Source organism: Methylotenera sp. G11, assembly GCF_000799735.1.
Lineage (GTDB): Bacteria > Pseudomonadota > Gammaproteobacteria > Burkholderiales > Methylophilaceae > Methylotenera.
Map to the genome: position 1 here is coordinate 1,268,775 of NZ_JUHH01000001.1, position 115,343 is coordinate 1,384,117.

The following is a 115,343-nucleotide window of genomic DNA, read 5'->3' on the forward strand; positions in this document are numbered from 1 at the left end:
GGTACGGATGAGGAAGATATCAGCCTATGGGCCGATGCTGCGGATTTGCTGAAAGTTGATGCATTTCGTCAATTAATCGAGAAAAGTACACTCACAAGAAGTTTTGATATCAAGCTAAAACGTTCCGGTTTGGAAATATCACTCATCAAAGGCCTGATATTAATGGTACTCGGTGCAGTATCAGGGGCTTTAGTCGCCTATTACTATTTCGATAATATATCTGCGGCAGTTGCAGGTGTATTGATAATCCCAGGCGTAATGTGGTTTTTGCTTAGTCATTTAGCGCAGCGCCGCTTAAAAAAGCATGATCAGCAGCTGCCGGCCTTAATCACAGGCTTAATTACGACCATGGGCGCTGGCGGCACACCAATGCAGGCGTTGCAAGTTGCTTCAAAAAATGCCCCCAAACCGATTTCAGAGTCAGTAGAAATGTTGGTCAACGGCATGCAAATCGGCAGGTCACCCAACGCTGCATGGAAAGATTGGTCTGAATTCTGGGATACGCCATCATGCAAATTAATTTCAACTGGAGTGCGTCTTAAATGGGAATCAGGCGGCCAGATGACTGCAATACTGGTGCATATTCTTGAAACACTGGAGTTTCATAAACGCATGGAACTAAGGGTGAGTACGCTCACCGCACAAGCAAAACTGTCTGCATGGGTATTATCCACCCTGCCCGTTGCATTAGCGCTACTTACCAATGCATACCGCCCAGATCTTTTTGATTCCATGCTAACGGACCGTTTGGGAATCAAATTACTGATTGCTGCCGGCGTGATGACGCTAGTGGGTTTTATCTGGTTACGTAAAATCGCACGTCTTAAGAATTAGGGCAACGCTATGATATTTATTATTATTCTGTTGCTAATTGGTTTGGTTGCTATTGGACTCATGTTTTTACGGCAATACAAAGTGCACCAGCAACTTATTACAAGACTGCAATTTGGGTTCGATCAGCAACCAGAAGCAATTGATATTGTTGACCTTTCCGCTGGTGATTATGGCCTGCAGGGAAGCGAACGCATTTATTATCATTTACGTGAGTTTCTGAATACCCCACAGGGGAAAATATTGATGTTTAGCCTAGGCGCTATCGTTGCAAGTGCAGCGCTTGCGATCATGGAAAAACCATTCCGCAGCATATTGCTTGGGGCCGGTGGCGGAGGTATTTTATTACTGACATCAGGTTTGTTTTTTCTTTATGTAAATAAAAAAGAAAAATTAAATAAAATACAAACAGAACTCCCAAATGCACTGGAGCTTCTAGCTGCAATCATGGAAGGAGGTATGGCATTTGAATCCGCACTAGTGCATATGCTGCGCGAGGCAGACCCTAAGCATCCGCTGTATTTCGATTTACTCATTGTGAGTGAGGCTATAAAAAAAGGACGTCGCCGCAATGAAGCACTGGCTTTATGGGCTAACCGATGTGAACTGGTTTATATCTCAGATGTTGTATCCAGCATGATTCAAGCCGAACAAACGGGTGCTTCATTAGGCTCGGTACTCAAACACCATGCCCAAGCAGTGCTTCGCGAAAATGAAGCCGTGATCCAGAGACGTGCGGAGCGTCTACCGGTCCGTATGCTCATGCCAATGGCGGGCTGTATTTTACCGGCAGTAATTATCGTCGCTGCAGGTCCTAGTATTGTTCGTATTATGCACATAATTGACGACATCATTTCCAAATGAACACACATAAAAACAACACCATTACTCTTGAACGTACAGGGCAAGTGTTAGTTACCAAAATACGCTGTGCAAACAATTACTTTCTCAGGTTACGTGGGCTAATAGGCACTCCCGCACTGACAAAATCAGAAGGAATGTTAATCTCCCCTTGTAAGCAAGTGCATACACATTTCATGCGATATCCGATTGATGTAGTGTTTTTAGATAAACATTACACAGTCATTAGCAAGGTGATTGCAATGCAACCATGGCGCGTTTCCAGTTATGTAACTAATGCACTCCATGTCTTGGAGTTGCCTGCGAATACTGCAGCCATGCTAGAGCCGGCAGATAAACTTATATTTCAGTAAAGTTTGTTCATTTGTGAAGGAAGCAAAATTGCAGCAGCTAAGAAAATCTCAGCAATCTGATGGATATGAACATGTAATGACTGCTGACCGAATTCCAGCAAGACCCAAACCAGCTAGTTTTCGACCAATTTATATAGAGCCGCAAAAATCTCAACAAAATAAAAATGCTGATGTAGCCGGTGCCGATGAAGCAGGGATTGCATGGTGGCAGACCAAGTATTTTAAACTTCTAATGATATTAATTTCGATGCTGGGCTTCGTTGTTTCGTCAGCCTGTTTATTTGCAACATTATTGATTGATCCGAAACTCACCACTAACTTTGACGGCGAAGTGGGAATATTTTTCCAAAATATGTATGCTCATTATGGCACCGCCGGCGTCCTTACCTTTTGGGGAATCAGCCTTTTATATTTCTTTGCAATGGCCTACCGCAATGCGGTTAAATTCTGAATTCGTGATAAAAATTGACTATGTTATTAACAACGAGTTTCAAGTTGTTAGCTCAAACAGGATTAAATATGACCGAAGGCACTTGCCAGACTTCAAGCTCTAATCCTGGACACATGGGTATGCATTTGAATTGAAAGCCCACTCCGGTGCTATAGCCTGCCAGATTTGGCCTGCCTTCAGATGGGCTATTTTAACTAAGCAAGGATTTATAAATGAGACTGGCTTCATTCTCATAATGGCACCAAAAGCAAACGAAATATCAGTACTCACCGTATAAATTCAAATCCGGCGACTCTAAGCTGCGCTGTTGCTGATTGCCTTTTAATAGCAAGCTGTCGTCATTGGGGCTAAAGCGCTGACTATTTTCGGAGTCACTCCGGTAAGTTTCCGAAAATGGCCTTTGCTGTTTACGTTGAAGTCCGTTAATGACAACAATGCTATCCGGATCCTTACTAGGCTTAGGCAGGCGTGTTGTCACTTTAACCTCTTTGACAGGAGTAAGACGCGAGTCATCGCTAAATGGCCTGAATACAACTCGCATAGGACTGCCAATGGTAGCCGCCAGCACCGAAACATGTGCATCTTCCGGTGTCATCTGCAGCACCACAAACGGCTCCTCATTAGAACGCTTATTTTGAGGCATGTTACGAGGCACATACATCACCTCGGCATTTTCCGCAATCAATGTAGCAGTCACGGCACTTGATGCCCCTACCGTGACAGCACCTGATGTAGCAGCTTTCAGAGCTGCCCTTGCATTGGCTTTTGCTTGACCATCACCTGGACTCTCACCGCCCCATGCATCTGACGCCTGTTTTTCAAGTGCTCTGATATTTGCGCCACTGGCCGCAGATGATGCTTGCCCGGCAGAAGACTCGATTGACAACAAATCAATTCTATCCCCTACACGCATGGTGTTTAAAGACCCAGGAAAAAGGTTTGCGCTAATATGCACGATACGCATACCCGGTTTAGCAATCCCTGAAAAACCAGAGTGTGCACCGGCTTCGGTAATATCTGACTCCTTAAAATGCTCACTCGCTAATATTGTTCTTCTGGCGAATCTCCCGATAAATTCTTTAGGCGAAATTAATGCGTCTGCAGGCACCTCACTCGGTTTCAGATATGAAATTCTAAACATTAGGCTGCTTATTCTAGAACCCATTTGAATATCCTGTTTGGCTACAGGAATTGCAATCGTACCAGGCGGCCTTTGTCGCTCTTGTTCGACCTGTTTGGGTTTTGGTGAAAGTATAAAAAATGCAGCAATCGCTACTAATATCAGGAGAGTCATGATGATAATCATACGCTGACGTCTTTGCTGGCGGATGCGGGTATTGTTCTGTTGTGCCATGTTAGTTACGCTAAAATTATGTTAATAAACTATTTGTTAATTTAAATTCAATGACTAAAGAATTGTCATGAGTTAACGCTGTCGGGGGTGTTTTTACTAATTGCATGACGAAACTGTAGTTCTTACCTGATCACCGATTTTATCGGGAGGTGTAATATCCACCTGATAACAACCTCTGAAATCTCTAAAACGTTTCACTGTAGGATTCTTACTTGAGCCAATTGGGCCTATTTCAGAGCCCGCTGTGCCAACCAATTGGTTGCTACCTGCCACACCTACATTGTTGGGGTTGTAAAAATATGGGAGCAGGCTCAGGTAATCATCCGGTAACTCCTGTAAGCCAAAGGTCAGAAAGGATTCAAAAATAGAGCGGTAACGCGTTTGAACTTGCAAAGGAACTGAGCCAGTCCCTGCTGTCACCAGGTTATTACATTCACCATTCGCATCAAAACCAGAATCCCTGTAATCTGCACCATTACAAACCAACTGAAAAGCTGGCCTGAATTGCTCGTTACCGGCAGAGCTTGGTACATATTTCAGATTTTCTCCGCTATCGTTACTGTCTCCAAAAAAGTAAAAGCCGGTCGCGCCTTTTAAATCACCTTCTGTTGGGCAATACTCGGTGCCTGCAGCTGTACCCGAACCACACATCTTCCCAGGTGGTTTCAACCATAACTTATAGCCGTTTGCCAGGCAGCCATCCAAACGTTGAATAGTGATTACACCAGCGGCATTGTCCACACAAACCTTGGTGTATTGGGAATATAAAGCTTGATTAAGCTTAGGCAGGCCTTCATACGTATCGGTACCGCTAACTAATTCCCCAATCTTTTTACCGGCAGATCCGTCACAATTGCTAACATCAATAGGCAACGGATTAAATAAATAAATGCTCGTCTCATCCGGCAATCCATTATCGTACTCAGCGCCATCGCAATTTGGATGATTAAAATTACCAGGATTGCTGTGATCTCCAAGATTTTTCCTTTCTACGATGCCTGACTTGTTCACTAGCAATCTAGGCTCATGAGCACTCATACTCATATTTTTTGGCACCAGCCACTTTATAACGCCTGTAATTTGGCAATCCTCAATTTTTGTGGGAACAGGAGCATCTGTGCAAATTGGATAAAAATCCTCCGAAATTTCCAGATCTCTAAATTCAGTATCCGGATAAATATCATCGATCGCTGCCTTGATATGTGCTCGATTAGCTGCAAGGCTTAAATCGCAGGCATTGATTTTTATAGGAAGATTGGCACTAGCAGAATCAAACGTTCCAGCAACATATTCAGCAGTGCAGTCAATGACATTAGGTACATTGATGTCATCGAACATATAACTATCAAAAACAGCCTGCCTATTTTCATCAACTCTTGCATTTAATTCAGTGACTGTTTCGCTACCAATTGGCTCAATCTGGTTCAATTTTGTATATGAGTATCCAATTGCATTAGCCCATTCATTTGCTGCAGCCTTGGCTCCATCACCGGTTTTACTGGCGTGATAAGCGGTAATTCCTAGCTCCGCGCCACCCATCACCACCATGACCAATAAAATCAGCAGAATCGCATATTCCACCATAGCCTGCCCACGCTGCCTTAATGAAGGCAGCGCTGCAGTTTTGGAAGTGCATAGTGACGAAGTAATTTGCTTCAGCATAATTTAGCTGCTAATTAACAAGCACACATTGTTGAACGCAAGGCAGAAAAACAGGCTAAGCCGCCTCTGCTTTCTGGCGGCGTTGCTCGACAACATGCATCGCATCAAACGCTTTTTGCCAAGTATCGGCATGTTCACAATCGGCGTACTCATCAAAATACGGGCCGCCTAATGTATAGTGAATTAATGCTGCATCAGGATTTGGTTGGTTATAACCAACTAAGTGGTTCCATTCAATGGGTATCTCACCTATCTCATCATCACTACTTAGCCATTTAAACTGGTGCAATTCCAGACCAGTTGCAGTATTTACAAATTCCGGCGTCAGCGCTTTGCAGCGTGCGTTATTAAATAAAATCACGCTAGACCAGTTTTTCTTTTGATACTTAGTTTGTATTGCCCCTAGAAACTTGGTTTCTTCAATCGGATTATGATCATGCTTCACGCACATCACCGCATAACGGTCATCACGCATAGCCCATAGCTTGGCAATGTCTTCTGTCATGACCATGTCGCAATCCATGAAAACACTCCACCCTTCATAGTTCGAAAGATAAGGCGTCAAAAATCGTGAGAATGAAAACTGGGTAGACTGCAATGGATTAATATCGCGCGTATATAAATCCCCTAACTGACTAAGCATGATGGGCGCAATGCTTACGGGTTGCGTGGCATGACTGTGAATACTATGAGATAGCACATGAAAAGCTACAGTTTCTCTCGTATCAAAACCAATAAAAACAGGAATCATACAAACCTCAAATAGTTTATAAATAACTAATTGAGGACAGCAATAAATATGCCGCAATCGCTATTGGAATAACTTATTGATTATATATATTATTTTTTAATCAAATACGATGGGGAAGTGGTTGTTATTATACAAATGGTTTATTTAAACCATTTATATGATATTTGTATCGATGCTATTTAATATAAGCAACTCTTAAATTAAGAAAAGGTTTTTCGATCGCATTCCATGTAATGTCAGATATGGCAATAGTTATTGGTAACACCATAAATACCGATATTAATAAAACGTCCACTCTCGGCTCTCCAGTGAGTTTTGGTAACAACGCTGGATATTTGCACAGAAGCTGAATAATAGGAAAATGAAGCAAATAAATAGAAAAACTCCGCACACCTATCCATTGAAGAAAAAGCCCGCACAATGACTTATTTTTCAATTGCGCACCTACAAAACCAACTATAAATATAGCCCATATAGCGCCCTCTGCAGCAGGCCAAAGTGCCTTCCATGCGCCTGTAGACGGCCATCCGCCTAAAGAATGATAATAAACAAGGGCTAATAGAGATATTGGTATGCCAGCTAAAAAAAGTCTTCGGCATAAGTCTTTTGAAGGCAGATGATTCTTAAGCCAAAATGCTGCAAGCATGCCTAATAAGAATTGATCAATACGTCCAGCCAAATGCCAATACGTTAAATCGCGCGCATCCCCCCCGAGAGTGACTGCCAGCACGCGTAATAAATTGACAGCAAGTAACCACATGGCAATAGTTTTAAATGGCTTATCTGCTGCCAGCTTAAAAAGAAGAGGGAATAACAGATAAAATTGGAATTCCACGCCAATCGCCCAGGCCATCGCTGTTAATGGCCCTGTTTCTAATGATTGAAAATCAGCCAAAGGCAAAACCATAGACAGGAATGATGGTAGGTTAAAAGCTTTGGGTGTTGCTGCCAGAGCCACAAATATTAAAGTTAAATAAAGTGGATAAATTCTCAAAAAACGATTAGTGATAAAACCGGCGTAATTAATAGTTTTGCCGATAGAGCCATAAGTAAAAATAAATCCTGAAAGCACCATGAATAAAGCTACTGCAGTATGGCCTTCAATCAGAGGGATTAGTAAAGGATTGTTGCTGAACTCCCACATCGATACACCACTAAACGGTTTATTGTTTTTAACATAACTGCCAATCAGTTGATATGCGTGAAAAAACAAAATCCAAATAGCAGCAATACCACGAATCTGGTCAATAGCGGGAATATAACTAATATTTTTACTCTGCATAACTAATATCGGTTTAAATCGGAGCACATGATATGAGAATCTGCTGAGAGAAATATCTATCCATTTGCGACCTTGTCACTTTAATAGAGGCGTTACCTAAAGTGATGGCAGCCTTATCAGATTGGTTAAATTGAGCATCGACGCGCGCTCTCAATTCCTGCAATGACGAGTCTGGCCTGAATGATTGTGTTACAACTCTATAACCATTCACTTCCAATAATTGAGTAAGCGTTTCAACAGAGAAAAAACGAATATGGGTGACATCAAACAAGCCGGCATTGGCGTAGTTAAAGCTACCCGACACTACACCATTGATATATTGAAGGTTCTGAACATTAGGTACTGAAATGACAACTCTGCCTTGAGCCGCAACCAGCCTTTTCAGCTTTTGCATGAATTTCCATGGGTTATATAAATGCTCAACAACATCTGACAGAATAATCAAATCAAATAATGCGCCCTGATATGTATCTACAAATTCTTCTGCTGTTTGATGTATAAACTGGAAGTTCTGATAGTTTTCACATGAATCATCTGCAACAATATCTACGCCGTATAAATCACTTTTATCTATAGCGTATCCTAATGACTTGGGAAGTTCGATCAAATTCGAGCCGTCCGCACAGCCGATTTCACAAATCCGTCTTGGCTGGCAATCTATTAATTTAAACAAGTCATATCTAGGTTTAACTTTGTATTGAGCCTGTGCAATAGAAAATTTCTGCCCATAGGCAAAATCTATCTTAAAATTTAATGCCTGGATCTTTTTATGCGATGACCATTCGGAATGGACGATTCGGCTGAAAGGTTTTTGAGGGTCGATCTGAGTAATTTCCAGCCCCAAAGATTCCACTTTTTTAGAAACAGCGATTTCTGACGCAATGCATTCTTCATAATTTGCACCGATAGGGAAGCCATTGATAGTATCCAACGTGCTCCTTTTTAATGCCCAGATTAAACTGCGTAAGTGCTTTGCATCTTTTCCTGGATAAATAGCGTTGCGCTGCATGAAAGATAAATAAACTTCTGCACGCGCTTTGATTTCAGCACTCACTGGATTGCTGGATGGATCATTACCTTGCAAATCGCTCCAGCTGCGGGTCCAGTGCTGGTTGATACTTTCGCCGACTAGTCCAACCTGTGCATTCTCCAAGGCTTTAAGATAGTCATGCACCCAGCCATCCTGGATAATCCGGCACTCGTCCTGCAAGAAAATAAAACTATCTACGTCTTTAAACTGGCGCCAACCATAATCCCATGCACCGATATTCATTCCTTGATTTTGTCTGTATAGAATATTGGTTTTATATTTTCCAGAAGAAACTTCTATCAAACGCTGCTCTTGTTGATTAACGACTATGGTGATTTCAATGAGATGTCCGGGCTCATGAGCGTCAATTGATGCGATTAATGCCAGAAGATCATCAATGTCACGTCCGTCATAATAAGAAATGATTACCATGCACTTCTGCTGACTTAATGACCCAGTTGGGTCACTCAAAACAACATTACTCCACAACCGCCCTATCATTTCTTTAGAGTAATGCTGAGCGATATGTTGCTGTCCCAGTCTTATCCTCGACACGACCTCTTCTGGGTTTGCTACTGCCCAACGCACCCCCTCAATTAAATCATCACCCACCCATGCGCTATTGGCAAACGATGCGTATGAAGGCAGGTTTCCTGCCACTACAAAACGGCCACTCCATAATGTTTCCAATAATCGGTTTGAGCTTTTGGCTTTCTTGATATCATTATCAAGTGTAGGAATGACGACCAAGTCGCAGTTCGCTAAAGCCTGTGCAGTGGCCGCTACACTCCAAGGGGTATATTCAACCTGCAACCCCTCAGGTATGAATTTCTGTATGTCGCTTATATCGTTCGTCAATGCAGTGACAATGTTTAACGCGAGTGGCTGTTGTTGAGCATATTCAGCTAGCTGAGGTAACCACTTGATAAGCGTATCAATATTGACCACATGACCAAACCAAAGCAGTTTAAGTGCTTTATTGGGACTGAATTTAATTGTCCCTTTAGAAAAATCTACAGGGTCGGCGATGATTGCATCGACATTTTTCCCGGTTGCCAGAATAGCTTCTGCCATTGCAGGGGTTGATGCCGTAACCTTATCCGCGATTGCAAGCAGCGCATGCTGTAATGGACCGCGTTGGGGATGCGTCAAGAAATTGTCGCAAAAATCGGCAATCACTGTCGCTCCGCGATTTTTAGCATCCTGCGCCAGTTTGACTGAGAAATCCGTAAATACTTTTGATATGATGACAGTATCACCTTTTTGCGGAACGTTACTTCCCCATCCCCCCATCGCTTGGGCATAAGCTTCATTTACGAACTCACTGTTCCAGCCCGATTTTTCAAGTTCCAATGCTGGAGCCAGAACCCGATATCTAGCACTGGCCAAAGTTGACGTTTTATTGGTACCTTCGCTTTTAATCGCGCCAGCAGTTAGCCAGATCAGACGTTTACTTGATATATTGAAATGCGATTGATATGTGGCAACATGGTCACCATCCGCTTTATTGCCGTATGCTGCAACTAAGTCTGACTGTAGTTCATTCAGGGCACCTGACCAGTCTTCAGATATATTCTGCCTGTAAACTTTGCTTTCTATGAACCACAAAGATTGATTACCTTGATACCCCCAGCGCCAATCACCTCCCGGAGTTTGTACTAGCACTTTAGATCCTAATCCCAAGCCTGCACGCAGGTGCATATTTGTGTTGGATACGCCAATGTTCTCATCCAGTAACGACAAAAGTGCAAGCAAGTCTTCCAAATCATCAGTTAATGCTGCGGCATCGTGAACAGGTGAGTTGAGCCTTTTCTCAAAGCGCGGAAGTTCGTCCAAAACAATATTCCGCTGCAAAGAAATCCATGTTGCATTGACAACTGAAAGCGTTACTGCAAATGCATTTTCATCTACGGCCTTCGTAAGTTTTCCGAGACTCCTTGCAATATCTTCGCTGGCTACTCCGGCACGCCAATTAATGCCAATGTATGGGCCGTTGCCGATTGATTTGAGCCATTCTCTCCACTTTTCGACAAGTTCTGGTTTTGGTGTCAGCGGCAGGGCTGGTGCAACAGGAGGTACGCCTAGGGACTCAACGGCTACAGGAAGCTCGTTAACGATAAAGGATAAGTCGTATTGTGTGCTATCAGGTGCAGGTTCGGCATCTGAAAAAACTTGATTAAAATAACCTGTTCTTTCAAGAATGGGCACTAATTTCTTTCCAGACCAATAATCGACTTTAATGCCTGCTTCAGTTAGCCAAGGCAGATAACGTAAAAAGGTGAGTTCATCACCCAAACCCATGTCGCGCTTGATTAGCACGTGTAAGCCACTGTGTTTTTTTGTTAATCTCGGACAACACCAGTCGTTGATTAATTCATCGCGTTTAGCTACATTTCTCGCGGTATAGTCTCTGAAACCCCGCACAGTATCACCAAGCTTTAACCTTGCCATGCCACAATATTCCTGAGCATCAAGTCTGTTGGGATTTATCCTGATGCATGCTTCATAATCGGCAATTGCATCTTCTAACCGATTAAGCTGTAAAAAAGCCGCCGCTCTACTATAGTAGATACTGGATGTATTTTTAACAGCGCTATTGCTGATTGCATCCGATGCAAATTCAATCGCCTTATCATGACGTTTTCCAGCTGATAATGCGCGAACATAATCGCCAATGATACGGCCATCTATCTGAGATATTTCGGCTGCGCGCTGCAGTATGCTGATAGCTAAATCATGCTTTGAATCACGCAATGCAGCCCATCCCAGCAGATGCAGGGCTTCAGCATTTTCTTGTATCGGGCTGGTTGCTGCCAACATTTTTATCACTGATTGAGCGGCTTGAATTGCAGCAGGGATATCCCCCGCATTGACAGCACCCCAGCCTTTTTGCAGCAAATGATCAACTTCATCCTGAACGATCTGCGGTTTTGAGATATATGATTGCGCGCCATTGCTCTTCAATGACCCAAACTTTTCATGTAGCACTTTGCCAATATCGGCAAAAGCACTGCCCCAGTCCTGACTCGCACCTTGGCGGTAAATTTTACTATTCGGATACCATGGGCTGGCACTGCCATCCGCAAGCCAGCGCCAGTCCTGATATGGTCGATTAACCAAGATCTGTGCGCTTAAATTGAGTGATTCACGCAGATGTACATTGGTGTTGGGCACTGTGACGTACTCATCAACTATACTTAATAAAGCGAGCATGTCTTGCAGATTGTCGTTGTAGTATGAAAAATCAATAAAATCCCGGCCAAGCGCTGTAGCAAATTCTAACTGTTCCTGATCATCCGGAACGCGCTGTATGCTAATGACAGTGGCATTGATATTAGATAGTAACTTTCCTAACTCCTTAGGAGAGGCCGCCTTGTCATACATACGCAGGCCTGCCCGCTGCTTAGCGCCACGAGCCCCGGCACGCCAGGTAACTGCAATATATGGTGCAGGACCAATTTGAGAGATTTTTTCCCTGACTCTTCTGACTCTTGATTGATCAGCCATTAAAGCCAAAGGTGGCGGAGTCTCTATCGAACCGGTTTGAATGGCAGCCAGTGGCAGATCGCCCATGTTTAACCAAAAAGCATTTAATGGCGGGGTTATTGCCTCTTTAACTGATGCAAAAATTCCTGTACCCCTTAGCAGAACTTTTGTTTTCTTATCTGTTTGTAAATGAATCCGCCAGCCCGCATCGGCCAGAGGCTTTGCAAATCTGGCGTAAAAGAGTGTGTCGCCGGGCCCCTGTTCGTTTTTAAGCCATAGTTCGCCAGGTTTTGTGAAATGTAATGCAGGACAACGGCTGCCAGCAGCTAAATTCTGTGAACGCCCCGTGTATATTTCAAAGCCATTGGCATAGTCGCCTTGAATAAGGTGGCAGAAACTAAGCGAACCTTCCCAGGCCATTAAATGCGGCTTGAGAGCGATTGCCTCTTTTGCATAAGCAGCAGCAGTTCCATACTGATCCAGTGCCACATAAACTGCCGCCAGAAGTCCGCATAGCTCGGCACTACTGCCAAACTCCCTCAGTGCCTGCTGTAGGTGGGTTAGCGCTAACTCTGCTTCACCAGCAACGAGATAAGCTTCTGCTATATCTCTGCATCTTCTTTCGGTTACTTCTATTGCCAAGGCTTTTTCCAGCAATGGAAGCGCAATATCAGAACGACCATCCCGGCTCGCAAGCAGGCCTAAAATATGAAATGTTTCGGGCAGGTCTGGACCAATTGCCGCAGCCATTTTCGCATGTGATATTGCGCCAGCCATGTCACTCTTATACAAAGCATCCCATGCTTTAGCGATATAGTCTTGAAATAGCCCCAAGGAACTGGCAGTGACGGTACTCATGACTACGCCGCCAGCAATCTTGTAATATATAAATGCAACTGCTCAATTGCAATGAGTGCGCAGCCTATAGACAGAGCCACACCATAAGGCATTGCAATGGCGCCTTCTGAACGCAGATCCCAGCCCATATCCTTGAAACCGGATAAATAAGCTGATCTCGCCATAAATTTCATGTTGTGCCACATGTGGTTTAGTCCACCATACTTATAGGCAAGGCCCAGCGCCCATACACCGCCCACCATAGCGCCGACTAATATAGACAGCATCGTGCCCTTAAAACCTAAAAACAGGCCGAACACCATCACCAATTTAACATCACCCGCCCCCACCTGTTTGAGTTTATAGGGTGCAAATAACAACATACCGCCAATGAGTGAACCCATTAATGAAAAGAAAAAGCCTTTGGCTACCTTGGCTGGAGGCAGATAAAAACACATGGCTATAAAAACAGATATCGCAAACAGACTGGCGATAATTAAATATTTATTTGGAATTTTTCTGTATTTGTAATCGTGCACACTGACAAACACACACAAAACCAGCGCTCCACACAGTAACGCTATGACAAACAACTCAAATGCCATCATCCAACTTTCAAGATTAACACTTCAATGCTTCGAAACAGAAATGCCGTCACTTGCACAATACAAATGACGGCATAAGTCAATAAAGTCGATTATTAACTATTAGTCGTCACCAAGGATGTTGGCTTCACCACCCAAAGTGGTGTTCATGTTACCGCTAGCCAGGAACTCTGCTGTATCGAAAATTGCGCCGTTAGAAGAGTTATCAAGCTGCACTAAACCATCTGAGTCCAAACGAACGATCTGATCCGTACCTTGCTCGCCTGTTTCGCCGCCTGGCAAGTGGTTAGCCATCCAGCTGTAAAGGTCAGCAGTTTTGTCACCCAGTTGCACTACAGCGATGTATGAAACCGCTGCAACAGCACCCAGAGTAACGCCGTACTCAACCATTGACTGACCTTCTTCGTCCTGCAAGAAATTTTTAATAGACATGTAGATATCCCTTAATAAAATATTAATAAATAAATTTCATCGTCAATAAATCTTATTAACGACTGCACCGTGCTGATGTTGCTTTCAATTTTTTGCAATTGATTCCAATGCCCCATAAACACGTACCATCGCATGGTTAACCTTTTCAAGTTCTTGCCACGCTTTGTGTGCCATACAATATGCAACGGATATGCCAACTGCCTGATTAATTATTTAACAAATTGATTAATAACAACTTTATGTGATTTATACTGCATTATTCAGCGGATAAATTTCGGTTACATTTGGTTACTAAAACCAATACATGGGTTATTAATAACCGTTTTATCTCAACAATTTTCAAGGATTTGATGCAGAGTTTTCAACACATGAATTACCCAGCTTGTGACACATGACGATGAATGTGTCTGGCATGAAATTCGCACGTGCTTTAACGCCTGCGAGAGCAGTTCCAGAGCAAGTGTTGCGCATTCAAATAGGTGATGAAGCGGAAGATATCAGCATCCCTCCCGATGGAAAAACGTTGGCGGCATGCCTGGAACAAGAGAATACGGTTTCTTGTGCTGATTTAACTACGTTTAAATCGATGCATACGGTAGAAACCCAAGGCAAAAACCCTGAACATTGCATATTTTCACCAGATGGTAAAAAAACTTTATGCAGCTAATGGCAGAAGCAATCACGTATCTGTCATAGACACTGTGCCTAACAGACATATTGGTGATATTAGTGCAGGCCAGCTACCTTGGGGCGTGACAATTAATTAAAATTGGTGTCGCTGGCTGGTACGCTCTTGATAAGATTGAATACCCCATATTCTAGTCTATTTGAATATTGTGTTTTTCCATACGGTAGCGCATAGCCATCCTTGAGATGCCAAGCTCACGTGCCGCCTTGGACACATTATTTTTAGCATTGCTTAACGCCCGCAGCATTAAAGCTTTCTCGGTCTCGCCCAACAGTGAAGATGAGCTCAATTGAGCGCCTGGCAATGCCAGATCACCTTCTGTAACGCGCCCCAGCTCACCACAAAGCAACACGGCGCGACTAATCAGATGTTTTAACTCGCGTACATTTCCAGGCCATGAATATTTGCGGACTTTATCAAGTGCTTCTGGCGTAAAAACAGGTTTTGGCAAGCCATAACGTCTCGATGTCTGCGAGGCAAAATGCTCGGCCAGCAAGACCAGATCACCAAGGCGTTCCCGCAGTGGTGGCATAACAAGACTCATCACATTAAGTCTATAGTACAAATCTTGCCTGAAACCACCTTGCAATGACATCTCATGCAAATCACGATTAGTCGCTGCAATAAAACGGGCTAGCACAGGCCGTTCTTTAGTCGAGCCTATACGACGCACCATACGGCGCTCAAGAACATTCAGCAATTTAGCCTGCAAAGCCAATGGCAACTCGCCGATTTCGTCCAGAAATAAAGTGCCATCTTCAGCCGCCTCAATCAAGCCAGGGCGGTTGTCGGTTGCTCCAGTAAATGCACCTTTTTCATGGCCAAATAGCTCGCTCTCAATCAATTCTGCCGGCAATGATGCACAATCCACATGTAAAAATGGCTTGTCATTACCATGGCAAGATAAATGGATTAGCCTGGCTGCCACATCCTTACCCGTACCGGTTTCACCGTTAATCAATACTGTAGGAGGAATGCTGTCATTAGCTACAATTTGTGAAATGCGAGTAATTTGCGCTTTAATACTTTGAATGGCGTGACTTTCTCCCAGCATCTCAGCACCTTCAATCGCATGCACATTACGCTGGCGGGAATAATCAAGACTATTGTTCTGCAGTGCGGTCGCCTCAGCTTTCTTTACTGATAAGAACAGCTCTTCGAGATCGATTGGCTTTTTAAGATAGTCAATCGCACCAAGCTTCATGGCGTTTACCGCATCACTGATTTCACCATGAGCGGTCATCACTGTAACCGTAGCGCTTTTACCAACAAAGAATGGAATAAGATCTATACCATTTCCATCTGGCAATCGCATATCCAATAAAACTATATCGGGAGAAAACTGCTTAACGATGTTGCGGGCATCCTCTACATTCTCAACATGAGCACATTCATAATTGGCTTTTTGCAAGCGACGCATTACTGCTCGCGCAAACAGAACCTCATCTTCAACAATAAGAATCTTAAATTGCTGCTTGATAGAGGTTGATTTTTCATCTGAAACAAAATTGGCTAATCGCAAAAGATACTCCTTGATTTCGGCGACTTAAAATATTTTTTAATTCAAGTTCCAAAATAAAACGATATCCTTGCCATCTGCAACTTAGGGTCAACCTTACATGTCAAGGTTAATTTTTAGATTAATGCCTAAAGAAATAACTTACTTAAAGTTAAGTCTTTAATGGTTTAATGAGTTTTAATTTGAAACACAAAATCATGTAAGCAAAAAAAATACCCAAATTCACTTTTAATATTAAACTCAATAAAATCAATGCATTAAGTTTATTTTTATTTATCAATCTTATGATAAAAGCCATAATATGGCTGTGCTCAACCACAGGTTGGCTGTTATGTATGGATACTGATCCTGTCAGAAGGACTTGATGAACTTACATCCGGCTGGCCTTTAAGAATGATTCAGATCTTAGATCTGACTGCCTTGCGAAGTATGCCGCGGCTTTTTTTAACAGGTCACGCTTCGGTGACGCGTTTCAGTTCCTTGCGTAAACGGTTCAACTCCGCTTGTTCAGCTGTTCTGGTTCGGTAGGCCGCGGAATCCAAGCCATATGCTCAAGGCATTGTTTTATGGACTCTCATACCAGTTGCGGCTGCTATTTACGATACGCACCACCAGCAGCATGACAGGGACCTCGATCAGCACCCCGACTACAGTGGCCAGCGCTGCCCCAGAATGAAAGCCAAACAGGCTGATGGCAGCTGCCACGGCCAGCTCGAAGAAGTTACTGGCGCCTATCAGCGCTGATGGGCAGGCAATGTTATGTTTCTCACCTGCTTTCTTATTCAGCCAGTATGCCAGCGCGGAGTTAAAAAACACCTGAATCAGGATCGGCACCGCCAGCAGGGCAATTACCAGGGGTTGTTTCAGAATGGCCTCCCCCTGAAAAGCAAAGAGTAAAACGAGCGTTAACAACAGTGCTGCAATTGACCAGGGGCCTATCTTTTGCATAGCCGCATCAAAGGCCTGCTGGCCTTTGTTTAACAGGGCTTTGCGCCAAAGCTGTGCAATCAGCACCGGAATCAGGATATACAGTAAAACAGAAGTCAATAAGGTTGCCCAGGGCACGATGATGGCAGAAATGCCGAGCAGCAGCGCCACGATCGGCGCGAATGCAAAAATCATAATCATGTCGTTCAACGCCACCTGCGATAAAGTAAACAGCGGATCGCCATTGGTGAGACGGCTCCACACGAACACCATTGCAGTGCATGGTGCAGCCGCCAGCAGGATAAGGCCGGCAATATAACTGTCAATCTGGTCTGGCGGCAGCATGGGCGCAAATAGATTGCGAATAAACAGCCAGCCAAGAAAAGCCATTGAGAACGGCTTTACCAGCCAGTTCACGAACAAGGTAACCCCGATGCCTTTAACATGCTGCCTGACCTCGTGCAGCGCACCAAAATCCACCTTCACCAGCATCGGGATAATCATGATCCAGATTAATAAGCCGACAGGCAGATTGACTTGTGCATATTCCAGTTTGCCAATAGCCATGAATACACTTGGCAACAGTTGACCCAGCACAATGCCGGTCACAATGCAGATGCCCACCCATAATGTCAGGTAGCGTTCAAAAATACTCATGGAAGCCTTGTTAGTGTCAGATGTCATGATTTTTATTTGTGATTAAGATTTGTTTTGGGGCTCACCCGGCAGCCAGGTCCAACAAGCGCTGAACACCGATGGGCTCATCCTGCATCATGGGTACGACTGCATATCGTTTTGAATGCACTTTGGAAACCGAGTTAATCTCGACTAATTCATTCAGCGCGCGTTGATGCAGCAACGCTGAACCGGTACCGGTTGCTGCGACACTGTTATTGATTATCCAGGCCCATGGTTCAATGCCCGCACGACGCAGGTCTGACTGCAGGTTGGCGGCCTCCAGCACTGGCGTTTTTTCTGCCAGGGTCACAATGAGTATCTTGGTTCGCTTCGGATCCTGCAGCTGCATCATCGGCGTAGTGAAGTGCATATGCGCCTTCTCCATCTGCCGTACCACCTCACGATGGTAGGCGCCGGTAGCATCCAGCAATAGCAGGGTATGCCCGGTCGGCGCGGTATCCATGACCACGAACTTTCTGCCAGCTTCACGAATGATGCGCGAAAATGCCTGAAACACTGCGATTTCCTCTGTGCAAGGTGAACGCAGGTCTTCTTCCAGTAGCGCACGGCCTTCTGTATCCAGCTGTGCGCCTTTGGTTTCGAGAACGTGATTGCGATAACGCTCGGTTTCTTCATGCGGGTCAATGCGACTGACAGTCAGATTGTCCATCGAGCCATTGAGAGTATCGGATATATGCGCTGCCGGGTCTGAGGTGGTCAGGTGAACCGGCAGTCCACGACGTGCCAGCTCAACAGCAACCGCCGTTGCCACAGTGGTTTTACCCACACCACCTTTACCCATGGTCATCACCAAGCCATGGCCATCTGCCGCGATACTATCCACCAGGCTGGATAAGCTGTGCTTAGTCACGTCAACCCTTGCACCGCTATCCCCGCCGGGTTGATAAGGTGCCTCCGTTAACAGCATGCGCAAGGCATCCAGGCCAACCAGATCAAAGGCTTTGAGTGAAACCTGATCCTGCGGTAGAGATTTCAATACGGCAGGGATTCCATCCAGTGCCGCCTGTTCTCGCTGGCAAATCGCAGCGGCCAGCGCATCATGCGCTGCCTCCACTTTTGGCAGGATGCCGTTAATCACAAGATATTGCTGCTGCAGGCCAATACCAGCAAGCTCCTCATGGGTACGAGCCACTTCACACAGGGTAGATTGCTGAGCGCGTGCAACCAGAATCAATCGGGTACGCTCATTATCGGCAAGTGCCTCCACGGCTGCTTTGTATTGTTCGCGCTGTTTTTCCAGACCGGCTAACGGGCCCAGACACGAGGCATCCCCCTTGCCTTGTTCCAGAAAACCGCTCCATGCACCGGGAAGCTGCAATAAGCGGATAGTGTGACCAGTCGGCGCAGTATCAAAGATAATATGGTCGTAGCTCTGGGTAATCGGGGAATCAATCAACAGTGTTGTAAACTCATCAAAGGCTGCGATTTCAGTCGTGCAGGCGCCAGACAGCTGTTCTTCAATGCCGCTGACCACTTCATCAGGAAGCAGGCCACGCACCGGATTCACAATACGGTCGCGATAGCCCTGCGCAGCTGCCTGCGGATCTATTTCAAGCGCATCCAGATTCTTTACAGCCGGAACAGGGGTGATGTGATTGCCGATAGTGACGCCAAACACCTGACCGACATTGGATGCCGGATCGGTGCTGACCAGTAGCACGCTTTTGCCAGCCTCCGCCAGATAAATGGCGGTTGCACAGGAGATTGAGGTTTTACCTACGCCACCTTTACCTGTAAAGAACAGAAACCGCGGTGGCTGCTCAAGAAACTGCATTGATTCGCTCCTTGCTATCCAATGATTGTGGCTGACGTTAGCAGCATTTACCGCCACTGCAGCAACTGGTGACTGGCTGAATCTCTATGGCAGCGGTCAGTCCAGACCAGCGTGCCAGCTCGGTGCGGTTAGGATAACGTCCAGCCAAAGCAAATTCACCATCTACCAAAGTCAGCGGCAATGCTTCCTGGCCAGAGCGCTCAAGGAAATCTCGCACTACTTTATTGCTGGCAAATTCCATGGGTTGCTGTGCCAGATTGAAACGCTCGATTTGTGCGCCAGTTTTCTTCGCCCAGTCTGCGTCCGCAGAGAAGTTAACCAACTGCTGATCCACCTCTGTCCCGCATACGCCTGTACTGCAGCACAACGCTGGGTCATATATTTGTATAGTCTTGGTCATCATTTTCTCCTTCAAGCGATAGCGTCCGCGATGTGATCCATTTCTGCTTTTAAAGCAGTCTTGTCGTGTTTAAGCTGCTCCAGCGGCAGCCCAAAGAACGCCTCGATGCGTCTGCGCAGAATGCTGTAGGCTTTCACAAAAGCCGCATTTATTTCTTCATCCGTTCCCGTGACATGCGCAGGATCCTCAACGCCCCAATGTGTTCTGATTACCGAACCAAGGTAGGCTGGACATGTTTCTCCGGCCGCACTGCCGCATACGGTAATCACAATATCGGGGGTGGTTGGCAGGTTCTCCCAGGATTTACTGCGGTAGCCTTCTGTTGCAATGCCTTCCTTTGCCAGCAATGCCAGTGAACGCGGATGCACATAACCTGCGGGTTTGCTGCCTGCGCTCATCGCATGCCAGCCGGCAGGTGCCAGATGGTTGAATGTGGCCTCCCCTAAAATGGATCGGCAGGAATTGCCTGTACACAAAAACAATACATTCATGCTATTCGGCCTTTTTAGAGGATTTTATTACGGGGATCAAGCCAGGTGAGCATTGGGATTGATTCAGTATATCTGCACATTGATCCGGATTGCCTGAGCAGCATTCTTCCGTAAGGTATGCAATTGTTTCAAGCATTAAAGAAAAGTTTGCCCGGTAGCGCTGGAACCTGCCTTCCTGCTGCACGGTGACCATGCCCGCGTGCGTCATTGCCTTGAGATGGAAGGAGAGGTTGGTATTGGGGATACCCAGGCCAGAGGCAATCTCTCCGGCCACCATGCCATCCAAGCCTTTTTTTACCAACAGCCTGAATACGTCCAGGCGCACTTCCGATGAAAGTGATTCGAAAATAGCAGTAGCAGTTTTTTTGTCCATATATTTATATTACAACAATTATTGAAATATTGCATTATTATCTTTAAAAAGTTGACGCAATGGATGTGTACATATAAACGGGCGATCACTGAGCGCATCGCAATAGTAATGGATTCAGCCAAAGCAATGCTGCAGCTTTATGTCTGCGCAGGGGATGCCGCAGACATGCAGGCTTGAATTCAAGGGGGCAAAGCTGTCAGCCATTTATTCGAGTACAATGACTTCAGTCTTATACTTCAACATCATTGCTTCCAGGCACCTTAAGGCATCTATGCAAAAATGGCTTTTTCTCATTGTGGCGATTGTAAGCGAGGTAATAGCTACGTCGGCATTAAAGTCTTCGGAGGGATTTACCCGTTTATGGCCATCTATCATCGTGATTACAGGTTATGCATCCGCATTTTATTTCCTGTCATTAACGCTGAATGTAATACCTATCGGGATTGCATATGCAATCTGGTCAGGTGTTGGCGTTGCACTTGTGGCTCTTATCTCATGGCTGTATTTTCAGCAACCGCTCGATTTTGCAGCAGTGCTGGGCTTATTGCTTATCCTGGCAGGTGTCATTGTTATTAACGTGTTCTCGAAATCGGTGTCTCATTAAGATTCGCCACCATAAGTGCAAGCCCTTAGGTGCTCGCACTCATTTACGCGCATTCAACAATCTCCTAAAATAATGCCCCCTAATATTGAGTTGCAGAACCTTGCTCTCAGAGATTTCACAGAGTTATCGTTCTTCGCTCTCAAGGAGAACCATGATGAAAAGCTCAATCCCCGCTGTTTTTTTCTTATCTGTTTTAATTCCAGGCACTGCGTTAGCCGGCAGCCCCCACTTCATCGGACCTATTGCCGTCAAATTCTCTACAGACCCGGCAAAAGTAGGCAGCATCAATGTATGCTGGAAAGAGGCCGGCGTAGGCAACAACCAGCAAATCAATTATATCGCCAGGGCACAAAATGCCGTTGCCACTTACGTTTGTGTAAACAATGGCGGAAACTGCCCTTCCGCTGACAATAAAATCAACTTCACCGGACCGGTATCAAAGACCGGCTCTTTTTCATCCGGCAAAAATGGCGCCATTAGCAGTTGCCTTACTATTGAAGCGCCATCTGGAGCTGGCCTCGAATGCCCGGGACAAACTGTTACACTGTCAGAAGTGAGCTATTCCAATATCAGCGTAAAGGACACCACCAACAATGTTGAGAAGATGAGTATCTATGTTGACGGCAACACGCTATCGAAAACATATTTCAGCTGTGGCGAATAAGGTTTTATATCAGATACGGATATCAGCAGATACATATCAACAATCTTGATTCAATGCCCGTTTTCATCTCTTAATGCTCACCATCAAATGAAAAGGCTGGCCCCATATGCGGTCCAGCCTTTTTTAAATAATGAATACGGAAAGTAATAAACCCTGGCACGCGGCAATAGCCTCCCTACCTCGGTTAAGCTTAACCCCGTTTAGGATACTTTTACCATTTCCAACATCCTTGATGCTGTCGCATTCACCATGGCGCTGTAATCACTTGTCAGCTCAGCCTGCTCATCATCCAGCCACGCTATAAAGAAATGGCAACACCTGCGGCATTTTCTACAAACCCCGCTGGTGATGCCGATTCTTGTCATCAGGCTGTCACAGTCACGCCTAAAATCAGGTTTCAAAAAATAATTAAAATAAAGTTTACCAATCAATCTAATCTGGAGTTTTATATGCATAATCAATCACTTTCAAAACTTTTTCTGGCAGCCGCACTTGGCTTGAGCGCTCAGGCCGCACTTGCTGATGGCGCAATCGTGGCAGAAAAAGGCGGCTGTCTGATGTGCCACACCGTTGAAAAACGGAATGTGGGTCCGGCATTCAGGGACATATCTGCCGCTTACAAAGGTCAGGATGTAGAAGATAAACTGATCAACAAAATCAAAAAAGGCGGACGCGGCAGCTGGGGCATCCTGCCTATGCCTCCTAACGAAGGCAAATTAACGGACGATGAATTCAGGGAAGTAGTGCGCTGGATCAGAACCCTGTAATCCAAGCGGTCGTCACTGCATTTCTTACAGCGGGGCTTGCCCCGCTTTTTACTTTACCGGATTAAGAAGCATCAAACCAGGCTGCAAGCCTGCCAGGTCTCTTTAGCTTTAATTCGTGATGGTGTGTTTTGGTGGATTAAAACTGTATCAGGATTACTTTTTCACAATCGGAATACCGCGAAATGTTGCGCCACGGCGCAGATCCAGCTTCATGGATAGCGCCCCGCTACCACACTTGTCCAGACACGCGCCGCAGCGGGTACAGTCGCTGTCAGTCACCGTAACAGCTTTTTTGGCAACCAAAGGCGCAAGTACATGAGGCTCAGGACATACCTTGATACAGTCGGAACAGCCTGCGCATGCATCAGCTTTGACGGCCATGACACGCAGCCTGCCATAATGCCCTAGCCATCTGTAAAAAGCCCCCACGGGGCAAAGATGCCCGCACCAGCCACGTCGCGTCACGAGGAAATCAAACAGGAACAATGCTGCAAGGAATGTGAGTCCGGCGGCGGAGGTCCACATGATCTCACGTTGCAGCAGCGTGATCGGGTTGATGTTCTCCCAGGCCAGCGTGCCGCTGATCGCAGACAGTACCAGCGCCATGACCAGCAGTACAGTCCTCAGCTCTCGCGACATGGTCAGATTGCCCTTTATTTTTAATTTCTGCCGCAGCCAATACGCAGCATCGGTCAGCATATTGATGGGGCAAACCCAGCCGCAATAGATGCGACCGCCGAAAAATGCATAAAAGCCTGCCACGATTGCAGCACCGATCAGTACTGTCTTTGCGAACGGCGCGCCGGCCAGCAGGGATTGCAACATCACGAACGGGTCGGTCAGCGGCACATTCCAGAACCAGACGCTGGAAGAGAGGTTTCCCGCAGCAATGCGCCCGATTTCCGGCAGATCAACGATGAACGCCAGTACAATCAGAATCTGCACGCTGCGCCGCATCAGCAGCCAGCGCCGTCTTTTCAGTGCAGAAACCGTGCGGAGAAAGCGATTCGCCGCTACCATACCATGCGTCCTACGGCGTTCGTACCTGACAGCCCCAAACCGAGCTCTCGCGGCAATACACGTATCGTCGCCTCGGACAGCACGCAATGTTTTTCACAGGTACCGCATCCGGTACATTTATCTGGATTCACCGTCGGAATCTGCAGCAAACCGCGCTCATTCTGTATCGGTTTCAGTGCAATCGCCTCACCGCGGATCGGGCACACACGGACGCATACACTACAGGTCAACCCCTTGTAGTTAAGGCAGTTTTCATGATCCACCAGTACCGCCACGCCCATATCCGCCTTACGTATATCTGTCAGCAGCGGATCTAGCGCACCGGTGGGGCAGGCTTTCACGCAGGGGATATCCTTGCACATGCGACAAGGGTTCTGACGTGCCACAAAGAATGGCGTGCCCAATGGCGCCGGATCTGCCCAGCTGGCTAGTTTCAGAATGTCGTAAGGACAGTCCTTGACACACAAACCACAGCGGATGCAGGTCGAATCAAACGCTTTTTCCGGCAAGGCGCCGGGTGGCCTGAGTATTTTTGCGGCACGCGCCGGCCGTGAAAAAATCGCCGCCTGCGCCACCACTGAGCCAAGTACAGCGACCCCCATATGACGGAATACACGTTTGAAGGCTTTTCTGCGTGCCGGCTCCTCTGAACCGGGTTTTACAGCGGCTGACTCTTTTGCGTTTGTATGCTTATGCATGACTTACTCCATACTTGAACTTGATATCACCGTTGCCCGCAAAAACCGCCAGTCATCAGTCCTGTATCAGCATTTTTGCGCGTATCACCGGATGTATCCAGCAACGGAATACATATTCGCCCTCGGCATCATCCGGCACAGTCCAGCTCACAAGATCACCAGGAATTTGAATTTCAAGATTAACAACAGTACCGTCGGGATAAGTGACATAAAGTGCATGAGTAATATCTGAACGATTTTCTATCTCGATGCGGTCTTTACGTTTTGGCACGAATGACCATGGCTCAAGCTCGTGGTGAGACAGCGTCATCTTGTGTAACTGTGCGCCTGGAGCTAGCGGTATGGTCACGCCTTGCGCAGCCCTGGAAGGATAAATTCTCTGCGATGCCTCATGTGCAGCCGGATCATGCCCGGCTGCACTGTAAGCAGGCGAAGACACCACAAGCAGCAACATGGCAGCTACATGTGCGAGCGCACAGCCTGATAGACTTGGAATCGGCTTCATCGCAACATCCTTCATTTTTTCTATATCCATATTCACTCCGGCATCCGCGGATAATCCACTTTCAATGCACCGCCATCCAGCGTCTTGATAAACTCCACCAGGGTCTGCCTTTCTTCGTCCGTAAGTTCAAACGGTTTCATTTCCAGCGAACGGCTTTTGCGCGCAATGCCGCCTTTCTCGTAGTGCCTGACGACTTCGTCAAGGCTAAGCATGGCACCATCGTGCATATATGGGCCATTAATCGGCAAATCACGCAGCGATGGTGTCTTGAATGCATACTGCATGAGTGTTACCTGTGGCGGCACTTTCGCACCTCTGCCAATGTCTTCGGTACGCAATCCGATATCATGGAAGCTGTCGTCGGTGAAACGCCAGGATTTATGGCAGGCTACACACTTCGCTTTATTTTCAAACAGCGCGAAGCCACGCTTGGCAGATGCGCTGATAGCGCCTTCGTCGCCTGCTATCCAGCGGTCAAAGGGCGAAATATTGGAAACCAATGTGCGCTGAAAGCTAGCCAGCGCTTGCGTAATACGCTTCTGATCAATATCGGCATTGCCAAATGCCTCTGCGAACAGAGTGCGATACCCTTGAATATTTTGCAGACGCGCAATCACGCCTGGCATATCAAAATTCATTTCATGCGGCGTCGTGATTGGCAGGACAGCCTGCGCCTCCAGCGAGCCAGCTCGTCCGTCCCACATCAGCGCTGTCAGCCATGCACTATTCAGGACAGTGGGCGTACGGCGTGCATTTGGCACATTCTCAGAGCCTAGGGGAATTATCCTACCATCGCTCCAGCGATGATCTGGCGAGTGACAGGTGGCGCAGGACATTTTGCCATCGCGCGATAATCGCGCATCAAAAAACAGGGTTTTCCCTAATGTCACCTTCTCAGCAGTCAATGGATTGTAAGACGGCGACAGGATGCCGTCCGGACGGAGATACGCATCTTTCGATGCAGTATCGCCCGCCCGGACGACACCTGCCGCTGTCAGCATTGACAGCGTAAGAATCAGGCCCATGAAGCGAAGTGCGGGCCTAGCTCTCATTTCCATCTTAGCTAGCCTTACCAACAACTGGTGAAATGGTGCAGTGGTATGTCATATCATCATTCTCAGCACCGAAACACCAAACGATGTCGTTGTTGAACTCTGGACGATACACTGGCAATTCACCGTGTGTATTGAAGCAGCCGCAACGAGTGGCAGTCTGTTTACCACAGCAGTCACGATAAGCAATCAGATAGGTCTGACCATCGCCTGGGTTGTAGCAGCTGGCGACCCATGAGCTTGGTGACAGCGTTGAACCTGGTGGGCATGATGTCAAACTACCGCCATTACAGTCACAAATCTGACCGTCGATAGAGCAATGACGCCAGTAGTCGCAAGATTGCGGGTCTTTGTCCTGCGGTTTCCAGCCACCATCTTTTGTCATACTGTTAACACTAGCAGCCTGAGCTTCACCACCAAGAGCCAGACGAGCACGACGGTCTACTGGCAGCAAAGGCAACAGTGCTGAACCAGCTAAAAACATACCTACTTTACCGATAAAGCTACGGCGACCAGTGTAATTGGCGGTAGTACGTGCCAGTTTTTCAATGGTTGAGTCAAATCGTTTGTTTTCTTTCATTTTGTTTTCCTTATCCTAAAATTTCTAACTTTTGGACTAAATTAATGAACACCTTTGTTTTGGTCTGCTTCTATCAACGTGGTCGTGCTGTGCTTCATGAAGTCCTGTAAAGTTGAGTGACCTTCACGAACTGTTTCAAACAAGCTTTCAACATGCTCACGCGTATTGCACAGGCCTTTGCCAAGAATCACACCATCTGCATCGAGCAACACGCCATAAGGAACTTTAGAAATCTGATAACGCATACCGATTTCAGCTGAAACAACATAGCGCTCATTTTGCAGCGGATGGTTACGCAGGAACTCAAGATGTTCAGCGCGTGTACCATCACTGATCAGCACTACATCAGTACCTTCTGCAGCAGCTACTGAACGAATAATCGGCAGCAACTTAGCGCAGATAGGGCAGCTTGGACCAGTAAACATCAACAGGCTTGGACGATTTGGAGCAAGCGCACGACCTACAGTAATCGGCGCACCGTCAAACGTCGTCAGACTAAACACCGGTGAGCGTTCCCCGATTTCAGGACCGTTGTCGAGCAACATCGCGCCCAGTGGAGCTGATCGCTCATGTAACAGACCGATTTGTCGAATAACGCCAAGCATCAATGCTGCCAGGCTTAAGAATGCGCACCACAGCAACACATTCGATGCAATAATAAATCCAGTATTCATTTCTATTCTCCTATATTTAAACTAACTTTTTTTGGCACGTGAGTCGTGTAATCCTACGACTAGATCTGCCGCAAGATAAATCATCGCGAACATCGCAGCAGCCGCTGCACCCATCAGTACAGATTCAATTGTCAATGCAGACATATTGATCGATACATTAGCGGTGTAAAGACTCACTGCGGCGAGTGCAAGGGCACGCATTACGTGAAACATGCCGATACGACTCACACTTGTTGGACGACGTACGCAACCACAGTCAATGTGGGTGCGGCCACGTCCGACATTAATCGCGAGCGCCATTGCAAACATCATGAAAAGGCCTGCCGCTACCCACGCAGCCACCTCGCGCGCTGGCGGCACCAGCAATGCTATGGCGCTGCCAAGCTCCAACCAGGGTAGAAGCTTCGCGAACGGCGCGACCATAAAGGAAGGAAGCAGCCGGTAGTTGGCAACCACACCCTGAAACTCATCTGCATTGCGGATTTTTGGAATAGCAGCCGCAACCAGAACAAGTGCCAGGAAAAGTGAGGCAAACACCGGGACAATCGGGTCATTAATAAGCCAGTTCATGTTTTACTCACTTATCCATCGTAATGATTATTTGAGGCGCTTTACCAATCTCATCCATTGATGCCAATTGCTTGCCACTAACAGCATCAAATGTATACACTGATTTGTCCTCAATTGAAGCTGTGATCAATGTTGGATTTTTGTCTTGGGTCACAGCGATAGAATCAATGTTATGCTTCAAATCGATACGACGCAGACGTTTGCCAGTTGTAGCATCAGCAACCACTACAAAGCGGCTAGCCGTTTTATGTGTCCATTTGGCACGCTTATCCGAGAGCAGATAGATTTCGTTACGTTCCTTGTGCATAGCAACTGGTTGCCAGCCACCTGGAGCCCACTTTTCCTTCTTCTCTTTATCGCTGAATATCTCGATTGGTTTCAGGAATTCAGCCCCTGATTCAGACAATTTAGCCTGGAAGATTTTACCTTCGTAGGTTGGCCAAACTAAACGGCCAGCCGAGTTTGAGTAGTACGGATTGTTGTGCAGATACTCGTTCTCAGCGTGGAATACTTTGGTATTCTTCTGCTTGGTATTGCCTTGATCATCATAACTTACCTGCAACATTGAACCATCACGACAGTGCATGAAGAAATTTTGTTTGGCAGTTGGGAAAATGTGATAGCAATCAGGGATTTCCATCGTTTTCACATACTTTTTCTGTTGCAAATCAACCAAACCAACGCCTGATGATGGCGAGAATTGCTGAACCAGCATGTGTTTGTCATCAGTACTGAAAGCAGCAAAACGCTCAATCAAACCAGTCAGAAAACGGATTTCAGGAATATCAACATCCACAGCTGGCTCAAGGGTTTGAGCATCATGCAACCTCACGTAGTCATCTCGCTTACCATGCGCAATACGATCGTAAGTTGTGTTAGCAATACCTACATATTTGCCTGTAGAACTTGCCATCACATGCGGCAGCTTGCCACCATCGATAATGCCGTGCAGTTGCAACTTGTTGTCATTGGCACCCATCACAAAAGTTTGAGAAGTTACGTTGAAGTGACCAGGATCAACGACGTAAAAACGCTTAATGTCACTTGGCGGCGCTTTTGCAACTGACAAATTGTCAATTTTTACGCTACCAACTGTGGCAAGTTGTTTCGGCACTGTTTTTTGAGCTTCAGCAAACGCAGGTTGCGCTGCTACCAACAAAGCGGCGATTGCCAGCTTGCCTGCAAGGCGAGTTTTCAACTCGCGCGGCCCGTTTGTTGTTTGATTATTTAAAGTAATCATATTTTCTCCAGACATTATTAATAATTTTATAAATGCACTTCAGAATCGAAACCACCCGCCATTACAGAACCAACAGCGTCAAAGCTGCAGCACCGATAGAAAGCAGGAGGAATCCATCCACTTCAACAGCGCGCTCTTGCCAACGGGCTAACCAGGCTTGTGCAGACTGATTGCTAACTGGCAGGAAATTAATCGCGACTGGTAAGCAGCGACCGATGTTGAAGATGGCAAATATGGTGATGGCAGTGGTTACGTCGCCGCTGAACAGGGCTGCGCCGGTAACGATGTAAAGCATCGGCGTCTGCACATAAGTAAGATAGTTCATCCCCAATGCAAAACCGTACAATAGACCAATCACCCAGGAACGGAAGCGGTAACGTGCATCATGAGGAACCTGTGCACGACGCTGCGGATATGGCATCTTCAAGAAGCCGAACTGATGCAGGCCATAGCCGATGCCTACTACCGACAGACCCGCTACCATATAATTGAAAGGCAGTTCATCAAACAAGAGCCAGCCCACCACACCCAGCGCACTCCCCAGAACCAGCGCACCCAAGGCATAGCCCAGCACATGCGTCAGGAAGGTAGGCGTCCAGCGGACAACCGATCCAAATGAATAGCGTCCGGCCGGCCTCAGCAGACTCAGGCTGGAATAGCCGCACGGCGACCAGGTTGAAAGAAAACCGCCGACAAGCGCAAGCACTACAAACATTGCTGTTAACGCATCAGCTGTTGCCACCCTTGAATCAAGCGCAACGCCGCCCGCAACGCCTACAGCAACAGCCAGCGTCATTACCGCAAAGCGTACCGCTCCTGACCGCGGCTCAGCAAAACTGATTGCATCAGGCACGCATGCGACGGCCGCACTGCCTTGGGATGACTGGTGATACGCTCCAGACCTTACACCCATTTTCATGATATCCTCCTATGGCCATACAGCCACTTGTTGATTGAAATAAATAAAGAGCTGCCAATATAGTTACAATTTTGTTACTTCCGTAGCAAAAATCGGCATACCCCCGAACACGGCACCACCGGTGTTGCCGATTTTTGCTACCGCCCTTCCCACCACCCGGAAAATTAGGGCGCCTCCAGCTTTCACAGGCTGAAAATAAAAAAAGCCGCACCCTTTCGGGTGCGGCTCAACCTTAGGCGTATTACCGTTGGAGATGCCTAAATCAATTACACTTAAAAAACTGAGGAAGTTCTGCGCTCACTCACTGCCTGTCACTTAAATCGAAAGTGATCCCGATTACCATGCCAAACAAGAATGTGCGTAAAAGTGAGAGGGCGAACTATAGCAAGCAAGATATGGCGGCCGTAGCAATAATCGGCATGCATTCACGCACGGCACCCGCTTTTGCCGATTACTGCTAACCACCTCAAACCAACAGCTCCGGAAACTCTACATAACGTCATATATCTAAAGTATATATAGGCATTTATCCGAAAATAACATTATTAATCATATGGTTATTCTCTGGCGGCTGTTGCCGATTTTTGCTATTCCCATCAAAAAATTTGGACTATAGTTAGCACGAATAAACTAGCATCTTGTGCGTACAAAAACATCATCACGAGAACAATTCATTACGCAGTGATGTTGATAATTACAAATATGAGGAATAGCTAGACTTTCCTATAAGAACATAAATAATAATGCCGGATATCAACTCCACGGAAAGTCAGGCGGAAAGAGAAATATCTTGAATTTTCAAATAGAATTTTTAGATGCCGGCCCATTAGGAAGCCCTAAGGTACATTTGTCCCGGCGCACCACCACTGATGTTTTGGAACAGGCAGATGCACTCCCATTCTGGTCGCAGGATTACACTCAGTTAAGCAAGGGCACATTTTCCGGCGCCCTGAATAGCGCAACTTTTCAGGGTGTGCAGATTTTTCACGAAAAAATGAATCGTGCCGTAGATCAGATTGCGTTTGCGCCGACCGATGCCTATGTCATCGGGTTACCGACAACCATCGATGGCGACGCCACATGGGGATTGATGCCTGTCAAAGCGAACTCCGTGATAACGCTGGACAAAAATACCGAACTCGTTTTCCGCACCTCCAACCAGTCCGAAATCACAGCAGCCGTTATTTCAGCGCAGCGCCTGGAGGATTATGCATCACAAGTCGAGTGGGTAGATCTGCGTAAAATCATGTCCAATGTAAGACCCGTGGAAACCTTATCCAGCGATATTACGATGCGGCTCCAGACTTCGCTGACAGACGGCATGCACTACATTTCAAAATTCTGCGACAGTGCTGATGCGCAGCAGATCTGGCGCAACCTGGAAAGTGATCTGATGGCAACCTGCGTGCAGGCGCTTCTGCAGGCCAACAATAGCCCAAGCCAAAACTATGATCATCGTATTCACCGCTATATTGTAAACCGCGTACGTGACCTGACTTTATCAAACTCAGGCTACCCGCTGTCCATTGAAGAACTCTGTGTCAGCCTGCGCATCAGCAGGCGCACCCTGAACCATGCATTTATACGCGTACTCGGCATCACCCCGGTGGCTTACATGCGCAATGTGCGACTGCATCGCATACGTGCAGAACTGCAATCGGCGCCACATCAGGTAAGATACATTGCCAGTGTGGCTGCCAAATGGGGATTCTGGCACATGAGCCTGTTCTCCCGCTATTATCGGGAATTGTTTGGGGAAACCCCGATCGAGACTCTATCACGCTCACGCGTCGGGGAGCGACACTGATCAGGGCACTCACTGCGTTCAGTGAGAAATCAAGCAACTGCAGCGATAATTTTCATCTACACATCAATGTCTTTGCCAGCAGCATAAACTGGCAAAGTCCTTAAAAAAACAAGAGGTAAAATAATGGGTTCATTTAGCATCTGGCACTGGCTGATCGTACTGGTCATCGTAGCACTGGTTTTTGGCACTAAAAAACTGCGCAATATTGGCGGTGACGTCGGCGGGGCGGTAAAGAGTTTCAAGGAAGCGGTCAACGAAGGGAACGCCGCCCCTGCCATTGAACAAAGCGCTTATAGTCATGCGAATGGGCATACGATAGAAAACGACATTGGACACAAGGCCGGGCGATAGGCTCAGCTTTAAGGATAAAACCAAACCGTGTTTGATATCGCATTCTCAGAGCTGGTCGTGATCGGCATTGTAGCCCTGCTTGTCATCGGGCCGGACAAGCTACCCAAGATAGCGCGTACCGCAGGCCACCTGTTTGGCAGGGCGCAACGCTACGTCAACGACGTGAAATCCGACATCAACCGCGAATTGCGTTTTGAAGAGTTGCAGAGCCTGCAGGATGAAATACGCCAGAATACGCAGCAACCCGCATCGCCCCAATACAAGGCAGGCCAGATCATCCGGCATGATATGGAACAAACTGCGCCCAAATACCAGGTAGGCCAGATTATCAGGCATGATCTGGAGCAGAACGATCATGCAGCCGAAGAACATCAGCGCCCAACCATGATGGCGGATTACATTGACCCAGCGCCGCTCAAACAGGGCGCAGCCAATTGAACATCGCCGATAACTTTGCCTCGCATCTGATCGAGCTGCGGAATCGCCTGTTATATATAGTTGGCGGCTTGCTGCTGATTGTGATTGCACTGTTCCCGTTTGCAAACGATATCTACCATCTGCTTGCCACGCCACTGCTGGAAAGCCTGCCGGCTGGCGGGCAGATGGTTGCCACTGATGTGACCACCCCTTTCTTTGTGCCAATGAAAGCCGTACTGCTGGCAGCATTCATTATTTCCCTACCCCACACCTTGTACCAGATATGGGCTTTTATCGCTCCCGGGCTATATACGCATGAGCGGCGCATCATCTGGCCACTTATTTTCGCAAGCACCCTACTGTTTTTATGCGGCATGGCCTTTGCCTATTTTCTTGTGTTCCCGGTCATATTCGGTTTCATCACCAGTACCGCGCCGGAAGGCGTGGCGGTAATGACCGACATTGGCAATTACCTTGACTTTGCCATGTCGCTGTTCGTCGCATTTGGCCTTGCATTTGAGGTGCCTATCGCAGTGATCCTGCTGGTGGCAACAGGAGTGGTAAACGTCGCAGGCTTACGCGAAGCCCGCGCCTACGTCATCGTCGGCGCTTTTGTGCTGGGAGCGATTTTCACGCCGCCGGATATTATCTCCCAGTTCATGCTGGCTATACCGCTGTGGCTATTATATGAAGCAGGGATTCTGGCAGCGAGCCTGATCCACAGACATCAAGGCGCAAGCGCTTCCGTAGTCAACAGCCACTTACACACGGCTGATAAATAGCGCCATCCTTTGCCCGCATCCTGAATCAGGTGGACCAGGCTACAAACAAAAAAGGCTGACTTCGTCGCAAGCCAGCCTCTTTTTACCTCTCAAATCCGTTATTTTTTACTATGGCCTTTGGATTTATGTTTGCCTTCATTTGAATGCGTCTTCTCTTGCCTGACGGCTTTATCATCGGCGTTGCTGCCGCTGGCTGCAGCCTGTTCATTGCCTACGGTCATATCGTGTTCACCTCTTTCATGCCCCTGGTCAGCATGAGGCTTTTCTTCCCGGACCGTCTTATTGTCCGCGATGCTACCGCTGGCTGCAGCTTTTTCATTGCCTACAGTAACGTCATGTACACTTTTGGGTGAGGGCTCACTCTTTTCATGCTTGCCGGCAGCAAATGTCAGTGTAGCGGAACATGCAAGAACAGCTGCCAATACCACTAAAGATTTTTTCATTTACATCTCCTTGTAAACAGTTATGAAAGTATGTAAAAAATCAACGCCAGACAAGCAAAAACAGTTGACCGCTTTACATAATGCAGTTCCGGCCTTCTTTCTTCGCCCGGTATAGGCGCATATCAACCTCTGCAACAAACTTGATCAATTCGTCATTGCGCGTCGGAATAATCGTGCCCACCCCAAAACTTGCGGTCATCAGCTGGCTGACCTGGGATTTTTCATGGAAGATCTGTTCCTTGAATATCAGGTTCCGGCATCGCTCAGCGACATTCTTGGCCGCTGTAGCATCCGTTTCCGGCAAGACCAGTACAAACTCTTCCCCGCCAAACCGTGCGAAAAAGTCCCGGGATCGGGTAGCGGCAGAGCTCAAAGCCTGCGCCACCCGCTTCAGGCAATCATCCCCCTGAATATGGCCATAGTGGTCGTTATATTGCTTGAAATAATCAATGTCCAGCATGATTAATGAAAGCGGCTGGTGATTGCGCATGGCATTAGCCCATTCCGCTTCCATAATGGTATCGAACATACGGCGGTTGGGAACACCGGTTAAGCCATCCTTGAATGAAAGATCTTCCAGCTCTTTCTGCAGCACGATCAATTTCTCTTCTGTAGTTTTTCGCTCGCTGATATCAAACATGAACCCGATCAGCGCTTCAACCTCGCCCTGCTCGTTACGAACGACATGCACTACATCACGAATCCACACATAATCGCCATCTTTGCCAAGCGCACGATAATCTGCTTCATGGTCAGTGCCAGCCTTGGACTGTGCAACGCAAAAATCCACAACCCATGCCCGGTCTTCAGGGTGCATCCTGGAAGCCCAATCCTCAACAGATACCCAGCTTGAACGCGGCCAGCCGAGCAGGCTCTCAATCTGCGGCCCGATATAGGAAAACTTCAGTGTAGCCCAGTCTATTTTCCACGGAATCGCATTCGTTGATTCCAGCAGCGTTTTATAAACGGCACTGTCTGTTTCTATATCATTATCCATGATGGTCATTTCCCGGTCTTAAATTTTTCTGCGGTGTCTAGTTTAATACTTTGCGCCTGTATCTTCATGTAATTCTTTATATTTATCAAATAGCTAAAGACACCACCCTGAATGATAAACGAATACAAGCATGGCAGAATATACCATTTCGTATTTAAAAATCAGGTACAGGAGGCTCCGGCGATTGTCCGAGCCACCGCTCCGTCATCAATCCGTCACAGTTCTGTCATAAATTAAACTTAAAATCTGCGGCTTTGATTTCCGCGGAGCAAGTGCATAGCCGCGTGAAATCCAAAAAATTAATTTAAAAACCTATCACCCGGAACATCATGTCAAAAAAACAAATAAAACACGTTCTTATCGCAGCGTTGATTGCTTTCAGCACTTCAACAGCACATGCAGCAGAGAAAATCATCAACATAGACGGATCCAGTACGGTCTATCCGATTACCAAAGAAGTCGCGGATGAATTCCAGAAAATCAGGAAAACAAAAGTCAACATCAACATTTCCGGCACCGGCGGCGGCTTTGCAAAATTCTGCCGCGGCGAGACGCAGATACAGAATGCATCACGGCCTATCCTTAAAAAAGAAATGGAGCAATGCAAAGAGGCTGGTGTCCAGTATATCGAGCTACCAATTGCTTATGACGCATTGACGGTGGTTGTGAATAAAAACAATGACTTTGTTAAAAGCCTGACCGTGGAAGAACTCAGGAAAATATGGCGCCCCGCTGCACAGGGAAAAATAAAGACCTGGCGCCAGGTAAACCCTGCCTGGCCTAACGTAGCGCTGGCTTTATATGGCCCGGGCACTGACTCCGGTACGTTTGATTACTTCACGGAAGCCATTGTCGGCAAGGCAAAACAGAGCCGCAACGACTATACGGCCAGCGAGGATGATAATGTGCTGGTACAAGGGGTTGCCGGAGAGCAAGGTGCCCTTGGCTACTTCGGTTATGCCTATTATGAGGAAAATCAGCAGAAACTGGCTGCGGTGCCAATTATTGCAAAAAAAGATGCGCCTGCCGTGCTGCCTTCCGTACAGTCAGTGAAAGACGGTTCTTACCAGCCACTGTCGCGCCCGCTGTTTATTTATGTCAACGCGACTGCAGCAGCTTTCAAGCCTGAAGTAAGGGACTTTGTTGATTTTTACCTTTACCTCAAAAGCTCGCCCAAGCTAGCCAAGCAGATCAAATATATCTCCTTGCCTCAGAACGAATATCTTGCCGTAAACAATCACTGGAAAGCGCTTAAACCGGGTACCGGCTTTGATGGCGTGCCTGAAGTAGGCGTGAAGGTTGAAGACCTGTTATCAAGAATCAAGTAACGCCCTTTGCCATACCCCCATGCATCGGCATTGAACAACACGCCTGGCAAGGCTGCATGCCGCCTTGCCAGGGCAATAAAAACATGACCATGCTAGCCTTGATGATCAGCCATTTCGCATATGGTCTGGCTAGGCTTGAAAATAACCTCCGGGCTTGATGAAGGCCGGGGACTCATGTTTGCGGCGAGATTGCCGCCTGCCGCGCCCGGCTTAATATTCAGCCTGAACGTACCAAAACCTCGCAGCTCTATGCGGCCGCCGCCAATCAATCGTGCTGACATCGCTTCAATAATAATCTCGGCTGATAGCAGCACATCCTTTTCGGTCAGATCAGGAAACCTTGCTGCGAGCTTTGCAATCAACTGATGCATAAACGTGGTTTCCTGTGCTGCATGCTGTGGTTTATGGTCGTGCATAATTCTTCCTCCCACCTGAAATAACCAGCTGTATAAACCTATGGGTTATTTTGACGCATCCATATTTAACATGGGAAATTATTCCATAAATAATAAAAATAATCATCTTATAAAATGACGCCATGGATGATAAATATGCAGCCACCTGCTGCTGCCAATTGTGACGATGGGTTCAGCGTGCTATCCTGCGGCCAATCGATTATTCAAGAAGCACCCATGTCATCAAGCACCCCTCACTCTGTCGCAATCATCGGTGGCGGCCCCGCCGGCCTGATGGCGGCAGAAGTACTATGCCGGGGCGGGGTGAAAGTAGATGTTTTTGACGCGATGCCAAGCGCAGGCCGTAAATTCCTGATGGCTGGCAAGGGTGGCATGAACATTACGCATTCAGAACCACTGCCCGCTTTTGCCGCGCGGTATGGCAACCGCCAGAAAGATATCGCACCCTTGCTGGAAACCTTCGGCCCGCAGGCACTGCGCGAATGGATACATGCACTCGGGATCGAAACCTTTATCGGCACATCCGGGCGGGTATTTCCGCGTGAAATGAAAGCGGCGCCTTTGCTGCGATCATGGCTGCACCGGTTGCGCGAAGCCGGTTGCAGCTTTCACATGCGCCACCGCTGGTTTGGCTGGAATGAAGAAAATGCGCTGCGCTTTACCGTTGCCGGTCAAGAGAAAACCATTCAGGCTGATGCAGTGATACTGGCGTTAGGCGGCGGCAGCTGGGCCAGGCTAGGGTCCGATGGTTTGTGGGTTCCGCTGCTTGAGCAGCGTGGCATTCCGGTTGCAGCACTGAAACCTGCAAACTGCGGCTTCGATACCTCCTGGAGCGAACACTTCAGCACCCGCTTTGCCGGTCAGCCTGTAAAAACCGTGACACTGTCCTATATAGATATGGCAGGCATGACACACCGTAAACAGGGTGAACTCATGATCACCGCGAACGGTATTGAAGGCGGTTTGATCTATGCCTTGTCGTCCGGACTGCGTGACAGCATAAGCGCATCCGGAACAGTTCAGGTTTACCTCGATTTGCTGCCGGATACAAGCATCGATCAGGTGATGAATGAAATCGCGCACCCGCGCGGTTCAAGATCAATGTCCAGCCATCTGCAAAGCCGTCTTGGCATCAAGGGCGTTAAAGCGGGGCTGCTGCGGGAGCTGGTAACGGCCCAGGATTATGCTGATCCCAGGCTGCTGGGCGCCGCCGTAAAGTCTTTACCGCTGACGCTTTCGGCAACGCGCCCGCTGGATGAGGCCATCAGCAGTGCAGGCGGCGTGATGTTTGAAAGCATGGATGAGCGCCTGATGATCCGCGGCTTGCCCGGCGTATTCTGCGCCGGAGAGATGCTGGACTGGGAGGCGCCCACCGGCGGCTACCTGCTGACCGCATGCTTTGCAAGCGGCAAAGCTGCCGGGCAAGGCGCACTGGACTGGCTACAGGGCAAAGCCTCCCGAACCACAGAATAACAGGCTACGAAGCAACTCAGCCGCATCTGAGCGGGCAGCCTCACCAGGATTCAGGCATCAATGCACACTGTTGATTTCATAGAACCTGACCTGGTTACTGCCGGAATCCTTGGCGCGATACATCGCATTATCGGCGCGCTTCAGGATTTCTTTCTGGCTGATTTCATTGCCGATAAATAAAACGACACCGATACTTGCAGTGCAATGATGCACCACTGTCGTTTCCTCACCCGATTCGGCCATCACTTTCAATACGTAGGGCTCAGCCAGCAGCTGGCGTATCTTGTCTGCTGCGGACTCGGCTTCTTTCTGGGATAGCCCCCTATCCGTATCAAGCTGCTCCAGCTCAACCACAAACTCGTCACCGCCGATGCGTGCCACAGTGTCTGCCGCACGCACAGAGCTTTTCAGACGGGCTGCCACCTCGATCAACAGCAAGTCACCAACCACGTGCCCATAGCTGTCGTTAAGCTGCTTGAAGTTATCCATATCCAGGAACATCAATGCTCCATAACAGCTGGTACGCTTGCTTTTCACCATGGCCTGCCGCAGCCGGTCTTCAAACAGATAGCGGTTAGGCAGCTGGGTCAAGCCGTCATACAGCGCCTGGTAACGGATCTGTTCTTCCATGAGTTTACGCTCGGTGATATCAGTGTGCGTGCCGCACATGCGAATGGCTTTATGATTGGCATCACGCTCGACTACCTGCGCCTGGTCGAGTACCCACTTATACTGCCCATCCTTGGTTTGCATGCGATATTCAATACTGTGCAATGACGCTACCCCCTCCAGGCAATCCTGAATGGATTTGTAAGCCATTGCCTGGTCATCCGGGTGGATAAAGTCAATCCATTGCTTCACCGTCAGCTCGATATCTTTCAGGCTATAGTCCAGCATCTTTGCCCAGCGTTCATTCCTGACCACTTTATTGCTTGCAATATCCCAATCCCAAAAACCAAGCTGGCTCGCATCCAGCACCAGCGCAAGCTGTCGCTCCCTGTCATGCAGCTGTACCTCAGCTGCATTTTTATCAAGCGCGACACTGATCAGATCGGCGCACTGCTCGATCAGCGTAATATCCGCCGCGCTGGGTTGGTTAATTTCACGATGATAGATTGCCAGCGTGCCCAGCACATGATGCATCGAAGACCTGATCGGCTGCGACCAGCAAGCAGCCAAACCGGCACTGGCAGCGAGCTGTTTGTACAATTGCCAGTAAGGGTGCGTGGCGATATCATCCACGATCACGCGTTCACCGACCACAGCCGCAGTCCCGCAAGAGCCCTTGCCCACGCCGACTTCTATCCCTTTGATGGCATCATTATAAAATGTCGGCAGACTAGGGGCGATCACATCGACCAGCCGCTTGCCTGCATCATCCAGCAGCAGGATACTGCATATCATTTCAGGGTGAATCGCCTCAATACCGGTCACGATGGCCAGCATCACCTGCTCAATCGGCTCGCCACGCGCCAGCATCACCAGTATGCGGTTACGGAACTGCATGAGGGCTTCCTGTAGTTTCAATGCCGAAATATCCGTGTGTATGCCCACCGCACGAAGCGGGTTTCCGGCACTGTCACGGTCGACCACCAGGCCCCGGGTAAGAATCCATTTATAGCTTCCGTCCTTGCAAAGCAGGCGATGCTCAGTGGAATAGCTAGGGGTTTTCTGTGCGAAATGTCGGTTCACTGCGGCTAAAGTTGCAGCCTTATCCTCAGGGTGTATACGCTTATTCCATTCATCCTGGCCATCGCCGACCTCGTCTTCAGTGTAGCCCAGCAGCTCTTTCCACCTTTTTGAATAAACCACCTTTTCATTCACCACATCCCAATCCCAGACACCGCCGCCCGAACCTTCTACGGCTAACTTCCAGAGAGCATCGCTTTCTTTAAGCTCAGTCAAAGCCTGTTGTGTACGCTCAACAGCATCCGAATGCTGAAATTGCAACCGTGTGCTTACAATCAGCATCAGCGTTAACGGAAGCCACATACTGAGCAGCAGCGCATAAATATATGGCACGGCCTCAACCAGCTGCAAAGTGCTATAGTCAGCAGGGGCAGCCTGTAACGGCGGGTTCAGTGCGCGGTAAATGAACAGGATGGCGCCGGCTGCAAATATCAGCGCCGCAATACGCCTCGTTATTCTCAGTTTATGCTCACCTTTAGCCCAGAACAGGACGCTACAGGCCGCAAAGAATAAAGCATGTAGTGATGAAATTGCTGTGATACGCTGTGAAATGTCCGGCACCAGCACACAGATCAGAAATGCAAGGCCGACCGCGTACCATTGCCACTGGTGCCCGGCATCTTCGCGCAGCAGCATGCGCGCGCCCGCGTACATAAATCCGAGGCCAAGCATGATTACCGTATTAGCGATGACCTCGGAAAAAAAAACGGATGTATACCCATGCATCCCAAGCAGGAACAAACCGGACGCGACCAGCAGCGCAGACAGCCCCCAATACTTCATGCTGCGCTCATGCGGCACGAGGTGCCACAGCATCATCGCTATAAAGACAAAACCGACAAAGCTCACCGTTGCGATGAGTCGCAGGGTATTTAACTCAATCATGAGATGCTCTTCTTGTTGATTTTTATCAACAAATTATAAGCATTAATTCATCGCTGTGTTAAAAAATTAAAAAGCCGCACACAGGCGGCATTTTTATACACGAAGATCATTAAACGGATTGCGCAGCAAGCACCGGCAGCAGCATATAGTGCAGGCCTGCACCCTCGAACTTAATCCTGATTTCAGCTATGACCGCCTGCAGAACCGGCAATGGCGCATGCAGCATGAACTGCACCCTGCCTTGCCGCCCGCTCACCTGCTCAACCAGGCTGAGCCTTTCCGTGCCCCGCACAGTGCCATGGCCGCTCACCGGCATGCTGGTGAATCCGGTTATGGCCTGCTGCTGTAATAAAAAGTCTACCAGCACCTCTTCCAGCCTGGGCGGCGCGATCAATATTAGAAGTGCTTCCACTGCATGTTCCTGCATCCCTTTTACTCCTATTTGAAAAACCGACGGTAAAAAATCGGCAGCAGTACTAAAGTCAGCACCGTTGAACTCACCAGCCCACCGATCACAACCACAGCTAGCGGCCGCTGTATCTCAGAACCCGGGCCAGTAGCAAACAGCAGCGGAATCAGGCCGAATGCCGTGATACTCGCCGTCATCAATACAGGCCTTAACCTGCGCTTCGCACCCTCGACTACAATATCAAACACCGCCATCCCCTGCGCTTCGAGCTGATTGAAGTAACTGACCATCACCACGCCATTCAGGACCGCAATGCCTAGCAGCGCAATAAAGCCAACCGAAGCCGGCACCGACAGGTACTCACCCGACAGCCACAAGGCAAATACGCCGCCTATCATGGCAAAAGGAATATTGGACAGAATCAATAACGCCTGTTTCACAGAACCGAAGGTAGCGAACAACAGCAGGAACACCAGGGCGACCGCTGCCGGCACCACGATCGCCAGGCGCGCGGCGGCACGTTGCTGGTTCTCGAACTGGCCACCCCATTTGATAGAGTAGCCTTCGTCCAGCTTCACTTCCGTGGCTACGCGCTGCTTTGCTTCTTCCACAAAACTCACCAGGTCACGGTCACGCACATTGGCGGTGACGATGACATTGCGTGCGCCGCGTTCCCGGTCTACTTTCACCGGCCCCTCTTCCCGCATGACTTTTGCAACCGCGCCCAACGGAATATTGGCCCCGCTCGGCAATGTCAGCATCAAGTTATCAAAGTCCGCCGGCGAATCACGCAATGCCTGGCTGCCCCTGATCAGCACCGGCGTACGCCTTTGCCCTTCCTGCACCACGCCTAGCTGCTTGCCTTCCAGCTGTGCAAGCAGTATCGACTGAATTTCGGTAACATCCAACCCCAGGCGCCCTGCTGCCGCGCGGTCTATTTTGACTTGCAGGTACTGCACGCCGCTGTTTTCCGGCGTATAGACATCCTGGCTGCCGGGAATGGACTCCAGAATTTTGATGATCTGCTGCGCTTTCTGGTCCAGGGTTTTGAGGTCATGTCCGAAAATCTTGATCGCCAGGTCACCGCGCACGCCGAGGATCATTTCATTCACGCGCATATCAATCGGCTGGGTAAAACTATAAGCCAGCCCCGGCAGCTGATGCATGACCTTGCGCAGCTCATCGATCAATGCCGCCTTGCTTTCCACGCGCCATTCATTCGCAGGCTTCAGGATCAGGAAATTATCGGTCTGGTTCAAACCCATCGGATCCAGGCCAAGCTCATCAGAACCTACGCGAGAATAAATGCCCTGCACTTCCGGCACCTGCGCCAGGATGGTTCGCTGCACGTTCAAGTCAGTGCTGATGGTTTGCTGCAAGTTGATGGAAGGCAACTTCTCGACACCGATAATAATGTCGCCTTCATCCATGACCGGCATGAATATTTTGCCGATCTGCATATACACCACGCCGGTAAAGGCCAGCATCACAAACGCACCGATCACAATCACCCTGGCATGCGCCAGGCACCATTGCAGCGCTGGCTCATAAACCGCCAGCGCCTTCCTCACCAGCCAGGGCTCCGCATGGCTGACTTCCTTCAGCAGAAATGAAGACAACACCGGAATCACGGTGAGCGACAGCAGCAGCGAGCCCGCCAGCGCAAACATGATCGTCAGCGCAACCGGCGTAAACAGCTTGCCCTCAAGTCCCTGCAATGTCAGCAGCGGCAGGAACACCGTAATGATAATGATCACGCCTGCCGTGACCGGCACGCTGACTTCACGTACCGCACGGTAAATCACATGCATTCTCGGCAAGATGCCCGCCTGCTTTTTATCGGCAAGGTGCGACACGATATTTTCCACCACGACCACCGCGGCATCCACCAGCATGCCGATCGCTATCGACAGGCCACCCAGGCTCATCAGGTTGGCAGACATGCCAAAATAATGCATGAGCAGAAAAGTAAACAAGGCGGAAAGCGGCAGGATAAATGCGATCGTGAGTGCCGCCCTGAAGTTGCCGAGAAACAGCACCAGCAACACCAGCACCAGCACCACCGCTTCCTGCAAGGCCTTGGTTACTGTGTTTACCGCACGCTCAACCAGGCTGCCGCGATCATAAAACACTTTGATTTTGACGTCTTTCGGCAGGCTGGGGGCCATCTCGGCAAGCTTTTCCTTGACGCCTTTTACCACCTGCTGTGCGTTGGCGCCACGCAGCCCCAGCACCAGGCCTTCTACCGCTTCACCCTGGCCGTTTCCGGTCACCGCGCCGTAACGGGTCAGGGAACCGATGCGCACATCCGCCACATCCGCCACTCTGACCGACATGCCCTGATCTGTACGCAGAACCGTGTTCTGCACATCTTCTATTGTTTTGAAGCCGCCTTCAGACCTTACCAGCAACGCCCCCTCGCCATCGCTCAACCGGCCGGCACCGCCATTACGGTTATTATTCACCAGCGCCTCTTGCAGCACTTGAATGGAGACGCCACGCGCATACATGCGGGCATTATCCGGCACGATTTCAAAACTGCGTACCAGGCCGCCAAGGGCATTCACATCCGCCACCCCCGCTACCGTACGCAACTGCGGTCGAATCACCCAGTCCAGCAGGCTGCGCCGTTCCTGCAGGCTTAAGGTATCGCTTTCTATGGTGAACATGAACATTTCGCCCAGCGGTGTGGTCATGGGTGCCATGCCACCGGTCACATCGGCCGGCAGATTACCCCATACGGCATTCAGGCGTTCGGCCACCTGCTGGCGTGCCCAGTAGATATCGGTACCATCGATGAAATCCACCGTGATGTCAGTAAGTGCATACTTAGCTACCGACCTCAGGCCGGACTGCTTGGGAATCCCCAGCATCTCGACCTCGATCGGTGCCGTGATGCGCGCCTCAACTTCTTCCGGCGTCATGCCGGGCGCCTTGACGATGATCTTTACCTGCGTCGAGGATACGTCAGGAAAGGCATCAATCGGCAGCGACTGGTAGGCAATCGCACCTGCGATTGCGATCCCTGCGGTCATGATCAGCACCAGCAGCCGCTGCGTGAGTGCAAATTGGATCAGCCTGGCTAACATTGGCTGCCTCCTATACTTGGATACACTACGGTTTCAGGTTTCAGGCAGCGCGTCATCACTCACCTCCCAAACCAAGCCATGCGCCTTTAATCGCAGAGACTCCCGTAACCGCGATTTTTTCGTCACCTTTGAACTTTGCATCCACCATCGCATCGCTGCCTTGTTCAGAGATCACTTTAACTTTAACGGGACTAAAACCGTTTCTGGTCTGCACGAACACCATAGTTTCAGCGCCCTGTCTTGAAAGTGCAGATTTCGGGATACTGAAATACTGGACTTCACCACCAAGGCCGATCACCGCCTCCACAAACTGGCCGGGAGATAGTTTGTCGGCACCTTTGCTGATCTCGGCACGCAGATGCAAAGTCTGGTCAGCCTTGTTGACGCTGCGGATTACCGCAATCAGCTTGCCGCTTGCCTGCAGTTTCGGCACATTGACCGGCATGCCGACCTTTACAAATGGCAAGCCTTCAAGCGGTGCGTGTATCTCAAGCCAGAGCCGTGTCAGATTGCCTATCCGGTACAAAGGCATCGCCATATCCACGCGCTGGCCTGTTGTCGCCATCTGCTCCAGCACCTGGCCATCGATAGGTGCCGTTAATGTAATGCTGCTGCTCATGCCGGATTCAGGGCGCAGCTTGCCTATCGCCGCATCACTCATGCCCGCCAGCCGCAACGCCTGCCTGCGCTGCGCCAGAGCCGCACTGGCCTCATCATGCGTGCTTTCTGTTTCCAGGTAGCGACGCTGCGGAATAATGCCATCTTTCAATAACTCGGCATCACGTGCCAGGTTTTTTGATGCCAGCCTGTGCTGCGTCAGGGCCTGCAGGTAATCACGCTGCAGGTTCAGCAGATCCGGACTATTCAAATGCGCAAGCGGTTGCCCCTTCTTAACGGTCTGGCCTGCTGCAACATACATCTGGTCTATCAGTCCGGACTGCGGCGCACTCACGACACGCTCCTGCCCGACCGGCACCACGATCTCCGCCGGGAAATTGCGGCTGTTAAAAAAATCATTCTTGCCGATGGGGGCCACGCTCACCCCCAGGTTCTGCTGCTGGACGGATGTCATCACGACATCTGCGGCCTGCGCATTCCCGATCAGGAAACCGGCGCTGACCAAATATAAAAAAACCTTATTCATGGAAGAACTCCTACTGTCTGGTTGTAACGTGCAATATCCCACTGCACCTGTATCTGGCGTGTCGTGAAGGCACGTTCCGCTTCAAAGCTCTGCGCCTGTACCCGCAGCAGACTCACCAGGTCGGTTTCGCCGAGCTGGAAAGCCTTCTGCGCCAAAGCCAAACTCTCTGCAGCAATCTCATGCTGCTTGGCAGCAATAACCAGTTCGGCTTGACTTACGCTTAAATTATGCTCGGCCTCATGCATCGCGGCTTCGAGTTCAAACCGCATCGCCTCACGCTCGGTCAATGCATTACCGACAACGACTTCCGCAGCTGCCCTTACCGGGGCGGCGCTTGCTTCACCGCCAAAAGGAACGCGCACATGCACGCCGACACTGTCATTATTTGTAGTATCAAACGCGCCCTTACTGCTACGCACATTCAGCAGGACACGCATGTTTTCATGGCTTTCCACCTGCGCCAGGTCACGTTCGGTTTCTGCCAGCCCGACTTTAGACTGCGCTTCCAGCCAGATAGGTGATTGACTGTAATCTTCCAGAACTGACTGCTTCTCAGCATAATCTGCCGGCAATTCACGCAAGCCTGTCAGTACATAATAACGGTGGCGCGCATGCATCAATTCAGCCTCGGCGCGTACTTTCTCTTTTTCCACACGCAAGGTTTCCTGCTCGGCCAGCATGGCATCGGTTTTGGCTAACTCGCCCGCACGGTAGCGCTTATCAACATCGGATTGCAGTTTTTTCGCCACCTGCAGTTTATTGAATGCCAGCGACAGGTTATTTTCATTCACGGCAATATTCCACACCGCTTCACGCAACTGCCCTGCAACCTGCAGCTTGAGGCTCTGGCGGCTTGCGCCGGCAGAAGCCTGGATTGCCTCGGCCACTTTCATGCGGTTGTCGCGCTGCTTCGGCAGCCATACCGGCAGTTCCAGCTCGGCCTGCCAGTCACGTTCGCCACGACCGCTGCCTATCGCATCATTCTGGTGGATAAGGTTAACGGCTGGCGCAGAAGGCAGCAGGGCATTGGCTACGCGATTTCTTGCTGCAACCATGACATCGCGCGACTGCAGCGATGCCTGCATGGGCGTGCGCGCATAGGCTTTTTCCAGCACCTCGGATAACTGCAGGCCTGGATTCACCACAAGCTCGTCAAAATGATCAACATGGTGACTTGCCTGCGCTGCCGGCGGCAAAGTCTCCATTTGTTCCTGCGCTGCAGTAACCGTCATGCCGGCAAAGCAGGCAATACCGGCAAGCGGCAAGCAAAAACGACTGAAAATAGTCATAAAACTCTCCTGAAATCAAAAGAACATCCGCGCAAACCGCGAACGTTGATTAAGCGATAGTTTTAGAACAAAGGAGGGGCGCGCGGCCTGGAAAGCGACCGCAAATATAATAACGGAAGGGGATGCCTGGCTGGTTTGATACCAGCCAGGCTAATCGTGATGGCAGCCAGGCTGATCACAAACAGCAGCGTGAATAACGGCAAAGGCAGCGGATCGATATTTTTTTCGACGGCTTCATTCACACCGATGGTATGTACGGGAGGACTGCTGATTGTGTTGAATGCATGCTCGGCACCCGGAACTTGCGCCAGGCCCTGGGCATGCACATGCAGGCCCTGCCCCTGGGCTGGGGAATCAGCCTCTAGATGCGCATGGATAAAAGGCAACACGGTCTGCAATAATGCAAACCAGATCACCACAATCCATAAAAGTCTTTTGCGCAGAGCCATCAACATAAGGAAACTTTATCAGCTATCTTCAGCAATTACAAATCACATTATTACAGGCATGCAACTAGCACATAGCTGCCTGAGGCCGCTATGTGCAGTAATTTATTTGGTACGTCTTTTTGGGATGTAAGTTGCCCCGTTGGATTCAATATGGCGGAAGGTAATGCGTCCGTTATTCACATCATAAGGAGATAATTCCAGCGTGACTTTATCACCTGCAAGAATACGGATATGGTTCTTTTTCATTTTACCGCCGGTGTACGCAATGAGCGTGTGCCCGTTATCCAGCGTCACGCGATAGCGTGAATCCGGCAATATCTCCATTACCACGCCACTCATTTCAATCAGCTCTTCTTTAGCCATATATTGCTCCAAAATAATATTAAGACCCGCATTGATGCAGCAAACTTAAAAATTTGTAGCAACCCTAAAACCGTGGGAATAGTGAGAATAAAATAACCATACTGACTGCGCCTGCACCACCAAACGCAGGCGCGACTATAGCCTTGCCGACCTAATTAAGCAAGCAATACCAATGAATTAAGTCAGGCAAATACCCATCACCCCCCAGCCCCTGTCAAATATAATTCAAATAGTGCTTGACACGGCTGGCATTAGCACGTAAAAAGCTATTTAGGCGTTTGAATTTTTTTATTTTTGGCCTTTATTTAAGGCCTTTATTATTTAAAAACCCAAACTTTCTCAGGGTGCCTCCCTTTTAAAAAAGTATGGAATAAGATATGGCAACAGGTTTAGTAAAATGGTTTAATGACTCTAAAGGTTTTGGTTTCATTACTCCTGACGCAGGTGGCGACGATTTATTCGCACATTTCTCAGCTATCGTTGATAGCGGTTACAAAAGCTTGAAAGAAAACGAGCGCGTTTCTTTCGACGTAACAGACGGACCGAAAGGTAAACAAGCTTCTAACATTCAGAAGCTTTAATACTAAAGAATCCATAAAAAATGACCCTATCATGGGTCATTTTTTTGGGCGCTAGCCATAGGTCGACATGGGTTTTCAGCTATTGCAATTTTAACTGCTGCATCGCTTAGCCAGCATTTCTCATTTGCCTTGCCTTGCCTGCCGCAACGCATCGCCATTCGCGGCCGCCGAAACACCATTAAAACGCGCCTGACATCTGCACCCAAAGCCTGGGGGCATGCTCAGAAGACGCCGGATCAGACAAAGGCGCCCCGCCCTGCACAGGCCACGCCAGATAGCTGTTAAGCTGCAAACCGAACAACGCCGCATTAACCCCCGCCCCGGCCCCGGACAGGGTGCGTGTATTATCAGTCGTCAGAAAATCATTCCGGTTAATCCGGATATTTCCATAGTCATAGAACAACACCCCTCTAAACTTGGGTGTAAAGTAATGTACCAGTTCCAGGTTAAGCAGGTTACCTTCATCTCCGCTCGCCTCCCCCTGCGGGTAAGCCCGCACGCCATACGCGCCACCCAGGCTGAATTTTTCAGAGGAGTTCAGGTTGCTGCCGGCCCATTGACCGGAAAGCGTCATGGAAAACGTATCCTGGTCAGTCACACGCTGCAGGCGGTTCAGCATATACGTGGCTTTCACAAAGTCACCATTGCTACGCGCGCTGCCTTCATCGATCAGGCGTGAAGCTGCATCCATATTCAAATGACCGGCGTACATCACTGCATCAAACGAATTTCGCCCGCCGCCGTATACCGTATCCTGCCGCTCGCCATTCAAACCCGCGCTCACCAGTTGCACCCGTTTATCGGTATCCGTGAATACTGCGTCCATGCGGTCATTCAACTTTTTATTTTCATAAGTCAGCACGCCGAACAATGCACTGGTCTGGCTCAACATCAATGGATAAGTTGCAAACAGGCTGGCGGTTTCACTGCGGCCACCAGCATCAAGCGATTCAAACTCCCTGCCTAACAGATAACGGTTGCGCGAATAGCTTGCGCCTATCCGCAATCCATCACCGCCTACCGGCACCTGGTAAGCTACGCGCCCGTACAGCAGGTCACCGCTGCTGCCGACGCCCCACATCGTAAGCTGATCACCCAATTTCAACGGACTGTTAACATTCAAGGTCACGCCGAGCTGGTATTCGCCCGTGTAACGGTTACCATGATTACTGAGCTGTATGCGCCCGCTATAAGGCGCTGACGGCGTGGTTTCGACCAGCAGGTCAGAGGTGCCTGCTTTATTGCCGCCCTGCAAGCTGGCATTCACATTATCAACGCCCACAGTGCCCCGCAGCAGTAGTAGCTGGCGATCAATCGCGGGTTTCTGCAAGGCATCCCCGGTGTTCAAGTGCTTCAGGTGACCCAGTATCCTTCCATCAGAAACCCTGGAGCTATTCTTGAGCTTTACCTGATCAAGCGCCCCTTCCTGCACGGCAATATTCAGGATCCCGTTGTTGATATCCTGCTCCGGAATATAGGCATTGGCTAGAAAGTACCCACGTTTGCGATAATAAGCAGTAATGCGTGCCGCACCGGCTTCAAGCTGGCTTAAGGTGTGCGTCCCGACGGCCAGGTCGGCCACGAGCGCCTGCAGCACACGGGCAGGAAACTTCTCGGCACCGGTGACATGCACCCTGGTGACTGCAATCGCAGTATCGTCCGCCATCAGAGCAGTGGATGGCACTTCAGTCTCTGTAGCCAATGGCTCCGGGGAGCTTAACTCTTTTGGCGCAGCCTGAAGCCGCTGCCCCTGCTGCAATTCACGCGTCACCTGTCCGGCATCGGGCTGCGGCGAAGCAGCCTGCACGCCGGCACTGAAACCGGCACTGGCGATTCCTGCCACGAGCAGCAGCCATCTGGTGCTGATTTTTTCTTCTGTACTCAATTAAAATCCCTTATGCAGACATGCCTGAATTTAATTGTTTTTCATGTGTGATTTTCATCGGCACACCTCATGGCTTTTGTGCTTTATCTTTAACTGTGCTTCCTTCTTCATTCGGTTTGCACTTACGTTTTTTACTATCATTGCCATCCGCAGATTCATCCGCTGTAAAATCCAGCCCGCAGGTATCCTCCTCGGCATCGATGAATCGCTCAAAAACAGCCCCGGAAGAACTCGTGATCAGCACGCCTTCCCCGCAGCTGGCTGCCAAAGGTTTTTCTGAGGGCTTATCACCAGACACTTCGTTCGGCGGTTTTTGTGCATCCGGGATATTGGGCTGCACCACCACCAGCAGTTCCGCCTGCGAAGCGGCATTGTTCACAAAGGTATAACCCAGGCTGCTCAGCAGGCCATTCACGTAATTGATATCGTAAGAACCCGGATCAGATCCTCCGCCGGAAAACACGGCATTGCCGGATATTCCGGATGTCTGCGCGTTATCGCCATCGATAAAGCCATTGTATGTAAGGGCGTATGGGCCTGGATGATCGCCATAACTGACCGTTTGCTGACCGGGCGTCACTGAAAGTACGGGAGCTATGCTATAAAACAGCCAGTTACCGCTTGCAGCATAAGCTGGCGTGCTGCCTGCCACATAAGCCTGGTTGTAATGCTTGCCGGTTGGCAGCATGCCGCCCAAAGTGTTGAGTGCCGGATCAGTGGAATATACCGCCCAGCGGCTAGCTATCAACGGGGCACTGCTCCCTGAGTTGTTGATAAAATTACCGCCGATAGCCGCCAGGGTAACGCTCCCCAGCCCTGCATCCAGCGTGACGCCATTAGCAATAGTGATGGCTGCGATACCTGGGTCACGTTCCCCTGGAATCGCAGCAGTGTCACCGGCAACTGCGCTGAGATTTCCATTATCGGTCGTGATGCCCGCATCGAAATGAATATTGCGCCCGGCCTGCAACATCAGGCTGCCGCCATCGCCACTGGCATTATTTACCGCAACCGCACTGGAAACAGTAATGTCATTGCTGGCCTGAAGAACGACATTGGTACCGGCACTCAGCATGGATGCCAACTCAGCATGTGAAACAGTCACGGCCTGGCCGGAATAATCGGCAAAACCAATGGTGCTCGCGAGCGAACCCGTCATCTGGCTGAACAGGTAAACCGCGCCCCGGTCAAGCGCAGCATTGGCGGAACCGTCATCCAATATCGCTCCGGCAACAAGGCGGTCACCCAAACCATTGAGCGCAACCGAGGTGCCAAAATAATCCCCAGTGTCCAAGCCTGCGAGATTAAAATCACCAGTACCGGCATAGCCTTTACCTATTGTTGACTGCAGGCTGCCGCCAGCGAAGTTGGCATCCATAAAGCCAAACTGATAAACCGCACCGCTGCCTGGCGCCAGGTTACCGGCACCATCATCATTAAAAGCGCCTACAGCAAGCCGGTCGCCGGCTGCATTAAGCGCAACCGCTCGCCCGAACCCATCACTGCTTTCCAGGTTAGCCACATCCATGTTATTGCTGCCGCTATAACCTTTACCCGCAATTGCCAGCAGGCTGCCCCCTGTAAAACTGCCATCGACAAACCCAAGCAGGTACACGGCACCGCTATCCGTCGCAAGGTTGGCTGCGCCGTCATCGCCAAAAGCACCTACGGCAAGGCGGTCACCTGCGCTGTTGAACGCAGCGGCAATCCCGAAGCGATCCTGATCACCAAGATTAACGACATCAAGGTTATTACTGCCGGTATAGCCCTTGCCGACCATCCCCAGCAAATTGCCACCGGTAAAATGATTATCGGCAAAACCATACAAGTACACCGCACCGCTGTCGGCAGCGATATTGCCGGCACCATCGTCGCCGTAAGCGCCTACAGCCAGGCGGTTACCCAAGCCATTGAGCGCAACCGCGCTGCCGAAACCATCCAGCGTTTCCAGGCCAGAGACGTCCCGATTATTACCGCCGGCATAACCCTTGCCTATAACCGCCTGCAAGCTGCCAGCGGTGAACCTGTTATCGGCAAAAGCGAAAAGATAGGCAGCGCCCGTATCAAGCGCAAGGTTACCGGCGCCATCATCGCCCAAAGCCCCCACGGCAAGACGATCACCCACGGCATTCAGGGAAACGGAAGATCCAAAGAAGTCATTGCTATCCAGGCTGGCGATATCCACATTATTGCCGCCTGTATAACCTCTGCCGATAGTGCCCCGCAATGTACCGCCGCTGAAGTTGCCATCGGTAAAACTGAATAGCTGCACGGCACCGCTGCCCACGGCGACGTTACCGGCGCCGTCATCACCAGGCAACCCGACAGCAAGCAGGGTGCCTGCGGCATTCAGGGCTACGGATGTTCCAAAATAGTCATACACAGCCCCGGCTGTATCTACATTGTTGCCCCCTGCGTAACCTGCCCCGATCAAAGCATTGTAAGTCCAGCTGCTGATGCTCATGTAGTCACCGATGATGATGTTTTTGGGGTCTAGCAAAAGCGTATCGGCACCTGTCACACCGGCTAAACCAGCCCGGCGCAGTGTCTCGGCTGAAGAAATCTCCACAGCGCCGCCACGCACTGCTCCGCTGGCATTGACACGGCCCAGCTGTGTTGTTTCTTTATCCGACCAGAAAATGGCTGTACCACCCACACCATGTGCAGACGACACATTCACCCGTGTGCTATCGTTCACAAACAGCTTCTGCGCGTTATCGATCTCCGGCACACCCTGCCAGCGCGTAACAAACTGATCATAAGCCTGTGCTGCCGGCTGATATTTTCCGCCCTGAAAAGCACCGCCTATGCGAACCAGCCCCCCTTGCAGAACTCCGGAAGCATCAATCTCTGCCGAAAGCAGGCGCACGCTGTAACCGCTCATATCCACGTGCCCGCCGATACCCGCAGTGCCAAGTGCATGATAAGTGCCGGAGCTGAGAATGCCATCCGCGGCATTGACACTGATGCTGCCGCCATTGACACCACTCACGTCAGTATAGCTGGTGGAGGATTCGATGATCTCGCCACCAGCCTGATAACTGACATGACCGCCATTGCCCGTTACACCGGTGGCAAGCACATGGTCGGACAGCGACAGGTCACCGCCGGCAACCACATTCACCTGGCCGCCATTGCGCCAGCCGCTGGCATTCACCTGGCCGCCAAGCGCAACAAAGCGGCCACTCACTTCCACTTCACCGCCGCTTCCGCCCTGGATTGCGCTAACACCAGTTGCACTGGCATTCGCCGCACTGGCATCCAGCGTACCGGTATTGCTCACAACCGCATCACCGCTTAGGCGAATCACGCCTGCATTGTTTTTTACGGTGCGCGCCCGCACGATACCAGTATTGTTAACCGCCGCCGTGGTGATGGCATCGGCAGCCCTGGCACCCATAAACACCTGGCCGCCATCGGCCTGGATAAGCTGCCTGTTTTCGGCAAGGGCATTGATTGCCCCCTGGTCGATGGTATAGCCAAACAATGAACCATCATCGAGATTCAGCGTAACCTTATCACCGGCGGCCAGCAGCACAGTGCCAAGGCTGGCACTGATAACCCCCTCGTTACGCACTTCCGGCGCCAGCAGTGCAATGTAGCCACTTTGCGCTGCCGTCAACCTGCCCTGGTTAACCACAGAACCGGCACCACCGGGGTTGCTGAAAACATAGCGACCCGCCATAAAGTCAGCCACATCAAGGCCTAGTGTAGTCGCCACCAGGCCACCAACATTCACCTGCGCATGGCTGCCGAACAAAACACCATTAGGGTTACTGATAAAAAGCTGGCCTTTGGCATGGATGTTGCCCAATATACTGCTAGGATCCTGACCCAACACACGGATCAATGCAATATCAGTGTCGAAGTTTTGCTTAAGCACAAAGGTTTCGCCGGCTTGCACGCCAAATGCCGCGGCATTGATAGCAAGCCTGGCAGAATCCTGCACAACCAGATTACTGTTCACGATGGCGCCCTGCCCGCCGACGATCACGCCGCCTTCCAGGCCGGCAAAAACATGCACCGGCGACAATAATGCCGCAATAAAAACGAACGGAGCCTTTTTTAACCAGAACCGGCAGCAGCCTTTTTGATGACTAAAATACTGATTACGTTGTTTTAACAAAAAAACCCCCAGCCTATTGGGCACCATCACAATTTCTTGCCAAGCTGTATTTTTGTTATCAATCAAACGCATCTCACACGCATCCATCACCTGAAAAAACTACGACTCACTGCCGGGGCGCCACCAAAACACAGGCATCCATAAACAAAGGCATCATGAATTGTGTGCGCCTAAAAAACCCTTACGCAAACTGCAAGCCGCTAAACCTTTTTCACTGCCGCAGCCTCAACTTGCTGCAAATACTCTTTCAGTTCTCCAAGTGCAGCCAACGGCAACGCCACCCTGTGCGATAAACGGCGGAACTCGCCTTTACCATCTGGCGTAGGCGCAACTGACTGGTAAAAATCAATCTTCAAAACCCCTGACCGGATCGCAAAGCTCATCACGCCATCTGCATATATTTCGCTATCAGGCCGCGCTGGCTCTCTCAACGTTTCACGAACCGCTGCATTTTCAAGAGTTTTAGCAACACTGTTATCCTGCTTTTTATCTTCTGCCATCATTCCTCTTTCTATTTTCAAATTAATTTAAAAAAACCTGTAAAGATGGGCTACCGTTAATAAAATGTTTTAAAAAACCTAGATTGCCAGGCCTTTCTGCAGAACAACCTTTTCCATCAGCTACAGAATGCTTGTATTCACATTGCTGAGAATATCGGTATCAACCAGCAACTGCGCTGCAACCCCGGTAGCGTTATACACGGCATAAGTCTGGCCGCCATTGGTCACCGTACCTACAGAGGCACCCCAGCCGCTTGAAATCACAGCATCATTCGCATCACCATCGATCACCAACTGGTGGCGTTGTTCCGGGTTAATCGGGTTTCCGTTACCATCAACGCCGCCTGCCGCCAAAGCAGCACCTACCCAGCCGTTTGCGTTGTTAAACAGGTTCATGCCGCTCATATCCAGCACGTCTTTCACATTCAGCCTAAGCGTATTATCACCTGAACCAGTAATATCAATTCTTTCAATCGAATCTATACGTGAGCCGCCATCGGGGGTGCTTGCCGCCTGATTTTTAATGGCGGTAAAATCAAGCGTAATGCCGCTACCTCCAAGCAAACTGATGGTATCAATGCCGGTGCCGCCATCAATGCGTGCCAGCTGATCAATATTGTCACTACCAATGTCGCCAAGGTTTTCCCTTAGTGCTTTTATGTTGCTAGCATTAATAACGAAAGTATCATCACCTCTACCGCCATACATGACGTCTGCCCCGCCATTACCGGTAATGGTGTCGTTGCCGTCACCAGCCACAAAAATTTCAGAAGCAGTGGTACCAGCTAAACTATTTGCACCGGAAGTACCTAGATAATCAACCGCTGCCGCACCCGTTAAATGCGTTCCGCCAAAAATCACATAGCTGCGGCCAGCGTCAATGTTTGCACCAACATCGGCACGGTCTGACCCTACAATCAAATCATCAAAGCCATCGCCGTTCACATCGCCGGCAGCCGAAACGCTTTGACCGGTATGATCGCCTGCAGATTGTCCATTGATAGCAAAGCCGCCGTTGCCCAGCACTATTTGAGATAATTCAACCGCTGTACCAGAGGCTTTGCCATAAACAACATAGTTACGCCCGGAATCCACACCAAATGATGTATCTCTAACCGGGGCACCAACAATCAGATCCGCCAATCCGTCGCCGTTAATGTCACCTGCAGCAGAAACACTATGGCCAGACCAACTATTAGCGTCAGCTCCAGTCTCAGCATTAATGGCAAAACCACCTATACCATTAGCAACATTAGCTAAATCAACATCCGCGAAACCTGATTTACCGAATACCACATAACTACGCCCCGTATTGGTACCTGCATCGTCATCGAACTGCACTCCAACAATAAGGTCAGCGTAGCCATCACCGTTCACGTCACCGGCACCGGAAACTGCATAACTGATTGAACCATCAATACCAATACCATCGTTTACAGTCGCCAAGCTGTTTTTAATAATAAAACCAGCATTATTAGCAGTTAACTCACTCACGTTTAAGTGACCGGTAAAACTACCTCCTAACACGACATAAGCGACACCGGCATCTACCGCATTAAAGTCGCTTCCGGGGATGCTAATCACCACATCAGCCTTACCGTCACCGTTCACATCGCCGGCGCCGGACACGCTGTAACCCGTCATATCGCTTGAAACCAAGTTGCTAATGCCAAAACCACCTGTTCCACTAAATGCTGCGCTTACATCCACATCATTCGCATTTGCTTTACCGTAAACCACAACACCCACACCGGCATCTACCGCGTTATAGTTGCTTCCGGGCAGGCCAACGATAAGGTCAGCCAAGCCGTCACCATTCACATCACCAGCAGCAGAAACCGAACGACCATTAAGATCACCTGTAGCGGCATTGTAAATTCTGAAACCTTTCGCACCCAATGCATCAAGATTAACGTTATCAGTGGTGTCGCCAACACCCACTTTACCAAACACCACAAAAGACTCACCCGAGCCGCTGTATCCTTCCGCGCCTACAAGCAAGTCCGCTAGACCATCACCATTCATATCCCCTGCTGCCGACACGCTATAACCATTTTTAGCACTAGCTTGAGAAGTGGTAATTGCAAAACCTCCTACACCCAAGGCAACGTCACTAAGCTCCACAGCTGCCGTATTGTCGCCCTTACCATACACAACATAGGTTTTACCAAGTGCAGTACCAGTAAGGCCAGGCGCCCCTACAATCACATCATCACGGCCATCGCCGTTCACATCACCGGCGTTAGCTACGCTCCATCCACTCAAATCATCTGCAACTGCGCCGTTAATTACAAAACCGCCATTGCCGGCTGCGGTATTAACCAAATTCACATTAAGCTGTTGAATCCTTACGTCATTATCCACAAGAATCTGTGAGTTACCGATACGGCTGTTGTAGACGTTGTATGTATTACCGCCATGGGTGACAGTGCCGGCAACACTATTCCACTCGTCATTGAGCTGAAGAGTATCGGCACTGGTGCCATCCACCACCACCTGGTTGCGGAAATTGGCTGCCAGCGTCGGAAAGGTATAGGTGCCATTGGCCCAGCCATTAACCCCGTTGGTAAATTCGTTGTAACCACCCAGGCCTTGCAAGCCACTATTACCACTATTGTCGGATTCATTTTGATGGACATTACCGCCAATAATCATATCGGCAGTCAAGGTAAGTGTCTGTGCAGTGGTAGCATCCAAGTCTAAGCTATGCCCTGCACCTGTAATCACCGGCGTGCCGCCGCTAGCATTGCTATCCGTTGGGTCGTTATTCAACCCACCTATACGAATCACAGCACTATTGGTAACACCAAGATTGTTGTTATAAGTGAAGTAAACGTCTTTAATATCACCCTCTGCCAGCGCATCAGCGGTAGCGTTAGGAGTGAATACAACATTGCTACCAACCACATCAACCCTACCATACTCAAAGCCACTGGCATCTCTAACAATGCCATAAATGCCATTCTCCAAGGTAAGACTTGTAGCAAGCGCTCCATCGTTACCTAGCAAACTATTCGAAGTACCACCGCTTCCTATTGCTATAGTCAGTGCCGTATCCTCATCCGTGCCTAAGTTCAGCGTCACTTGGTTTGCCAAATCAAACCGATCAGTCAATATATTGTAACGATAGAATACTGAGTTTTGATTCTGGTTACTTCCATTACTATTGTTTGCCACCACTAAATATTGCTCACCGTTGAGGGTATAGCTCTCCCAATCAATAGCCCCAATTGTTGGAATATTTTGTAGCACGTCAAATCCACCGGCGCCTGCATTCTTAGCGGCATTCCATTTATAAATAGTTGAGTTAATGGAATAGTCTGACACTCCATCAAATAGATTTGCCACCGCTAGATATTGAGCACCATTGATCGTGAAACTCTCAAAGTCGATGGCACTGGAGGTTTGTATTAAATCTACTGGCGTAGTAATGAATAACCCTGTATTGGCATCCCATTCGTAAATGGCTGAATCCTGGATAAAGTTAGTAGCAAGCCGCGTGTTAGTCACTGCCAGATATTGCTTAGCCCCAACAGTGAAACTTTCAAAATCGTAAGCACCTTTAGTGGCTATATCTTGCAAAAATTGAAAGCTGGAGCCGTTCCATTCATATATTTTAGAGTTAAGCATAAAATTGCTATCACTCGTACCAGCACCATTATAATGACTGGTCTGTGCCAGATATTGCTTACCGTTGATGGTAAAACTTTCCCAATCTTGTACACCTACTGTTGCAATAACCTGATCCACTACAAACGCTGAACCATTCCATTTATAAATTGCAGAATTTGTATTTGGATTAATCACTCCATCAGTATAGTTTGCCACTGCCAAATACTGCTCGCCATTAATGGTAAAACTTTCCAAATCATTGGCATATTGAGTGGTTGAAATGGTTTGCACAGCAGCACCAAACTGCGCAGTACTATTATTCCATTTATAAAAATTCAAGCTACTGTTACCAGCAGTGGCTAAATACTGCTCGCCACTTATGGTAAAGCTTTCAATCTCCCTGACACCGGCTCCTGTTGTGCCAGCTAAGCTTTCATAGTCAACAAAGATTGCACCATTCCAATGATAGATTTTTGAAGCTGCGCCTGGGGCATTAGCTGCCTCAGCTAAATATTGCTCACCATTCACAGTGAAAGACTCCCAACCCGCGGCACCACTGGTTGCCATCTCCAAGCTGGTGCTGTTATAGGTTGTTGCATCGAGCACAGGGCTGCTGATTGTGATATCCAGCGCAGAACTAGCCGCACTGGCATTGCCCGCTGCATCAGTGGCAATTGCCTTGACACGATGGCTGCCAGGCGCCGCCAAGCTGATGTCGATACCTGTAGAAAAAGCTGCTGCCGTGCCGGTTGCAAGCAATTCACCGCCATCAATAACGCCATCATTGTCTGCATCATCAAACAGTTGCACGGTGCTGCCTGCTTCTGCCGTACCGCTAATCGTTAACCCTGAAGTGTGGCTGGTGATATTGTCATTATTGATCTCAGTGTCATCGGCCGCCGCCAAATCAAGCGCGCTTGGTGCTGCCGGGGACGATGTATCCACCAGATAACCTGCGTTATCTGCTACCGCACTGTGGCTGAGAATTGCACTCTCACCACCGGCGTTTTTAATGCTGCCGCCGTTTAAGCTCAAGCTATTGATATTAATGGCAATACCATTAGCATCGTTCTGCCCTGACTGTATGGTGTAAGCAAAAACCAATGCAGTGCTGCCGGTGCCGGAGCTGTAATTGGCCTGCACTGTGGTGCCGCCTATGTTAATCGCAAGTTGCGGGGTGCCAGTAACGTTAACCAACTGGCTCATGTTCACAGTGATATAGACAGTATCGCCTGCGTTAAGCGTATTATTCTGAGCGCCAGTGGCACTGGTGATAGAGACTGCGCTTACTGTAGGCTCTGTGCCGGAAAAAACCTGAAGCGCCAAATAATTATGGGTTACTCCCATTTCTGAAGCCACATACGCACCAGAAAAATTAACCCCTACATGACCGCCAACTGCAGGGGTCGATGACCAGAATGAATCACCCCAGCCTTGAGGTATGCCTGCTGACCCATTGATGCCGCTGTTAAAAGCATCCCAAATGGCTGTTAAATCATTATAAACGGCTGGATTTGCAACTGCGGTTTCACCAGTCACCCCACCGTCACCGAGAGCAGGAACTGTCGGGAATAAAGCATTTCCAGACCCGTCAACACCAATACCATAAGTAAGCAACGCCAGCTTATAACCGTTATAACTGCCTGATGCTGCAAAGCGATAGGTCTCTGTCGTACCATACATACCATCAGCATTAAGAACAGTCGTGTTTTGCACCCCATTTACATCATAATTAAAAAGACTGTCTATCGTGTCATGGGCAGCTTGGTCAATGACTGTTGTTGTGCCATCTCCGTTCGTGTCCCAATAGAAATACCAATTACCTTCCACCTGTATGCCATGAGTCAGCAAACCTGTGCCTATATCAATTGCATCGACACGGGCATTTGCATTATCTGCAACTGCGGAATGTGATATTGCAGCAGCTGAAGCATTTGCGACAGAAGCTATAGTGCCGCTATTCAGGGATAAACTTCCAGCATCAATACTGATACCGTTATGATCAAAATCTTCTCCAGTTGCTACACCGTTGGTAACAGAGTCGGCTTTTAATTCATATGCAAATTGCAAGGTATTAGTGCCACTGCCCACACCATTATAAGTAGCGTAGCGTGTAATGCCCCCAATATTTAAAGCAAGCTGTGGGCTACCGGTTACATTAACAGCGTCATCAAAAGTTACGCTATAAATGACGCTATCCCCATGTCCGGCAACCACATCGTAATCTAACGCAAACTTATTGCCATAAGTGGTTGTAGTTGCACTTGTAAGCGAAATACCTGTGATCTCAGCTATGTTGTTGACATTGACGGTGATGACCGCAGTGTCGCTTAAGCTGCTGTCAGTCGCACTCACGGTCAGGGCGTGACTGGTCGCGGTTTCGTAGTCCAGGGTTTTGCCCACTGCTATGGTGATGGCGCCGGTGGCGCTGTTAATCTCAAAGATGCCGTCGGCATTGCCCGCCGTGATGCTGTAGGTGATGGCGGCGCCATCCCGGTCTAAGTCAGTGCTAGTAAAGCTGTCGCTCACATTGTAAACAGCGCTGCCGGCCGCGATGTTTTCATCGAGGGCGACACTGGCGTCTGCGATGTTAGGCGCGTTGTCATTGAGGTTGTTGACGCTGACCACCACCGCATCACTGGCGCTGTTGCCGTCGGCGTCAGTGACGGTCAGGGTGTAGTTGTAGACGTTGTCGGCGCCGGTGTCAGCCGGGGCTTCGTAGTCACGGGCGATCATGCTCACCACGCCGGTGGCAGGGTCAACCGTGAACAGTGCGGCGTCGGCGCCGCTTAAGCTGTACGTCACCGCGCCGATCGGGGTGCCGGTGAGTACCGGGGCGGCGCTGGTGTAGGCGCTGTTCTCGGCCACGGAGGCGTCGGCCTGGCTCAGGCTGAGTGCGGACACTTCGATGACGTCGGTGACGCTGACCACCACCGCATCACTGGCGCTGTTGCCGTCAGCATCGGTGACGGTCAGGGTGTAGTTGTAGACGTTGTCGGCGCCGGTGTCAGCCGGGGCTTCGTAGTCACGGGCGATCATGCTCACCACGCCGGTGGCAGGGTCAACCGTGAACAGTGCGGCGTCGGCGCCGCTTAAGCTGTACGTCACCGCGCCGATCGGGGTGCCGGTGAGTACCGGGGCGGCGCTGGTGTAGGCGCTGTTCTCGGCCACGGAGGCGTCGGCCTGGCTCAGGCTCAGGGTGGCGGTTTCGATGACGTCGGTGACGCTGACCACCACCGCATCACTGGCGCTGTTGCCGTCAGCATCGGTGACGGTCAGGGTGTAGTTGTAGACGTTGTCAGCGCCGGTGTCAGCCGGGGCTTCGTAGTCACGGGCGATCATGCTCACGACGCCGGTGTTGGCGTCAACCGTGAACAGTGCGGCGTCGGCGCCGCTTAAGCTGTACGTCACCGCGCCAATCGGGGTGCCGGTAAGTACCGGGGCGGCGCTGGTGTAGGCGCTGTTCTCGGCCACGGAGGCGTCGGCCTGGCTCAGGCTGAGTGCGGACACTTCGATGACGTCGGTGACGGTGACCACGACCGCATCGCTGGCGCTGTTGCCGTCAGCATCGGTGACGGTCAGGGTGTAGTTGTAGACGTTGTCAGCGCCGGTGTCAGCCGGGGCTTCGTAGTCACGGGCGATCATGCTCACGACGCCGGTGTTGGCGTCAACCGTGAACAGTGCGGCGTCGGCGCCGCTTAAGCTGTAGGTGACGCTGCCAATCGGGGTGCCGGTGAGGACCGGGGCGGCGCTGGTGTAGGCGCTGTTCTCGGCCACGGAGGCGTCGGCCTGGCTCAGGCTGAGTGCGGACACTTCGATGACGTCGGTGACGCTGACCACCACCGCATCGCTGGCGCTGTTGCCGTCAGCATCGGTGACGGTCAGGGTGTAGTTGTAGACGTTGTCAGCGCCGGTGTCAGCCGGGGCTTCGTAGTCACGGGCGATCATGCTCACGACGCCGGTGGCAGGGTCAACCGTGAACAGTGCGGCGTCGGCGCCGCTTAAGCTGTACGTCACCGCGCCGATCGGGGTGCCGGTGAGTACCGGGGCGGCGCTGGTGTAGGCGCTGTTCTCGGCCACGGAGGCGTCGGCCTGGCTCAGGCTGAGTGCGGACACTTCGATGACGTCGGTGACGCTGACCACCACCGCATCACTGGCGCTGTTGCCGTCAGCATCGGTGACGGTCAGGGTGTAGTTGTAGACGTTGTCGGCGCCGGTGTCAGCCGGGGCTTCGTAGTCACGGGCGATCATGCTCACCACGCCGGTGGCAGGGTCAACCGTGAACAGTGCGGCGTCGGCGCCGCTTAAGCTGTACGTCACCGCGCCGATCGGGGTGCCGGTGAGTACCGGGGCGGCGCTGGTGTAGGCGCTGTTCTCGGCCACGGAGGCGTCGGCCTGGCTCAGGCTCAGGGTGGCGGTTTCGATGACGTCGGTGACGCTGACCACCACCGCATCACTGGCGCTGTTGCCGTCAGCATCGGTGACGGTCAGGGTGTAGTTGTAGACGTTGTCGGCGCCGGTGTCAGCCGGGGCTTCGTAGTCACGGGCGATCATGCTCACGACGCCGGTGTTGGCGTCAACCGTGAACAGTGCGGCGTCGGCGCCGCTTAAGCTGTACGTCACCGCGCCGATCGGGGTGCCGGTGAGTACCGGGGCGGCGCTGGTGTAGGCGCTGTTCTCGGCCACGGAGGCGTCGGCCTGGCTCAGGCTGAGTGCGGACACTTCGATGACGTCGGTGACGCTGACCACCACCGCATCACTGGCGCTGTTGCCGTCAGCATCGGTGACGGTCAGGGTGTAGTTGTAGACGTTGTCGGCGCCGGTGTCAGCCGGGGCTTCGTAGTCACGGGCGATCATGCTCACCACGCCGGTGGCAGGGTCAACCGTGAACAGTGCGGCGTCGGCGCCGCTTAAGCTGTACGTCACCGCGCCGATCGGGGTGCCGGTGAGGACCGGGGCGGCGCTGGTGTAGGCGCTGTTCTCGGCCACGGAGGCGTCGGCCTGGCTCAGGCTGAGTGCGGACACTTCGATGACGTCGGTGACGCTGACCACCACCGCATCGCTGGCGCTGTTGCCGTCAGCATCGGTGACGGTCAGGGTGTAGTTGTAGACGTTGTCAGCGCCGGTGTCAGCCGGGGCTTCGTAGTCACGGGCGATCATGCTCACGACGCCGGTGTTGGCGTCAACCGTGAACAGTGCGGCGTCGGCGCCGCTTAAGCTGTAGGTGACGCTGCCAATCGGGGTGCCGGTGAGGACCGGGGCGGCGCTGGTGTAGGCGCTGTTCTCGGCCACGGAGGCGTCGGCCTGGCTCAGGCTGAGTGCGGACACTTCGATGACGTCGGTGACGCTGACCACCACCGCATCACTGGCGCTGTTGCCGTCGGCGTCAGTGACGGTCAGGGTGTAGTTGTAGACGTTGTCGGCGCCGGTGTCAGCCGGGGCTTCGTAGTCACGGGCGATCATGCTCACCACGCCGGTGGCAGGGTCAACCGTGAACAGTGCGGCGTCGGCGCCGCTTAAGCTGTACGTCACCGCGCCGATCGGGGTGCCGGTGAGTACCGGGGCGGCGCTGGTGTAGGCGCTGTTCTCGGCCACGGAGGCGTCGGCCTGGCTCAGGCTCAGGGTGGCGGTTTCGATGACGTCGGTGACGCTGACCACCACCGCATCACTGGCGCTGTTGCCGTCAGCATCGGTGACGGTCAGGGTGTAGTTGTAGACGTTGTCAGCGCCGGTGTCAGCCGGGGCTTCGTAGTCACGGGCGATCATGCTCACCACGCCGGTGGCAGGGTCTACCGTGAACAGTGCGGCGTCGGCGCCGCTTAAGCTGTACGTCACCGCGCCGATCGGGGTGCCGGTGAGTACCGGGGCGGCGCTGGTGTAGGCGCTGTTCTCGGCCACGGAGGCGTCGGCCTGGCTCAGGCTGAGTGCGGACACTTCGATGACGTCGGTGACGGTGACCACGACCGCATCGCTGGCGCTGTTGCCGTCAGCATCGGTGACGGTCAGGGTGTAGTTGTAGACGTTGTCGGCGCCGGTGTCCGCCGGGGCTTCGTAGTCACGGGCGATCATGCTCACGACGCCGGTGTTGGCGTCAACCGTGAACAGTGCGGCGTCGGCGCCGCTTAAGCTGTACGTCACCGCGCCGATCAGGGTGCCGGTGAGTACCGGGGCGGCGCTGGTGTAGGCGCTGTTCTCGGCCACGGAGGCGTCGGCCTGGCTCAGGCTGAGTGCGGACACTTCGATGACGTCGGTGACGCTGACCACCACCGCATCACTGGCGCTGTTGCCGTCAGCATCGGTGACGGTCAGGGTGTAGTTGTAGACGTTGTCAGCGCCGGTGTCAGCCGGGGCTTCGTAGTCACGGGCGATCATGCTCACCACGCCGGTGGCAGGGTCTACCGTGAACAGCGCGGCGTCGGCGCCGCTTAAGCTGTACGTCACCGCGCCGATCGGGGTGCCGGTGAGTACCGGGGCGGCGCTGGTGTAGGCGCTGTTCTCGGCCACGGAGGCGTCGGCCTGGCTCAGGCTGAGTGCGGACACTTCGATGACGTCGGTGACGCTGACCACCACCGCATCACTGGCGCTGTTGCCGTCAGCATCGGTGACGGTCAGGGTGTAGTTGTAGACGTTGTCGGCGCCGGTGTCAGCCGGGGCTTCGTAGTCACGGGCGATCATGCTCACCACGCCGGTGGCAGGGTCAACCGTGAACAGTGCGGCGTCGGCGCCGCTTAAGCTGTACGTCACCGCGCCGATCGGGGTGCCGGTGAGTACCGGGGCGGCGCTGGTGTAGGCGCTGTTCTCGGCCACGGAGGCGTCGGCCTGGCTCAGGCTCAGGGTGGCGGTTTCGATGACGTCGGTGACGCTGACCACCACCGCATCACTGGCGCTGTTGCCGTCAGCATCGGTGACGGTCAGGGTGTAGTTGTAGACGTTGTCGGCGCCGGTGTCAGCCGGGGCTTCGTAGTCACGGGCGATCATGCTCACGACGCCGGTGTTGGCGTCAACCGTGAACAGTGCGGCGTCGGCGCCGCTTAAGCTGTACGTCACCGCGCCGATCGGGGTGCCGGTGAGTACCGGGGCGGCGCTGGTGTAGGCGCTGTTCTCGGCCACGGAGGCGTCGGCCTGGCTCAGGCTGAGTGCGGACACTTCGATGACGTCGGTGACGCTGACCACCACCGCATCACTGGCGCTGTTGCCGTCAGCATCGGTGACGGTCAGGGTGTAGTTGTAGACGTTGTCGGCGCCGGTGTCAGCCGGGGCTTCGTAGTCACGGGCGATCATGCTCACCACGCCGGTGGCAGGGTCAACCGTGAACAGTGCGGCGTCGGCGCCGCTTAAGCTGTACGTCACCGCGCCGATCGGGGTGCCGGTGAGGACCGGGGCGGCGCTGGTGTAGGCGCTGTTCTCGGCCACGGAGGCGTCGGCCTGGCTCAGGCTGAGTGCGGACACTTCGATGACGTCGGTGACGCTGACCACCACCGCATCGCTGGCGCTGTTGCCGTCAGCATCGGTGACGGTCAGGGTGTAGTTGTAGACGTTGTCAGCGCCGGTGTCAGCCGGGGCTTCGTAGTCACGGGCGATCATGCTCACGACGCCGGTGTTGGCGTCAACCGTGAACAGTGCGGCGTCGGCGCCGCTTAAGCTGTAGGTGACGCTGCCAATCGGGGTGCCGGTGAGGACCGGGGCGGCGCTGGTATAGGCGGCATTCTCGGCCACGGAGGCGTCGGCCTGGCTCAGGCTGAGTGCGGACACTTCGATGACGTCGGTGACGCTGACCACCACCGCATCACTGGCGCTGTTGCCGTCGGCGTCAGTGACGGTCAGGGTGTAGTTGTAGACGTTGTCGGCGCCGGTGTCAGCCGGGGCTTCGTAGTCACGGGCGATCATGCTCACCACGCCGGTGGCAGGGTCAACCGTGAACAGTGCGGCGTCGGCGCCGCTTAAGCTGTACGTCACCGCGCCGATCGGGGTGCCGGTGAGTACCGGGGCGGCGCTGGTGTAGGCGCTGTTCTCGGCCACGGAGGCGTCGGCCTGGCTCAGGCTGAGTGCGGACACTTCGATGACGTCGGTGACGCTGACCACCACCGCATCACTGGCGCTGTTGCCGTCAGCATCGGTGACGGTCAGGGTGTAGTTGTAGACGTTGTCAGCGCCGGTGTCAGCCGGGGCTTCGTAGTCACGGGCGATCATGCTCACCACGCCGGTGGCAGGGTCTACCGTGAACAGCGCGGCGTCGGCGCCGCTTAAGCTGTACGTCACCGCGCCGATCGGGGTGCCGGTGAGTACCGGGGCGGCGCTGGTGTAGGCGCTGTTCTCGGCCACGGAGGCGTCGGCCTGGCTCAGGCTCAGGGTGGCGGTTTCGATGACGTCGGTGACGCTTAATGTGATTGCGCTGACAACCGACCATTGCGCGCCATCACTAGCTTGTATGCCATAATTAAAAATATTGGGAGAGATTTCATAGTCATTCTGGGCTACGCCTGCTAAAACACCAGCCGAAGTAATACTTATCTGACCACTATTGTTAATTGAAAAAAATCCATCTGCGCTGGTTTGTGTACCTGTTGCGCTAAAACGAAATGCGGTCACACCAATATTATCAGTAGCAGTAACCGTAGCAACTAGCGCCCCATCAATTTGATTTTCATCATAATTAAAAGTTTGCGCCAGAATGACCAACGGCTTAGAGCTATCAACCGTCACCAATTGCTCTTTTTCCGTGCTGTAGTTAGCACCATCAGAGACACGAAATTTAATTGTACTGGTACTGGTAAGCGCCCCATCCACGATGGTAGCGCTGTTGCCGCTCAGTTCAGTCACCAATACGTCGCGCCAGCCGCTGATGCCGTTGCTGTATTGCAGGGTTTCGCTGGCATTTAGTGCCGCGCTTAAGGTGGCATTGATGATGAGGCCGTCGTTGTCGTTGGTGATGAAGTCGCCTGCGATGCCGCTATCTGCACTGATGCTGTTGATAGTGACAGTCTGTGTTGGGGCTGCAGTATCAATGGTAATTACTTGGCTGGCTGCAGGGCCATAGTTGGTGCCGTCCGAGACGCGGAATTGAATGGTGTTGCTGCTGGTGAGCGCTGCGTCAGCAAAGGAGACATTAACCGCTGGGCTGCCGGTGATGTTGACGGCGGCTACGGTGTTCCAGCTTGCGCCATTGTTGTTACTATATTGCAGGGTTTCACCCGCGCCAAGCGCTGCGGACAGGGTAGCGTTGATGGTGAGGCCATTGTTGTCATTAGTAATGAAGTCGCCCGGCGTGCCGCTATCTGCACTGATGCTGTTGATGGTGATGGTCTGTGTTGGAGCCACAGTGTCAATCTTGATTACCAATGGCCCGCTTTGGGCGCTCACATTTCCAGCCAAGTCAGTCAACGTGAATGTGAAGTTATGCGTGCCGTCATTGACCGGAGCATTTGGCGTAAGCGTGCCGGTAACCGGATTATATGTGGATGGCGTTAAGACACCATCTATATAGAGGCTAGGCGTATCGGTGTATCCGGTACCGATATTGACACCGGGCGTCTTGTCGTCCGTGACAGCTGCGATACTCACCGGGTTCTGGTATGCCCCTGCGTTATCGTCATAGCTTGACGGAGCCGCCGGGGTCGCTGGTGCCACGGTATCTACCGTAAAGGTGATAACATTACTTTGTGCGACGGTATTGCCGCCCGCATCATGCAGTACATAGGCAAGCGTATGCACACCATCACTCAAAGGCGTTACAGGCGTGAGGCTGTTAGTGGCTGAGTTCCAAACTGATGGCACAATTACACCATCCAGCAGCAAAACGGGTGTCTGCCCGGCAGCCGGCGGTGCTATCACAAGCGCAGGGACATTATCATCGGTAACTCCCCCATTAGAAATTGCACCTGTGATTACGCCAACATCATCCATTGCTGTAGTGGTTACCGACACCGGGGTTATTGTTCCGTCCCCTCTTCCGCTATGACCTCCACCTCCAGTACTTAGTAAAATGAAACCTAAACCTGCAATACCGCCTAACGTACCTATAGGTGGCTCCTGTGAAGGAGGTAAATATACCCCCTTATCATTGTCATCTTCTTTAGCTGGCGTTTGGCCAGGCGTATCTTTTGCTATTTCATTACCGGCATTAGCAGCTGTTTCGGTTGCAACAGCATTTATTGGTTCTGAACTGGTACTGATTATTTCCTTTTCCTGTCCCAGGGTATCATCCCATGACAGTAGCTGCCCTTCTTCCTCACTTGCAGATTGAACATAAAAATCCTTCAGGACATACTCATCGCCTGCAGCGTCTTTAACGACCAGATCATTTCCCTTGCGCTTGGTACTGATATCCGCTTTCTTTGTCAGTCTGATAGTGTCACCTTTGGCAACCACCATTTGCTCGCCTTTTGCAAGGTTAACCACTTTGGCTTGATGCGTCGCGTTAACTACGATCATTTCGATTGTCATTTTACTACCCCTAACATTAAGTAATATTCAGTGTGAAGCTATCGGATTTTTCGGTTACCAATATCATTGATGCATTCAATACAACTACAACATTTTAAGGGAATTTTTCCCGTTTTTTTCAGCATATCTCGACATAAACTTTCAGTCAATCAGTTAGTTTCTTACCACAGGCATTGCAATTGCCGTTTGATTAATCCAAGTAATGAATGGACTACTACATACTTAACATCTATCAAGAACTATCTTTCGTGCAGACTTTCTTTTAAACCACGGGTAATCGGCTTGAGCAGATACTGCATGACCGTGCGCTGCCCAGTCTTAATCTCTGCACTGGCAGTCATGCCGGGAATGATCTCGATTTTTTCTGAACGTGGGTTACGCAGCTTGCTGCCAGCAGTGCGGACGATGCCACGATAATATTTCACGTCTTCCCGCGAGGTTTCCTCACGCAACGTATCCGGGCTTATGTATGTAAGTTCACCATTCAGTGTGCCGTAAATGGTGTAATCATAGGCATCCAGCTTAATACTGGCTGGCAGCCCTGGCCTCAGAAATGCCACATCGGCAGGCTTGATTTTGATTTCGACCAATAACTCCTCATCAATAGGTACAAGCTGCATGATTTCTTCAGCAGGGCGTACGACACCACCGCGGGTAGTAATGCGAATGTTTTTAACCACGCCTTTCACCGGGGCATATATATCGACCTGGTCAAGCACGGTTTTACGCGCCGCCAGCTGCTCTGTCTGCGACGAGAGTTCATCTTGCGCTTTTGCCAGTTCGGCCTGAGCTTCGCTCAGGTAGCGGTTGCGGCGCTGGGTGATTGAACCTTTGATTTCATTCACTTGCCGGCGCAGACGAATCACATCAACTTCACTTACTTCCCCTGTTTCCAGCATAGGTTCATTCAAGTTCAGTTCTTTCTGCACTAGCTGCATGGTTTCCTGTAGCACAGCAACCTCTTCATTCAGTGCAGATAATCGTTTTGAATATAGAATTTTTTGCGCATTCACTACCTCAGGAAAGTCGGCTGTACTTTTTGGGAAAATAAGCGGCACACCTAAAACCTCTGATCGTGACCTTGCAATTGCAGCTTCAAGTGAAGCTACTTTAGAGAGCGTTTCGCGATAGATTGCCTGTGCTTTGTCACTATCAATACGCAGCAGCAATTCACCCTTCTCAACAATATCCCCTTCTGAAACTTTTATCTCATTTACAATTCCACCATCCAGGCTTTGTATCGATTGGACGCGGCTGCTTGGTATTACCGTACCGGCGGCCCGGGTAACAATGTCCAGCTGCGATGCATATGCCCACCATCCAAACGCAATCACGCCTCCAATCAGCGATAGCAGTAATATGCCCCCCATCAGGAACTTGGCGCCATGATTTGTTGATACAACATTATTCAATTGATAACACTCCAATCAAACTCATGGTTCTCAAGCCGCCCTTATATGGGTGACAGGAGTTGAGAGTTGCTGCAGAACCTGGTCGCGCGGTCCATCAATAAGAACCTGGCCTTGTTCAAGCACGATAATGCGGCTGACCAAAGACAATATAGAAGGTTTATGCGTTGCGATTACCAGACTGCGATCTTTGCCAAGCCAGTCAGAGAAACGCTGTATGAACTCATTTTCAGTTTGCTGATCCATTGCGGCAGTTGGTTCATCCAGCAGAAAAACCCCGGGGTCTGCCAACATTAAACGGGCCAATCCAACTGCCTGTTTCTGGCCGCCTGACAACCCGCCGCCGCCTTCATATATAGGCATATCAAACCCTTTGGGATGATATGAAAGGTAACGGTCTATCCCTGTCACCTTTGCAGTCTCAAGCATCCGGTCATCGCTGACATCTCCAGCACCCAGCAGAAGGTTATCTTTCAATGTGCCTGAGAACAGGCGCACATCCTGCGTCATATAGCCAACCGAATGACGGAATATAGATGGATCAATCTGGTGAATGTCCACACCATCCATCAGCACTCGGCCTTTAGTTGGCATATATAACCCAGACAACAGTCGCAACAGGGTGGATTTACCTGAGCCGGTTCTGCCAAGCAGGGCTACACGTTCACCCGCTGCGATATCCAGCTTTGGAATATTTAAAGCAACAACATCCGACTCCCCATACGAAAACTGCACATTGGCAAGCGACAGATTACCCTGACAGCGATCCAGCAGCAGGAAGTTAGCATCACTAGGCCTGTCAATCGGCATACCCATAATCTTGTCTAAGGTTTGCGCCGAAGCTCTCACCTGGTATATGCGTGTTAACAGCCCGATGATTTGCGACACTGGCGCCACGGCACGACCGGCAAGAATGGAGCAAGCAATTAATGCACCGGCGGTTAAATTTCCATCCCTGATCATTAAGGCGCCGAGCGCCACGATGGCGATATACAAAAGTGACTGCACGGTAGATGCAAAATTGGTCGTAAAGTTACTGATTGATTTAACACGCATGCTCGTGCCACTTACCAGCTCCGTCAGTTCACGCCAGCGGCGGCGCATGCGCCATTCAGCATTCAACGTCTTCAGGGTTTCGGCACCTTCTATTGACTCAATAAGCAAACCGGAACGCGCATTACTCTCCCTGATGTGTTCCCGCGAAAGCTTCATCATCGGCCATTGCATCAAAGCGCTGAATATAATGAGCGCGGGTATAACCACAAGCGGCACAAAAACAAGATTACCGCCTATCAGCCACATGGCTACCAAGAAAATGATAAGAAACGGAAAATCTGCCAGCGTAAAGATTGCAGCAGAGGTCACAAAATCACGCAGAGATTCATGTTCCCGTAGTTGAGAAATAAAGGTACCTGTGTGCTGAGGGCGTGATTCCATCCGAATGCCGATGCCTTGATTAAATACTTTTTCAGAGACATCCAAATCCACTTTTTTTCCAGCATAGTCGACGACATAAGCGCGGAATGAGCGCAAAATCAACTCCAGCACATACACAATCACCACTCCAATTGTGAGTACCATTAGAGTATTGGTAGAGTCACTGGGAATAACCCGGTCATACACCTGCATTGAATAAAGTGCCGCGGACAATGCCAGTAAACTGGCAAATCCCGTAGCGATAGCTGCTTGCAAATATGCCCACCAGTTCGCTGTAAATGCATCCCAGAACCAGCTTGCACCCGAACTATTGGCTCCTAAAATTTGCTGATGCAATCGCTTGGAAGTAATACTGACCTGCAGCCATCCAACAATGTTTTCAGTAGAGACTATCGCAGCATCACCACCTACCTGGCTGGATACCATACGGCCCTGCATATCCATCTGGCGTATAGCGCTCACCGTACCATCACCCATCACAGCAATAAGCGGGAAACTTTCAGGCTTAGGCTGCACCTTATTTCGTTTTTTATAACTTAGGTGTATACCTACAGATCGCCCTGCTTTCTGCAAAGCAGACCAGTTTGCCTCGCCGCTTATTGGAGGAAAGTGCTGCGAAAGCATATTGTGTGGTATGGCATGACCGCGCCAACGCATCCACAACGCAAGTGCATCAATAAGTAGATCGCGGTCTAGTTTGATTTTATCTATACGCACTTTAAGTTGCCTCTACGATTAACAATTGCCTTACAGACCGATGCAATCGACATCATTGACACAGGATTGCAAAAGATGGACAACACCTTTTCGTACCGATTATTTGGCAGGAGTATTGCGGTAAGCATCAATTAAATAATCCATCTCACCACCAACAAATGCCAATTGCATCCTGGCTGTCATGACGGCATATTTTGCATCGACCCTCTGACTGTTAGCCGAATACAAATCTTGCAATGTATTAGTAACTTCAGGCCACGATCTGCGGCCAATAGTGAACTGCCGTTTGAACAGCTTTACGGTTTCAGCAGCTGATACAGCAAATTTCTCTAGCTCTTCACTGCGACTGAGTGCAGTTGTGTAATCCGACCAATAATTACTTGAAGTCTGCACCAATACACGCTCTTCAGATTCCAATGCATGTTTAGCTGCGTCAACCATGTGCTGGGCAGCCTCTACCTGAAAGCGTTGTGTTAATGCCACATCGTTCTGCCATTGAAAATTGACAGAAAACCTGGTGTCACTGTCGAATGGACCACTGCCGAAATATCGAGTGTTATCGACCCTTGCATATAAAGTTGGATATAACAGCGCCTTTTTGGACTCTACCGTAGCTTCGGCGACTTTCACTTCTTCACGGAGCTTCTGCAATGAGGGTGATCGTGTCACGACGCGAGATATCAGACCACTTTCACCATCAGCAACAGTCCATGATTGAATCGTCGGCAAACTGCCGGCTGCGGCTGCAGAACCTATCACTGAAAGATATACCGCCTCAGCACGAGATACTGAACCACTCCATTGCCTTTCAACTGCACGCGCCTGTTGCAACCTTGATGTTGTTAACGTGACATCCGATTTACTGCCAATACCGTTATCACTGCGTTTCAGTACACTGAAATGCAGTTTTTTGTGTTCGTTAAGGTTTTCTTCAGCAACAGCCCTTTGCTCGCGCGCCCTGGCAACATCAAGATAAGCGATTGCAGCAGCCATGCCTACTGACTGTATTGCAGCATTTTTTCCTGACATGGCTCCCAGTTCACTTGCTTTAGCCGCCTCAAAATCAGCATTAATCTTCCCGTGATCCCACAAGGTCTGATTTAATCCTACAGTTGAGTACCGGTCACCAGTCTCCCCCGTTCTGACAGCGACCTCAGCTTTAGGGTACCAGCGATAACCACCAGCTTCCACCTGCGATTTGGCCGATAGCATTTTTGAATCAGCAGCCATCACATCCGGATGTGTCTGCATCGCTGAACGAATTGCCGATATCATTTCATCCGGCAGTTCTGTAATGTTGGAAGCTGCTGTTGCAGTTGAAGCAGACAACAAAAATAAAAACCCACCCAATTTGCATAATAAGTCCCGCTTGCAGACCTTAAGCAAATTCACTGGCAATCCATCATTCGCATTCAACATTAAACTTTGTCCATTAAAATTACAGCCATCTGGATACAATGTCGCTGTTGACCGTATTATTGTTAGCAATTAGAACTGGCGTCATCATCAATAATGGTGACAAATGCAACTTAATAATCATTACCTTCATTATTAAGCAATGAATTACAAACCCGTATCAGCCCTGAATCCATCGACTCCAGACGCAATCACACCTGAATTAGGCAGCTATACTTAAAGCAGCTACTTTTTCGCGAAAATCGTCCTGCTGATAAAACCATCCGCCATCATCACAGCCATAAACGCGCCAGGCATCCGGCCCCAGCAAACTAACCAGCTCTTCATGTGCAACTTCTATCAGCTCGGTAAGCATGACTCGATCGCCACACTTCAACTGCATGCCGACAAATATTTCATGCAATGCGCCAACATCAAGACCCAGCAATTTCATTTTCGCGATTAATCGAATAGCCTGATCTGTCATGCTCACAACATTTGCATCAGTAATATTCTTACCTTCGTCAATACTCACGACGATATCTGCCAACTGATTTAGATATTCAAACTTCATAACGCACACCTCAAGTTTCTTTGAATGTTTAACGTCAAATTTAAATGGGATTTTTTCCCGTCATTTAAATATAAACACTCAAAGCTACCTTGTCAAATTTAATTTTGCAATTCAACAAAAACAGTCATTAAAATAGCGATATTTAATAAAATTAAAATAATCATGGGAATAATTACCGCAAATGTTTTTTTTATGTAATAATCGAAATAAAAACAACATTTGTATGTACTGAAAGTGCCCGACAAACATCAGACTAAAACTTACAAATAAATCATTATGACCATTGAAACGCCACCATCCATCATCAGCGCGCTTGAGCAGTGCCTCAAGCCAATAGCCAGGCTGTGCATTCATTTTGGAATCGATCACCGCCACATTTCGGAAATGCTTAAAGCCGCTTTCGTTTCTGTTGCCAAAGAAGAGTTCAAAGTAAACGGAAAATCACAAACGGACAGCAGGATTGCATTACTCACGGGCGTACACCGCAAAGATGTACGCCGATTGCTTGGACGTGCCCCGGAAAAAACAACGGGCCACCAGCAAGGCTTGGTAGCGAACTTAATTGCACAATGGCTTGGTACCCCGGAATTGCTGAATCAGGATGGGGAACCTAACCCCATTCCTCGCAACCCGCACCCGGATTACAAAATCTCGTTCATATCGCTGGCCGAAACATTGACCAATGACATTCACCCGCGCGCGTTAATGGATGAATGTCTGAACCGTGGAATCATCAAGCTTACTGATGATGGCATGGTCCATCTGATTGTCGAATCCCTGATACCGGCTGACGACCTGGATGAAAAAGCGCATTTTTTCGGACAAAACATACACGACCATATTTCAGCTGCAGAGCACAACCTGAATGGAGATCAGCCGCCATTCCTTGATAGGTTTGTCTGGCATGAAGGATTATCGGAAGCCGATGTGAAAGTCGTAGCCGCAGCCGCCAGGAAGGCTGCCATGAATGCATTGAAACAAGTCAACAATCAGGCGATTCAGCATAAGCAGCAGCATTACGGCGACGGCACAAAGCCTGAATTCAGAATCCACTTCGGGACATTCTTTTATAGCAGCCGCGTCCAGGCTGCAGACATAAAAGACGAGCCTAACGAGCAGATATAAACTGTTATGAACCTTCACCATCTATCATTAGCGGTAGCACTTATTCTACCCCTAAGCTATTTAGGTGAAGTGTCCGCAGCTACACGCGCGCCTCGCACATGCAGTATAGATGCCGGCTCTGTTCTAGAACAAAGCGATGGCTCTGCCAGCGGCATCGGCGGTACCGGGCATAACGCGGCTATCCCATCAAGCGGCATCGGCGGCACCGGACATGAAAATACCATTCCACCAGGCGGCATCGGCGGTACAGAGCATAATGTTGCCGTACAATCAAGCGGCATCGGCGGCACTGGACACGACACGGCCATCCCACCTGGAGGCATCGGCGGTACTGGTCATGAAAATTCTATTCCTCCGGGCGGCATTGGAGGCACAGGACACGAACCGGGCGTTCCACCGGGCGGCATTGGAGGCACAGGCATTGTCGCCGCGGGAACCCTGATGAATGTCAGCGGTATTATTACCGCCGAGGATTACACTAAAAAACAACTCCAGTTGGCCAAAGGCGATCAAATTTGTCCAGGTGACACAATTGCTACAAACCAGGATGCAAAGGTCAAAATCCAGTTTGCAGATGGCGCCATATTGCACCTTCTCAAAAACACAGAAATCAGCCTGGTTGACTACAACTACTCACCCCAGCAGCCTGAATTAAACCGCAGCCTGATAATACTGGCAAAAGGTGATATCCGCTCCATATCTGGCAAGATGTCCAAACTTAATCCGCAAAAATACAGCTTCAAGACGCCATCATCCACTATTCGCGTGATTGGCACGGATTTTCTGGTGACGCATCTGCTACAGCAAGAAGGCGCGCTTGATGCTGGAACTTACACCAAAGTGATCTCCGGAGAGGTGAGTGTGCAGAGCACCACCAGCACAATACGGTTACGCGCCGGGGAGTCCAGTCACGTCATGCTCAATGGCACGCAGTCAATCATCACCAGCGGGGGCGGCACCTGCTCGGTGCATTAACACCTCCTCCACGACTTAAAATCACTTAATTACTCAACACAGGAATACCCCCTCACCTATTAGGGTGATTGCTATCAATTCTGATAGGTGGTAACTTTAACTCTGTCTTAGATGGGTTTATTTTTAAGTTGATCTATTAATGGCATTTCACATTGATGGATATCTGCTATTTAAAGCAGCTAATCCAAAACCAAAAGGAAATCCAGATGAAGGCTGCCCCAATAGAAAGGTGCAGAACCTGCTTTTGCGGGCAATGCTCCATCAGTGAAGTCAGCAAGGTTTATGCACTAAACTCAGCGCTTGACCATGCTTATTCTATATTCGGTGTTGGATTGGTCTTTTTTGACAGCGAACGCAACCTGACCCATCTCAACGAACTTGCAAGAATCAAACTGAAACTTCCGGAAGAGTTCATCCTTTTGGGCGGCGACCTGATCAAAGAATGCTTCAATCATCAGTCCCATATCGAGCTGCGGCGTTCTATAGACCAGTTAATCAATGACAGATGTGCAAATGAGATCCACCTTAACATCCCCATCCGGGAAGAAAAAAGCAATGTAATGCTGCAGCGACTGGAAAAAACTGCGTTCGGGATTGATACTCCCGGAATTGCCATGTTCATTTTTGAATCGAAACAGGAGAACGATACATCTTCTGCCGATGTAGCACGAATTTTCGGTCTTACAAAAGCGGAGGCACGCCTGATGCTAGCCATTACCAATGGCATGACCGCCAAAGAATACTCCGCTATGCATGGCATTTCCATCAATACCGCTTATAGCCAGATTAAAGAAATATTGGCTAAAACAGGCACCCGACGCCAAGCCGAACTCGTAAAACTTGTACTTGAACACTCACCTGGCCTTGAGAGGCGGAAAAATATCATTCCGGTAATGACAGAGCGCAGGGCACCCTCTCTCAGATTGCCCGCCATTTAATACTGTTTTATTAACCATACGGCACTTTCTACCAGCCAAAGTTTTGCACTTGAGCTTGCCTGTGAATAAACACCAGCGCTCTCGCTGCAAACCTTCTTGAACCCAACAGGATTCCGCCATTAACGGCCATAACCCAAGCGTAATATCCAATATATCCTGTTGCTAGCAAGCCCTTATTTGCTTAATATCCTAGTAATTTAGTAAACATTATGCAAAATGAAAACTTCAAGTTACTCAGCTCCAGAACAGTCCGGATTCAAGTTTGACAATAGCTACGCAAAACTCGCATCCAAGCTATATCAGAAACAAAAGCCAGAAGCCGCCAGAAACCCGAACCTGCTATTACTTAATCATGCACTTGCCAAAACGCTGGGATTGAATGTGCAGGCTCTTGAAAAGGAAGGTGCAGAATATCTCGGTGGGAATGCTTTATACGCAACTGCCGAACCTATTGCCCAAGCTTATGCAGGACATCAATTCGGTGGATTTAACATGCTGGGAGATGGCCGCGCCGTGTTATTAGGCGAACACATTACTCCGGACAACAAAAGATTCGACATCCAGCTGAAAGGCTCCGGCAGAACTGCATACTCACGCTCAGGAGATGGCCGCGCAGCGTTGGCACCGATGCTGCGCGAGTACATTATCAGCGAAGCCATGCATGCCCTGGGCATCCCCACCACAAGAAGCCTGGCGGTGGTCACAACCGGTGAAATGGTATACCGTGATGATGCATACCCAGGCGCAGTATTGACCCGCGTTGCATCCAGCCACATTCGCATCGGAACGTTTCAGTACGCGTCTGCGCTGCAGGATCGTCAGCTACTCGCTGAATTAGCTGATTACACCATCCATCGCCATTTTCCAGAAATTGCTGCTGCAGAAAATAAATATGCGAGACTTCTGGAAAAAGTCATCGACCTACAAGCATCACTGATAGCGAAGTGGATGCAGGTTGGCTTTATTCATGGCGTAATGAATACCGATAATATGAGTATCTGCGGCGAAACTATTGACTATGGTCCATGCGCCTTCATGAATAACTATGACCCAGGCACTGTATTTAGCTCAATTGACAGCAAAGGCCGCTATGCTTTCGGCAATCAGGCGCCAATCGCACACTGGAACTTGTACCGGTTTGCTGAAACGCTGCTTCCGCTCATCAACACGGATGAGGATCAATCCATCGTCACCGCAAAAGAATTACTGGAAGCGTTCCCAGCCAGATTCCTAGCTTACTGGCTGGCCGGCATGCGGCATAAATTAGGGCTTTTCAATCAGGAGCAGGGCGATTTGGAACTCGTGGAAGATTTATTAATGTATATGCAGAAAAATAATGCCGACTACACCAATACATTCAGGTCGCTTGGAAAAGAACTCTTAAAAACAATGCAGATTTACCATGATGCAGGGTTTAAAAACTGGCTGCAGGCATGGGAAGCAAGATTATCCAGGCAGCAAGAAAATTTCGCGCAAAGTCTCACTTTGATGGACAGAACCAACCCGGCCATCATTCCGCGCAATCACCTGGTAGAAGACGCTATTTCAGCAGCTGTCGATCAACAAACACTACAACCACTGGAACAATTATTATCCGCAATCACCGCCCCTTACAGCACAGATGCAGTCCATAGTAAATTTACACAGCCACCCGAACCGAGCTTCGACATTCATTACAAAACTTTTTGCGGCACTTAAGTAAGTGAACGATGGTTGTAGTTACAAAAAAGCAGGCTACAGCCTGCCCATATAGATTTTGCATGCCTCAACAAGAGTCTCCAGCAAAAACCTGTTATCAAACAGGGATCTCCTTATAAAGAATAGATCCCGCACACAAAAAGAAAAAAACTGGCCATTTCTGGCCAGGCCTTCTAGGAAATGACATATCACGATCATATTACTTTCATCGCTTGCAAGCCCTTATACAGAGTGGTCATATTTAATGCAGGCTGGATAAAAACTCTATCAGATCAGCCCTGTCTTTTGGATTATCAAGCCCATCATATTTCATCTTGCCAGCTGGCACTAAAACCTTAGGATGTTCCATATATGCCGATAACTGATCGGATGTCCATATTATCTGTGAGCTGCGCATATTATCTGAGTAGTTGAAATCATTGATAGAAGCAGATTTTCTACCTAGGATATTCCACAAAGAGGGTCCTTTCTTATTCTTACCTTCTTTAACACTATGGCATTCCGCACACTCCTGATTGAACATGTTCTTGCCGTTATTGATATCAACGGCGGCATAAAGCGCATTGGAGTTAGCAAGCAGCAGCAAAGCTGACAATCCAATTAAATATCTGATGTTCACCATATTTATCCCTTCTTAAAATGCGAGCCAGGCAAAAGCAAATAACGTATTGTTATCCGAAGCATTCCTGCCCAAGCCATCATAGTTGTTCTTTGCGCCATTAAACTTGGTATAACCCGTATATTGCAGGCCCAGGCGCATATTCGCCCATGGACTACCCCATGACTCGTCCTTGCCCCATGGCGTCCAGTCTGCCTGTACTATATAGCCGCGGCTGTCTGGCGAGCCATTGATGCTGCCGCTATCTGCTTCACCGGAGTTATAGAGTTTGTCATCCGTGTTGCCGCGGATATCAAACACACCTAAAGTCACGCCATACGTATTGTTATAGTGGTAGCTGCCAGCCAGATCAAAGCGTTTCAAGTCACCATGCTTGCTATCGGCACCGTCACTGCCGAAAGTGCTGCCCAGAGTGCGCCTTTCATCAATGTAGCTGGTATTTACCGTAAAAATATGTTCCCTGGTACCCAGAAACTGGTAGGAAGCATCCACCCCGATATCGTGGTACTTATCGGTCGGACCGCTTAAGAAATCAGGCTGCAGTTTTGCATCCATGCCGAACAGTCCAACATGAAATGCCTGTTTTTTAAAGTCTTTGAAATATCCCAGCCTCCAATACGGCGATGTTCCGCTGATACGGCCATCTTCACCCGCATTAATCTTGTTTCTCAAGCTTCTGGACAAGGTCTGGTAACCGCCGAATTCAGCATAAAAACTATTGTCATAGAAGCCGTATGCGGTAGCGCCCAGCACCTGCTGTTCCAACGCACCGTTGATGAAAGGTGAAGCGGCAGGCCCCGGAGCCAGCTCAGAAGACATGTAAGGGAATTTGAATCCGTTAAGGGTGTTAAACGGATCCTGCACTGTAGGATTGTTATTGAGTGAGATGCCGTAAGTCAGGTCTTTACCACCAAACTGCCTGCTGTCTGCGATGCGGATATCCATATTGTCCATGGCGAATTTTCGGTCAAAATCATTGCCGGTTACCTGCACAAAGGAACCTACGTGGTCAGAGAGCCTGCCCGCAAGAAATATCGATAATTCCTGCAATGATAGATTATCGTTCTTGCCAAAATGCGGCTGCGCATCATCACTCAACTTTTTGTTCGTGTGTGTAAATCCTTCTACCAGCATGGCCGAGAGCGGAACCTTGCCGTCCTTGCCATCGGTATCGACATAACCGCCTAATTTAAATTGCATACCATGCGGCGTAAGCTGCGGCCCAAAGGCGCCAATGTGGCACGCCGAGCAGGACTCCCCTGTCTGCCTGGCAAAGCTTGGGATGGCATTTGCATAGGCACTAAAAAAAACGAGACCTGTCACAAATGTCATCTTGAACCACTGAATGATTGTTTTTTTGAACAACATGATAATTCCCCCCGGTTTGAAGATATTGGATTAGTTGAAGTTATTTAAATATTGGAGCCATCGCGCGCAGCACGTTGTCTTTTTTGAAATAGTGATGCCATAACGCGGCAAGGGCGTGCATAAAAATCAAGGCCAATAATATATAAGCCGCCCACTCATGCCAGTCGGCCAAAGTTTCTGCCATATCCATATCCTCGGACACCAATGCCGGCAGATGGATAAATCCAAGGAAATTTACCGGCTGTCCCTTAGCACTCACCTGTGCCCAGCCAAGAAGAGGAATAACCAACAAACTGAGATACAGTGCAAAATGCACTGTTTTTGCAGCGACCTTTGAAAACAGGTCAAGTTCGTGATCCGGGAAATGTTTACGATACTTTATGACAAACAGCACACGAAGCATTAATAACGCCGGGACTAATAACCCAATAAATTTATGAATACTCAGCATCCATAACCGCGCAGGTTTACCCTCTATAAGGTCCCTGATGAATATTAATGTCAGCCCCAGTAAGATCAAACCAGTGGTGAGCCAGTGAATGATTACAACGGCTTTAGGATATCTTGGATTGCTCATAGGTATCTTCAAAATATATGGACACCTACAACAAAAGCAACCCGCGTGCCAATTAATATTTATTAAGCAATATCAATCAGTTAATATTAACTATCAGTATTTACAATGCATTAATAATACTTAAATTGCGCATTAATCTATATTAAAAACTGTAAAATTCATACAATATTTGCGGGAAAAATTACCGCACCAATACCGCGCCCCGTATAAGCAAAACGCAAAAAGAAAAAGCCTAGTCATTTCTGACTAGGCTTTATATCTTGGTAGGGCATGTGGGGATCGAACCCACAACAAACGGATTAAAAGTTGTTATAACAAATTGATTTTTAATGTTATTTGTTCGCCCTCTTTCGCCAATACTCGCTGACACTCGTTAAAGTTGTCACGTTTAATATTTTAGAATGGCAACAATCGGCCAATTGCTGACCATCGTCAATTTACTGTATCCGGTGCTTAAGCGGGACAAAGTGGTCATTCACAGTTAAACTATTTCTTGGTATTCGCTGGCCAGTTCTGCATGGCAATATCAATAATATCCATGAGCGCATCCTTGCTTGCGCCACTAGAAGCTTGTACTGAAATCCCCTGATGAATGGTGGCGACGTATTTTGCCAGTGCAGTTGTATTGGCACCTTCAGGCAAATCTCTTTTTTCCTTCGCTAAATCAAATCGTTTTTTTAAACTTTCTTCCAAATTGGCACGATACGCGATGAGTTTTTTCTGCATCATTTCTGCTTCTGGCCCACAAGATAATGCACCTTGCACAATCATGCATCCTCGTGGATTTTGATGTTGGGTTAGTAGCTCCACGGCTTTAGTAAGAAACGTTTTAGCTACCAGATAAGAAGTGGGCTCTGCCATCGCCTCCTTCACAAATGCGCTTGGGCCAGTGACATATTTATCTAAAACTTGATTAAACAAAGCTTCCTTATTGCCAAAAGCTGCATAGATACTAGGTTTATTCATACCCATGGCTTCGATAAGTGCTGCCATAGAAGTGCCTTCATAGCCAAACGTCCAAAATGTTTGCATGGCTTTTTCTAGCGCATCTTCATAGTTAAATGCAGGCGGTCTCCCGCGTCGTTTTAGAACATCTGCTTGTTGATCTTCTGTGCTACTCATAAGTTAACTCACATGTGATATTTTTAATATTATACCATTCGGTAATAAATGTGTTGACATATTAATGAATGCCCTTTATTATTTATTTACCGTTTGGTACATATTAAATAAATGATGGAGAAAAGAATGAGTAATCATGAAAACAAGGTGGCTTTTATCAGTGGCGCGAATCGTGGCATTGGCTTTGAAACAGCCAGAAAATTAGGAGAGCTTGGGATAACAGTCATTATCGGTGCACGCGACGTCGCGAAAGGTAAAGCAGCCGCTAATGACTTAATTTCAAGAGGAATAAAAGCAGATGCAATTTACTACGACGCGAATGACGTAAAATCCGCACACGATGTTTATGATTATCTTGATAAACATTACGGGAAGTTAGATATTCTTGTGAACAATGCAGGCGTCAACCACGAGCAATTGATGGGCAAGAATAACAGTAGCTCTTTAAGCAAAGATGCTTTACAGAATACATTCCAAACCAACTTATTTTCCGTAATTGAAATTACACAGAGATTATTGCCCTTAATTAGCAAAGCGCCTGCTGGTCGCATTGTGAATCTATCTAGCATACTGGCATCACTAACTCTGCACAGTATGCCAAACTCCCCAATAGATCCTGCTAAAGCGTTTGCCTATAACGCTTCAAAGACAGCATTAAATGTCTATACGGTTCATTTAGCCCACGAGTTGCGTGATACCAATATCAAAGTGAACTCCGCACACCCAGGTTGGGTAAAAACTGAGCTTGGCGGTGAACATGCGCCAATGGAAGTTGCAGATAGTTACAAAACCAGTGTTTACCTTGCCACATTAGATGAAAATGGTCCAAGCGGTGGTTTTTTCCATGAAACAGACCCACTCCCTTGGTAAGTTAGGAAATAGACATGGCTAAAAAAATTCCATTTCGTTACCGCGTATATTGTTTTGCGCTAGTAATGTCATTTTTTACATCAATGATTGTCTCCGGCACTGTGATTAGTTTGCGCACTAGCGCTCTTGAGGGATTTTTACATATTTGGCCATCGTCTTTCGCGATTGCATGGCCAATTGTATTTATCGCGATTCTTATCATCGCACCGCTTGTTAACAAATTTTTAAATGTGTTTATTGAGTCTAGCTAAAAGTAAGGAATAACCAATAATGAATCACATCTCCAAGTTAGAACAACTTCAGGAAATTAACATAGGTGCCAACTGCACACTCCGATACCTAAAAGCAGGTGCTGGCAAGCCACTCATTTTGATGCATACCATACGGACGCAATTAGATTACTTTCAGGAAGTAATTCCCGAGTTAGCAAAACACTATACAGTTTATGCAGTGGATTTACCTGGTCATGGCAGATCGTCTATCGATACAAGAGTCAATTACGATGAACCTTATATGCGAAAAGCAATAGTCGCTTTTATTGAAAAATTAGATTTAAGCGACGTCACGCTGGTAGGCGAATCGATAGGCGCAGTGTTGGCGCTTACAGTGGCTAATGAGGTACCGGAGCGTATTATCAAAGTAATTTCCTCTAACACCTACGACTACGAAACCCGTTATGCCGATGGTTTACGCAGGGGAAATATATTTTCGAATATCGTGATTGCCAATTATGCAGTACCCATCCATGGTGCAATCTTTGCCCTATTTGAAAACTGGCTATTTTTAGGCCTGGCAATGAAAGGTGGTTTAAGAAATAAAAGCTGGATGCCCTCTAAGCTCTTAAGTGAATTTAATCGCACAGGATTCCGCAGAGGCTATAGATATGTGGAGCGTAACGTTTTTGCTAACTGGCGATCATGGAATAAAGCAAGAGCGCAATATACTGGTGTAAAAGCACCAGTAACCTTAGTTTACGGCGATCATGACTGGTCAACAATTCCTGAGCGTCAGCGCACTGCAAAAGCACTGGGTAACATCAATATCATTACGTTAGAAAATACAGGGCATTTTGGATTTGTGGACAACCCCAAAAAATTATTAGAAGTAATTTTAAAACTTTAACCATTAGCTGTTAAAGATGATTTTCATGGAGTTAACTCAGTATAAATACAGGTTATGCAGAGTAACTCCATAAAAGACTACCTAAATTAATGATGTTTGGAATGGCAGCTATGCGGATTAACACGCCTTCGGCATGTTAGCGGCGACCTGCCATAGATTTTCAATTAGTGAATTACCGAAAGAACTCTAAGAAGCAATTTGAAACTTTCAGTCTACTATAAGGCTACTAAAAAAAGAAAAAGGCTTAGCCATTTCTGACTAAGCCTTATATATCTTGGTAGGGTGTGCGGGGATCGAACCCACGACAAACGGATTAAAAGTTGTTATAACAAATTGATTTTTAATGTTATTTACTCGACCTCTCTCGCCAATACTCGCTGACACTCGTCAAAGTTGTCACGTTTAAGATTTTCGAATGGCAACAATCGGTCAATTGCTGACCATCGTCAATTTACGGTATCCGGCGCCTAAGCCGGACAAAGCAGACGGTCATTTATTCAATATTTAATCAAATTCAATTACAATCAATCAAGTGGTGCTGCGTCTCTATATTAATATTTCAATATAGAGACCGAGAAACAATAAAACCAAGAAAAGACAAGGGGTTCCAGCCATGCGTCATGCAATTACATTTATTAATATAGAGACCCATGGGCCTCTATAATTACTGTTGGGCCCCATGAAATGAGCGCGAACTTCACGATCCAAAGGGCGCATGCCAACGACGCGCAGGAGGTTGCTGTAATGGTTGGCGAGCTACTGGCTGAAATCATGAACGCCATTGGTGTTCAGGCGTTCAACTTCGACCTTGCCGAAACGACATCCAGACTCCAGGATTTCCTTAACCGTGAGAAGTATTTTGTATTTGTCGCTTGTGGCGAGAGTGGAAATCCGGTAGGTTTTATTGCCCTTTATGAAAGCTATGCCCTTTACGCTGAGGGCGCTTTCGGCACCATGCCTGAACTTTACGTTCGTCCGGGGTACCGCACAAATGGGCTGGGCCTTCGTCTCGTATCCCAAGCAAAGTCTTTCGGAGTGTCGCGTGGCTGGACACGGTTGGAGGTTACAACGCCGCCGCTGCCGCAGTTCGACAGAACTTTGGCGTTTTATGAGCGTGAGGGTTTCGCTATAAGTGGTGGCCGCAAACTGAAGGTCTCTCTGTGATCTGTGACCCACCCCATCATTCCACCGGACCTGCGGGAAAAGCCGCGCAGGCCGGTGAATTCAGACGTTGACAGTCCGCTTAGCGGATGTTGCAGCCAGTCATTCTTAATTTTGTATGTTCCTTAGCATCGTGACAGCGCTCGGTCACAGCCTCACAATAACCTATTGATTTTATTCGCAAATAATAGAATTAAAAGTTGTTATAACCAATTGTTTTTAAATAAAAATAACCCGCCACCACTCGCTAGTCATCGCTGATAACCGTCATAATTTTCATGTTTAATGTTTTTTCTAATGTCCATACTTGGCCCTTAACGGTCAACTACAATTATTACTACATCCGGCAACTAAGCGGAGAAAGCAGACGATTGGATATTCATTGGTAGAAATATATGCTTCATTGGCCAATTGAAAACATGGCATCTAAATCATGTTTTGAATAGGTTTTATATGCTAGCAAGGTGTCTGTTTTTTCAATGCTGTCTAACTTTAACAAGTGATTTGTTACAAGTGCTGAAAGATCATCAATATTCTGTACTCGTACTATGGCAATCAGATCATATCGGCCGCTGACAGAAAACACCTCTGATATTTCAGTCATGTCATTCAATAGTTCAGCTGTTTCATTGATTTTGTGTCTTTCAATATTCATTAAGATAATGGCTGAGATCATGATTTTGTGTATTCCTTTTTAGAAATATATTTACAACTTTTGAAGCAATAATTTATTGTCACGCCGACATGTAACCTATAGATTTTGTTGAATTTAAATAGGATTAAAAGTTTCTATAACCAATTGATTTTTAATACAATTAACTCGAAATTACTAGCCAATTATCGCCGACAACTTTCATAAAAAGTCACATTTTTAATTTTAAAAACAGCGGCTATCTTCGCCAATAACTGATGTTTGAAACTAAATCATGCGGCTTACATTGCCGCATTCCATATCCGCACGCAATTCCTCCCCGCGGCTTTTGCTGCATACATTGCCTTATCCGCACGATCAATCGACGTTTCAACCGGCACATCAGGATCAAGGAGCACCACACCAAAAGATGCCGTAATATAAATCGGTTTTTTTCCATTGCACTCAATGGGCATCAAGGCTAGTCCTTCGCGCAAACGCTCCATCATGTCGTAGCAAGCCGCTAATTCAGTGTGCTGCATTAATAACAGGAACTCTTCCCCACCATAGCGGAATACTTTGTCATAAGGTCGGAGATGTTCGATGATGTAATGAACAAAAGTTGTCAACACGCAGTCGCCTGCCAGATGCCCATGGACATCGTTGACCGTCTTAAAATGGTCTAAATCTACCATGACAACACAGCAAGGCGGTAATTTGCGTTTTACTAATTCCTGCTGCTCACGAAGGGCTGGCAGGATACCTACTTTAGTAATCGCACCGGTAAGTGAATCGTGGTTGTAAAGCACGTTTTCCAATTCGTGCTCTAAGGCTGATATTTCAAGGCGCAACCGTTCTAGTGAGTTAGAGAAATTGTCAAAGTCAAAGGTGCTAACAGGTTTCCCTTTTTTTGCTTTCACCAGCAATTTTGCTGCCCGCTCGTGCATGAGTTTATGCGCTTCTCCCAAAGCAACAAATCCAGAAAGATCACGCAATTTCTCAGGGATTTTACTGTAGTACCATTGACCGAAGCGGCACGCCTCATGAGCATGAGGCGCAATATCATGTTGGTCTGCCGGCAACTGGCAAGCGAGTGCACGAACTAAGCCCGCATACCACTGGTTGTGATTAAAGAGAGCTTGCTCCAGCTGATTGAGCATTGCTTGCAGCTCATCTCGGGTCAGATCATAGAGTTCCATTTAATTCTCCCGTGACTTCAATACTAGATGTAATGTTTCGTGTAATAGTAGCATTTATGCATGAATATCTAGATTTAGAATCAGCAATGACTTTACTCAAATCTCTCCTTCCTGATGCAGAGTGGTTTATAGCTCAAGTTGAGTCGAAATAGGGAATTTTTAAATGCGCGTCAACAGACCTGCTACCGTGAGATGAAAAAACAATGATTTCTAAGCTTATTACAGCTTAACAACAACTGCTCCTGGGGCGTGATTCTTAACCGACTCAATACCATTATCTCTTGCCGTGGCGGTCTCATATGACTCGCTAGCTCCTATAATCTGGCTATTAGCCGCCTTGAGATTAAACATGAATTTACCCGAGCTTGTTAACTTTCGTTCATAGCTACTGTCAATAGTGGCATTTTTCTTCACTGACTCTATGCCGTTATTGCAACCTGACTTAGCTTTATAACCCTCACTTGTTAAAATTGTCTGTCCGTTAGAAGCTTTTAGCCTAAACCTGAACTCGTCCGCTTTATCAGTGTAAATTTCAAATTTTCCAGCCATATCTTTCTCCTATTTTTAGTTACAAAGGATACATGAATATTTAGGTGACTTAACTCTGAACCAGATTAATGGTGATGTAATCTGGAACATCATCCAAGGTGAAATGAAGCGTGGAAATAAGACTGCAACGGTGAATCGTCATTTGGCGGTCACTAGGGCAATTTTAAGAATGGCGCGGGATGAGTGGCAGTGGATTGATGCGATGCCTAAAATCCGATTGTTGTCGGGTGAGGTTGAACGCGATCGCTGGCTAACACGTGATGAGGCTAATCGGTTGATCGAAGCTTCACCGCCTCATTTAGCGGCTTTAATACGCTTTGCTTTAGCTACGGCTGCCGTGCTGGGAAGATCACCAGTCTTGAATGGCATCGGGTCGATTTAGATCGTAAAACGGCTTGGTTAGACAAGACTAAAAATGGAACACCGAGAGGTGTACCGCTAAATTCGGATGCGATTGAAGTATTGTTGTCGGTGCAAGGAAACCATTCCTAATACTGCTTCACTTATCAAAAACAACCGATTAAAACGGCAATAACGAATCATGCTTGGTATGCCGCAATTGAGAAAGCGGGCTTGAATGATCTAAGGTTTCACGATCTCAGGCATACATGGGCATCATGGCATCATGGCATCATGGCATCATGGCATCGTCAGGCTGGCACTTCATGCGATGAGTTGAAAGACTTAGGCGGATGGAAGTCACGTTCGATGGTAGATCGTTATGCAAAGTTTGCTACGGAACACTTAACCGTCGCCGCGTCTAGGATTGAAACTGGACGCACCGCAAACGTGATGGATTTGGTCACGTTTAAGTCACGCCAAGAAAAGAAAAAGGCTTAGCCATTTCTGACTAAGCCTTATATATCTTGGTAGGGTGTGCGGGGATCGAACCCACGACAAACGGATTAAAAGTCCGCTGCTCTACCAGCTGAGCTAACACCCCATTCGTTTCTCAAGTAATTTGTGTCACTCAGGAAAGGCCGCAATTATGGGGGAAACTATTCACTTGGTCAATGACAAAATAGAAAATTTTCATATTTTTATCGCATTTATTTTTATTGACTTCGGCATGATTTTATACATGCCGGAATTTACCCCAAAATTGCCTTAATTTTAATCAGCGCATGCCGGGTAGCTTGCCGCCCATCAGGCCTCCCATGCTGCGCATCATTTTTGACATGCCGCCTTTGCTGAACATTTTCATCATTTTTTGCGTTTCTTCAAACTGTTTCAGCAAACGGTTTACTTCCTGTACTTGCACGCCTGAACCATCGGCAATACGCTTTTTACGGGTTGCCTTGATAATCTCGGGCTTGCGGCGTTCCATTGGCGTCATGCTATTAATGATGCCCTCTATGCGACGCAGGCTTTTATCGGCATCATCCGGGTTAACCTTGGCCGCCATGCCGGCTATCTGGGATGGCATTTTGTCCATAAGCGCCCCCATGCCGCCCATTTTACGCATTTGCGACATTTGCGCTTTAAAGTCATCAAGGTCAAAATTCTTACCTGACTTCACTTTATCGGCGAGTTTCTGCGCTTCTGCCATATCGACATTTTTATGCGCCTGCTCAATCAGGCCGAGCACGTCACCCATACCTAATATGCGCGATGCCATGCGATCCGGATAGAATGGCTCCAGCCCATCGACTTTTTCACTGACGCCGACAAACTTGATTGGCTTACCCGTCACATGGCGGACTGATAAAGCGGCACCGCCGCGAGAGTCACCATCCAGCTTGGTAAGAATCACACCGGTAAGCGGCAAAGTATCGCCAAAGGCTTTCGCCGTGTTAATCGCATCCTGCCCTTGCATAGCATCAACTACAAACAGGGTTTCAATCGGGTTCAGCTGCGCATGCAATGCCTTGATCTCGGCCATCATGGCCTCATCAATACCCAGGCGGCCTGCCGTGTCAAAAATCACCACATCATAGTAACCGCGTTTGGCAAAATCCAGCGTAGCGGCAGCAATATCAGCCGGCTTCTGGCTGGCATTGCTATCAAAACACTCGACTTCAAGCTGCTTTGCCAGTGTTTTAAGCTGTTCTATCGCTGCCGGGCGGTAAACATCGGCACTCGCGAGCAACACCTTCTTTTTCTGCTCTTTAAGTAATTTTGCCAGTTTGCCTGAGGTTGTCGTTTTACCGGAGCCCTGCAAACCCGCCATCAGGATAATGGCTGGCGGCACGGCGGCTAGATTCAGGCCGACATTTTCCTTACCCATCAGCTCCGTCAACTCATCATTCACGACCTCGATGACAGCCTGCCCTGGGGTGAGGCTTTGCAATACTTCTTTACCCTGCGCGCGCAATTTAACCGCCGCGATAAAGTCTTTTACTACCGGCAATGCAACGTCGGCCTCCAGCAGTGCCATACGCACTTCACGCATGGCATCTGCAATGTTTTCGTCCGTCAAGCGCGCCTGTCCACGCAGGTTCTTAATGACGCCTTGCAGGCGTCCGGTTAGGTTTTCTAGCATTTTTATACTCTTTACGTCATTTAAGTTTCAATTTTACATCAACCTATTATCTTTACCGCACATTTGCGCCATAATTACATCATGCAGAAATTAATTCCTTATATTGTCGTTGTATTTATTTACCTGGCTGTAGCGGCCGATTTCTGGCGCGCACCCAAATTAGCCGAAAAAAGTAAACACCTGAAGCTGCATTCAATGATGATTGCCCTTGGCCTGCTGGTGCATGGCTGGCTTTTGCATCAGAGTATTTTCTCGGCGGGGTTCAACCTGGGATTCTATGAGTCGGTTTCGGCAATACTTTGGCTCACGGTTTTAATCTACTGGGTCACAGACCGCGACCATCAACTGCACAGCCTGCAGGCATTTGTACTGCCGCCAGCGGCATTATTCGCATTACTGCCCGCATTCTTCTCCAGCCACCATTTTTTACCTGATGCCAACAACAGCCTGTTCATCGCGCATGTATGGATAGCGATGCTCGCCTATAGCCTGTTCACTTTTGCGGCACTGCATGCGGCGCTGATGGCAATTGCCGAGCGCAGCCTGCATCATAAAAGCAGCCTGATCACGCTGCCGAGCTTCCCCCCGCTCATGATGATGGAATCTTTGCTGTTTAAAATTATCGGCCTGGGTTTCGCTTTGCTGACTATCACACTGATCAGCGGCATGTGGTTCTCTGAAGAAATTTTTCACAAAGCACTGGATTTTAACCACAAGACCATCTTTTCGATTGCAAGCTGGTTTATCTACGCAGCCCTGCTATTTGGCAGATACCAATATGGATGGCGCGGCCTCAAGGCGATCAGATGGACCATGATAGGCTTTGTGCTGTTGCTGCTGGCTTACATCGGCAGCAAATTTGTTTCGCAGATCCTGCTCGGCAGATAAACGGGTAGCCCAATAAAAATGGACCAGGTAGCTTGACTGCCTGGTCCATTTTTATTTTTAAAGCCTGATATAAGCCGACGCTGATTAACGCAAACTGATCTGCGGCCAGCCTTGCTGTTTTGCATAATCAGATAAAATCTCATCTGCATCAACCGCTACCGGGTTGCTTACCAGCTTCATCAGCGGCAAGTCATTGTGCGAGTCGCTGTAGAAATAGCTGGTAGCATAATCGGTTAACGCGCTACCGCGTTCTGCCAGCCACTGGTTGATTCGCGTCACCTTCCCTTCTTTAAAGCTGGGCACACCGCTTACGCCGCCGGTATATTCACCATTCACCATTTCCGGATCGGTACCGATCAGGTTATCGATGCCATAAGCCGCTGCAATCGGCCTGGTCACAAAGCTATTGGTCGCCGTGATCACCAGGCACAGATCACCCGCCGCCTTATGCTTATTCACCAGATCCTGCGCTTTTTGCGTCATCATGGGGCGAATCACTTTTTCCATATACCTTTGGTGCAGTTCGTCGAGAAACTTTTTAGGGAGCTGGCTAAGCGGTTTTAATTGAAACTCCAGAAACGCATAAATATCCAGGGTACCGTTTTTATAATCCTGATAGAACTGCTCATTGCGTGCCTGATGCGCTGCGCCGTCGAGAAGCCCTTCATTGATTAAGAACAAGCTCCAGTTATAGTCGCTATCACCTGCAAGCAGCGTGTTATCCAAGTCAAATAAAGCCAGATTCTGTGTATTGTTTTGAACCATATTAAATATCTTTTTGTTGAGTTGCTGAAAGTACTAAAAATACGCCTATTAAAATCACAGCCAGCGCGACCAACTCCATAGAGGTCACATGCTCGCCCGCAAACCAGATGCCTACCGTAAATGCCACCACCGGGTTCACAAAAGTATTGCTGCTGGCTACCAGCGGCCGCACCGTGCGCAATAAATACTGGTACGCGCTATAGGCAACAAGCGACCCCAGCACTATCTGGAATAGCAGCGCACCCCATGACTTGATGCTAATTACCTGAGGCCAGGTTTCACCGGTGACAGCACTGACTATCAGCAGAGCCACACCACCCGCCAGCATCTGCGCCGCACTTGCCATCAACCCCTGCGGCATGGCCAGATGTTTACTCCAAACCGAGCCGAACGACCAGCTTGCTGCCGCAAATATCAGCAGAAATGCGCTGATAAAGTGTCCGCTGAAACTGCCACCAAGATTAAGCAATACAATACCAAGCAAACCAATAGCAATACCGAGCCACTCCCTGGCAACGATCTTATGCCCCCAAAGTGAAGAAAACACCGCCATCCATATGGGTGCCGTAGCGATTGATAATGCGGCGACACTCGATGAAACGGTCTGCTGCACATAACATACTGTCCCATTGCCTAATGCAGGCAGCAACAAGCCCACGACAGCGGCACCTGCCCACTGCCGCTTGTTGGGGTCAGGCACGCCCAGATAGCGCATCACCGCATATAAAATCACGCCAGCTATTGTAAAGCGCATGCCGGCCATCATAAACGGCGGAAAACTTTCAATGCCAAAACGAATGGCAAGGTAAGTGGAGCCCCAAATGAAATAGGTGCAGAAAAGCGCTGCTACGATCAACAGGGTTTGCCGGGCTTTAGGCATGGTAATTTTTGTACGTTCCTTTCCGATTAGGCTAGAGATGTGCTTAAGCAGAAGTCATCTGCAAACCGTTTCATCGTTAAATCAAGCCAAGACAAGGCGCACGAGCGCAGACAGTACACCCGGTACGGCAAGCGAGCGCAACGCCGTATGGCTTGATTTTACGATGAAACTACACCTGAGGGTGGGCGCGTTCGAGTTTAGAATGCAGCTTGTTCAGACCATTCAAGTACGCTTTGGCTGAAGCCACCACGATATCCGTATCGGCACCCTGCCCGTTCACGATACGGCCGCCTTTTGAAAGCCGCACAGTCACCTCACCCTGCGCATCGGTACCGCTGGTGATGTTATTCACGGAATACAGCAACAGTTCAGCACCGCTATCCACGATTTTCTCTATCGCCTTAAATGCAGCATCCACCGGGCCGCCGCCATCCGCTTCTGATTTCTGCTCTGCGCCGTTGTCTGAAATGGTAATCAGCGCATGCGGCACTTCTCCGGTTTCTGAAGCCACTTGCAGGTAAACCAATTTAAAGTTTTCCGTCGCCTCGGAAACGAATTCATCACTGACCAACGCATGCAGGTCTTCATCAAAAATCTCGGATTTTTTATCTGCCAAGTCCTTGAAGCGTGCAAAAGCGGCATTGAGCAGATCTTCGGTCTCAAGCTCAATCCCAAGTTCTTTCAATCGTGTCCTGAATGCATTGCGGCCAGACAGTTTTCCCAAGGTCAATTTATTCGTATTCCAGCCCACATCTTCCGCACGCATGATTTCATAAGTTTCTCGGTGCTTCAATACGCCATCCTGGTGAATGCCGCTCTCGTGGGCAAATGCGTTAGCACCGACAATCGCCTTGTTCGGCTGAACCGGGTAGCCCGTGATCGAAGAAACCAGCTTGCTCGCCGGCACGATTTGCGTAGTATCGATGGTTGTAGCCAGATTGAAGATATCACCGCGAGTCTTGATCGCCATGACCACCTCCTCCAAACTGGCATTGCCTGCACGCTCACCCAAGCCGTTAATCGTACATTCCACCTGGCGTGCGCCGCTCATTACAGCAGCCAGGGAGTTGGCGACCGCCATCCCCAAATCATTATGGCAGTGTGTTGACCATACGACTTTATCGCTGTTCGGTACGCGCGCGATCAGGTCACGCATACGCTCGCCCCAGGCTGCAGGAATGGAATAGCCCACCGTATCCGGCACATTGATGGTTTTTGCACCCGCTTTGATCACTTCGTCGAAAATACGCACTAGGAAGTCCATTTCCGAGCGCACAGCGTCTTCGGCCGAAAACTCGACATCATCGGTATATTCCAACGCCCATTTGACTGCCTGTACTGCGCGCTCGACCACCTGGTCTTCCGTCATGCGGAGCTTGTTTTCCATATGGATCCTGCTGGTGGCGATAAAGGTATGGATACGGCCGCTGGCGGCCGGCTTGATTGCCTCGCCGGCACGCCGCACATCGTTTTCACTTGCGCGCGCAAGCGAACAGACCGTAGAGTTCTTGATGATTTTTGCAATTTCATGGATCGCATCGAAATCACCGGGGCTTGCAGCTGCAAAACCGGCTTCAATCACGTTGACACCCAACTTCTCAAGCTGGCGTGCAATACGGATTTTTTCTTCTTTAGTCATTGCTGCGCCCGGACTCTGCTCGCCATCGCGCAACGTGGTATCAAAAATGATAATCTGCTCTTGTTTCTTAGTGGTTTGGTTCATATACGGTTACCTAACTTTTTATTCAGTTTTTAGCTAACTATTGCTTGAATAATTCAGCTCAAAAACCGCACCTGATCAGAAACGCCAAGGTTCAGACATCAGGTGCAGCGCGCTTTAATACTAGTATGGGGGGGGTGGGGGATATAGTCTGCGCACTAGCGCAGCAACGCACGCAGGCGTAACGCAAAGGTTTTGCGTAAAACAAAAGCACTGGCAGCGAGGCTGAGTGCAAAAGAAATATAGATGATGTGTGAGTTCAACATGATGAATAGAAATATAATGTTTTTCAGCGAGTTACGCAAGCATTTAACTATTTGAATTTATTTATCATAATGATAAATAAATTCAAAGTTGACCGGCTACGGTTGTTTCGCTGATTTAAGCTTGCCGCGTACCCACATGACATAGCCGGAAAGTGCGTACACCACCATAACCAGGAACAACACCTCAGGCGGGCTGTATGAGATCAGCACCAGCGCAAGCACAACCCCCAAAATCACAAAGAACGGTACGCTGGCTTTTAAATTAATATCCTTACCGCTGTAGTAGCGCAAATCGCTCACCATGGACGCGCCGGCAAACACGGTCAGGCTCCAGGCCATCCATTTCCATTTCAATACGCCAAAGAACACATCGCGTTCACTTACCCCATACTCATATGACACCCAGACAAACCCCGCCAGCAATGCTGCCGCAGCCGGACTTGGCAAGCCCTGGAAATAACGCTTATCCTGATGCTCATCATCAAGCTTGGTATTGAAACGTGCCAGTCGCAATGCTGCGCAGGCGCAATAAATAAAGGCTGCGATCCAGCCCAGTTTGCCCAGCGGTTTTAATGCCCAGACATAAAGTATCAAGGCCGGCGCCACCCCAAAAGAAACCATATCGGACAGACTATCATATTCAGCGCCAAAAGCACTTTGCGTATTCGTCATACGTGCAACACGCCCATCCAACCCATCCATCACCATGGCGATAAAAATAGCGATCGCCGCCAGTTCAAACTTGCCGTTCATGGCCTGCACAATGGCATAAAAACCAGCAAACAAAGCTGCTGAAGTAAACAGGTTCGGCAGTAAATAAATACCCCGCGAGCGCAAAGACGGAATATCGGAATTACGGCGGGATAGTTTTTGTTTAGGTTCGATCATAGCGATATCACATAGTTGGATATGCTAAGTATAAATCATGAATAATCACGGCGTGAAAAAATAAGCTGACCGCCAAGCAAAAAGCCGGCATTCATGCCGGCTTTTTGCCATTACAATTCACTCACGGGCTAGTTTGCCGCGGCTGGCGCCGGTTCTGCAACAAATATCTCTACACGGCGATTTTTAGCGCGATTGGCGGCCGTATCATTTGCCACCAGAGGCTCGCGTGACCCACGGCCATCAATCGTAATGCGGCTTGCGGGTACGCCTTTTGCAGCCAGGTAATCACGTGTGCTGGCAGCACGGTTTAATGATAACGGATTGTTGATTGCATCCGTACCCGTACTGTCGGTATGGCCGATGATGGTGACTGTAGTCGCCGGATTGCTTACCAGGCTTTTCGCGAACGTATCCAGGACAGGCCTGAAATTTGACTTGACATCGGCACGGCCGACATCAAACGAAATATCACTGGGGATATCCAGTTTCAGGCGATTATCTGCGGTTTGCGTAACGGCAACCCCGGTACCTGCAGTTGCCTTTTCCATCTCGGCTTTCTGCTCCTGCATGCGTTTGGACCATACATTACCAGCCACACCGCCGGCAGCCGCGCCCACAGCAGCACCAATCACGGCACCTTTGCCGCCGCCGGCCACTGCACCAACCACCGCGCCTGCACCTGCGCCAATTGCCGCGCCCTTGGCTGTGCCTTTTTGTGTTTCTGTCATGCTAGCGCAACCACTGAATATGAAAGTCGCAGCTACTGCGCCCACTATCAATTTCTTGTTCATATTATTCTCCTCATTGTTGATTCCAGCAGAATGTCATTCTACACCCATAAAATTACGCTTTAAATACATAAAATAACAGCTGATTAAATGGGTAACGCGGTTCATGGACAAAAGTTAACAACCACGTGCCAAGTTTTTGAAAAAACAGCCAAATAAAGCTTATCCAACCAACACCGACCTATGGAACTGCCCGGCAAAATGAGTGGAACACGCAGGATTATGTTAGTATCGCGGCTTCAAAATATTAATGCTTCACCATGCAATTTACCTTACACAAACAAGATGGCCTGGCTCGCCGCGGCACGTTGAACCTGGCGCACGGCAATGTTGAAACCCCCGCTTTCATGCCTGTTGGCACTTATGGCACCGTGAAGGCGATGTCACCGCTGGAACTTGATGAAATCAATGCACACATCGTGCTCGGCAACACATTCCATTTATGGCTGCGCCCGGGGCTGGAAGTCATCGCAGCACATGGCGGCCTGCACAAGTTCATGGGCTGGAATAAACCGATACTGACCGATTCCGGCGGCTTTCAGGTATGGAGCCTGGGCGACCTGCGCAAAATCACGGAAGAAGGCGTAAAGTTCCGTTCGCCGATCAACGGTGATTCATGCTTTCTGACCCCGGAAGAATCCATGCGCATCCAGCGCGTATTGAATTCAGACATTGTGATGATTTTTGATGAATGTACGCCCTACCCCGCTACGCACAAAGAGGCCAGCGATTCAATGCAGCTTTCACTGAGATGGGCCAAACGCAGCAAGCAGGCGCACGAGGGCAACACCAACGCCTTGTTCGGCATCATCCAAGGCGGCATGCATGAAGACCTGCGTGACATTTCACGCAGCGGTCTGGAAGAAATCGGCTTCGACGGTTATGCGATTGGCGGATTGTCGGTAGGTGAGCCTAAAGAAGACATGCTGCGTATACTTGCCCATACCGCCCCGAAAATGCCGCAGGATAAACCGCGCTACCTGATGGGCGTAGGCACGCCGGAAGACCTGGTTGCGGCAGTATCGCAAGGCGTGGATATGTTTGACTGCGTGATGCCGACGCGCAACGCACGCAATGGCTGGCTGTTTACGCAATACGGCGATGTAAAAATCAAGAACGCCAGTTACAAAAACGACACGCAGCCACTGGATGCCGACTGCAATTGTTATACCTGCCAGAATTTTACGCGTTCTTACCTGCACCATCTGCACCGTATCGGCGAAATCCTGGGTTCACGCCTGAATACCATCCATAACCTGCATTATTACCAGCAGCTGATGGCAGGCATGCGCAGCGCGATTGAAGCAGGCACATTCGAGGCATTCAAGCTGGATTTTGCCGCTAAACGCAAAAGTTTATCCTGACTGCGATTGCGCCGATTTGCAGTATCCTGCAATCGCGTTTAAGTATGTGCTAGAATTTAAAGCTAATTTTTACCAAATTTCCTGTTTAATTTTGAGAGAGTCATATCGTGTTTATTTCAAATGCTTATGCTGCAACAGCAACATCAACTGATTTCGCAAGCTTTTTACCGCTGATCGTCATTTTTGTTTTGTTCTTTTTCATGATCATCCGCCCGCAGATGAAACAGGCAAAAGAGCAGCGCAACATGATTGCCGCCTTGCAAAAAGGCGATGAGGTCGTGACTTCAGGCGGCATCGTCGGCAAAGTGACGAAAGTGACAGAAGCATTCGTAGTACTTGAAATTGCTGCCGAAACCGAAATCACCGTACAGAAACACGCGATCATGAGCGCATTGCCTAAAGGCACCATTAAGAGCATCTAAAAAAACCTGTATGAAATACAGCCGGCTGAATTGATCCGCATTGATTTAGCCGTGTTTTTAGAAATTATCTTGTATATCCAAATTGCAAAGAATTGATTAGAGCCTGACTATGAACCGCTATCCAATGTGGAAAAACATTTTTATTGCCATCGTGATTTTGATTGGCTTTATTTACACGATTCCAAACTTCTTTGGCGAATCTCCAGCGGTACAGATTACTCCTGCTAAAAGCACCTCCAAACTTGATCCGGCTTTACTCGGTCAGGTAGAAGCCATTTTCAAAAAAGAAAACATCGCATTTGATGGCATCTATCTGGATGCCCGTGGCGTCAAGGCGCGCTTTAACAATACCGACACGCAAATCAAGGCAAAAGATATTCTGCAGGCCAATTTAGGCAACGACTATACCGTTGCACTGAACCTGCTTTCCCGTTCGCCGGACTGGCTGCGCAGCCTGGGCGCCAAACCCATGTACCTCGGTCTGGATTTACGTGGCGGCGTGCATTTCCTGCTGCAGGTAGACATGAAAGCTGCGCTGGATAAAGCAGCGGAGCGTTTCATCGGCGATTTCAGGACCGCATTGCGCAAAGAGCGCATCTCATATGCCGGTGTCAGCCGTGAAGGCCAGACCGTACAGATTCGCTTCACGAACACAGCCGAACTTGAAAAAGCCAGAAAAATCCTGAGCAAGGAATACCCAAACCTGACACTTAAAGACAGTGCCAACAGCGAATACAAACTGCTGACCGCATCACTGAATGCCGTTGAACAAAAACGCATTCAGGATTTTGCACTCAAACAGAACATCCAGACCCTGCACAACCGTATCAATGAGCTGGGGGTAGCGGAACCGATTATCCAGCAGCAAGGTACTGACCGTGTAGTCGTCCAGTTGCCGGGCGTACAGGATACCGCCAAAGCAAAAGAGATCCTGGGACGCACCGCGACCCTGGAAATCCGCCTGGTTGATGAAGAGAAGTCCGACCCGGCCACACTTGAAAATGCCGAAAAAGGCCAGGCACCAGTCGGTGACGAAGTATTTAAAGATCGCGAAGGCCGGGCGATCCTGGTTAAAAAGAACGTTGTGCTGACCGGTGACTACATCACCGATGCAGGTCCCGGCATCAATGGCCAGACCGGCCAGTCAGTCGTTAACGTAACCCTTGACGGCCGCGGCGCGCGCGTATTCCAGCAGGTTACACGTGAAAACGTCGGTAAACGCATGGCAATATTACTGATCGAGAAAGGCAACACCGAAGTCGTGACGGCACCGGTCATTAACGAAGAAATCGGCGGTGGCCGCGTACAGATCTCAGGCATGGCCAACACACAGGAAGCCACGGACATTTCATTGCTGCTGCGTGCCGGCGCACTTGCCGCACCTATGGATATCATTGAAGAACGTACCGTCGGCCCAAGCATGGGTCAGGACAACATCAATCGCGGCATTCACTCCACATTGTGGGGCTTTGCAGCCATTGCCGTCATGATGATGATTTACTACGTGGCATTCGGCATGGTATCTGTCATGGCACTTGCCATCAACCTGCTGCTGCTGGTGGCAATATTATCCATGCTGCAGGCCACGCTGACCTTGCCTGGCCTGGCGGCGATTGCACTGGCGCTGGGGATGGCGATTGATGCAAACGTGCTGATCAATGAGCGCGTACGTGAAGAAATGCGCAACGGCAATACTCCGCAGGCAAGCATCCACGCAGGCTATGACCGTGCATTCGATACGATCCTGGACTCCAACATCACCACGATGATTGCCGGCCTGGCACTGTTCATGTTCGGCACTGGCCCGATTAAGGGCTTTGCGGTAGTTCACGTGCTGGGCATCCTGACTTCGATGTTCAGTGCAGTTGTAGTATCACGTGCAATCATCAATGCTATCTATGGCTACCGTCGCAAGCTGACCAAACTTTCAGTCGGTCAGATTTATAAAGCCTAACCCTAACATTATCAGAACGCCAGAGTACAAATTATGGAATTATTCAGAATAAAAAAGGACATCCCGTTCATGAGTTATGGCCGTCTAACGACGACTATATCATTGGTGACGTTCATATTAGCGATTTTCTTCCTGGTCACACGCGGCCTGAATTTCGGTGTCGACTTTACCGGCGGTACCGTCATGGAAGTCAATTACCCACAAGCCGCCAACCTGGAAAGCGTGCGCAAGGCAGTTGACAGCATCGGCTTAAAAGAAGCGACCGTGCAGAACTTCGGCTCCAGCCATGATGTGCTGATCCGCCTGCCGGTGAAGCCAGAGCTTTCCGTGTCGCAATTATCAGAACAGGTGAAGGCAGCACTGGTGAAGGCCGACGCAACCGCTGAAGTCCGTCGCGTAGAGTCCGTAGGGGCGCAGGTGGGTGACGAACTTTACGAGAATGGCGGCCTGGCACTGTTCTTTGTATGTACAGGCATCATGCTTTACCTGTGGATGCGCTTTGAATGGCGTTTTGCTATTGCCGCGATTATCGCAAACATGCACGACGTGGTGATTATTCTTGGCTTCTTTGCATTCTTTCAGTGGGAGTTCAACCTTACCGTACTTGCCGCGGTGCTGGCAGTTCTAGGTTACTCAGTGAACGAATCGGTGGTGGTGTTTGACCGTGTGCGCGAAAACTTCCGCAAAATGCGCAAGGCCAGCGTGACGCAAGTGATCGATAATGCGATCACCCGCACGATGTCACGTACAGTGATTACCCACCTGATGACGCAGACCATGGTGGGTTCAATGCTGCTGTTCGGCGGCGAAGTGCTGCATAACTTTGCTCTGGCGCTGACTATCGGCATCCTGTTCGGCATCTACTCTTCCGTACTGGTGGCAAGCCCTATTGCAATGTGGCTGGGCGTCAGCCGCGCCAACCTGGTCGGCGAGACCGAAAAGAAAGAAGGCGATAAAAAAGAAAAAGTAGTGGAACCCGATCCATCTGAGTTCGCTTAACGCCACACATCAATCATCACTTACTGTACTGCGCACACCGTTTGTACAGTAAGTGAATCACCTTACTTGCCTTGCATCGCCTCTCACGTATAAACTCTTGATTTCATCAACAGCATCACCACACCCCATTGGATAACATTCCTATTTCATGGCAATTAGGCGGCCTTGCGCTGCTGCTGCTTATTTCTGCATTTTTTTCAATTGCAGAAACCAGCCTGATGTCACTCAACCGCTACCGGCTGCGTCACCTGGTAAAAGAAGGCAATCGCGGCGCGCGGCTTGCCAGTGCACTGCTCGCAAAAACAGATAAATTACTTGGCGTCATCCTGCTCTGCAACAACTTTGCCAACGCAGCCTCCGCGACACTGGTCACGGTGATCACCGTCGAACTGTTCGGTGAAGGTGAATGGGTGCTGATGTTTGGCACCCTCGCGGTCACCTTTGCGATTCTCGTATTCAGTGAAATCTCCCCAAAAGTGATTGCCGCGGCTTACCCTGAAAAGCTCGGCATATTCTGCAGCTACATCCTCTACCCGCTGCTTAAAGTGCTATACCCTGCCGTCTGGTTCGTTAACCTGTTTGTTGGCGGGCTATTAAAACTGCTGCGGGTAAGGGTCAACTTTGAACAGTCTACGCAGTCACTGACCATGGACGAACTGCGCAGCATCGTCACCGATGCCGGGCATTTCATGCCGCAGAAGCACCGCACCATCCTGTTGAACCTGTTCGAACTTGAGAAAATCACTGTAGATGATGTGATGACAGCGCACACCATGGTCGAAAGCATCAACTTCGACCTGCCGGTTGAAGATGTGCTGCAGCACATTTCAAACAGCCTGCATACCCGCTTGCCTGTACGTCAGGGCGAGCATGAGGAGATCATCGGTATATTGCATGTACGCAAGGTGATCAGTCGCCTGCGTGAACATCTGCATGGTCATGAGCTTGATAAAGAAGCATTGCTCGAAGTCATTGCCGAGCCGTACTTCATCCCATCCGGCACGCCGCTTTTCACACAAATCCAGCAGTTCCAGGAAAACCAGGAGCGTGTAGCATTAGTGGTCGACGAATACGGTGAATTTAAAGGCATGGTCACCCTGGAAGATATTCTGGAAGAAGTCATCGGTGACTTCACGACCCAATCCCCGTCGCGCACCGGAAGTTACCGCCAGGAAGAAGATGGCGGCTGGTTCGTAGACGGCAGCAGCTCGTTACGCGACCTCAATAAAAAATTGAAGCTAAGCCTGCCGCTGGACGGCCCGCGCACACTCAACGGGCTGATACTGGAGCATTTTGAAGATATACCGGAGCCCAATACCAGCTTCAAGATAGGCTCCCACCGTCTGGAAATCATCCAGACCCAGGACAGGATCGTGAAGAGCGTCAAGATATTCCCTTAAGCCTGCAAGCGGCCCTGTCAGTTTAGCTGCATCATCCTGTCTGCTGCAGCTAAAATTACCCTTGAATTTTTTAGTATTTGGCTCACAATAGATTCAACCAACCAGATTCAGATTATGGCGAACCCTGCACACGAAAGTAATACCGTACTTAAACCTGAGGTTGCAAAACCAAAATTGCCCCCCATGTTCAAGGTAATGCTGTTAAACGACGATTACACCCCAATGGAGTTTGTTGTTGAAACGATAGAACGCTTTTTTAGCAAAAGTCGTGAACAAGCGACTCAAATTATGCTCAAAGTGCATATCGAGGGCGTTGGTGTCTGTGGGGTTTACCCGCAGGATATTGCAGAAACTAAAATGAGCCAGGTAATGAACCATGCAAGGGAAGCGCAACATCCCCTGCAATGCATCATTGAAATAGCATAAGGGCATTTCTATCAATGCAAGGTTTGGATGCATTGATAGAAATGTTTATGAATATAAAAGAAAGTCAGGTATCGGAATGATCGCGCAAGAGTTAGAAGTAAGTTTGCATATGGCCTTTATGGACGCTAGGCAAAAGCGCCATGAGCTCATCACGGTTGAGCATCTGCTGCTCGCCATGATCGACAATCCCACAGCGGCCGAGGTCTTGCGCGCTTGTGGCGCGAAACTGGAAGTACTGCGCACCGAGCTTAATCAATACATCGAAGAACATACGCCAACCGTGATGGGGCAGGATGAAGTTGACACGCAGCCTACACTGGGGTTTCAGCGCGTCATCCAGCGTGCCATGCTGCATGTCCAGTCATCTGGAAAAAAAGAAGTGACCGGCGCGAATATCCTGGTTGCGATTTACGGCGAGAAAGATTCGCATGCGGTTTTCTTCCTGCATCAACAGGGCATTACGCGCCTGGATGTAGTCAATTACATTTCCCACGGCGTCTCTAAAGTCGGCGAAACTGCGAAGCCTGAAGGCGGCGAAGCGGAATCCGACACCGAAGCACCACCGAACGGCGCTTTGGAAAACTATACAGTCAACCTGAACGCGCAGGTCGCAGCCGGCAAGATCGACCCCTTGATCGGCCGCACATCGGAACTGGAACGCGTGGTACAGACCCTGTGCCGCCGCCGCAAGAACAACCCGCTGCTGGTAGGCGAAGCCGGTGTAGGCAAAACTGCGATTGCAGAGGGCCTGGCACGCCGCATTGTTGAAAAAGACATTCCGGACGTGCTTGCCAACGGCGTGGTCTACTCGCTGGACATGGGCGCCCTGCTTGCCGGTACCAAATATCGCGGTGACTTTGAGCAGCGCCTGAAGGCCGTCATGAAGCAGCTTGAGGAAAAACCGGACGCGATCCTGTTTATTGATGAAATCCATACGCTGATTGGTGCCGGTTCGGCCAGCGGCGGCACCCTGGATGCCAGCAACCTGTTAAAACCGGCGCTCTCGAATGGTTCGCTCAGGTGCATAGGTGCTACAACCTACCAGGAATACCGCGGCATCTTCGAAAAAGACCACGCGCTCTCCCGCCGTTTCCAGAAGATCGATGTCACTGAACCCAGCGTTGCTGAAACCATTGAAATACTCAAAGGCCTCAAGTCGCGCTTTGAATCGCATCACAGCGTGAAATATACGGCCAGCGCACTCATGACCGCAGCCGAGCTCTCAGCCAAATACATTAACGACCGCCACCTGCCTGACAAAGCAATTGATGTGATTGATGAGGCCGGTGCAGCACAGCGCATCCTGCCTAAGTCCAAACAGAAAAAAGTCATCGGCAATAAAGAGATCGAAGACATTATCGCGAAAATTGCACGTATTCCGCCCAAGAACATTTCAACGGATGACCGCAATGCGCTTAAAACACTGGAACGCGACCTGAAAGCCGTTGTATTCGGCCAGGATAAAGCCATAGAAGCATTGTCTTCTGCGGTGAAAATGGCGCGCAGCGGCTTGGGCCACAACAACAAACCCATAGGCAGCTTCTTGTTCAGCGGCCCGACCGGGGTAGGTAAAACCGAAGTCGCCAAGCAGCTGGCCTACATCATGGGCATTGAACTGATCCGCTTTGACATGAGTGAATACATGGAGCGCCATGCGGTTTCACGCCTGATCGGTGCGCCTCCGGGTTATGTGGGCTTTGAACAGGGCGGCCTGATGACCGAAGCCATCACCAAACACCCTTACTGCGTGTTGCTGCTGGATGAAATCGAAAAAGCGCACCCGGACATTTTCAATATCCTGCTGCAGGTGATGGACAATGGCACACTGACTGACAACAATGGCCGCAAAGCCGACTTCAGGAATGTGACCATCATCATGACCACCAATGCCGGCGCCGAAAACCTGTCCAAGTCCAGTATGGGCTTTATGGATTCGAAACAGGCCGGCGATGAACAAGCCGATATCAAACGCCTGTTCTCACCCGAGTTCCGCAATCGCCTGGATGCAGTCGTTTCATTCTCATCATTATCAACGGACATCATCATCCGCGTAGTGGATAAATTCCTGATCCAGCTTGAAGACCAGCTACATGAGAAAAAAGTCGAGGCTACTTTCAGCGACAAATTGAAGGCCTACCTGGGCAAAAAAGGCTTTGATCCGCTCATGGGCGCACGTCCGATGGCAAGGCTGATCCAGGACACGATCCGCAAGGCATTGGCGGATGAGCTGCTATTCGGCAAACTGGCTAACGGTGGCAGCGTGCATGTAGATATTGATGATAAAGATGAAGTCAAACTCATTTTTGCAGCCAGCAGAACCAATGAGGATATCGATACTGCTACAACAGTAGATTAACAGCACGCCAGCCTGGCGCAGGCGTGCTGTTAAACCAAAGCCGGGGTCACACCCATTACATGCTACGGACAACATGCCTATGGTCATCGTAACCGCTTCTACCTTTCAGGTACCCATAGAGGTATGCGCGACACTGGCATTTGCGCTCTCGGGCCTGATCGCAGGCGCCAGAAAGAAGCTGGATGCATTCGGCGTGTTTGTCGTAACAGGGGTTGCCGCCTTTGGCGGCGGCACTTTGCGCGATGTGCTGCTGGATAGGCGGCCATTTTTCTGGGTAGACCATGCAAACTGGCTATGGCTGATGCTGATGCTTTGCCTGTTTGCGATGATCTTCATGCGCAACCGGCATATACAGCTCACCGAACGCGCGATCCTGGTGCCTGATGCACTGGGGCTGGGGTTATATGCGGCACTGGGTACACAGATCGCCTTGAATCTGCAAATGCCCGTGATTATCTGCGCCTTGATGGGTGTGATGACCGCGGTATTCGGCGGTGTACTGCGTGATATATTCTGTAACGAAATTCCAAAAGCCTTTAATGATTACCAGCCGTATGCCGTCATTGCATTTTCCGGCAGTCTGCTGGTCGTCGCCCTCAATGCAGTTCACGTGCCGCAGTGGCTCTGCATTTTCGTGCCTGCCGGTTTGATCTTCATTTTCAGGATTACCGCAATCTACCTTGGCTGGCGTCTGCCAGGCTGGAAAATAGAGGCCGAATAAACCGGAGCGCCTGCTACAGCGGTCATCGCAGCAGCAGTACTGGATGCTCCAGCCCAATGCCATCAACCGGTATAGCTTGGATGCTTGACCATCACGGATTCAAACAATGCCGAATTTACCAGAGACTGCAGCCACAATTTAAGCTTGGGATAAGCTGCAGTTTCAAACCACGCATGATCTACTGCGGCAAACTGGCGGATAAATGGAAAGATCGCGATATCAGCCAGGCCGATCGTGTCCCCAAACAAGAAAACATTGTGCTGCAAATACTGCTCGAGCTTTTCCAGGAACCGCTCACCCTGCTGCCTGTAATGTTCAGCAGAGTGTTCGGGGAAACGGATCGCATATTTATATCGATCCAGGTTCTGCTTGAACGCACCATCATTCTCTGCGACCAGCAGTTCCTGCTGCCGCAGTTCTTCACGCAGCCAGCCATCCGGATCATGCTGCTGCAATGCCCAGCGCATGATGTCCAGGCTTTGCTCGAGCACCAACCCGTCTTCCAGAATCAGTACCGGCACCGTGCCTTTGGGAGACACTTGCAACAGGTGTGCAGGTTTGTCCTTGAGTGATACTTCACGGATTTCAACGGCTATGCCGGCATAACTGAGCGCCATGCGTGCACGCATCGCATAAGGGCAGCGTCGATAGGAATAAAGGACAGGCAATGCCATTTCAGTGGCCGGTGTTAACCCAATGACCTGCAAATATCATGTACCAGCGCAGGCCCTTTGTAGATCAGGCCGCTGTAAACCTGCACCAGACTGGCACCGGCCGCGATTTTCTCAACCGCATCAGCGCTATTCAGAATGCCGCCTACACCAATGATCGGCAGCGCCCCCTGCAAGCGCTGCGACAGCTGCTGAATCACCAGTGTAGATTTTTCGCGTACCGGAGCGCCGGATAATCCACCGGTTTCATTAGCGTTCCCCATCCCCTGCACCTGCTCCCTGGCCAGCGTGGTATTGGTTGCAATCACGGCGTCGATTTTGTGTGCCACCAGCAGATCAGCAATTTCATTGACTTGCTCACGCTCCAGGTCAGGTGCGATCTTCAATGCAACCGGCACATAGCGGCCATGTCGCTGCGCCAGTTCCAGCTGCGCCTGCTTTAATGCAGCGAGCAAATCCGATAAAGCCTCTTTTTCCTGCAGGGCGCGCAGGTTCTTGGTGTTGGGTGATGAAATATTGACCGTGATGTAACTGGCATAGGCATACACTTTACGCATGCAGATCAAATAATCGTCCACCGCTTTTTCATTTGGCGTATCAAAATTCTTGCCGATGTTAATGCCAAGCACACCTTTGTAATTTGCAGCTTTCACATTTTCAATCAGGTTGTCCACCCCCAGGTTATTAAAACCGAATCGATTGATAATGCCTTGTGCCTCTTTAACCCGGAACAAACGGGGCTTGGGGTTGCCTGGCTGCGGTCGCGGCGTGACCGTGCCGATTTCAATAAAACCGAAACCCAATGCGGCCATGCCATCAATAACCGCGCCATTTTTATCCAATCCTGCCGCAAGGCCAACCGCATTGGGAAAGGTGATTCCCATGACCTGCCGTGGCGCACAGGCAGGCGCCTGTGGATAGAGCTTTAACAATCCGGACCGCTCTGCGCATTGCAGGCTTTTCAAGGTGAAATCGTGCGCGGTTTCAGCATCAAGCTGAAATAGCAGGGGCTTAATAAGTGAGTAAGTATTCATACCGTGATTTTACTTTAAAAATACGCAGTCATGATTGCCGCAAGCAATGCCAGTCCGATTTCACGGCATCTACATGCCTTTGCTGAATGCGCCTTGGTTGAATATATATTTCCATAGTGCCAGGCCACGAGCGCATAGTCACCTTAACGCAGCAATGGCATAATGTTTACCTGGCTGAACAGCAGAAACTGAAATCATCATCATGGCAAAAAACCAAGCACTGCAACTACTGGGCGGACTGACACCCGCAGAATTCCTATCCGGCTACTGGCATAAGAAGCCACTCCTGATCAAGAATGCCGTCCCCGGCTTCAAGGGATTACTGAGTCCTGAGGAGCTGGCCGGGTTGGCGTGTGAAGACGAAGTGCAGTCACGCATTGTTGAGGAAATCAATGGCCAATGGCACGCAAGCCACGGCCCTTTTGATGATGAAGATTTTGCCGGATTGCCTGAAAAGCCGGATCCAAAACACCGCTGGACCCTGCTGGTGCAATCCGTAAACCATTACCTGCCTGAGGCCAGCCAGCTGTTGCAGCAATTCGACTTTATCCCGCATGCCAGGCTGGATGACCTGATGGTCAGTTACGCACCCGATGGCGGCAGTGTCGGCCCGCATTTTGACAGCTATGATGTATTTCTGCTGCAAGGCCAGGGCAAGCGGCTGTGGCGCGTCAGCGAGCAGACTGACCTCAGCCTGGTAGATGGCGCTCCGCTACGCATACTGAAAAATTTCGACACGGCGCAGGAGTGGCTGCTGGAAGCAGGAGACATGCTCTACCTGCCGCCGCACCTTGCACACTGGGGCATAGCCGTCAGCGACGGCAAGACAGACTGCATGACCTACTCCATCGGCTTTCGCGCCCCTAAGAACCAGGAACTTGCAACGGAGTTTCTTGGCTACATGCAGGATAAGCTGAACCAGGAACAGACAACGCTGGCCGGCATGTATGAAGATGCCGACCTCGGCTTGCAGGAACATGCCGCAGAGATCAGCGGCTCCATGGTCGCCAAGGTGTCGGCTATCCTGAGAAACATCCAGTGGTCAGATCATCATGTGGCGGACTTCCTGGGCACTTACCTCTCGGAGCCTAAACCTGATGTCGTGTTCGATGCGAACAAGAAAACCAGCCTGAGTAATTTCAATAAACAGCTGGTCAAGCATGGCATCGTACTCGACCTGAAAAGCCAGATGCTGTTTACCGGCAATACTTTTTATCTGAATGGCGAGGCCGCAGCTTTCACAGGTGAAGCCGCCGCACTACTGACCAGGCTAGCCAACCTGCGCGTACTCAGTGCGGATGAACTCGGCAGCAGCCTGCCGGTCGATCCGCGGTTATTGCAGCAATTGCATCTCTGGTACCTGGCCGGATTTCTTCACATTAACGACTAGATGCCATTTCCACCATGACCAGCGCCAATACCATTCTTGAACCTGACACGATCATCTCGGGAGAGCAGCTTTACAATGAAGCAGTCGGCCTGATCCTGAAAAGCGCTCAGCGCGAATTGCTGATCTTCGATCAGGATCTGAGCCGCGGCAGCTTTTCCAGCCTGGAGAGTTTCAATTACCTGCAGAATTTCCTCAGCGCCAACATTGCCAGCGAACTTACGATTATCTTGCAGGATGCAGGCTACTTCCAGCAGAAATGCCCGCGACTGGCTGGACTGCTGCAGATTTATGGGCATAAGATGCACGTCCATGTGACCAACAGCTCGGCCAGGCATGCTAAAGATTGCTTTATCCTGGCTGACGGTGAGCATTACATAAAACGCATACACATCGACCAGGCACGGTTTAAATATGCATTCAACGACCGCAAGAATGTAGAGACCCTGAACAACCGGTTCATGGAATTAACGGATGCCATAGGCGATGCCGTCACTTTAAGGCCACTCGGACTATGATAAACGCCCCGTATCAAGCCTCCCGATTGTTTCGACTCTGCCTGATTTTCATCACCTGTTTTTGCCTGGGACTGCATGCCGAAGCGGCTGCAGAATTCAAGATCATTACCCTGCAGCATCGTTTTGCTGAAGACATCCTGCCGGCAATTCAACCTTTAGTCGGCAGCGGCGGCACCGCCAGTGCCATGCAGAACAACCTGATCATACGCACCAGCGCAGAAAACATGGCAGAAATCGAGCAGCTTATCAGCACGCTTGATACCGCCCGCCAAAACCTTAAAATCACGGTTAACCGCAATAAAAGTACCAATGCAGATAAAAGCAACGCCAACATGACGATACGCAAACGTATCGGTAATATTGTGGTAGAAACGGACAGCAGGCAACGCACGGCAAGAGATGGCGCCTCATTGAACGTCGAAAACCGTCAAGTGAGAAGCAACAGCCTTAACAGTCAGTTTATCCAGGTAATAGACGGCGAAAAAGCCTTCATCAGTGTCGGCCAGTCCATTCCATACACACAGGAATGGGTTAGCCTGACACATCGTTATATCAGCACGCAGCGTACAACCGAATTTATTGCGATAGACACTGGCTTTTCCGTACGTCCGAGAACCATCGGCAACCTGGTAGAGTTAGAGATCACCCCCAGGTTTTCTCAATTAAATCAAAGGGGAACGATAGATTTCGAAGCACTGACCACAACCATACGCGCCAGTCGCGGAGAGTGGGTAGACTTGGCCGGTATCATGCTTAACAAAGATGATGTCAGCCGGGCGATTCTCAGCTGGCAGAGCGATTCCCAGTCTTCAGACGGCCAACTTTTTATCAAAGTTGAATAGCTAACTGAAAAAAAACAATAAAGCCAAGAACTTTTTTTTAAAAAAGCTATACAAAGCCTCGAATTTAGCTGTTTTTTTTCATAATTACTGGTAGAATTTGCGCCACTCGGTATAGCTAATTGGTAAAAGTTTTAGGCAGTTATCGAAAAAAGTTTTTTAACTAGTTTAAACCCTTAAGGAAATCAAAAATGACACGTTCAATCTTACTTGCTGCATTATTAGCTCTTGCTGTTACTGCTTGTGGCGAAAAAGCTGCTGAAGCTCCTGCTGCTGAAGCTCCAGCTGTTGAAGCTCCTGCTGCTGAAGCTGCACCAGCTGCTGAAGCTCCTGCTGCCGAAGCTGCACCTGCTGCCGAAGCTGCACCTGCTGCTGAAGCTGCACCAGCTGCTGAAGCTGCTCCTGCTGAAGCTGCTAAGTAATTAATTAGCTAGCAATAACTGCAAAAAAGCCGACTTCCAGTCGGCTTTTTTATTGTTGTTAAAAAACTACGCAATTCAGAATCCTTACAACCCAGAATCCATATAATTCAGTATCCATGCAATTCAGCATGCCAAGCTAAATAATCGATCTCCAGTCAAATCCCTGCACTTGATCCGCAACACCGACCCAATCAGACGCACACCCCAGCACATTGGCCAAGGCAGTCTTTGCCAGCAGCGGTGTATTATTTTTAGCACTGAGATGCGCTGCCACAATATGCTGCAGCCTGCTATTATCGAGCCTGGATAACAGATTAGCGGAATCGCCATTCTCCAGATGCCCCAGGTCACCGCCTACGCGTTTCTTTAGCGGCCAGCTGTAAGGGCCATTCTGCAGCATCGCTGCATCATGGTTGCATTCAAGCACAAGCGCATTACACCCGCTCAAATTATCTTCTATATGTGGCGTGATGCGGCCTACATCAGTCAGCACGCCCAAGCGCCTGCTGCCGTCAGAAAACACGTATTGAACGGGCTCCCGCGCATCGTGCGGCACCGGGTAAGGCTGCACTTCGATATCATGGACTGTGAACGCTGTATGCGAATCGATTACATGCAGTTGCAGCGCATGCTGGCTAGGGAAATAACGCGGCACCATTTTCAGGGTGCCATAGGTCAGCCATACCGGGATATCATGCCTGGCAGCGAACTTGAACGCGCCGCCGGCATGGTCATCGTGCTCGTGGGTGATGACGATGCCGTTGATATCAGAAGGCGCCAGGTTTAGACGCGCCAGCCTGGCCAAGGTCTCTTTGACGCTGAAACCGCAGTCCAGCATCAAACGCGTCCGCCCGACCTCTACAACCAGTGCATTGCCAGCACTACCGCTACCTAGCGAGGCAAAGCGCATCAGCTTACCTTTCTGAAAATACTACAGCGATTCTTGCTGCAGCAATTATCTCAGCTGCTCATACATCAAAGCAATGATGCGGTTGGCTGTCGTTGTACGCACGCGGGCACCGCTCGCATCCACCACTGTGACGACCGCATTGCCTGCATCGCTGTCTGCGACTTTAATGCGATATTGCTTGTCCGGATTGGTTTTGCCTTTATCATCACTACCCCAGAACTTAAGGCTATCAACTATGCTCTTCTGCTCTTTCTGAGCCGGTGTCTGCGCTTCTTTTTTATCATCGTCACCCCAGAACTTCAAGCTTTCCATCAGGCCTTTCTTTTTCTTGGGGGTATCGTCAATATCAACATCCGCATAACGTACGAAGAACAAACCATTGGAACGGTCTTTATCTTCGATCACGAAACCTATCCTGTCCAGCGCAAGGCCAACGCGGCGCCATGCACGGTCAAACTGGTCATTCAACAGCAATCTTGCGCTGCCGTCTGATTCTTTCACAACCTCAGCGCGTTTGATGACAACGGCTTCAGCAAGGATGGATTTGGATTTCTGCTCCTCAATGCCGAGCTTCACCATCAAGCGACGCAGCAACTCCGCATCAAGTTCGGCATCGCTCGCATCGGCTTTAGGTGCATTTTTGGCATCCGCCCTGTAGCCGGTTTCAATTTCACCTAACTGGGTCTGGATACGGGTCTTGCCGTCATCCGGCGCACCGGATACCGAACGGTGGGTCATGTAGATTTCTGTCGTGCCGGCTTCAGTACCGCGATCCAGGCGCGTGCGGAATTTTTTCCTGTCAGCAAAACCGGATAACTTATCCAGCCATTTATCGAATTTATCCAGCGCATTGCCTGACGTATCTTTCTTGATAGCATCAGATTCAACCCATTCGGTTTCCATGACACCGATCTGCGCATTCTCGACACGCACAGCAAACCCCATATCAATCCAGAACTCACGCACCACAGGCCATATTTTCTCGGCAGGCGCATCCACAACGAGCCAGCTTTGTGCACCAGATCTCTCAAGACGAACGCCTTCAGGTGTCTGCAGCACTTTCTCAACACCGATTTCCTGGCCTTCCTGCGCCTGGGTATAGCTTGAATAACTGGTACTGCCCGGAACCGCATAGGTATCACTGCTCGGGCTGGCAGTCAGGTCCGGCGGAACTTCCAATGGGCGCGAACGACCAGCACCTTTATAATCCGAGGTATTATCGATAAAAGGGATGGAATCACAGGCAGTTAAGTTAGCCAGCAATAATAAAGGTAACAATAATGATGTTGTTCTAGCCTTAACGTGTTGAATATCAATCTGGGTTGACTCGATATTGACTTGTTTCATTCAAACCTCTTTGCTTAAAGTATTACGTTAAAGAATCTGGGCTGCCTTGCATGCTGCGCGCAATACATCGTGATACTGGGCTGACAGGTTCACTAATGGCAGGCGAATGCCGGTCTTGATCATGCCCATTTGCTGCAGCACCCATTTCACCGGGATCGGATTGGCTTCAACGAACAGTTTCTGGTGCAATGCAAACAGTTTTGCATTAATTTCACGCGCCAGGTTCACATCACCCGCCACAGCAGAGACACACATTTCATGCATTAGTTTCGGCGCTACATTGGCCGTTACGGAAATCACACCCCGTGCACCCAGCAGCATCAATGGCATCGCAGTCGCATCATCGCCGCTGAATACGGCAAAATCTTTCGGCGCCCTTAACAGCAAGTCTGTGCCGCGCTCCAGGCCACCCGTCGCATCTTTGATACCGACGATATTCGGATGGGCTGCCAGGCGCAGCGTTGTGTCGTTTGTGATGTCACAGCCGGTACGGCCAGGTACGTTGTACAGGATCTGCGGAATCTGAACCGCATCGGCAACGGCTTTAAAATGCTGGTACAAGCCTTCTTGCGTAGGCTTGTTGTAGTATGGCGCAACCAGGAGACAGGCATCCACACCCAGGTCTTTGGCTTTCTGCGTCAGTTCGATTGCCTCTTTAGTGGAGTTGGCTCCGGTACCGGCGATCACCGGTACCCGGCCATTCACCTGGCTCACGGCTGTTTCAATCAGCAGGCAATGTTCTTCAAAATCTACCGTGGGTGATTCACCGGTAGTGCCAACGATAACAATCCCATCCGTACCCTGATCAATATGAAAATCAATCAGCGCGCTTAACGATGGAATATCCAGACGCCCATCTTCATACATAGGCGTAACAATAGCGACCATACTGCCTTGCAACATAGCAAACCTAAAACAATTTATAATCTTCCATTTTAACTGAAAAGACGAATAAATAAACACACTCTATTCGTAAACTTACAAGCTATTTACACACACTAAATATATTTACAGGTCTTAATACTTTTGCTGCGCTTTATTGAATCAGCACAGTAGCAAAAACGGTATAATTCAGGCTTGTGTACGCTCTTTTGTAGCAGAAGAATTCAATATGGCTTTTGACTTGCATCACTACATCATGATTTTGATTGGCACAGTACTGGTAAACAATATTGTGCTGGTCAAGATCCTCGGGCTGTGTCCGTTCATGGGGGTTTCCAAAAAACTGGAAGCCTCTGTCGGCATGGCCGGCGCCACGGCTTTTGTATTGAGTATAGGCTCCATGACAAGCTGGGGCATCAACCACTACCTGCTGGAACCGAACGGCCTGCTTTACCTGCGCACCTTATCCTTCATCGTCGTCATTGCAGGCGTCGTGCAGTTTACCGAAATGGTCATGGAAAAGAATTTTCCTCCGCTGCACCAGGCCTTGGGTATTTTCCTGCCCCTCATCACCACCAATTGCGCAGTACTGGGCATTCCGCTGCTGAACGCACAGTCCAGCCACAGCTTTCTGGAATCGCTGTTTTTCGGCATGGGCGGCGCGATTGGCTTTTCAATGGTACTCATCCTGTTTGCATCCATGCGCGAAAGACTCGAAGCCGCCGATGTTCCGGCCGTGTTCAAAGGCTCGGCAATCGCCATGGTCACCGCATCACTCATGAGCCTGGCATTTATGGGTTTTGCCGGACTTGATAAATATTAGCTTTAAATTACGCCCCCTGATATGTTGACCGCCCTCTATATTATGCTCGGCCTGGCCTTGGTGCTGGGTATTACGCTCGGCATTTCCGCGCTTTTATTCAAAGTAGAAGGAGATCCGCTGGTAGCGCG

At 49.5% G+C, this 115,343-nt stretch carries 98 protein-coding genes, 1 tRNA gene and 1 pseudogene (2 of these 100 cut by a window edge); 40 read left to right on the forward strand and 60 right to left on the reverse strand.

Going from position 1 to position 115,343, the window contains the following annotated elements; translation table 11 throughout:
- The 4 genes in view from GQ51_RS05805 to GQ51_RS05820 are tightly spaced (at most 28 nt apart) and all read left to right on the forward strand, a layout consistent with a single transcriptional unit that may run on beyond the window.
- A protein-coding gene (locus tag GQ51_RS05805; RefSeq protein WP_047550941.1) for a type II secretion system F family protein crosses the window boundary here: on the forward strand, positions 1–834 show its 3' portion. 114 nt of this gene lie to the left of the window's left edge; only the last 834 of its 948 coding nucleotides appear in the window; the start codon falls outside the window, past its left edge; the stop codon is at positions 832–834.
- 9 nt (positions 835–843) lie between these two features.
- The gene (locus GQ51_RS05810; RefSeq protein WP_047550943.1) at positions 844–1,695 is read left to right on the forward strand and encodes a type II secretion system F family protein; all 852 of its coding nucleotides are present in this window, start codon (positions 844–846) and stop codon (positions 1,693–1,695) included.
- Complete coding sequence (locus GQ51_RS12650; RefSeq protein ID WP_052177728.1) at positions 1,692–2,045, forward strand: DUF192 domain-containing protein; 354 nt, start codon at positions 1,692–1,694, stop codon at positions 2,043–2,045. The genes GQ51_RS05810 and GQ51_RS12650 overlap by 4 nt, the downstream gene beginning before the upstream one ends.
- Before the next feature lie 28 nt (positions 2,046–2,073).
- Positions 2,074–2,496, forward strand: a complete 423-nt coding sequence (locus GQ51_RS05820; protein ID WP_047550946.1) for a hypothetical protein — start codon at positions 2,074–2,076, stop codon at positions 2,494–2,496.
- A 259-nt stretch (positions 2,497–2,755) separates the two neighbouring features.
- Here GQ51_RS05820 and cpaB read toward each other — a convergent pair whose 3' ends face one another.
- The 7 genes from cpaB to GQ51_RS05855 form a co-directional block, all read right to left on the reverse strand.
- Complete coding sequence (cpaB, locus tag GQ51_RS05825) at positions 2,756–3,850, reverse strand: Flp pilus assembly protein CpaB (RefSeq protein ID WP_047550949.1); 1,095 nt, start codon at positions 3,848–3,850, stop codon at positions 2,756–2,758.
- A 96-nt stretch (positions 3,851–3,946) separates the two neighbouring features.
- The gene (locus GQ51_RS05830; RefSeq protein WP_047550952.1) at positions 3,947–5,512 is read right to left on the reverse strand and encodes a TadE/TadG family type IV pilus assembly protein; all 1,566 of its coding nucleotides are present in this window, start codon (positions 5,510–5,512) and stop codon (positions 3,947–3,949) included.
- Between the two features lie 55 nt (positions 5,513–5,567).
- Entirely contained in the window at positions 5,568–6,263 is a 696-nt protein-coding gene (locus GQ51_RS05835) for a glycosyl transferase (protein WP_047550954.1), read from the reverse strand.
- 175 nt (positions 6,264–6,438) lie between these two features.
- On the reverse strand, positions 6,439–7,545 hold the full coding sequence (locus tag GQ51_RS05840; RefSeq protein ID WP_047550957.1) for an acyltransferase family protein: 1,107 nt from the start codon (positions 7,543–7,545) through the stop codon (positions 6,439–6,441).
- 13 nt (positions 7,546–7,558) lie between these two features.
- Positions 7,559–12,919 (reverse strand): methyltransferase domain-containing protein, encoded by a 5,361-nt coding sequence (locus GQ51_RS05845; RefSeq protein ID WP_047550960.1) that lies wholly within the window; start codon positions 12,917–12,919, stop codon positions 7,559–7,561.
- Positions 12,920–12,921: 2 nt separating this feature from the next.
- Positions 12,922–13,503, reverse strand: coding sequence for an A24 family peptidase (locus GQ51_RS05850; RefSeq protein ID WP_160280002.1), 582 nt, complete (start codon positions 13,501–13,503; stop codon positions 12,922–12,924).
- Between the two features lie 102 nt (positions 13,504–13,605).
- Positions 13,606–13,935: a Flp family type IVb pilin gene (locus tag GQ51_RS05855; protein ID WP_047550966.1), complete on the reverse strand. Its 330-nt coding sequence runs from the start codon at positions 13,933–13,935 to the stop codon at positions 13,606–13,608.
- A gap of 412 nt (positions 13,936–14,347) precedes the next feature.
- Between GQ51_RS05855 and GQ51_RS05860 the strand changes: the two genes are divergently transcribed.
- Together GQ51_RS05860 and GQ51_RS12655 are read left to right on the forward strand one after the other, a co-directional pair.
- Positions 14,348–14,602: a YncE family protein gene (locus GQ51_RS05860; protein WP_235276174.1), complete on the forward strand. Its 255-nt coding sequence runs from the start codon at positions 14,348–14,350 to the stop codon at positions 14,600–14,602.
- Complete coding sequence (locus GQ51_RS12655; protein ID WP_081987103.1) at positions 14,577–14,702, forward strand: hypothetical protein; 126 nt, start codon at positions 14,577–14,579, stop codon at positions 14,700–14,702. The genes GQ51_RS05860 and GQ51_RS12655 overlap by 26 nt, the downstream gene beginning before the upstream one ends.
- 51 nt (positions 14,703–14,753) lie before the next feature.
- Here the strand turns inward: GQ51_RS12655 and GQ51_RS05865 are convergent, their stop codons facing one another.
- From GQ51_RS05865 to GQ51_RS05890, 6 genes are all read right to left on the reverse strand, one after another.
- Positions 14,754–16,145 carry a sigma-54-dependent transcriptional regulator gene (locus GQ51_RS05865; RefSeq protein ID WP_081987104.1) on the reverse strand — a complete coding sequence of 464 codons (1,392 nt, stop codon included), beginning with the start codon at positions 16,143–16,145 and terminating at the stop codon, positions 14,754–14,756.
- Positions 16,146–16,706: 561 nt separating this feature from the next.
- Positions 16,707–17,726 carry an ACR3 family arsenite efflux transporter gene (gene arsB, locus GQ51_RS05870; RefSeq protein WP_200884439.1) on the reverse strand — a complete coding sequence of 340 codons (1,020 nt, stop codon included), beginning with the start codon at positions 17,724–17,726 and terminating at the stop codon, positions 16,707–16,709.
- 61 nt (positions 17,727–17,787) lie between these two features.
- Positions 17,788–19,542 (reverse strand): arsenical pump-driving ATPase, encoded by a 1,755-nt coding sequence (arsA, locus tag GQ51_RS05875; RefSeq protein ID WP_047550978.1) that lies wholly within the window; start codon positions 19,540–19,542, stop codon positions 17,788–17,790.
- Between the two features lie 37 nt (positions 19,543–19,579).
- A complete protein-coding gene (arsD, locus tag GQ51_RS05880) occupies positions 19,580–19,942 on the reverse strand; it encodes an arsenite efflux transporter metallochaperone ArsD (protein WP_047550981.1) in 363 nt (120 codons plus the stop codon).
- A gap of 11 nt (positions 19,943–19,953) precedes the next feature.
- Positions 19,954–20,433, reverse strand: a complete 480-nt coding sequence (locus GQ51_RS05885) for an arsenate reductase ArsC (protein WP_047550983.1) — start codon at positions 20,431–20,433, stop codon at positions 19,954–19,956.
- A gap of 1 nt (position 20,434) precedes the next feature.
- Complete coding sequence (locus GQ51_RS05890; RefSeq protein ID WP_047550986.1) at positions 20,435–20,806, reverse strand: ArsR/SmtB family transcription factor; 372 nt, start codon at positions 20,804–20,806, stop codon at positions 20,435–20,437.
- A gap of 271 nt (positions 20,807–21,077) precedes the next feature.
- Here GQ51_RS05890 and GQ51_RS05895 point away from each other — a divergent pair, with 271 nt between their 5' ends.
- Together GQ51_RS05895 and GQ51_RS05900 are read left to right on the forward strand one after the other, a co-directional pair.
- Positions 21,078–21,410, forward strand: a complete 333-nt coding sequence (locus tag GQ51_RS05895; protein ID WP_047553978.1) for a DMT family transporter — start codon at positions 21,078–21,080, stop codon at positions 21,408–21,410.
- A 154-nt stretch (positions 21,411–21,564) separates the two neighbouring features.
- Positions 21,565–22,074, forward strand: coding sequence for a hypothetical protein (locus GQ51_RS05900; protein WP_052177729.1), 510 nt, complete (start codon positions 21,565–21,567; stop codon positions 22,072–22,074).
- A gap of 200 nt (positions 22,075–22,274) precedes the next feature.
- On the opposite strand, the gene GQ51_RS12535 is transcribed toward GQ51_RS05900, so the two are convergent.
- The gene (locus GQ51_RS12535) at positions 22,275–22,529 is read right to left on the reverse strand and encodes a hypothetical protein (RefSeq protein WP_047550989.1); all 255 of its coding nucleotides are present in this window, start codon (positions 22,527–22,529) and stop codon (positions 22,275–22,277) included.
- Between GQ51_RS12535 and GQ51_RS05910 the strand changes: the two genes are divergently transcribed.
- Positions 22,524–22,841 (forward strand): c-type cytochrome, encoded by a 318-nt coding sequence (locus GQ51_RS05910; RefSeq protein WP_047550991.1) that lies wholly within the window; start codon positions 22,524–22,526, stop codon positions 22,839–22,841. The two genes, GQ51_RS12535 and GQ51_RS05910, sit on opposite strands and share 6 nt — an antisense overlap.
- Before the next feature lie 153 nt (positions 22,842–22,994).
- Here GQ51_RS05910 and napH read toward each other — a convergent pair whose 3' ends face one another.
- The 9 genes from napH to GQ51_RS05955 are packed head-to-tail and all read right to left on the reverse strand — an operon-like array spanning position 22,995 to position 30,099.
- Positions 22,995–23,861, reverse strand: a complete 867-nt coding sequence (gene napH, locus GQ51_RS05915) for a quinol dehydrogenase ferredoxin subunit NapH (RefSeq protein WP_047550996.1) — start codon at positions 23,859–23,861, stop codon at positions 22,995–22,997.
- Positions 23,855–24,559, reverse strand: a complete 705-nt coding sequence (gene napG, locus GQ51_RS05920; protein ID WP_047550999.1) for a ferredoxin-type protein NapG — start codon at positions 24,557–24,559, stop codon at positions 23,855–23,857. The genes napH and napG overlap by 7 nt, the downstream gene beginning before the upstream one ends.
- A 55-nt stretch (positions 24,560–24,614) precedes the next feature.
- On the reverse strand, positions 24,615–25,094 hold the full coding sequence (locus GQ51_RS05925; protein WP_047551002.1) for a hypothetical protein: 480 nt from the start codon (positions 25,092–25,094) through the stop codon (positions 24,615–24,617).
- Positions 25,095–25,096: 2 nt separating this feature from the next.
- Positions 25,097–26,116, reverse strand: a complete 1,020-nt coding sequence (gene mauG, locus GQ51_RS05930; protein ID WP_235276175.1) for a tryptophan tryptophylquinone biosynthesis enzyme MauG — start codon at positions 26,114–26,116, stop codon at positions 25,097–25,099.
- 7 nt (positions 26,117–26,123) lie between these two features.
- Complete coding sequence (gene mauA / locus GQ51_RS05935; RefSeq protein WP_047551005.1) at positions 26,124–26,696, reverse strand: methylamine dehydrogenase (amicyanin) small subunit; 573 nt, start codon at positions 26,694–26,696, stop codon at positions 26,124–26,126.
- 41 nt (positions 26,697–26,737) lie between these two features.
- Entirely contained in the window at positions 26,738–27,370 is a 633-nt protein-coding gene (gene mauD, locus GQ51_RS05940) for a methylamine dehydrogenase accessory protein MauD (protein WP_047551008.1), read from the reverse strand.
- Positions 27,371–27,391: 21 nt separating this feature from the next.
- A complete protein-coding gene (locus tag GQ51_RS05945; protein WP_047551011.1) occupies positions 27,392–27,940 on the reverse strand; it encodes a MauE/DoxX family redox-associated membrane protein in 549 nt (182 codons plus the stop codon).
- A gap of 7 nt (positions 27,941–27,947) precedes the next feature.
- Positions 27,948–29,195 carry a methylamine dehydrogenase (amicyanin) large subunit gene (mauB, locus tag GQ51_RS05950; protein ID WP_047551014.1) on the reverse strand — a complete coding sequence of 416 codons (1,248 nt, stop codon included), beginning with the start codon at positions 29,193–29,195 and terminating at the stop codon, positions 27,948–27,950.
- A gap of 46 nt (positions 29,196–29,241) precedes the next feature.
- On the reverse strand, positions 29,242–30,099 hold the full coding sequence (locus GQ51_RS05955; RefSeq protein ID WP_047551017.1) for a methylamine utilization protein MauF: 858 nt from the start codon (positions 30,097–30,099) through the stop codon (positions 29,242–29,244).
- A gap of 790 nt (positions 30,100–30,889) precedes the next feature.
- Between GQ51_RS05955 and GQ51_RS05960 the strand changes: the two genes are divergently transcribed.
- From GQ51_RS05960 to tatC, 4 genes are all read left to right on the forward strand, one after another.
- Entirely contained in the window at positions 30,890–31,906 is a 1,017-nt protein-coding gene (locus tag GQ51_RS05960; protein WP_052177731.1) for a helix-turn-helix domain-containing protein, read from the forward strand.
- Positions 31,907–32,029: 123 nt separating this feature from the next.
- On the forward strand, positions 32,030–32,257 hold the full coding sequence (tatA, locus tag GQ51_RS05965; protein ID WP_047551020.1) for a Sec-independent protein translocase subunit TatA: 228 nt from the start codon (positions 32,030–32,032) through the stop codon (positions 32,255–32,257).
- Between the two features lie 27 nt (positions 32,258–32,284).
- Positions 32,285–32,695, forward strand: a complete 411-nt coding sequence (gene tatB / locus GQ51_RS12540) for a Sec-independent protein translocase protein TatB (RefSeq protein ID WP_235276176.1) — start codon at positions 32,285–32,287, stop codon at positions 32,693–32,695.
- Positions 32,692–33,456 carry a twin-arginine translocase subunit TatC gene (gene tatC / locus GQ51_RS05975; protein ID WP_047551023.1) on the forward strand — a complete coding sequence of 255 codons (765 nt, stop codon included), beginning with the start codon at positions 32,692–32,694 and terminating at the stop codon, positions 33,454–33,456. Before tatB ends, tatC begins: the two co-directional genes overlap by 4 nt.
- 98 nt (positions 33,457–33,554) lie before the next feature.
- Here tatC and GQ51_RS05980 read toward each other — a convergent pair whose 3' ends face one another.
- On the reverse strand, positions 33,555–33,899 hold the full coding sequence (locus GQ51_RS05980) for a hypothetical protein (RefSeq protein ID WP_047551027.1): 345 nt from the start codon (positions 33,897–33,899) through the stop codon (positions 33,555–33,557).
- Positions 33,900–33,972: 73 nt separating this feature from the next.
- Positions 33,973–34,896, reverse strand: a complete 924-nt coding sequence (locus tag GQ51_RS05985; RefSeq protein WP_442922094.1) for a GGDEF domain-containing protein — start codon at positions 34,894–34,896, stop codon at positions 33,973–33,975.
- A 329-nt stretch (positions 34,897–35,225) separates the two neighbouring features.
- Here GQ51_RS05985 and GQ51_RS05990 point away from each other — a divergent pair, with 329 nt between their 5' ends.
- A complete protein-coding gene (locus GQ51_RS05990; RefSeq protein WP_047551031.1) occupies positions 35,226–36,224 on the forward strand; it encodes a PstS family phosphate ABC transporter substrate-binding protein in 999 nt (332 codons plus the stop codon).
- A gap of 92 nt (positions 36,225–36,316) precedes the next feature.
- Here the strand turns inward: GQ51_RS05990 and GQ51_RS12020 are convergent, their stop codons facing one another.
- Positions 36,317–36,640 (reverse strand): HU family DNA-binding protein, encoded by a 324-nt coding sequence (locus tag GQ51_RS12020; RefSeq protein WP_052177732.1) that lies wholly within the window; start codon positions 36,638–36,640, stop codon positions 36,317–36,319.
- 216 nt (positions 36,641–36,856) lie between these two features.
- Here GQ51_RS12020 and GQ51_RS06000 point away from each other — a divergent pair, with 216 nt between their 5' ends.
- Positions 36,857–38,113 (forward strand): TIGR03862 family flavoprotein, encoded by a 1,257-nt coding sequence (locus GQ51_RS06000; protein ID WP_047553984.1) that lies wholly within the window; start codon positions 36,857–36,859, stop codon positions 38,111–38,113.
- A gap of 57 nt (positions 38,114–38,170) precedes the next feature.
- Here the strand turns inward: GQ51_RS06000 and GQ51_RS06005 are convergent, their stop codons facing one another.
- The 7 genes from GQ51_RS06005 to infA all read right to left on the reverse strand — a co-directional run bounded on the left by GQ51_RS06005 (position 38,171) and on the right by infA (position 47,430).
- Positions 38,171–40,687 carry a sensor domain-containing diguanylate cyclase gene (locus tag GQ51_RS06005; RefSeq protein WP_047551035.1) on the reverse strand — a complete coding sequence of 839 codons (2,517 nt, stop codon included), beginning with the start codon at positions 40,685–40,687 and terminating at the stop codon, positions 38,171–38,173.
- 109 nt (positions 40,688–40,796) lie between these two features.
- Complete coding sequence (locus GQ51_RS06010; protein WP_047551038.1) at positions 40,797–41,114, reverse strand: DUF3240 family protein; 318 nt, start codon at positions 41,112–41,114, stop codon at positions 40,797–40,799.
- 11 nt (positions 41,115–41,125) lie between these two features.
- Complete coding sequence (locus GQ51_RS06015) at positions 41,126–44,185, reverse strand: efflux RND transporter permease subunit (protein ID WP_047551041.1); 3,060 nt, start codon at positions 44,183–44,185, stop codon at positions 41,126–41,128.
- 55 nt (positions 44,186–44,240) lie between these two features.
- Positions 44,241–45,329, reverse strand: a complete 1,089-nt coding sequence (locus GQ51_RS06020; RefSeq protein ID WP_047551044.1) for an efflux RND transporter periplasmic adaptor subunit — start codon at positions 45,327–45,329, stop codon at positions 44,241–44,243.
- Entirely contained in the window at positions 45,326–46,618 is a 1,293-nt protein-coding gene (locus tag GQ51_RS06025; protein WP_047551046.1) for a TolC family protein, read from the reverse strand. The genes GQ51_RS06020 and GQ51_RS06025 overlap by 4 nt, the downstream gene beginning before the upstream one ends.
- Positions 46,619–46,680: 62 nt before the next feature.
- Positions 46,681–47,073, reverse strand: coding sequence for a hypothetical protein (locus tag GQ51_RS06030; RefSeq protein WP_047551049.1), 393 nt, complete (start codon positions 47,071–47,073; stop codon positions 46,681–46,683).
- A 96-nt stretch (positions 47,074–47,169) separates the two neighbouring features.
- Complete coding sequence (gene infA / locus GQ51_RS06035) at positions 47,170–47,430, reverse strand: translation initiation factor IF-1 (protein WP_047551052.1); 261 nt, start codon at positions 47,428–47,430, stop codon at positions 47,170–47,172.
- 377 nt (positions 47,431–47,807) lie between these two features.
- Between infA and GQ51_RS06040 the strand changes: the two genes are divergently transcribed.
- A complete protein-coding gene (locus GQ51_RS06040) occupies positions 47,808–48,011 on the forward strand; it encodes a cold-shock protein (RefSeq protein ID WP_047551054.1) in 204 nt (67 codons plus the stop codon).
- 178 nt (positions 48,012–48,189) lie between these two features.
- Here the strand turns inward: GQ51_RS06040 and GQ51_RS06045 are convergent, their stop codons facing one another.
- From GQ51_RS06045 to GQ51_RS06080, 8 genes are all read right to left on the reverse strand, one after another.
- Complete coding sequence (locus tag GQ51_RS06045; protein ID WP_047551057.1) at positions 48,190–49,896, reverse strand: ShlB/FhaC/HecB family hemolysin secretion/activation protein; 1,707 nt, start codon at positions 49,894–49,896, stop codon at positions 48,190–48,192.
- 67 nt (positions 49,897–49,963) lie between these two features.
- Positions 49,964–54,022: a beta strand repeat-containing protein gene (locus GQ51_RS06050; protein WP_160280003.1), complete on the reverse strand. Its 4,059-nt coding sequence runs from the start codon at positions 54,020–54,022 to the stop codon at positions 49,964–49,966.
- A gap of 200 nt (positions 54,023–54,222) precedes the next feature.
- Positions 54,223–54,522: a hypothetical protein gene (locus GQ51_RS06055; protein WP_152604121.1), complete on the reverse strand. Its 300-nt coding sequence runs from the start codon at positions 54,520–54,522 to the stop codon at positions 54,223–54,225.
- A 120-nt stretch (positions 54,523–54,642) separates the two neighbouring features.
- Entirely contained in the window at positions 54,643–68,577 is a 13,935-nt protein-coding gene (locus GQ51_RS06060; RefSeq protein WP_047551064.1) for a beta strand repeat-containing protein, read from the reverse strand.
- Positions 68,578–68,816: 239 nt separating this feature from the next.
- Positions 68,817–69,989: an HlyD family type I secretion periplasmic adaptor subunit gene (locus GQ51_RS06065; RefSeq protein WP_052177733.1), complete on the reverse strand. Its 1,173-nt coding sequence runs from the start codon at positions 69,987–69,989 to the stop codon at positions 68,817–68,819.
- Between the two features lie 30 nt (positions 69,990–70,019).
- Positions 70,020–72,140 (reverse strand): type I secretion system permease/ATPase, encoded by a 2,121-nt coding sequence (locus GQ51_RS06070; protein ID WP_152604122.1) that lies wholly within the window; start codon positions 72,138–72,140, stop codon positions 70,020–70,022.
- Positions 72,141–72,239: 99 nt separating this feature from the next.
- Positions 72,240–73,598 carry a TolC family protein gene (locus tag GQ51_RS06075; RefSeq protein WP_235276177.1) on the reverse strand — a complete coding sequence of 453 codons (1,359 nt, stop codon included), beginning with the start codon at positions 73,596–73,598 and terminating at the stop codon, positions 72,240–72,242.
- A 160-nt stretch (positions 73,599–73,758) separates the two neighbouring features.
- A complete protein-coding gene (locus GQ51_RS06080) occupies positions 73,759–74,109 on the reverse strand; it encodes a hypothetical protein (protein WP_047551070.1) in 351 nt (116 codons plus the stop codon).
- Positions 74,110–74,385: 276 nt separating this feature from the next.
- Between GQ51_RS06080 and GQ51_RS06085 the strand changes: the two genes are divergently transcribed.
- From GQ51_RS06085 to GQ51_RS06100, 4 genes are all read left to right on the forward strand, one after another.
- Positions 74,386–75,234 (forward strand): DUF6502 family protein, encoded by an 849-nt coding sequence (locus GQ51_RS06085; RefSeq protein WP_047551072.1) that lies wholly within the window; start codon positions 74,386–74,388, stop codon positions 75,232–75,234.
- 69 nt (positions 75,235–75,303) lie between these two features.
- Positions 75,304–76,209, forward strand: a complete 906-nt coding sequence (locus tag GQ51_RS12595; protein WP_047551075.1) for a FecR family protein — start codon at positions 75,304–75,306, stop codon at positions 76,207–76,209.
- A 155-nt stretch (positions 76,210–76,364) separates the two neighbouring features.
- Positions 76,365–77,147 carry a helix-turn-helix transcriptional regulator gene (locus GQ51_RS12025; protein WP_052177735.1) on the forward strand — a complete coding sequence of 261 codons (783 nt, stop codon included), beginning with the start codon at positions 76,365–76,367 and terminating at the stop codon, positions 77,145–77,147.
- Between the two features lie 216 nt (positions 77,148–77,363).
- Positions 77,364–78,845: a protein adenylyltransferase SelO gene (locus GQ51_RS06100; RefSeq protein WP_047551078.1), complete on the forward strand. Its 1,482-nt coding sequence runs from the start codon at positions 77,364–77,366 to the stop codon at positions 78,843–78,845.
- 241 nt (positions 78,846–79,086) lie between these two features.
- On the opposite strand, the gene GQ51_RS06105 is transcribed toward GQ51_RS06100, so the two are convergent.
- From GQ51_RS06105 to GQ51_RS06120, 4 genes are all read right to left on the reverse strand, one after another.
- Entirely contained in the window at positions 79,087–79,464 is a 378-nt protein-coding gene (locus GQ51_RS06105) for a c-type cytochrome (protein ID WP_235276179.1), read from the reverse strand.
- 15 nt (positions 79,465–79,479) lie between these two features.
- Positions 79,480–80,832, reverse strand: a complete 1,353-nt coding sequence (locus tag GQ51_RS06110; protein ID WP_047551084.1) for a hypothetical protein — start codon at positions 80,830–80,832, stop codon at positions 79,480–79,482.
- 40 nt (positions 80,833–80,872) lie between these two features.
- Positions 80,873–81,409 carry a cytochrome b gene (locus tag GQ51_RS06115; RefSeq protein ID WP_047551087.1) on the reverse strand — a complete coding sequence of 179 codons (537 nt, stop codon included), beginning with the start codon at positions 81,407–81,409 and terminating at the stop codon, positions 80,873–80,875.
- A 486-nt stretch (positions 81,410–81,895) separates the two neighbouring features.
- Positions 81,896–82,531, reverse strand: a complete 636-nt coding sequence (locus tag GQ51_RS06120) for a TetR/AcrR family transcriptional regulator (protein WP_047551090.1) — start codon at positions 82,529–82,531, stop codon at positions 81,896–81,898.
- Between the two features lie 126 nt (positions 82,532–82,657).
- Between GQ51_RS06120 and GQ51_RS06125 the strand changes: the two genes are divergently transcribed.
- From GQ51_RS06125 to GQ51_RS06135, 4 genes are all read left to right on the forward strand, one after another.
- Positions 82,658–83,401, forward strand: coding sequence for an SDR family oxidoreductase (locus GQ51_RS06125; RefSeq protein WP_047551093.1), 744 nt, complete (start codon positions 82,658–82,660; stop codon positions 83,399–83,401).
- Positions 83,402–83,415: 14 nt separating this feature from the next.
- On the forward strand, positions 83,416–83,652 hold the full coding sequence (locus GQ51_RS12270) for a DUF2798 domain-containing protein (protein WP_081987108.1): 237 nt from the start codon (positions 83,416–83,418) through the stop codon (positions 83,650–83,652).
- 19 nt (positions 83,653–83,671) lie between these two features.
- A complete protein-coding gene (locus GQ51_RS06130) occupies positions 83,672–84,523 on the forward strand; it encodes an alpha/beta fold hydrolase (RefSeq protein ID WP_047551096.1) in 852 nt (283 codons plus the stop codon).
- Positions 84,524–85,207: 684 nt separating this feature from the next.
- Positions 85,208–85,687 (forward strand): GNAT family N-acetyltransferase, encoded by a 480-nt coding sequence (locus GQ51_RS06135; RefSeq protein ID WP_047551099.1) that lies wholly within the window; start codon positions 85,208–85,210, stop codon positions 85,685–85,687.
- A gap of 397 nt (positions 85,688–86,084) precedes the next feature.
- On the opposite strand, the gene GQ51_RS06140 is transcribed toward GQ51_RS06135, so the two are convergent.
- From GQ51_RS06140 to GQ51_RS06150, 3 genes are all read right to left on the reverse strand, one after another.
- Positions 86,085–86,339, reverse strand: a complete 255-nt coding sequence (locus tag GQ51_RS06140) for an Lrp/AsnC family transcriptional regulator (RefSeq protein WP_235276180.1) — start codon at positions 86,337–86,339, stop codon at positions 86,085–86,087.
- A gap of 278 nt (positions 86,340–86,617) precedes the next feature.
- Positions 86,618–87,514, reverse strand: coding sequence for a diguanylate cyclase (locus GQ51_RS12275; RefSeq protein ID WP_047551104.1), 897 nt, complete (start codon positions 87,512–87,514; stop codon positions 86,618–86,620).
- Between the two features lie 219 nt (positions 87,515–87,733).
- Complete coding sequence (locus GQ51_RS06150) at positions 87,734–88,063, reverse strand: YegP family protein (protein ID WP_047551106.1); 330 nt, start codon at positions 88,061–88,063, stop codon at positions 87,734–87,736.
- Between the two features lie 28 nt (positions 88,064–88,091).
- Here GQ51_RS06150 and GQ51_RS12600 point away from each other — a divergent pair.
- Positions 88,092–88,903, forward strand: a pseudogene (locus GQ51_RS12600) (site-specific integrase); the annotation flags it as partial.
- Between the two features lie 27 nt (positions 88,904–88,930).
- Here GQ51_RS12600 and GQ51_RS06160 read toward each other — a convergent pair.
- Both GQ51_RS06160 and ffh read right to left on the reverse strand, forming a co-directional pair.
- Positions 88,931–89,006 (reverse strand) — tRNA-Lys (locus GQ51_RS06160).
- Positions 89,007–89,180: 174 nt separating this feature from the next.
- Positions 89,181–90,545: a signal recognition particle protein gene (gene ffh, locus GQ51_RS06165; protein WP_047551109.1), complete on the reverse strand. Its 1,365-nt coding sequence runs from the start codon at positions 90,543–90,545 to the stop codon at positions 89,181–89,183.
- Positions 90,546–90,626: 81 nt separating this feature from the next.
- Here ffh and GQ51_RS06170 point away from each other — a divergent pair, with 81 nt between their 5' ends.
- On the forward strand, positions 90,627–91,433 hold the full coding sequence (locus GQ51_RS06170; RefSeq protein ID WP_047553988.1) for a cytochrome C assembly family protein: 807 nt from the start codon (positions 90,627–90,629) through the stop codon (positions 91,431–91,433).
- A gap of 84 nt (positions 91,434–91,517) precedes the next feature.
- Here the strand turns inward: GQ51_RS06170 and GQ51_RS06175 are convergent, their stop codons facing one another.
- From GQ51_RS06175 to GQ51_RS06195, 5 genes are all read right to left on the reverse strand, one after another.
- Positions 91,518–92,198 (reverse strand): HAD family hydrolase, encoded by a 681-nt coding sequence (locus GQ51_RS06175; protein ID WP_047551112.1) that lies wholly within the window; start codon positions 92,196–92,198, stop codon positions 91,518–91,520.
- A 1-nt stretch (position 92,199) separates the two neighbouring features.
- A complete protein-coding gene (yedA, locus tag GQ51_RS06180; protein WP_047551115.1) occupies positions 92,200–93,078 on the reverse strand; it encodes a drug/metabolite exporter YedA in 879 nt (292 codons plus the stop codon).
- Positions 93,079–93,247: 169 nt separating this feature from the next.
- A complete protein-coding gene (locus GQ51_RS06185; RefSeq protein ID WP_047551118.1) occupies positions 93,248–94,801 on the reverse strand; it encodes a 2-isopropylmalate synthase in 1,554 nt (517 codons plus the stop codon).
- Positions 94,802–95,160: 359 nt separating this feature from the next.
- On the reverse strand, positions 95,161–95,952 hold the full coding sequence (gene pssA, locus GQ51_RS06190; protein WP_047551129.1) for a CDP-diacylglycerol--serine O-phosphatidyltransferase: 792 nt from the start codon (positions 95,950–95,952) through the stop codon (positions 95,161–95,163).
- 128 nt (positions 95,953–96,080) lie between these two features.
- Positions 96,081–96,743, reverse strand: coding sequence for an OmpA family protein (locus GQ51_RS06195; RefSeq protein WP_047551132.1), 663 nt, complete (start codon positions 96,741–96,743; stop codon positions 96,081–96,083).
- Between the two features lie 257 nt (positions 96,744–97,000).
- Here GQ51_RS06195 and tgt point away from each other — a divergent pair, with 257 nt between their 5' ends.
- From tgt to GQ51_RS06235, 8 genes are all read left to right on the forward strand, one after another.
- On the forward strand, positions 97,001–98,104 hold the full coding sequence (tgt, locus tag GQ51_RS06200; protein ID WP_047551133.1) for a tRNA guanosine(34) transglycosylase Tgt: 1,104 nt from the start codon (positions 97,001–97,003) through the stop codon (positions 98,102–98,104).
- Between the two features lie 107 nt (positions 98,105–98,211).
- The gene (gene yajC, locus GQ51_RS06205; protein WP_047551135.1) at positions 98,212–98,526 is read left to right on the forward strand and encodes a preprotein translocase subunit YajC; all 315 of its coding nucleotides are present in this window, start codon (positions 98,212–98,214) and stop codon (positions 98,524–98,526) included.
- Positions 98,527–98,635: 109 nt separating this feature from the next.
- The gene (secD, locus tag GQ51_RS06210) at positions 98,636–100,480 is read left to right on the forward strand and encodes a protein translocase subunit SecD (RefSeq protein WP_047551137.1); all 1,845 of its coding nucleotides are present in this window, start codon (positions 98,636–98,638) and stop codon (positions 100,478–100,480) included.
- 33 nt (positions 100,481–100,513) lie between these two features.
- A complete protein-coding gene (gene secF, locus GQ51_RS06215; protein WP_047551140.1) occupies positions 100,514–101,479 on the forward strand; it encodes a protein translocase subunit SecF in 966 nt (321 codons plus the stop codon).
- A gap of 128 nt (positions 101,480–101,607) precedes the next feature.
- Positions 101,608–102,879, forward strand: a complete 1,272-nt coding sequence (locus GQ51_RS06220) for an HlyC/CorC family transporter (protein WP_047551143.1) — start codon at positions 101,608–101,610, stop codon at positions 102,877–102,879.
- 114 nt (positions 102,880–102,993) lie between these two features.
- Positions 102,994–103,305, forward strand: a complete 312-nt coding sequence (gene clpS, locus GQ51_RS06225; RefSeq protein WP_047551146.1) for an ATP-dependent Clp protease adapter ClpS — start codon at positions 102,994–102,996, stop codon at positions 103,303–103,305.
- A gap of 76 nt (positions 103,306–103,381) precedes the next feature.
- A complete protein-coding gene (clpA, locus tag GQ51_RS06230; RefSeq protein WP_047551148.1) occupies positions 103,382–105,661 on the forward strand; it encodes an ATP-dependent Clp protease ATP-binding subunit ClpA in 2,280 nt (759 codons plus the stop codon).
- Between the two features lie 79 nt (positions 105,662–105,740).
- On the forward strand, positions 105,741–106,382 hold the full coding sequence (locus GQ51_RS06235; RefSeq protein WP_047553989.1) for a trimeric intracellular cation channel family protein: 642 nt from the start codon (positions 105,741–105,743) through the stop codon (positions 106,380–106,382).
- 62 nt (positions 106,383–106,444) lie between these two features.
- Here GQ51_RS06235 and GQ51_RS06240 read toward each other — a convergent pair whose 3' ends face one another.
- On the reverse strand, positions 106,445–107,056 hold the full coding sequence (locus GQ51_RS06240; RefSeq protein ID WP_081987109.1) for a glutathione S-transferase: 612 nt from the start codon (positions 107,054–107,056) through the stop codon (positions 106,445–106,447).
- A 14-nt stretch (positions 107,057–107,070) separates the two neighbouring features.
- Positions 107,071–108,087: a quinone-dependent dihydroorotate dehydrogenase gene (locus GQ51_RS06245; RefSeq protein WP_047551152.1), complete on the reverse strand. Its 1,017-nt coding sequence runs from the start codon at positions 108,085–108,087 to the stop codon at positions 107,071–107,073.
- Between the two features lie 202 nt (positions 108,088–108,289).
- Between GQ51_RS06245 and GQ51_RS06250 the strand changes: the two genes are divergently transcribed.
- The 4 genes from GQ51_RS06250 to GQ51_RS06265 all read left to right on the forward strand — a co-directional run bounded on the left by GQ51_RS06250 (position 108,290) and on the right by GQ51_RS06265 (position 111,253).
- Positions 108,290–109,477, forward strand: a complete 1,188-nt coding sequence (locus GQ51_RS06250) for a cupin domain-containing protein (protein ID WP_047551155.1) — start codon at positions 108,290–108,292, stop codon at positions 109,475–109,477.
- A 14-nt stretch (positions 109,478–109,491) separates the two neighbouring features.
- Positions 109,492–109,992, forward strand: coding sequence for a DUF7931 domain-containing protein (locus GQ51_RS06255; RefSeq protein WP_047551158.1), 501 nt, complete (start codon positions 109,492–109,494; stop codon positions 109,990–109,992).
- Entirely contained in the window at positions 109,989–110,834 is an 846-nt protein-coding gene (locus GQ51_RS06260) for a secretin N-terminal domain-containing protein (protein WP_081987110.1), read from the forward strand. The genes GQ51_RS06255 and GQ51_RS06260 overlap by 4 nt, the downstream gene beginning before the upstream one ends.
- Positions 110,835–111,022: 188 nt before the next feature.
- On the forward strand, positions 111,023–111,253 hold the full coding sequence (locus GQ51_RS06265; protein ID WP_047551161.1) for a hypothetical protein: 231 nt from the start codon (positions 111,023–111,025) through the stop codon (positions 111,251–111,253).
- Between the two features lie 136 nt (positions 111,254–111,389).
- On the opposite strand, the gene GQ51_RS06270 is transcribed toward GQ51_RS06265, so the two are convergent.
- Genes GQ51_RS06270 through dapA form a run of 3 tightly spaced genes read right to left on the reverse strand, consistent with a single transcriptional unit; the run spans position 111,390 to position 114,413 of the window.
- Positions 111,390–112,163, reverse strand: coding sequence for an MBL fold metallo-hydrolase (locus GQ51_RS06270; protein ID WP_047551165.1), 774 nt, complete (start codon positions 112,161–112,163; stop codon positions 111,390–111,392).
- A gap of 45 nt (positions 112,164–112,208) precedes the next feature.
- Positions 112,209–113,510, reverse strand: a complete 1,302-nt coding sequence (bamC, locus tag GQ51_RS06275) for an outer membrane protein assembly factor BamC (RefSeq protein ID WP_047551168.1) — start codon at positions 113,508–113,510, stop codon at positions 112,209–112,211.
- Positions 113,511–113,537: 27 nt separating this feature from the next.
- The gene (gene dapA / locus GQ51_RS06280; RefSeq protein ID WP_047551171.1) at positions 113,538–114,413 is read right to left on the reverse strand and encodes a 4-hydroxy-tetrahydrodipicolinate synthase; all 876 of its coding nucleotides are present in this window, start codon (positions 114,411–114,413) and stop codon (positions 113,538–113,540) included.
- A 208-nt stretch (positions 114,414–114,621) separates the two neighbouring features.
- On the opposite strand from dapA, the gene rsxA reads away from it, so the two are divergent.
- Together rsxA and rsxB are read left to right on the forward strand one after the other, a co-directional pair.
- Positions 114,622–115,215, forward strand: coding sequence for an electron transport complex subunit RsxA (rsxA, locus tag GQ51_RS06285; protein WP_047551173.1), 594 nt, complete (start codon positions 114,622–114,624; stop codon positions 115,213–115,215).
- Positions 115,216–115,236: 21 nt separating this feature from the next.
- A protein-coding gene (gene rsxB, locus GQ51_RS06290; protein WP_047551176.1) for an electron transport complex subunit RsxB crosses the window boundary here: on the forward strand, positions 115,237–115,343 show its beginning. The gene runs 463 nt beyond the window's last position; only the first 107 of its 570 coding nucleotides appear in the window; its start codon is at positions 115,237–115,239; the stop codon falls past the right edge of the window.

Excerpts from the sequence above, each read along its gene's own strand:
- secF (WP_047551140.1), top strand. The coding sequence starts at position 100,514 with ATGGAATTATTCAGAATAAAAAAGGACATCCCGTTCATGAGTTATGGC.
- GQ51_RS06085 (WP_047551072.1), top strand. The coding sequence starts at position 74,386 with ATGACCATTGAAACGCCACCATCCATCATCAGCGCGCTTGAGCAGTGC.
- GQ51_RS05840 (WP_047550957.1), bottom strand. The coding sequence starts at position 7,545 with ATGCAGAGTAAAAATATTAGTTATATTCCCGCTATTGACCAGATTCGT.
- GQ51_RS05985 (WP_442922094.1), bottom strand. The coding sequence starts at position 34,896 with ATGGATAATGATATAGAAACAGACAGTGCCGTTTATAAAACGCTGCTG.
- GQ51_RS05890 (WP_047550986.1), bottom strand. The coding sequence starts at position 20,806 with ATGGACAAAAAAACTGCTACTGCTATTTTCGAATCACTTTCATCGGAA.
- tatA (WP_047551020.1), top strand. The coding sequence starts at position 32,030 with ATGGGTTCATTTAGCATCTGGCACTGGCTGATCGTACTGGTCATCGTA.
- mauD (WP_047551008.1), bottom strand. The coding sequence starts at position 27,370 with ATGAATACTGGATTTATTATTGCATCGAATGTGTTGCTGTGGTGCGCA.
- bamC (WP_047551168.1), bottom strand. The coding sequence starts at position 113,510 with ATGAAACAAGTCAATATCGAGTCAACCCAGATTGATATTCAACACGTT.
- GQ51_RS05900 (WP_052177729.1), top strand. The coding sequence starts at position 21,565 with ATGAAAAGCTCAATCCCCGCTGTTTTTTTCTTATCTGTTTTAATTCCA.
- GQ51_RS05830 (WP_047550952.1), bottom strand. The coding sequence starts at position 5,512 with ATGCTGAAGCAAATTACTTCGTCACTATGCACTTCCAAAACTGCAGCG.
- yedA (WP_047551115.1), bottom strand. The coding sequence starts at position 93,078 with ATGCCTAAAGCCCGGCAAACCCTGTTGATCGTAGCAGCGCTTTTCTGC.
- GQ51_RS06265 (WP_047551161.1), top strand. The coding sequence starts at position 111,023 with ATGACACGTTCAATCTTACTTGCTGCATTATTAGCTCTTGCTGTTACT.
- GQ51_RS05895 (WP_047553978.1), top strand. The coding sequence starts at position 21,078 with ATGCAAAAATGGCTTTTTCTCATTGTGGCGATTGTAAGCGAGGTAATA.
- GQ51_RS05955 (WP_047551017.1), bottom strand. The coding sequence starts at position 30,099 with ATGAAAATGGGTGTAAGGTCTGGAGCGTATCACCAGTCATCCCAAGGC.
- GQ51_RS06055 (WP_152604121.1), bottom strand. The coding sequence starts at position 54,522 with ATGGCAGAAGATAAAAAGCAGGATAACAGTGTTGCTAAAACTCTTGAA.
- GQ51_RS06060 (WP_047551064.1), bottom strand. The coding sequence starts at position 68,577 with ATGACAATCGAAATGATCGTAGTTAACGCGACGCATCAAGCCAAAGTG.
- GQ51_RS05885 (WP_047550983.1), bottom strand. The coding sequence starts at position 20,433 with ATGAATGTATTGTTTTTGTGTACAGGCAATTCCTGCCGATCCATTTTA.
- GQ51_RS12655 (WP_081987103.1), top strand. The coding sequence starts at position 14,577 with ATGGTAAAAAAACTTTATGCAGCTAATGGCAGAAGCAATCACGTATCT.
- arsA (WP_047550978.1), bottom strand. The coding sequence starts at position 19,542 with ATGCAGTTTCTTGAGCAGCCACCGCGGTTTCTGTTCTTTACAGGTAAA.
- GQ51_RS05990 (WP_047551031.1), top strand. The coding sequence starts at position 35,226 with ATGTCAAAAAAACAAATAAAACACGTTCTTATCGCAGCGTTGATTGCT.
- GQ51_RS06270 (WP_047551165.1), bottom strand. The coding sequence starts at position 112,163 with ATGCGCTTTGCCTCGCTAGGTAGCGGTAGTGCTGGCAATGCACTGGTT.
- arsD (WP_047550981.1), bottom strand. The coding sequence starts at position 19,942 with ATGACCAAGACTATACAAATATATGACCCAGCGTTGTGCTGCAGTACA.
- GQ51_RS06150 (WP_047551106.1), bottom strand. The coding sequence starts at position 88,063 with ATGGCTGGAAAATTTGAAATTTACACTGATAAAGCGGACGAGTTCAGG.
- GQ51_RS05980 (WP_047551027.1), bottom strand. The coding sequence starts at position 33,899 with ATGAAAAAATCTTTAGTGGTATTGGCAGCTGTTCTTGCATGTTCCGCT.
- GQ51_RS06255 (WP_047551158.1), top strand. The coding sequence starts at position 109,492 with ATGACCAGCGCCAATACCATTCTTGAACCTGACACGATCATCTCGGGA.
- GQ51_RS06140 (WP_235276180.1), bottom strand. The coding sequence starts at position 86,339 with ATGAATATTGAAAGACACAAAATCAATGAAACAGCTGAACTATTGAAT.
- GQ51_RS05910 (WP_047550991.1), top strand. The coding sequence starts at position 22,524 with ATGCATAATCAATCACTTTCAAAACTTTTTCTGGCAGCCGCACTTGGC.
- clpS (WP_047551146.1), top strand. The coding sequence starts at position 102,994 with ATGGCGAACCCTGCACACGAAAGTAATACCGTACTTAAACCTGAGGTT.
- GQ51_RS06250 (WP_047551155.1), top strand. The coding sequence starts at position 108,290 with ATGGCAAAAAACCAAGCACTGCAACTACTGGGCGGACTGACACCCGCA.
- GQ51_RS06000 (WP_047553984.1), top strand. The coding sequence starts at position 36,857 with ATGTCATCAAGCACCCCTCACTCTGTCGCAATCATCGGTGGCGGCCCC.
- GQ51_RS05945 (WP_047551011.1), bottom strand. The coding sequence starts at position 27,940 with ATGAACTGGCTTATTAATGACCCGATTGTCCCGGTGTTTGCCTCACTT.
- GQ51_RS06175 (WP_047551112.1), bottom strand. The coding sequence starts at position 92,198 with ATGGTTCAAAACAATACACAGAATCTGGCTTTATTTGACTTGGATAAC.
- GQ51_RS06015 (WP_047551041.1), bottom strand. The coding sequence starts at position 44,185 with ATGTTAGCCAGGCTGATCCAATTTGCACTCACGCAGCGGCTGCTGGTG.
- cpaB (WP_047550949.1), bottom strand. The coding sequence starts at position 3,850 with ATGGCACAACAGAACAATACCCGCATCCGCCAGCAAAGACGTCAGCGT.
- GQ51_RS06040 (WP_047551054.1), top strand. The coding sequence starts at position 47,808 with ATGGCAACAGGTTTAGTAAAATGGTTTAATGACTCTAAAGGTTTTGGT.
- GQ51_RS12020 (WP_052177732.1), bottom strand. The coding sequence starts at position 36,640 with ATGCACGACCATAAACCACAGCATGCAGCACAGGAAACCACGTTTATG.
- GQ51_RS06135 (WP_047551099.1), top strand. The coding sequence starts at position 85,208 with ATGAGCGCGAACTTCACGATCCAAAGGGCGCATGCCAACGACGCGCAG.
- mauA (WP_047551005.1), bottom strand. The coding sequence starts at position 26,696 with ATGAAAGAAAACAAACGATTTGACTCAACCATTGAAAAACTGGCACGT.
- tgt (WP_047551133.1), top strand. The coding sequence starts at position 97,001 with ATGCAATTTACCTTACACAAACAAGATGGCCTGGCTCGCCGCGGCACG.
- GQ51_RS06030 (WP_047551049.1), bottom strand. The coding sequence starts at position 47,073 with ATGTTGATGGCTCTGCGCAAAAGACTTTTATGGATTGTGGTGATCTGG.
- GQ51_RS06110 (WP_047551084.1), bottom strand. The coding sequence starts at position 80,832 with ATGTTGTTCAAAAAAACAATCATTCAGTGGTTCAAGATGACATTTGTG.
- pssA (WP_047551129.1), bottom strand. The coding sequence starts at position 95,952 with ATGATCGAACCTAAACAAAAACTATCCCGCCGTAATTCCGATATTCCG.
- clpA (WP_047551148.1), top strand. The coding sequence starts at position 103,382 with ATGATCGCGCAAGAGTTAGAAGTAAGTTTGCATATGGCCTTTATGGAC.
- GQ51_RS12535 (WP_047550989.1), bottom strand. The coding sequence starts at position 22,529 with ATGCATATAAAACTCCAGATTAGATTGATTGGTAAACTTTATTTTAAT.
- GQ51_RS06185 (WP_047551118.1), bottom strand. The coding sequence starts at position 94,801 with ATGAACCAAACCACTAAGAAACAAGAGCAGATTATCATTTTTGATACC.
- GQ51_RS06260 (WP_081987110.1), top strand. The coding sequence starts at position 109,989 with ATGATAAACGCCCCGTATCAAGCCTCCCGATTGTTTCGACTCTGCCTG.
- rsxA (WP_047551173.1), top strand. The coding sequence starts at position 114,622 with ATGGCTTTTGACTTGCATCACTACATCATGATTTTGATTGGCACAGTA.
- GQ51_RS06020 (WP_047551044.1), bottom strand. The coding sequence starts at position 45,329 with ATGAATAAGGTTTTTTTATATTTGGTCAGCGCCGGTTTCCTGATCGGG.
- GQ51_RS12025 (WP_052177735.1), top strand. The coding sequence starts at position 76,365 with ATGGATATCTGCTATTTAAAGCAGCTAATCCAAAACCAAAAGGAAATC.
- napH (WP_047550996.1), bottom strand. The coding sequence starts at position 23,861 with ATGGTAGCGGCGAATCGCTTTCTCCGCACGGTTTCTGCACTGAAAAGA.
- GQ51_RS06010 (WP_047551038.1), bottom strand. The coding sequence starts at position 41,114 with ATGCAGGAACATGCAGTGGAAGCACTTCTAATATTGATCGCGCCGCCC.
- GQ51_RS06125 (WP_047551093.1), top strand. The coding sequence starts at position 82,658 with ATGAGTAATCATGAAAACAAGGTGGCTTTTATCAGTGGCGCGAATCGT.
- ffh (WP_047551109.1), bottom strand. The coding sequence starts at position 90,545 with ATGCTAGAAAACCTAACCGGACGCCTGCAAGGCGTCATTAAGAACCTG.
- GQ51_RS05860 (WP_235276174.1), top strand. The coding sequence starts at position 14,348 with ATGAAATTCGCACGTGCTTTAACGCCTGCGAGAGCAGTTCCAGAGCAA.
- GQ51_RS06025 (WP_047551046.1), bottom strand. The coding sequence starts at position 46,618 with ATGACTATTTTCAGTCGTTTTTGCTTGCCGCTTGCCGGTATTGCCTGC.
- GQ51_RS06005 (WP_047551035.1), bottom strand. The coding sequence starts at position 40,687 with ATGATTGAGTTAAATACCCTGCGACTCATCGCAACGGTGAGCTTTGTC.
- GQ51_RS06170 (WP_047553988.1), top strand. The coding sequence starts at position 90,627 with ATGCAGAAATTAATTCCTTATATTGTCGTTGTATTTATTTACCTGGCT.
- GQ51_RS06115 (WP_047551087.1), bottom strand. The coding sequence starts at position 81,409 with ATGAGCAATCCAAGATATCCTAAAGCCGTTGTAATCATTCACTGGCTC.
- GQ51_RS05855 (WP_047550966.1), bottom strand. The coding sequence starts at position 13,935 with ATGTCTATTAAAAATTTCTTGCAGGACGAAGAAGGTCAGTCAATGGTT.
- mauG (WP_235276175.1), bottom strand. The coding sequence starts at position 26,116 with ATGAGAGCTAGGCCCGCACTTCGCTTCATGGGCCTGATTCTTACGCTG.
- GQ51_RS12270 (WP_081987108.1), top strand. The coding sequence starts at position 83,416 with ATGGCTAAAAAAATTCCATTTCGTTACCGCGTATATTGTTTTGCGCTA.
- arsB (WP_200884439.1), bottom strand. The coding sequence starts at position 17,726 with ATGAGTATTTTTGAACGCTACCTGACATTATGGGTGGGCATCTGCATT.
- GQ51_RS05925 (WP_047551002.1), bottom strand. The coding sequence starts at position 25,094 with ATGGATATAGAAAAAATGAAGGATGTTGCGATGAAGCCGATTCCAAGT.
- GQ51_RS06240 (WP_081987109.1), bottom strand. The coding sequence starts at position 107,056 with ATGGCATTGCCTGTCCTTTATTCCTATCGACGCTGCCCTTATGCGATG.
- infA (WP_047551052.1), bottom strand. The coding sequence starts at position 47,430 with ATGGCTAAAGAAGAGCTGATTGAAATGAGTGGCGTGGTAATGGAGATA.
- GQ51_RS05850 (WP_160280002.1), bottom strand. The coding sequence starts at position 13,503 with ATGGCATTTGAGTTGTTTGTCATAGCGTTACTGTGTGGAGCGCTGGTT.
- GQ51_RS05845 (WP_047550960.1), bottom strand. The coding sequence starts at position 12,919 with ATGAGTACCGTCACTGCCAGTTCCTTGGGGCTATTTCAAGACTATATC.
- GQ51_RS05835 (WP_047550954.1), bottom strand. The coding sequence starts at position 6,263 with ATGATTCCTGTTTTTATTGGTTTTGATACGAGAGAAACTGTAGCTTTT.
- GQ51_RS06080 (WP_047551070.1), bottom strand. The coding sequence starts at position 74,109 with ATGAAGTTTGAATATCTAAATCAGTTGGCAGATATCGTCGTGAGTATT.
- GQ51_RS06235 (WP_047553989.1), top strand. The coding sequence starts at position 105,741 with ATGGTCATCGTAACCGCTTCTACCTTTCAGGTACCCATAGAGGTATGC.
- GQ51_RS12275 (WP_047551104.1), bottom strand. The coding sequence starts at position 87,514 with ATGGAACTCTATGATCTGACCCGAGATGAGCTGCAAGCAATGCTCAAT.
- GQ51_RS06120 (WP_047551090.1), bottom strand. The coding sequence starts at position 82,531 with ATGAGTAGCACAGAAGATCAACAAGCAGATGTTCTAAAACGACGCGGG.
- secD (WP_047551137.1), top strand. The coding sequence starts at position 98,636 with ATGAACCGCTATCCAATGTGGAAAAACATTTTTATTGCCATCGTGATT.
- mauB (WP_047551014.1), bottom strand. The coding sequence starts at position 29,195 with ATGTCTGGAGAAAATATGATTACTTTAAATAATCAAACAACAAACGGG.
- GQ51_RS06195 (WP_047551132.1), bottom strand. The coding sequence starts at position 96,743 with ATGAACAAGAAATTGATAGTGGGCGCAGTAGCTGCGACTTTCATATTC.
- GQ51_RS06130 (WP_047551096.1), top strand. The coding sequence starts at position 83,672 with ATGAATCACATCTCCAAGTTAGAACAACTTCAGGAAATTAACATAGGT.
- GQ51_RS06100 (WP_047551078.1), top strand. The coding sequence starts at position 77,364 with ATGAAAACTTCAAGTTACTCAGCTCCAGAACAGTCCGGATTCAAGTTT.
- GQ51_RS12650 (WP_052177728.1), top strand. The coding sequence starts at position 1,692 with ATGAACACACATAAAAACAACACCATTACTCTTGAACGTACAGGGCAA.
- GQ51_RS06245 (WP_047551152.1), bottom strand. The coding sequence starts at position 108,087 with ATGAATACTTACTCACTTATTAAGCCCCTGCTATTTCAGCTTGATGCT.
- napG (WP_047550999.1), bottom strand. The coding sequence starts at position 24,559 with ATGCATAAGCATACAAACGCAAAAGAGTCAGCCGCTGTAAAACCCGGT.
- dapA (WP_047551171.1), bottom strand. The coding sequence starts at position 114,413 with ATGTTGCAAGGCAGTATGGTCGCTATTGTTACGCCTATGTATGAAGAT.
- GQ51_RS05810 (WP_047550943.1), top strand. The coding sequence starts at position 844 with ATGATATTTATTATTATTCTGTTGCTAATTGGTTTGGTTGCTATTGGA.